The 115,343-nt window shown below is 42.6% G+C and carries 107 protein-coding genes, 1 pseudogene and 1 riboswitch; of the genes and pseudogenes, 38 read left to right on the forward strand and 70 right to left on the reverse strand.

The genetic code is table 11. The features are described from left to right. Positions 1-873 precede the first annotated feature (873 nt). Entirely contained in the window at positions 874-4,143 is a 3,270-nt protein-coding gene (locus ACLI08_RS12060) for a T9SS type B sorting domain-containing protein (protein ID WP_411428746.1), read from the forward strand. 66 nt (positions 4,144-4,209) lie between these two features. Here ACLI08_RS12060 and ACLI08_RS12065 read toward each other — a convergent pair whose 3' ends face one another. Further along, a complete protein-coding gene (locus ACLI08_RS12065) occupies positions 4,210-4,653 on the reverse strand; it encodes a DUF4268 domain-containing protein (protein WP_411428747.1) in 444 nt (147 codons plus the stop codon). 60 nt (positions 4,654-4,713) lie between these two features. On the opposite strand from ACLI08_RS12065, the gene ACLI08_RS12070 reads away from it, so the two are divergent. Further along, positions 4,714-5,355, forward strand: coding sequence for an NUDIX hydrolase (locus ACLI08_RS12070; RefSeq protein WP_411428748.1), 642 nt, complete (start codon positions 4,714-4,716; stop codon positions 5,353-5,355). Between the two features lie 41 nt (positions 5,356-5,396). Continuing rightward, the gene (locus ACLI08_RS12075) at positions 5,397-6,209 is read left to right on the forward strand and encodes a lysophospholipid acyltransferase family protein (RefSeq protein WP_411428749.1); all 813 of its coding nucleotides are present in this window, start codon (positions 5,397-5,399) and stop codon (positions 6,207-6,209) included. On the opposite strand, the gene ACLI08_RS12080 is transcribed toward ACLI08_RS12075, so the two are convergent. The 5 genes from ACLI08_RS12080 to ACLI08_RS12100 are packed head-to-tail and all read right to left on the reverse strand — an operon-like array spanning position 6,206 to position 11,429. Further along, entirely contained in the window at positions 6,206-8,317 is a 2,112-nt protein-coding gene (locus ACLI08_RS12080) for a TonB-dependent receptor domain-containing protein (protein ID WP_411428750.1), read from the reverse strand. The genes ACLI08_RS12075 and ACLI08_RS12080 overlap by 4 nt on opposite strands. A gap of 59 nt (positions 8,318-8,376) precedes the next feature. Next, positions 8,377-9,231 (reverse strand): TraB/GumN family protein, encoded by an 855-nt coding sequence (locus tag ACLI08_RS12085; protein ID WP_411428751.1) that lies wholly within the window; start codon positions 9,229-9,231, stop codon positions 8,377-8,379. Further along, on the reverse strand, positions 9,228-9,821 hold the full coding sequence (locus ACLI08_RS12090) for a hypothetical protein (RefSeq protein ID WP_411428752.1): 594 nt from the start codon (positions 9,819-9,821) through the stop codon (positions 9,228-9,230). The genes ACLI08_RS12085 and ACLI08_RS12090 overlap by 4 nt, the downstream gene beginning before the upstream one ends. A gap of 8 nt (positions 9,822-9,829) precedes the next feature. Then, entirely contained in the window at positions 9,830-10,324 is a 495-nt protein-coding gene (locus ACLI08_RS12095; RefSeq protein WP_411428753.1) for an RNA polymerase sigma factor, read from the reverse strand. A 43-nt stretch (positions 10,325-10,367) separates the two neighbouring features. After that, positions 10,368-11,429 (reverse strand): DUF3810 domain-containing protein, encoded by a 1,062-nt coding sequence (locus tag ACLI08_RS12100; RefSeq protein WP_411428754.1) that lies wholly within the window; start codon positions 11,427-11,429, stop codon positions 10,368-10,370. 15 nt (positions 11,430-11,444) lie between these two features. Here ACLI08_RS12100 and ACLI08_RS12105 point away from each other — a divergent pair, with 15 nt between their 5' ends. The 3 genes from ACLI08_RS12105 to ACLI08_RS12115 are packed head-to-tail and all read left to right on the forward strand — an operon-like array spanning position 11,445 to position 13,568. Then, a complete protein-coding gene (locus ACLI08_RS12105; RefSeq protein ID WP_411428755.1) occupies positions 11,445-11,738 on the forward strand; it encodes a DUF433 domain-containing protein in 294 nt (97 codons plus the stop codon). Then, a complete protein-coding gene (locus ACLI08_RS12110) occupies positions 11,738-12,079 on the forward strand; it encodes a DUF5615 family PIN-like protein (RefSeq protein WP_411428756.1) in 342 nt (113 codons plus the stop codon). Before ACLI08_RS12105 ends, ACLI08_RS12110 begins: the two co-directional genes overlap by 1 nt. 25 nt (positions 12,080-12,104) lie before the next feature. Further along, positions 12,105-13,568, forward strand: a complete 1,464-nt coding sequence (locus ACLI08_RS12115) for an aminoacyl-histidine dipeptidase (protein WP_411428757.1) — start codon at positions 12,105-12,107, stop codon at positions 13,566-13,568. A 45-nt stretch (positions 13,569-13,613) separates the two neighbouring features. Here ACLI08_RS12115 and ACLI08_RS12120 read toward each other — a convergent pair whose 3' ends face one another. From ACLI08_RS12120 to ACLI08_RS12130, 3 genes are read right to left on the reverse strand one after another with little or no spacing between them, the layout of a single operon-like run. Beyond that, positions 13,614-14,180, reverse strand: coding sequence for a pentapeptide repeat-containing protein (locus tag ACLI08_RS12120; RefSeq protein ID WP_411428758.1), 567 nt, complete (start codon positions 14,178-14,180; stop codon positions 13,614-13,616). A gap of 11 nt (positions 14,181-14,191) precedes the next feature. Then, positions 14,192-14,683: a DUF6265 family protein gene (locus tag ACLI08_RS12125; RefSeq protein ID WP_411428759.1), complete on the reverse strand. Its 492-nt coding sequence runs from the start codon at positions 14,681-14,683 to the stop codon at positions 14,192-14,194. 39 nt (positions 14,684-14,722) lie between these two features. Then, positions 14,723-15,625 (reverse strand): NAD(P)/FAD-dependent oxidoreductase, encoded by a 903-nt coding sequence (locus tag ACLI08_RS12130; protein ID WP_411428760.1) that lies wholly within the window; start codon positions 15,623-15,625, stop codon positions 14,723-14,725. Between the two features lie 80 nt (positions 15,626-15,705). Here ACLI08_RS12130 and ACLI08_RS12135 point away from each other — a divergent pair, with 80 nt between their 5' ends. Together ACLI08_RS12135 and prfA are read left to right on the forward strand one after the other, a co-directional pair. After that, positions 15,706-16,080, forward strand: a complete 375-nt coding sequence (locus tag ACLI08_RS12135) for a Fur family transcriptional regulator (RefSeq protein ID WP_411428761.1) — start codon at positions 15,706-15,708, stop codon at positions 16,078-16,080. A gap of 88 nt (positions 16,081-16,168) precedes the next feature. After that, the gene (gene prfA / locus ACLI08_RS12140) at positions 16,169-17,242 is read left to right on the forward strand and encodes a peptide chain release factor 1 (RefSeq protein WP_411428985.1); all 1,074 of its coding nucleotides are present in this window, start codon (positions 16,169-16,171) and stop codon (positions 17,240-17,242) included. A gap of 132 nt (positions 17,243-17,374) precedes the next feature. Here the strand turns inward: prfA and ACLI08_RS12145 are convergent, their stop codons facing one another. Continuing rightward, a complete protein-coding gene (locus ACLI08_RS12145) occupies positions 17,375-17,737 on the reverse strand; it encodes a winged helix-turn-helix transcriptional regulator (RefSeq protein WP_411428762.1) in 363 nt (120 codons plus the stop codon). Positions 17,738-17,874: 137 nt separating this feature from the next. On the opposite strand from ACLI08_RS12145, the gene ACLI08_RS12150 reads away from it, so the two are divergent. Further along, entirely contained in the window at positions 17,875-18,738 is an 864-nt protein-coding gene (locus ACLI08_RS12150) for an SDR family oxidoreductase (RefSeq protein WP_411428763.1), read from the forward strand. A gap of 32 nt (positions 18,739-18,770) precedes the next feature. On the opposite strand, the gene ACLI08_RS12155 is transcribed toward ACLI08_RS12150, so the two are convergent. From ACLI08_RS12155 to ACLI08_RS12165, 3 genes are all read right to left on the reverse strand, one after another. Further along, positions 18,771-20,063, reverse strand: a complete 1,293-nt coding sequence (locus tag ACLI08_RS12155) for a voltage-gated chloride channel family protein (RefSeq protein ID WP_411428764.1) — start codon at positions 20,061-20,063, stop codon at positions 18,771-18,773. A gap of 43 nt (positions 20,064-20,106) precedes the next feature. Further along, positions 20,107-20,169, reverse strand: a riboswitch (Fluoride riboswitch). Positions 20,170-20,547: 378 nt separating this feature from the next. Continuing rightward, complete coding sequence (locus ACLI08_RS12160) at positions 20,548-21,324, reverse strand: TIGR02757 family protein (protein ID WP_411428765.1); 777 nt, start codon at positions 21,322-21,324, stop codon at positions 20,548-20,550. 83 nt (positions 21,325-21,407) lie between these two features. Continuing rightward, complete coding sequence (locus ACLI08_RS12165) at positions 21,408-22,070, reverse strand: ABC transporter ATP-binding protein (RefSeq protein WP_411428766.1); 663 nt, start codon at positions 22,068-22,070, stop codon at positions 21,408-21,410. Between the two features lie 311 nt (positions 22,071-22,381). Between ACLI08_RS12165 and msrA the strand changes: the two genes are divergently transcribed. Next, positions 22,382-22,933, forward strand: a complete 552-nt coding sequence (gene msrA, locus ACLI08_RS12170) for a peptide-methionine (S)-S-oxide reductase MsrA (RefSeq protein WP_411428986.1) — start codon at positions 22,382-22,384, stop codon at positions 22,931-22,933. A gap of 63 nt (positions 22,934-22,996) precedes the next feature. Here msrA and ACLI08_RS12175 read toward each other — a convergent pair whose 3' ends face one another. From ACLI08_RS12175 to ACLI08_RS12195, 5 genes are all read right to left on the reverse strand, one after another. After that, positions 22,997-23,314: a DUF6787 family protein gene (locus tag ACLI08_RS12175; protein WP_411428767.1), complete on the reverse strand. Its 318-nt coding sequence runs from the start codon at positions 23,312-23,314 to the stop codon at positions 22,997-22,999. A 32-nt stretch (positions 23,315-23,346) separates the two neighbouring features. Continuing rightward, a complete protein-coding gene (locus ACLI08_RS12180) occupies positions 23,347-23,811 on the reverse strand; it encodes a DUF6146 family protein (protein ID WP_411428768.1) in 465 nt (154 codons plus the stop codon). Positions 23,812-23,913: 102 nt separating this feature from the next. After that, on the reverse strand, positions 23,914-24,291 hold the full coding sequence (locus ACLI08_RS12185) for a hypothetical protein (protein WP_411428769.1): 378 nt from the start codon (positions 24,289-24,291) through the stop codon (positions 23,914-23,916). Between the two features lie 251 nt (positions 24,292-24,542). Further along, complete coding sequence (locus tag ACLI08_RS12190) at positions 24,543-24,716, reverse strand: hypothetical protein (RefSeq protein ID WP_411428770.1); 174 nt, start codon at positions 24,714-24,716, stop codon at positions 24,543-24,545. 270 nt (positions 24,717-24,986) lie between these two features. Continuing rightward, the gene (locus ACLI08_RS12195; RefSeq protein WP_411428771.1) at positions 24,987-25,418 is read right to left on the reverse strand and encodes a response regulator; all 432 of its coding nucleotides are present in this window, start codon (positions 25,416-25,418) and stop codon (positions 24,987-24,989) included. Positions 25,419-25,626: 208 nt separating this feature from the next. Here ACLI08_RS12195 and ACLI08_RS12200 point away from each other — a divergent pair, with 208 nt between their 5' ends. After that, a complete protein-coding gene (locus tag ACLI08_RS12200) occupies positions 25,627-27,558 on the forward strand; it encodes a M1 family aminopeptidase (protein ID WP_411428772.1) in 1,932 nt (643 codons plus the stop codon). 39 nt (positions 27,559-27,597) lie between these two features. On the opposite strand, the gene ACLI08_RS12205 is transcribed toward ACLI08_RS12200, so the two are convergent. Together ACLI08_RS12205 and ACLI08_RS12210 are read right to left on the reverse strand one after the other, a co-directional pair. Next, positions 27,598-27,960, reverse strand: a complete 363-nt coding sequence (locus tag ACLI08_RS12205) for a VOC family protein (RefSeq protein ID WP_411428773.1) — start codon at positions 27,958-27,960, stop codon at positions 27,598-27,600. A gap of 3 nt (positions 27,961-27,963) precedes the next feature. After that, complete coding sequence (locus tag ACLI08_RS12210; RefSeq protein WP_411428774.1) at positions 27,964-28,458, reverse strand: hypothetical protein; 495 nt, start codon at positions 28,456-28,458, stop codon at positions 27,964-27,966. Positions 28,459-28,579: 121 nt separating this feature from the next. On the opposite strand from ACLI08_RS12210, the gene fabG reads away from it, so the two are divergent. From fabG to ACLI08_RS12225, 3 genes are all read left to right on the forward strand, one after another. Then, positions 28,580-29,329, forward strand: coding sequence for a 3-oxoacyl-[acyl-carrier-protein] reductase (fabG, locus tag ACLI08_RS12215; RefSeq protein ID WP_411428775.1), 750 nt, complete (start codon positions 28,580-28,582; stop codon positions 29,327-29,329). Positions 29,330-29,362: 33 nt separating this feature from the next. Continuing rightward, complete coding sequence (locus ACLI08_RS12220) at positions 29,363-31,390, forward strand: hypothetical protein (RefSeq protein WP_411428776.1); 2,028 nt, start codon at positions 29,363-29,365, stop codon at positions 31,388-31,390. A gap of 130 nt (positions 31,391-31,520) precedes the next feature. Beyond that, positions 31,521-31,949 (forward strand): META domain-containing protein, encoded by a 429-nt coding sequence (locus ACLI08_RS12225; RefSeq protein WP_411428777.1) that lies wholly within the window; start codon positions 31,521-31,523, stop codon positions 31,947-31,949. Positions 31,950-32,113: 164 nt separating this feature from the next. On the opposite strand, the gene ACLI08_RS12230 is transcribed toward ACLI08_RS12225, so the two are convergent. From ACLI08_RS12230 to ACLI08_RS12265, 8 genes are all read right to left on the reverse strand, one after another. After that, the gene (locus ACLI08_RS12230) at positions 32,114-32,302 is read right to left on the reverse strand and encodes a hypothetical protein (protein ID WP_411428778.1); all 189 of its coding nucleotides are present in this window, start codon (positions 32,300-32,302) and stop codon (positions 32,114-32,116) included. Between the two features lie 188 nt (positions 32,303-32,490). Continuing rightward, positions 32,491-32,901, reverse strand: a complete 411-nt coding sequence (locus ACLI08_RS12235; protein ID WP_411428779.1) for a glyoxalase — start codon at positions 32,899-32,901, stop codon at positions 32,491-32,493. 47 nt (positions 32,902-32,948) lie between these two features. Beyond that, on the reverse strand, positions 32,949-35,354 hold the full coding sequence (locus ACLI08_RS12240; protein WP_411428780.1) for a thiamine pyrophosphate-dependent enzyme: 2,406 nt from the start codon (positions 35,352-35,354) through the stop codon (positions 32,949-32,951). A 190-nt stretch (positions 35,355-35,544) separates the two neighbouring features. Further along, positions 35,545-38,361, reverse strand: coding sequence for an aminopeptidase (locus ACLI08_RS12245; protein ID WP_411428781.1), 2,817 nt, complete (start codon positions 38,359-38,361; stop codon positions 35,545-35,547). Positions 38,362-38,495: 134 nt separating this feature from the next. Then, positions 38,496-39,221 (reverse strand): TIGR00730 family Rossman fold protein, encoded by a 726-nt coding sequence (locus tag ACLI08_RS12250; protein ID WP_411428782.1) that lies wholly within the window; start codon positions 39,219-39,221, stop codon positions 38,496-38,498. Positions 39,222-39,267: 46 nt separating this feature from the next. Next, a complete protein-coding gene (gene uvrA / locus ACLI08_RS12255) occupies positions 39,268-42,096 on the reverse strand; it encodes an excinuclease ABC subunit UvrA (protein WP_411428783.1) in 2,829 nt (942 codons plus the stop codon). 419 nt (positions 42,097-42,515) lie between these two features. After that, positions 42,516-43,574, reverse strand: a complete 1,059-nt coding sequence (locus ACLI08_RS12260; RefSeq protein WP_411428784.1) for a 3-oxoacyl-ACP synthase III family protein — start codon at positions 43,572-43,574, stop codon at positions 42,516-42,518. 231 nt (positions 43,575-43,805) lie between these two features. Continuing rightward, entirely contained in the window at positions 43,806-44,180 is a 375-nt protein-coding gene (locus ACLI08_RS12265) for a group III truncated hemoglobin (RefSeq protein ID WP_411428785.1), read from the reverse strand. A 113-nt stretch (positions 44,181-44,293) separates the two neighbouring features. On the opposite strand from ACLI08_RS12265, the gene ACLI08_RS12270 reads away from it, so the two are divergent. Beyond that, positions 44,294-44,854, forward strand: coding sequence for a hypothetical protein (locus tag ACLI08_RS12270; protein ID WP_411428786.1), 561 nt, complete (start codon positions 44,294-44,296; stop codon positions 44,852-44,854). A gap of 73 nt (positions 44,855-44,927) precedes the next feature. Here ACLI08_RS12270 and gcvP read toward each other — a convergent pair whose 3' ends face one another. Then, the gene (gene gcvP, locus ACLI08_RS12275; protein WP_411428787.1) at positions 44,928-47,777 is read right to left on the reverse strand and encodes an aminomethyl-transferring glycine dehydrogenase; all 2,850 of its coding nucleotides are present in this window, start codon (positions 47,775-47,777) and stop codon (positions 44,928-44,930) included. A gap of 136 nt (positions 47,778-47,913) precedes the next feature. Between gcvP and ACLI08_RS12280 the strand changes: the two genes are divergently transcribed. From ACLI08_RS12280 to ACLI08_RS12290, 3 genes are all read left to right on the forward strand, one after another. Next, complete coding sequence (locus ACLI08_RS12280; RefSeq protein WP_411428788.1) at positions 47,914-48,732, forward strand: hypothetical protein; 819 nt, start codon at positions 47,914-47,916, stop codon at positions 48,730-48,732. A gap of 228 nt (positions 48,733-48,960) precedes the next feature. Further along, on the forward strand, positions 48,961-49,242 hold the full coding sequence (locus ACLI08_RS12285; RefSeq protein WP_411428789.1) for a hypothetical protein: 282 nt from the start codon (positions 48,961-48,963) through the stop codon (positions 49,240-49,242). Between the two features lie 60 nt (positions 49,243-49,302). After that, entirely contained in the window at positions 49,303-49,764 is a 462-nt protein-coding gene (locus ACLI08_RS12290) for a hypothetical protein (RefSeq protein ID WP_411428790.1), read from the forward strand. Between the two features lie 103 nt (positions 49,765-49,867). On the opposite strand, the gene ACLI08_RS12295 is transcribed toward ACLI08_RS12290, so the two are convergent. From ACLI08_RS12295 to purK, 10 genes are all read right to left on the reverse strand, one after another. Further along, positions 49,868-52,468: a TonB-dependent receptor gene (locus ACLI08_RS12295; protein WP_411428791.1), complete on the reverse strand. Its 2,601-nt coding sequence runs from the start codon at positions 52,466-52,468 to the stop codon at positions 49,868-49,870. A 361-nt stretch (positions 52,469-52,829) separates the two neighbouring features. Beyond that, positions 52,830-53,735: a TIGR01777 family oxidoreductase gene (locus ACLI08_RS12300; RefSeq protein WP_411428792.1), complete on the reverse strand. Its 906-nt coding sequence runs from the start codon at positions 53,733-53,735 to the stop codon at positions 52,830-52,832. A gap of 8 nt (positions 53,736-53,743) precedes the next feature. After that, positions 53,744-54,112 (reverse strand): hypothetical protein, encoded by a 369-nt coding sequence (locus ACLI08_RS12305; protein ID WP_411428793.1) that lies wholly within the window; start codon positions 54,110-54,112, stop codon positions 53,744-53,746. A 66-nt stretch (positions 54,113-54,178) separates the two neighbouring features. Beyond that, complete coding sequence (locus ACLI08_RS12310; protein WP_411428794.1) at positions 54,179-54,580, reverse strand: DCC1-like thiol-disulfide oxidoreductase family protein; 402 nt, start codon at positions 54,578-54,580, stop codon at positions 54,179-54,181. Beyond that, the gene (locus ACLI08_RS12315; RefSeq protein ID WP_411428795.1) at positions 54,546-54,902 is read right to left on the reverse strand and encodes a hypothetical protein; all 357 of its coding nucleotides are present in this window, start codon (positions 54,900-54,902) and stop codon (positions 54,546-54,548) included. Before ACLI08_RS12315 ends, ACLI08_RS12310 begins: the two co-directional genes overlap by 35 nt. Before the next feature lie 54 nt (positions 54,903-54,956). After that, positions 54,957-55,463, reverse strand: coding sequence for a GbsR/MarR family transcriptional regulator (locus ACLI08_RS12320; protein ID WP_411428796.1), 507 nt, complete (start codon positions 55,461-55,463; stop codon positions 54,957-54,959). Between the two features lie 130 nt (positions 55,464-55,593). Continuing rightward, positions 55,594-57,627: a M3 family metallopeptidase gene (locus tag ACLI08_RS12325; protein WP_411428797.1), complete on the reverse strand. Its 2,034-nt coding sequence runs from the start codon at positions 57,625-57,627 to the stop codon at positions 55,594-55,596. A gap of 21 nt (positions 57,628-57,648) precedes the next feature. Further along, positions 57,649-58,272 (reverse strand): hypothetical protein, encoded by a 624-nt coding sequence (locus ACLI08_RS12330; RefSeq protein WP_411428798.1) that lies wholly within the window; start codon positions 58,270-58,272, stop codon positions 57,649-57,651. Between the two features lie 233 nt (positions 58,273-58,505). Further along, a complete protein-coding gene (gene purE / locus ACLI08_RS12335; RefSeq protein ID WP_411428799.1) occupies positions 58,506-58,988 on the reverse strand; it encodes a 5-(carboxyamino)imidazole ribonucleotide mutase in 483 nt (160 codons plus the stop codon). Positions 58,989-59,075: 87 nt separating this feature from the next. Continuing rightward, a complete protein-coding gene (purK, locus tag ACLI08_RS12340; protein ID WP_411428800.1) occupies positions 59,076-60,230 on the reverse strand; it encodes a 5-(carboxyamino)imidazole ribonucleotide synthase in 1,155 nt (384 codons plus the stop codon). A gap of 162 nt (positions 60,231-60,392) precedes the next feature. Here purK and ACLI08_RS12345 point away from each other — a divergent pair, with 162 nt between their 5' ends. From ACLI08_RS12345 to ACLI08_RS12355, 3 genes are all read left to right on the forward strand, one after another. After that, positions 60,393-61,856, forward strand: coding sequence for a glycoside hydrolase family 130 protein (locus tag ACLI08_RS12345; protein ID WP_411428801.1), 1,464 nt, complete (start codon positions 60,393-60,395; stop codon positions 61,854-61,856). 76 nt (positions 61,857-61,932) lie between these two features. Then, positions 61,933-62,574, forward strand: a complete 642-nt coding sequence (locus ACLI08_RS12350) for a hypothetical protein (RefSeq protein ID WP_411428802.1) — start codon at positions 61,933-61,935, stop codon at positions 62,572-62,574. A 67-nt stretch (positions 62,575-62,641) separates the two neighbouring features. Next, a complete protein-coding gene (locus tag ACLI08_RS12355; protein ID WP_411428803.1) occupies positions 62,642-63,946 on the forward strand; it encodes an MFS transporter in 1,305 nt (434 codons plus the stop codon). 414 nt (positions 63,947-64,360) lie between these two features. Here the strand turns inward: ACLI08_RS12355 and ACLI08_RS12360 are convergent, their stop codons facing one another. The 5 genes from ACLI08_RS12360 to ACLI08_RS12380 form a co-directional block, all read right to left on the reverse strand. Beyond that, a complete protein-coding gene (locus ACLI08_RS12360; RefSeq protein WP_411428804.1) occupies positions 64,361-65,590 on the reverse strand; it encodes a cation:dicarboxylate symporter family transporter in 1,230 nt (409 codons plus the stop codon). A gap of 32 nt (positions 65,591-65,622) precedes the next feature. After that, a complete protein-coding gene (locus ACLI08_RS12365) occupies positions 65,623-66,171 on the reverse strand; it encodes a hypothetical protein (RefSeq protein ID WP_411428805.1) in 549 nt (182 codons plus the stop codon). A 76-nt stretch (positions 66,172-66,247) separates the two neighbouring features. After that, entirely contained in the window at positions 66,248-67,666 is a 1,419-nt protein-coding gene (locus tag ACLI08_RS12370) for a T9SS type A sorting domain-containing protein (protein ID WP_411428806.1), read from the reverse strand. Between the two features lie 135 nt (positions 67,667-67,801). Next, a complete protein-coding gene (locus ACLI08_RS12375) occupies positions 67,802-69,970 on the reverse strand; it encodes a TonB-dependent receptor (RefSeq protein ID WP_411428807.1) in 2,169 nt (722 codons plus the stop codon). Between the two features lie 164 nt (positions 69,971-70,134). After that, on the reverse strand, positions 70,135-71,412 hold the full coding sequence (locus tag ACLI08_RS12380) for a PQQ-dependent sugar dehydrogenase (RefSeq protein WP_411428808.1): 1,278 nt from the start codon (positions 71,410-71,412) through the stop codon (positions 70,135-70,137). 192 nt (positions 71,413-71,604) lie between these two features. Here ACLI08_RS12380 and hpt point away from each other — a divergent pair, with 192 nt between their 5' ends. Genes hpt through ACLI08_RS12395 form a run of 3 tightly spaced genes read left to right on the forward strand, consistent with a single transcriptional unit; the run spans position 71,605 to position 74,033 of the window. Then, positions 71,605-72,135: a hypoxanthine phosphoribosyltransferase gene (gene hpt, locus ACLI08_RS12385; protein ID WP_411428809.1), complete on the forward strand. Its 531-nt coding sequence runs from the start codon at positions 71,605-71,607 to the stop codon at positions 72,133-72,135. Positions 72,136-72,167: 32 nt separating this feature from the next. Further along, complete coding sequence (locus ACLI08_RS12390; RefSeq protein WP_411428810.1) at positions 72,168-72,743, forward strand: adenylate kinase; 576 nt, start codon at positions 72,168-72,170, stop codon at positions 72,741-72,743. Between the two features lie 12 nt (positions 72,744-72,755). Further along, positions 72,756-74,033, forward strand: a complete 1,278-nt coding sequence (locus ACLI08_RS12395; RefSeq protein WP_411428811.1) for a hemolysin family protein — start codon at positions 72,756-72,758, stop codon at positions 74,031-74,033. Between the two features lie 307 nt (positions 74,034-74,340). Here ACLI08_RS12395 and ACLI08_RS12400 read toward each other — a convergent pair whose 3' ends face one another. Continuing rightward, positions 74,341-75,078 carry an MBL fold metallo-hydrolase gene (locus ACLI08_RS12400; RefSeq protein WP_411428812.1) on the reverse strand — a complete coding sequence of 246 codons (738 nt, stop codon included), beginning with the start codon at positions 75,076-75,078 and terminating at the stop codon, positions 74,341-74,343. Positions 75,079-75,253: 175 nt separating this feature from the next. Here ACLI08_RS12400 and obgE point away from each other — a divergent pair, with 175 nt between their 5' ends. The 4 genes from obgE to ACLI08_RS12420 all read left to right on the forward strand — a co-directional run bounded on the left by obgE (position 75,254) and on the right by ACLI08_RS12420 (position 80,582). Continuing rightward, on the forward strand, positions 75,254-76,264 hold the full coding sequence (obgE, locus tag ACLI08_RS12405) for a GTPase ObgE (RefSeq protein WP_411428813.1): 1,011 nt from the start codon (positions 75,254-75,256) through the stop codon (positions 76,262-76,264). 216 nt (positions 76,265-76,480) lie between these two features. Next, on the forward strand, positions 76,481-77,446 hold the full coding sequence (locus tag ACLI08_RS12410; protein WP_411428814.1) for a glycoside hydrolase: 966 nt from the start codon (positions 76,481-76,483) through the stop codon (positions 77,444-77,446). Positions 77,447-77,672: 226 nt separating this feature from the next. Next, positions 77,673-79,811, forward strand: a complete 2,139-nt coding sequence (locus ACLI08_RS12415) for a S46 family peptidase (protein ID WP_411428815.1) — start codon at positions 77,673-77,675, stop codon at positions 79,809-79,811. A 132-nt stretch (positions 79,812-79,943) separates the two neighbouring features. Then, positions 79,944-80,582: a hypothetical protein gene (locus ACLI08_RS12420; protein ID WP_411428816.1), complete on the forward strand. Its 639-nt coding sequence runs from the start codon at positions 79,944-79,946 to the stop codon at positions 80,580-80,582. A 174-nt stretch (positions 80,583-80,756) separates the two neighbouring features. Here ACLI08_RS12420 and ACLI08_RS12425 read toward each other — a convergent pair whose 3' ends face one another. From ACLI08_RS12425 to ACLI08_RS12435, 3 genes are all read right to left on the reverse strand, one after another. Continuing rightward, positions 80,757-81,815 carry a DNA polymerase beta superfamily protein gene (locus ACLI08_RS12425; protein ID WP_411428817.1) on the reverse strand — a complete coding sequence of 353 codons (1,059 nt, stop codon included), beginning with the start codon at positions 81,813-81,815 and terminating at the stop codon, positions 80,757-80,759. Further along, positions 81,815-82,564, reverse strand: coding sequence for a DNA polymerase beta superfamily protein (locus tag ACLI08_RS12430; RefSeq protein WP_411428818.1), 750 nt, complete (start codon positions 82,562-82,564; stop codon positions 81,815-81,817). The genes ACLI08_RS12425 and ACLI08_RS12430 overlap by 1 nt, the downstream gene beginning before the upstream one ends. Before the next feature lie 230 nt (positions 82,565-82,794). Further along, positions 82,795-83,358 (reverse strand): DUF6642 family protein, encoded by a 564-nt coding sequence (locus tag ACLI08_RS12435; RefSeq protein WP_411428819.1) that lies wholly within the window; start codon positions 83,356-83,358, stop codon positions 82,795-82,797. Between the two features lie 96 nt (positions 83,359-83,454). On the opposite strand from ACLI08_RS12435, the gene ACLI08_RS12440 reads away from it, so the two are divergent. Both ACLI08_RS12440 and ACLI08_RS12445 read left to right on the forward strand, forming a co-directional pair. Next, positions 83,455-84,813, forward strand: a complete 1,359-nt coding sequence (locus tag ACLI08_RS12440) for a UDP-N-acetylmuramate--L-alanine ligase (protein WP_411428820.1) — start codon at positions 83,455-83,457, stop codon at positions 84,811-84,813. Positions 84,814-84,827: 14 nt separating this feature from the next. After that, on the forward strand, positions 84,828-85,919 hold the full coding sequence (locus tag ACLI08_RS12445) for a DUF695 domain-containing protein (protein WP_411428821.1): 1,092 nt from the start codon (positions 84,828-84,830) through the stop codon (positions 85,917-85,919). 2 nt (positions 85,920-85,921) lie between these two features. On the opposite strand, the gene ACLI08_RS12450 is transcribed toward ACLI08_RS12445, so the two are convergent. After that, complete coding sequence (locus tag ACLI08_RS12450; protein WP_411428822.1) at positions 85,922-86,521, reverse strand: DUF1684 domain-containing protein; 600 nt, start codon at positions 86,519-86,521, stop codon at positions 85,922-85,924. A gap of 151 nt (positions 86,522-86,672) precedes the next feature. Between ACLI08_RS12450 and ACLI08_RS12455 the strand changes: the two genes are divergently transcribed. Continuing rightward, positions 86,673-87,548, forward strand: a complete 876-nt coding sequence (locus tag ACLI08_RS12455; RefSeq protein ID WP_411428823.1) for a hypothetical protein — start codon at positions 86,673-86,675, stop codon at positions 87,546-87,548. Further along, positions 87,535-88,023, forward strand: coding sequence for a GyrI-like domain-containing protein (locus ACLI08_RS12460; RefSeq protein WP_411428824.1), 489 nt, complete (start codon positions 87,535-87,537; stop codon positions 88,021-88,023). Before ACLI08_RS12455 ends, ACLI08_RS12460 begins: the two co-directional genes overlap by 14 nt. Before the next feature lie 11 nt (positions 88,024-88,034). Here ACLI08_RS12460 and ACLI08_RS12465 read toward each other — a convergent pair whose 3' ends face one another. From ACLI08_RS12465 to meaB, 8 genes are all read right to left on the reverse strand, one after another. Beyond that, entirely contained in the window at positions 88,035-89,396 is a 1,362-nt protein-coding gene (locus ACLI08_RS12465) for a PQQ-dependent sugar dehydrogenase (protein WP_411428825.1), read from the reverse strand. Positions 89,397-89,545: 149 nt separating this feature from the next. After that, positions 89,546-91,231 carry a DUF4139 domain-containing protein gene (locus ACLI08_RS12470; protein WP_411428826.1) on the reverse strand — a complete coding sequence of 562 codons (1,686 nt, stop codon included), beginning with the start codon at positions 91,229-91,231 and terminating at the stop codon, positions 89,546-89,548. A 268-nt stretch (positions 91,232-91,499) separates the two neighbouring features. Next, positions 91,500-92,669, reverse strand: a complete 1,170-nt coding sequence (locus ACLI08_RS12475) for a class I SAM-dependent rRNA methyltransferase (protein WP_411428827.1) — start codon at positions 92,667-92,669, stop codon at positions 91,500-91,502. Between the two features lie 122 nt (positions 92,670-92,791). Next, positions 92,792-94,780, reverse strand: coding sequence for a transglycosylase domain-containing protein (locus ACLI08_RS12480; protein WP_411428828.1), 1,989 nt, complete (start codon positions 94,778-94,780; stop codon positions 92,792-92,794). A gap of 3 nt (positions 94,781-94,783) precedes the next feature. After that, complete coding sequence (gene radA, locus ACLI08_RS12485; protein WP_411428829.1) at positions 94,784-96,145, reverse strand: DNA repair protein RadA; 1,362 nt, start codon at positions 96,143-96,145, stop codon at positions 94,784-94,786. 76 nt (positions 96,146-96,221) lie between these two features. Further along, on the reverse strand, positions 96,222-96,683 hold the full coding sequence (locus ACLI08_RS12490; protein ID WP_411428830.1) for a DUF2750 domain-containing protein: 462 nt from the start codon (positions 96,681-96,683) through the stop codon (positions 96,222-96,224). 42 nt (positions 96,684-96,725) lie between these two features. After that, positions 96,726-97,187: a DUF2750 domain-containing protein gene (locus ACLI08_RS12495; protein WP_411428831.1), complete on the reverse strand. Its 462-nt coding sequence runs from the start codon at positions 97,185-97,187 to the stop codon at positions 96,726-96,728. Positions 97,188-97,256: 69 nt separating this feature from the next. Next, complete coding sequence (gene meaB / locus ACLI08_RS12500; RefSeq protein ID WP_411428832.1) at positions 97,257-98,354, reverse strand: methylmalonyl Co-A mutase-associated GTPase MeaB; 1,098 nt, start codon at positions 98,352-98,354, stop codon at positions 97,257-97,259. Between the two features lie 175 nt (positions 98,355-98,529). Here meaB and ACLI08_RS12505 point away from each other — a divergent pair, with 175 nt between their 5' ends. After that, entirely contained in the window at positions 98,530-98,856 is a 327-nt protein-coding gene (locus ACLI08_RS12505; protein WP_411428833.1) for a hypothetical protein, read from the forward strand. A 74-nt stretch (positions 98,857-98,930) separates the two neighbouring features. On the opposite strand, the gene ACLI08_RS12510 is transcribed toward ACLI08_RS12505, so the two are convergent. Further along, positions 98,931-99,578, reverse strand: a complete 648-nt coding sequence (locus tag ACLI08_RS12510; RefSeq protein WP_411428834.1) for an NAD(P)-dependent oxidoreductase — start codon at positions 99,576-99,578, stop codon at positions 98,931-98,933. 29 nt (positions 99,579-99,607) lie between these two features. Further along, positions 99,608-100,030 carry an RrF2 family transcriptional regulator gene (locus ACLI08_RS12515; protein ID WP_411428835.1) on the reverse strand — a complete coding sequence of 141 codons (423 nt, stop codon included), beginning with the start codon at positions 100,028-100,030 and terminating at the stop codon, positions 99,608-99,610. 134 nt (positions 100,031-100,164) lie between these two features. Here ACLI08_RS12515 and ACLI08_RS12520 point away from each other — a divergent pair, with 134 nt between their 5' ends. From ACLI08_RS12520 to ACLI08_RS12530, 3 genes are all read left to right on the forward strand, one after another. Next, positions 100,165-101,076, forward strand: coding sequence for an AEC family transporter (locus tag ACLI08_RS12520; RefSeq protein ID WP_411428836.1), 912 nt, complete (start codon positions 100,165-100,167; stop codon positions 101,074-101,076). A gap of 237 nt (positions 101,077-101,313) precedes the next feature. Continuing rightward, complete coding sequence (locus ACLI08_RS12525) at positions 101,314-101,745, forward strand: DoxX family protein (RefSeq protein ID WP_411428837.1); 432 nt, start codon at positions 101,314-101,316, stop codon at positions 101,743-101,745. Between the two features lie 68 nt (positions 101,746-101,813). Then, positions 101,814-103,220: an FAD-binding oxidoreductase gene (locus ACLI08_RS12530; RefSeq protein WP_411428838.1), complete on the forward strand. Its 1,407-nt coding sequence runs from the start codon at positions 101,814-101,816 to the stop codon at positions 103,218-103,220. A gap of 33 nt (positions 103,221-103,253) precedes the next feature. Here the strand turns inward: ACLI08_RS12530 and ACLI08_RS12535 are convergent, their stop codons facing one another. The 3 genes from ACLI08_RS12535 to ACLI08_RS12545 form a co-directional block, all read right to left on the reverse strand. After that, complete coding sequence (locus ACLI08_RS12535; protein ID WP_411428839.1) at positions 103,254-104,513, reverse strand: cation:proton antiporter; 1,260 nt, start codon at positions 104,511-104,513, stop codon at positions 103,254-103,256. A gap of 144 nt (positions 104,514-104,657) precedes the next feature. Beyond that, positions 104,658-105,230, reverse strand: coding sequence for a hypothetical protein (locus ACLI08_RS12540; RefSeq protein ID WP_411428840.1), 573 nt, complete (start codon positions 105,228-105,230; stop codon positions 104,658-104,660). A 34-nt stretch (positions 105,231-105,264) separates the two neighbouring features. Then, positions 105,265-106,770 carry a DUF2254 family protein gene (locus ACLI08_RS12545; RefSeq protein WP_411428841.1) on the reverse strand — a complete coding sequence of 502 codons (1,506 nt, stop codon included), beginning with the start codon at positions 106,768-106,770 and terminating at the stop codon, positions 105,265-105,267. A gap of 133 nt (positions 106,771-106,903) precedes the next feature. Between ACLI08_RS12545 and ACLI08_RS12550 the strand changes: the two genes are divergently transcribed. Next, positions 106,904-107,428, forward strand: coding sequence for a DUF4833 domain-containing protein (locus ACLI08_RS12550; RefSeq protein ID WP_411428842.1), 525 nt, complete (start codon positions 106,904-106,906; stop codon positions 107,426-107,428). A gap of 188 nt (positions 107,429-107,616) precedes the next feature. Here the strand turns inward: ACLI08_RS12550 and ACLI08_RS12555 are convergent, their stop codons facing one another. The 6 genes and pseudogenes from ACLI08_RS12555 to thrS form a co-directional block, all read right to left on the reverse strand. Beyond that, a complete protein-coding gene (locus tag ACLI08_RS12555; protein ID WP_411428843.1) occupies positions 107,617-108,420 on the reverse strand; it encodes a hypothetical protein in 804 nt (267 codons plus the stop codon). After that, positions 108,398-109,210: pseudogene (locus ACLI08_RS12560) on the reverse strand (RHS repeat-associated core domain-containing protein); the annotation flags it as partial. The pseudogene ACLI08_RS12560 and the gene ACLI08_RS12555, both read right to left, overlap by 23 nt. A gap of 178 nt (positions 109,211-109,388) precedes the next feature. Then, positions 109,389-109,733: a 50S ribosomal protein L20 gene (gene rplT, locus ACLI08_RS12565; protein WP_411428844.1), complete on the reverse strand. Its 345-nt coding sequence runs from the start codon at positions 109,731-109,733 to the stop codon at positions 109,389-109,391. 110 nt (positions 109,734-109,843) lie between these two features. After that, positions 109,844-110,041 (reverse strand): 50S ribosomal protein L35, encoded by a 198-nt coding sequence (gene rpmI / locus ACLI08_RS12570; protein WP_411409486.1) that lies wholly within the window; start codon positions 110,039-110,041, stop codon positions 109,844-109,846. A 153-nt stretch (positions 110,042-110,194) separates the two neighbouring features. Beyond that, positions 110,195-110,752 (reverse strand): translation initiation factor IF-3, encoded by a 558-nt coding sequence (gene infC / locus ACLI08_RS12575; RefSeq protein WP_411428987.1) that lies wholly within the window; start codon positions 110,750-110,752, stop codon positions 110,195-110,197. Between the two features lie 24 nt (positions 110,753-110,776). Further along, on the reverse strand, positions 110,777-112,723 hold the full coding sequence (gene thrS / locus ACLI08_RS12580) for a threonine--tRNA ligase (RefSeq protein ID WP_411428845.1): 1,947 nt from the start codon (positions 112,721-112,723) through the stop codon (positions 110,777-110,779). Positions 112,724-113,015: 292 nt separating this feature from the next. Here thrS and ACLI08_RS12585 point away from each other — a divergent pair, with 292 nt between their 5' ends. Next, entirely contained in the window at positions 113,016-113,315 is a 300-nt protein-coding gene (locus ACLI08_RS12585; RefSeq protein ID WP_411428846.1) for a GIY-YIG nuclease family protein, read from the forward strand. A 476-nt stretch (positions 113,316-113,791) separates the two neighbouring features. Here ACLI08_RS12585 and ACLI08_RS12590 read toward each other — a convergent pair whose 3' ends face one another. Together ACLI08_RS12590 and ACLI08_RS12595 are read right to left on the reverse strand one after the other, a co-directional pair. Beyond that, the gene (locus ACLI08_RS12590) at positions 113,792-114,577 is read right to left on the reverse strand and encodes a DUF1828 domain-containing protein (RefSeq protein WP_411428847.1); all 786 of its coding nucleotides are present in this window, start codon (positions 114,575-114,577) and stop codon (positions 113,792-113,794) included. Next, positions 114,574-115,074 (reverse strand): DUF6978 family protein, encoded by a 501-nt coding sequence (locus ACLI08_RS12595; protein WP_411428848.1) that lies wholly within the window; start codon positions 115,072-115,074, stop codon positions 114,574-114,576. Before ACLI08_RS12595 ends, ACLI08_RS12590 begins: the two co-directional genes overlap by 4 nt. Positions 115,075-115,343 lie beyond the last annotated feature (269 nt).

Below are 115,343 nucleotides of genomic sequence, written 5' to 3' on the forward strand. Positions count from 1 at the left end.
GCGTTTTGTGGTACGACCCCTAAATGTCAAGAACACGGTGTTTGCAACATAACAAGCGTCAAAACAACTCAAATGATGGTAGCTTTACCCGGGAATCCTTGCTTGAACGATTTGAGGGCTACAAATGGCTCTTTGTTTAGTATTTTTATTGCTGCATACGTTTTAAAACAGCATTCAACTTTAGTTAGATGGAGCTAGCAGAATGTTCAATAAATTACTTCTAATCAAAACAATTCTACAGCACTTTTAACCGCTTAATACGTCGAAGATCATGTCTGGGGTGTTGACACATGGATATTTACTATTAGGATTTGCAAGTTTAGTTGGGTAACGGCATATTAATTATTCAAATATTTATTAGTTTTCTTACTGAATTTATCTTATTTCCGCATCTCCCATTTAGTAATATTTTTATATTTTTCTAGTCAGATTTTTCTTTTCTCATCTTGTCGCTCACTATTGGAAGTATATTATTGCTTCACTTTTAATCTAACTTATACCTTAATTAGCGTTTTTAAGTTATAAATTGAGTTTTCCGGAGACGTATATACGCTTATTTCTGCTGAATTTGCTAACCATTTTACCGATGAATGCACTGTATTGTCGATGTAATTATTGTATTCAAAAATTTAATACTATCTAATATAGATATAACAAAGTTATTTTTCATTACAACTATTTTATATTGAGCGACTTATGTATAAAGGGTGTTAATTCATATTTTAGATATTACACTTTTTAACGTTTAAGTGCAATGCGCGCATGTTATTTATCACTTAATAAAAACTATGCTTTTTCTAAAATTGTAATAAGTAATACTTGCCATTAGGGGATTTTTAGCAAGTTATTATACGAACAGAAAAAGAATAGATTATGAGGGGATTTCTACGTTTTTTAGCAGTATTTGCATTTTTTTGTAGCTGGGGGGCTACTTCGCAAATATCTAATTTTTCATTAACGGTAAACAAGACTGACGAAACGTGCCAGGGAAATGGTACACTTAACTTTGCGGTGACTAATACATCGCCTGGCGCGCAGTTGTTATACAAAATTTTCAAGCTTCCATCTACTAACCCGATGTCTATACAGGCATCTGCGTACGTGGGCGGACTAACAGCCGGTACTTATAAAGTTGTTGCAATTCAGTCGTTAAATAGCGCTTCTAATACAAAGGAGGTGCAGGTTACGATTCAGAAACACATTGTACCGTTTAATTTTTCGTTATCTACAAGGCAGGCAAACTGTGCTATCGGTGGTTCTTTAGTGCTTACAGCCGTAAGCGGAACTATCTCTGAATGCGAAATTATTTCGGGTCCTGTTACAAGGCCACGCCAGGCGGGTACTATATTTCCGGGATTACCTACAGGTACGTACAATGTTCGTGCTTATAATGAGTGTGGATTAGCTAAAGTAAAAACATATACATTAAGTGTAGTAAGTGGAGGGCTTGCCATTGGCGATACGCAATACATAGACAACAGGCCAGTGTGTGATTCTATCACAATATCTAATACTGTTAGTTCTACCGGCGGAGCAATAAATTATCCGGTTACCGTACAGCATGTGTTATCTCCAATGACAATTTCCGGTCAAAATTTGGTGATCAACCAAACGTTCACTTCGGGCGATGCAAATTCCTTTGATGTTACGGCACGTGTACCACGTTTCCTAACAGATAGCTACGATTATGATCTTAATGTGATAGATAATTGCGGATCTCTATATTCTAAGATGGATAATGTTGTAGATCCTTCTCTGTCACTACTCTTGAGTCCGGGAGAGGCTATTTGTGCGCAAAAATTCCTTAAGCTTAGTGCCGCTAAGTTTACAGGTTCTTATACTGTTAATTTTGTGTCTGCCCCTGCAGGTTTTAACCCTGTGGATTTCCAGACTTCGCCACAAGGGCCTTTTACTGATGGCAATATTGCTTACGGAGATGAAACTCACCCGTTGCCTTTTGGTATATATGTTGTAGAAATTACAGATTCTTGCGGGCGTACTATAACGCAATCACTAGAGCTTGAATTTATTAAGCCCGTACCTTCGTACTCAGGATATAATAATGGTTGTTTTTCACCATTCGGAGGTATCGGTATCGCTGTTTTACCACAAAAAATTGTTACAGTTACCGTGTTAGCTGCCCCTGCAGAGTATACGGCAACTCATACGCTGCCTTACGACGCCTCATCCTCTATTACCCTACAGGGTACAGTATCTATGCGCGATTTACCTAAAGGAACTTATAAAATAGCCATAACAGATGACTGTGGTTTTGTGTATGATCCTAAGAACGTTGTAATACCTGATTACAAAGATAAAGGATTTAATATTGCTGCATTACCGGGCTGTACACCGGGATTAGGTGGTATACGTTTCAGAAGTGGTAACGGACCTATCTATTCTGCCCAGATTACTGCTGCACCAGCTGGCTTTGGTCATTCTTTGCCATACGATTTATCTGCTTCACTGGCTACAGACGGCGCCATTTACGTTAGCGATTTGCCTGCCGGTAACTATGCCGTTAAAGGATTGGATATGTGTGGAGTAACCAAAGAGCTACCTATAACGGTACAAGGATACGTTGCACCTACAACTCCGTTTGTATATACGCCAAATTGTGGTACATTCTCTGTAAAAGTTACTGATGATGGTAATGGCGCCGAGGCTGTAAGCTACTGGTTACAAAAATATTTTCCTGATACAGACACATGGGGGCATCCACAGACTGCTGTGACGTATGCTACAGGTACTGAGCCTGTGTCAGACAACGGAATACGACTTTCAAATAACAGTGTAAGGAACAACCTCGCTTACAGCGGTAAATTCAGGATAGTAAAACGATTTGAAACGTTTAGCAATGCAAGAGCTCAGAATACTTCATGTATAAGTATCCTTGGCGAGTTTGAATACTACGAAGGCCTTTCTATAAACGCTGTGTATACTATGGCATGTGCCGGTTCACCAAGAGACATTGTTATAGACTACTCCGGTACTGCTGCTGCATTCCGTATTTCTAAGAAAAATGGAGCGCCGTTTAGCCTTAATAATGGTACAAGCAATATATTCAGGGGCTTAGAACCGGCCGAGTATGTGTTTGAAATTGAAGATGCCTGTGGTAATATTATACCACAATGGTATGAATCTGCCGATTTGCCTTCTATGGGCGATGCACAGCAACCTACAGACCTTGTGGAGTGTCTTGAAGCTGGTGTATCGGTTAGTTCGGTAGGCTTCAGGTTAAGGGATAAAGACGAGGAAGTACTTGGGCCGCTATACAGTTCTATGTATACTATTACGTACCATAATAACGAAGTAGATGCAGATGCCGGTGTAAACCCACTACCAGACTACATTACTAACATTCATAACGGCCAACAAATATTTGTAAGGCTACAACACAACCAGGTAAACATTTGCCACAAAGTAACATCGTTTAAATTGTATGTAGGTGAAAGCCAAACAGCTAACATAGAAACAACAGGTGTGATTTGTAACGATGGTACACTGGCGCTTACTGCACCTGCTGGGTTCGATGCTTATGTATGGAGTACCGGACAAACGTCTCAAACCATTTACGTTACAGAGGCCGGTAACTACAGCGTAGAGGTGCGCAGGGCGTACGGAAGCTCTTACTGTTCGGCTACGGCAAGTACCGATGTAATTAAATCATCGGTTCCAAGGATAACTTCTGTAGATGTTAACGACTGGACGTATGAAAAAAATTCTATTACAGTAAACGTACAGGGCCAGGGTGTTTATGAATACTCACTAAACGGTACTGACTACACTTCGTCTAACGTGTTTGATAACCTGGAAACCGGAGTTTACAATGTATTTGTAAAGGATGCCAACGGCTGTGGGTTGTCTTCTCAGGAAGTTGTACTGCTTAACTACCCTAAGTTCTTTACTCCTAACGGCGATGGTGAAAATGATAAGTGGAGAATTAAATACTCGGTAAAAGAACCTGATTTCTATGTGTCTATATTCGACAGGTATGGTAAACTGGTTACTACAATGAAATCAAACAGTGATGGATGGGATGGTACACTTAACGGAGTGCAGCTACCAAGTACAGATTACTGGTTTGTAGTAAACCGTGAAGACGGCCGGGAACTAAGAGGGCATTTTTCTTTAATGCGATAACCGCATCATTTATATTCTGTTCCAACTAAAAAAGGAAAGCCTCTGCAATTTGCAGAGGCTTTTTACTTATGTATTTATCTCAAGGTCTTTTATGTAATCTTGGAATTCAAAGAAAAACAGCTCAAAGGCGTTCATCTGCTCTATAAAGAAGTCGAAAATAGTTTCCCACGTAGCTTTATTGTAAAGGCTAATCCCGGTAAGCTCTACCCAAATGCGGCTGATTACTTTACCATTCTCCAGGTAAAAGTTACGTTCAAAAATAGCTTCGGGTACATATTCCTCCAGCAGTATGGTTTTTAGCGACTCTACTTTCTCATAATAGATTTTGCGCTTTTCTTCGTCTTTAGGCTCTATGTCCAGCATTACCTGCGCCTTTTTATTGTCGATGTAAAATTTAAACGATACGTCTTTAATTTTTGTGTCGTACAATAGCCATTTTCGTGGGCTGGCATCGGCAAAAGCCGTCCAGAAATCTTTCTTTATTTGTGCTGCTTCTTCTTTACTAAACATCAGGGTGTTTTTTAGGGGTACTTTTTGTACCTTTATTCAATAGAATTTACTGCAAAAAGAATGCTTTTTTCTGATTTTACCAATATTTATCTCCCTAAAATAAAAAACCAGGTACTTCCCGGGCTTAATGCCCATGTACTTATGGCACCCGAAGGCAGGCGGCCATCGTTAACGCCTGAGTATTACACCGCACAAAATCCTCGTGCATCTGCCGTTATGATGCTGATATACCCACGGCAGGAAGACGCTACACTGGTGCTTACCCAGAGGCATACGTATGTAGGGGTACACTCTGCCCAGGTATCGTTTCCCGGAGGTAAGGCCGAGGTTACAGATGCCACGCTAACCTATACTGCCCTGCGCGAAACCTTTGAGGAAGTGGGGATTAAACCCGAAGAAATAACAATAGTGCAGGGATTTACACCCCTGTATATACCTCCCAGTAATTTTTTAGTATCGCCATTTTTAGGGGTTATGGAGTATGAACCTGAGTTTATTCCGGCGGAGGCAGAAGTAGCCGAAATCATAGAGCTTCCCCTTTCTCTCTTAGTAGACGACAGTATTGTACAGAGCGTATCGCTGGAAACCTCCTACGCGCCACTCTCTAAAGTGCCGGCGTTTAATGTACATGGGAAAATAGTATGGGGTGCCACCGCCATGATGCTTAGCGAATTGAAAGAAGTATTAAAAAAAGTACTATAATGATTTCGTTTTCGTAACTTGCGCTTAGTTTTTATGCAATTATGGGATTATTTAGAAGAAATCCGTTCGGGCACATACTGTTTTTAAAGCGCTGGATGATATTTATATTCGGGATGCTTACCCACAGGAGATACCGCGGGTTTAACCGCCTTGAAATAGAAGGATCAGACATTATAAGGAAACTACCGGACACTAACGTCCTTTTTATATCAAACCACCAGACTTACTTTGCCGATGTTGTGGCTATGTTCCATGTGTTTAACGCCTCATTAAAAGGGCGTGAAAACAATATTAATAATGTGGGCTACCTCTGGAAACCAAAGCTAAACCTGTACTATGTGGCTGCAAAGGAAACCATGCAATCAGGCATGTTACCACGTATACTGGCCTATGCCGGTGCCATTAGCGTAGAGCGTACCTGGAGGGCAGGGGGTAAGGATGTAGACGAAAAACGCGCCGTTAACCCAAACGACACAGAGAATATAAAAGTGGCGCTGGAAGATGGCTGGGTAATTACCTTTCCGCAAGGGACAACCAAGCCGTTTAAGCCCATCCGTAAAGGAACAGCACATATTATTAAGCAACATAAACCTATTGTGGTGCCTATAGTTATAGATGGTTTCCGCAGGTCGTTTGATAAAAAAGGGCTAAGGCTTAAAAAGAAAGGTATTTTTCAATCCTTTGTAATTAAAGAGCCGCTACACATAGATTACGACAACGAGTCTATAGACCAAATCGTAGAAAAAATAGAATACGCCATAGAACAGCACCCTAGCTTCCTTAAAGTGATACCACTGGAGGAAATCCAGGCGCAGGAAGAACTAAATCAGCAGCGCCGCTGGGATGCTTATTAATTACCTATAGTATTTTGTTTTTGCTGCGGGTTACTGTTTAGCAGGTTGCTTTCGCGTTCCGGTTTATTTTTTGCAGGGATTTTATAATTCAGCGAAAATCCTATGCGCCTTGTATCGTATTTACTGCTATAGGTTAAGTTAGTACCTGCCATGCTTAGGTTTTGCTTGTTGGTATTCAGTATGTCGTTTGCATACAACGATAGTGACAGGTTATCTGAAAGGAACTTTTTGGCAAACGTAACATCCAGCTGCTGGCTGAATGGTGCATTTGCTTTAAAATAGTAATAGTACCCGCCACGGTTAGAGGTGTTAAAGTTTGTAGTAAACTTAACCTTGCCCGGCAGCAATATCTGAGACATTATATTGTAACTCCATATACTTTTAGTATCTAACCCCGGTATGTTATGCTTTTGGTTTCCGGCATATATATACATAAAGTTTATCTCGTCGGGGTTAAAATCAAGCTCCAGCGTTTTCTTTAAACCTTCAGTAAACAGCATGTAGGGCAATGGTATGCCAACATTAAAATTACGTATGGTAATGCTCGGTACGTTTTGGGTTATGCTTGCCGCACCGTTTTCTGTAGTTACAATACGGTTTATAATCTGGTTCTTGGCATCGGTAAGGCTATACCCTATATTAAAGTACTGAAACGCATTAAGCTCCAATTCATAATTATGGAAAAATGTAGGCTCAAGATTTGGGTTACCAAAGGTTGCCACATTAGGGTTTTGATAATTCGTATTGTTAGGGTTTAGCGCGCTGGTGTCGGGCAGGCTTATTTTGTTGTTATAGTTTGCCTTGGCATATACGTTTTCTATAATGTTATACTGCACGGTAGCATTAGGGAAAAACCGTGTTTTATGAAACGGGAGCAGCTCACCCGTGTTTGTATGCCCCTCCACATTATACGACTCTAAACGCCCGCCGGCTATAAAGTCAAACTTTTTGTAGGTAAACTGCCCCTCTGCATAGGCCGCAGCCGAAGTCCTCCTGTAGTCCAGGTTTCTTACCCCAAAGTTCATCGCCTCAAAGTCGAGCAGGTCGCCCAGTATACCGGCACTGACTTTTGTTTTATCTAAAAACGAAACATCTTGTGTATAATCGGTTTTAAACTGGTAAAAGTTCTGGTTGTTATCGTTACCCAGCACATTAAGCCCTGACAAGCGCGAAATTTGGTCGAAGTTGTTTTTACTGTTATTAAAGTTAAACCTGAAATCCAGTTTTTTACTTACATCCGAAAAACGTTTCTGGTAGGTAAGCATAACATCCTGGTAGTTCCATTTCGATTTGCTTTTATCGTCAGACACAAAGCCTTCGCCGTTAGCGGCAATGTACGCATCGTTTCCACTGTTGTTTACATCATAGTTAACCAGCAGCCTGTCGGCCTTAAAATCAAACTTAAGCCCTGTTTTTAGGTAGTAGTATCTATTAACCCTGTCTGACAGGTTATTGCTCAGTACTACGTTGCCGTTTACAAAACTGTTTCGGCGGTAATTTTCGGTATAGCTTTGGCCTCCCTGTATCTGCCAGCTAAAAAGTTTATTAGCCGCGCTTACGGTAAGGCTGTTGTTAAACCGGTGCCTGCCGGTGGTGTATTTAGTATAGCTGTACCCGTTAGAATACGTGGCGGTAAGGTATTTTTTATTTTTTTTAGAAGTAACAATATTTATTATCGCACCGCCCGATGTAGCCGGAAACTCGGCACCGGGGTTAGTAATAACCTCTACTTTTTCAACTGAGTTAGCCGGTAAACCTTCCAGGTAAGAAGTAAGCTCGTTAGAGTAAATATTAAGCGGGCGGCCGTCCATGTAAACCTGTAGCTGTTTACCCTGGTACATCATCCCGGCAACATCTGAAATAATAAGCCCCGGGAGCTTTTTAAGGCCTTCCATAAGGGAGCCCGAATTAAGGTACGCCTGCTCAGAAAAGTCGAATACCGTACGGTCTGCTTTGCGCTCTACCGCCTGTTTTTTCTTTTCTACAACAACTTCGTTAAGGTCGTTTTTTATGGCTACCGAGTCTTTTTCGGTTTGTTTAGTGGTTTCGTCTTGTGCGTATACGGCAGTAGCGCCCAGTAGTACAAGGCAGGTTAAAAGGGATTTCATTACGTTTTTTGATTGATTTTTGATTGATGATTTTAATGGAATATGCAGATGCGTTTATTCTATTTAACCGCCTCTACCTTATATCCTTTTTTTCGGAGCAGGTTTATTACGCCGGTTTCGCCACCAAGGTGTGCTGCACCTACGGCAAAAAGGGTAGGGGTTTCTTTGGCCGCAGCCTCTATACCCGCTATCCAGCTTTGGTTACGTTCGGTAAGCATTATATCGGCATGGGCGCCATACATTTTGTTTTCCTCTTCGGTCATTAGTGCGGCAAGCCCCTGCAGGTCCTGGTTTTTGTACAGGGTTTCCATCTTTTTAGCCTCAGCTGTTTGTTTTTCCACGCCCTCTTTAGCCATTTTTACAAGTTCTGCCATTTGCTCCTCATAGGGTATGGCATCAAATAAAGCCAACTGTTTTTCTATGGTTTCCAGCCCGTGTATTTTTTCATTTTGCTGTTTGGTAATTTCCATAAGTTCCTGCTCCACGCTTTGTGGAGCGCAGCCTAAAAACTTAGGCATAAGCAGTGTAGCTACCAGAGCGGGCTTAAAGCTATCCAGCAAAGCTGCCGGCATACCCAGGTTATCGTTAAGGAAATCACTAACCAGCTTAAAGTCTTCAGCAGAAGCTATTTTGCTCATCTTCTGGCCGTTTTTCATCATCATTCCCTGCATCATTTTTGCCTGAAGGGCCGGGTCTTCCATATTTATTTCTAAATACAGCTGCTTGGTGTTATCCATAGCCGTTTTTACAGCCGGGCTAAGATCTGCATCGCACAGCAGGTGCATGGTACCAAAAAGGTAAGAGGGTTGTTTCATACCCTTTCCGGTGATTTTCCATAGCAGGGCGTTTTCGGTCTTTTGGCTGTAGCCAACAAATACACATAATGAAAGTACGGTTAAGAAGATTTTTTTCATTGCCCTGATATTTTTTTAAGTTCTTTATAGTTTTTGTTGAGTTTACGTACAAGCCTGCCGTATAGCAGATAGTAAACGCCCGCTATCAATACCATGAATATTACAATAATTATTATGCCTATGGCTATAATGTTTGCAGTGCTGCTGGTAAAATCATCCTGGCTTTTTATAATAAACAGGCTCGATAGCATACCGGCAAGTATCATGGCCACGTTGTATGCCATATATACGGTTACAATGCGCCTAACACGTATTATGTTATCCAGTAAATCTTTAACCGGCGTTTTTGTAGATATTTTGCGGTAGTTTAAATAGAACAATACAATAAAAGTAAGTGCTATAAAATAGTTAGCATTGTCCATTACGGTTATAAATAACGGAAGCTTGTTATAATCGGTTATCTCGAAAATAGAATTGCCAACGGAAATAAGTCCCCAAAACACAAATTCCAGGATGCTTATAATCAGTATCCACTTTACAGCCGATGAAGATCGCTTGTGCAGCATGGCATAGATATCCCCCTCAGACATCTTAGGGAACGCCTCGTCATTTTTCTGCCAGTGGCTTTTTAGTTTATCCAGTTCGTCCATTACTTTTTTTAGGGGTTTAATAGTTTTTTCAGTTTGCCTTTAATCCTGTTCATCTTCACTCTTGCATTTACCTCGCTTATTCCCAGCGTATCGGCAATTTCTGTATAATCTTTGTCTTCCAGGTACATAAATACCAGCGCCTTTTCTATATCATTTAGCTGGTGTACGGCCTTATAAAGCTGCTTTATATGTTCCTCTTCCTCGTAGTTGTATTCGTCCTGTCTTACTTTGTGCAGGTTACTGTCAAATTCTATGGTATTTATGGTGCGCCCCTTTTTGCGGTACAGGGTTATGGCCGTATTAAGTGCCACGCGGTACGCCCAGGTAGTAAATTTAGAGTCGCCCCTAAATTGCGGGTATGCTTTCCAGAGCTGTATGGTAATTTCCTGAAACAGGTCTTTGTGGGCATCTTCATCATTTGTGTAGAGCCTGCAGATTTTATGTATCAGGTTTTGGTGTTCCTGAAGCTGCTTTACAAATTCCTTTTCCCCCGTTGTACTCATAATGCTATAGGTATATGCCGAATGTAAAATGTTACAGTACGGGTTACAATTCTTTTTCTTTGTAGTAATTAATCATAAGCCCTGTAAACTTGCTGTAGGTTTCTAGTCCATCTTTTTGTTCGTTCATTTTTAGGTAATTATCATAAATGTACTCAAAAATGTTCTCTACAAACGACTCATATTTTGCATTAAAATCTTTACTTTCCTTAAAGTTTTTCCGGATGCCTTTGTTTACTTTTTTAGCGATTTTTTTGGCAAGCCCTTCGTCAAACTTGGCTATGTTTGCCAGGCAATACCGCAGTGCAAAGCTGTAGCCCGAGTATTTAAAGTAAGGGTCTTTACTGTGTATGCTGGCCATAAAACCAATAAAGTTAGCCTCGCTTTCATTAGCATAACCTATCTGGTGGCTCATTTCATGGCAGGTGGTAGTAGGCAGGTTGTACAGGGGTAGCTTGCAGTTTACCTGTGCCTCATTAGTAAACGGATTAAGGTATCCGCCAAAACCCATATATGAAAGCGGCACACTTATTAATGACGATTTTATACTGTTATGGCTGTATTCAAAAAACGGAAACTCTTTTTGCATTAAGGCGTAGGCTTCGGGGGCTTTGGCATATATGCTGTCTAAGGTATACGGTACTACAACTTTTACAGTGTCGCTTTGTGTAAGTTGCAGGTGTAGTGCATTAGTTTTGTCTATAAGCCTGTAGGTGAAAGCAATAAGTTCTTTTTCGGTATAGTCTTTTTCGATGCCCATTTTCTTGTACAAAGGTACACGCCTGTAGTTTAGTGCCCATAACGCGGTAAATATAAAATACACTACAGATAAGCATGCCGTTATTTTTAACAGGTTTTGCTTATAACCGGTTTTCCAGGTTTTGCGTGTGCTCCACAGCCAGCGTATTGCCAAAAACAACGCTGTACCGTACAGTATATCGCCAATAGAAAAATCTGTCCACCCAAACAAAACCCTCTCGCCATGGCTTATGTACGGAAATATGCCGTTACTGTAATAATTTTCTACAAACTGAGGAACAAAAGAAAGTATGTTTACTATTATAATCTGTACAGGAAGTAATAGGGCAAGCAGTTTTGTGCGATTCATGGATTTTGAAAATGGTTGAGTAAATATAAACAGTATTTTTCGTTATTTCTTATCTTTGTGGTAAATGATGACGCCATGGAATACATAGCCGACAGGATAACCATAGATGAAAAAATTTGCAACGGGAAACCTACCATTCGTGGTAAGCGCATTGCTGTGCAAACGATTTTAGAATTTTTAGGCGCGGGAGAATCGGCTGAAGAAATATTGTTGCAATATCCTTCTTTAGAGCCTGAAGACATAGCGGCGTGCCTTAGGTTCGCATCAGATATGATGAATCGTAGCTTTGTAATAAAAACGGTAGCGTAATGGCTTTGTATCTTATCGATGTAAACTTGCCGTACCATTTTTCTTTATGGAATTCTGCTGATTATTTACATCAAAAAGATATTGACGACACGTGGCCCGATGCACAGATATGGGAATATGCACGTGAAAACAATCTGACAATAATTACTAAAGACGCTGATTTTTCGAACAAAATTTTGTTACGAGAACCTCCTCCGCGTATTGTACACATCCGTTTTGGAAACATGAAAATGAAGCAATTTCATGAAGTACTTGCACGGTTGTGGTCCGAAGTACTGGTGCTGTCGACAGATTATAAGCTGATTAACGTTTTTGAAAACCGTATAGAGGCTATTAACTAAAATACAACAAACAACGAACAATAATATGAGCAACGAAATACGCAACCTGGAGCCGAAAGCGCTTTGGAATAAGTTTGCAGATTTAAACGCGGTGCCACGCCCTTCTAAAAAAGAGGAACGTGTTATTGCTTTTATGAAAGATTTTGGTAACAGCCTGGGGCTTGAAACCATAGAAGATGAAGTAGGCAACGTAATTATTAAAAAGCCTGCTACAGCCGGTATGGAAAACCGTAAAACGGTAGTAATGCAGAGCCACCTGGATATGGTGCATCAAAAAAATGCCGATACGGTATTTGATTTTGATACCCAAGGCATAGAAATGTATGTAGATGGCGACTGGGTACGTGCAAAGGGCACTACACTAGGTGCCGATAACGGACTTGGTGTAGCTACCATTATGGCTATACTTGAAAGTAAGGATATACAACACCCTGCTATTGAGGCGCTGTTTACCATAGACGAAGAAACCGGTATGACAGGCGCCATGGGGCTTAAAGGCGGTTTGCTTAACGGCGAAATCCTGCTGAACCTGGATACTGAGGAAGATGATGAAATAGACATAGGCTGTGCCGGTGGGGTAGATGTTACCGCAGAACGTGGCTATGAGGAAGAAGATGTTCCTGAGAACTCGTTAGCGTATAACATTACCGTAAAAGGACTTAACGGTGGCCATAGCGGTATGGACATAGACAAAGGGCTGGGCAATGCTAATAAAATAATGAACCGCCTGTTGTTTGACGGGTTTGAGAACTGGGGGTTACAGGTTGCCGAAATAAATGGTGGTAGCCTTCGCAATGCCATACCTCGCGAGAGCTTTGCAAAGGTTATAATCAGCGATATTTTTGATGGTGCTTTCCAGCTGGATATGCAGGAACTCATAGCCGATATAAAGGCGGAGTTTAAAACCACAGAGCCTAACCTGCAAATCCTGATTGAAAAGGCCGATGCTTTACCCGCTAAAGTAATGGACCTTGGGGTACAGGAAGGGTTGCTGCGCGCCCTGTATGCCGCGCACAACGGTGTATACCGCATGAGTGCCGATATGGCAAACCTGGTGGAAACCAGTAACAACATAGCCCGTGTTATTGTAAAAGAAGGTAAGGTGTATGTAGGTTGCCTTACGCGTTCGTCTGTAGAAACCAGTAAGTTTGACCTTGCCAATGCCCTGCGCAGTGCGTTTGAGCTTACCGGCTGCGAAGTTACTTTTACCGGCTCTTACCCCGGGTGGACACCAAATGTAAATTCGCCAATACTAGAGGTTCTTAAAGATATTTACGTAAAACAAAACGGCACTGAACCGCACGTAGTGGCGTGCCACGCCGGACTGGAATGTGGTATACTGGGAACCAATTATCCTGATATGGATATGATTTCATTTGGCCCTACCATTAAAGGCGCACACAGCCCGGATGAGCGTGCTAGCATTTCGTCGGCACAAAAGTACTGGAAGTTTGTACTCGAAATTTTGCAAAACATACCGGTAAAATAATACCGGATTTAAAAATACAAAAGCCACCTTATAAGGTGGCTTTTTCTATTCTATGTCAATTTTATATTTGTGCAGCAGCCCATGGATATTCTCCCGGCTGAACCTGGCTTTTTTAATTTTGTTGCTTTCCGGGCAAATGGCAAAGTTGTAGGCGGTACGTAAGTCTGCTTTTTCCAGAATGGTGCGGTCAAAAACAGCGTTTTCCAGGTTACACTCTGTAAAGCAGGCACCTGTAAGGTCGGTCTCACTAAAGTCGGCCTCAGCAAGGTTACAGTGTATAAATTTGGTGCCCTTAAGTTTCATGTTGTAAAAAGACGAAAGCCCCATAGGGCAGTGGGTAAACTGCACGCTGAATAAAAAAGGATCGCATCCCTGAAACTGTACTCCCAGTAATTTACACTCCTTAAACTCGCACTCCTTAAAGGCACTGCCGCTTACATTAGCATTACCCATATTACAGTTAGTAAACGTGCACTGGCTAAAAACGATGCCGCTAAGGTTAGCGTTTTCAAAGTTGCAGTTTGTAAAGCTGCAATTATCATATTCGGCTTTTGGCAGCAGGTTATCCGTATAGTCTTTTTTTAAAAACTCTTTTTCTTCAACAAAAAGCATATCCTTTTTAGTTAGTTTATTTTTTTCATGGGGAAGGTTACCTGTTCTGCTTTGCCGTTGCTCGTTCCCGAAATAACTGCAACAATAGAATCAGGTTTTACCAGTGTGTAGGTAATCTTTGTTGGGAAATCGTGTTTCGGATTTTCAAACACAAGTTGCGCCTCACTGCTTTCGGTAAGGTAAAAACGTACCGGTAGCTCGGTGTTTTGATTCTTTGTAGTTACCGTGTAAGTCATTTTACCCTTGGTGTTTTCCAGCATCATGGTTTCGGCAAAGGTGGTTTCGTTTTTATGAGTAACAAAATAGCTCTCGCCACGGTATACCGAATCATTTAGCTTTTCCCAGTTTTCTGTAGAAAGCCCTTCGGGTGTTTTGTTTTCCCAGTTGCCCAGCAGCCACTGTGCGCTGTGCAGCGTGGCTGGAGATGCGGCCTTTTTATCGGTATTGCTTTTGCAAGCTGTAACAAGCACGGCACAAGTTAAAAGAGTATAGATTGGTTTCATATTTTTTATTGACTGATGTATACGCAATTTAATGTTTTTTTAATATGCTTCGATAGCCAGTTCGTTATTTATCATTGCTCCCGCTTTAGAGCCTTCTGCTACAGCGTTTGCGACAGAACGCATAGGCCCGGTACAGTCGCCAGCCGCAAACACGCCAGATACACTTGTTTTTTGCATAAAATCTACATTAAAGTAACCTGTTTCATTTACTACAACGCCTAGTTCAATAGGAATATCACAATGCATTTTAAATGCAGGCTTATAATACATAACATCAAAATGAAGAATACGTCCTTCGTTAAGCAAAATCTTTTGTAGTTTTCCGTTAGCGTGAATTAATTCAGCTAGTTCCGTCTCAATAATGTCAATGTTGTGTTTTTTAAAACCATCATAATCTTCATTGGTAAAATTTGGAGTGCCGTTTGTAAAAATGGTAAGTTTTTTAGTCCATTGTAATAAAAGTTTTGCGTAGTGAACTGCTGCCTCACCGTCTGCGAGAATTGCTGTTTTTTGGTTTTTTACTTCGTAACCATGGCAGTACGGACAATGGATAACAGTTTTAGCCCAGCAAGCCTCAATTCCTTTTATAGGTGGAAATAAATCAGTAATTCCTGTAGAAAATAAAAGTTTCTTTGTTTCATAGACTTTACCTGACGCCGTGGTTATTGTGAATCCTGATGAGGATTTTTCACCATATACAGCCTTGTCTTCAATAAAGGTTACAGTGGGGTATTGCGCTACCTGTTTTTTTGCCTTTGCAGCAATTACTGCCGGTATTTCGCCATCCTGAGTAATAAAATTATGTGAATGGGGGGTGTTTCTGTTACAGGGTTTTCCGCTGTCTATAACCAGTGTTTTTCGAGAAGCTCTGCCTAATGCCATAGCGCCCGATAGCCCAGCGTAACTGCCCCCTATAACAATAACTTCAAATGATGTATACATAAACTGTTGTTTTTTAAGCATGATTTGGTAAAGATAAAAAGATTTTATATTATTGCAACAATGTTGCAATAATTGCTTTTATGAAAAGAAGAAATACCCCCACAAAGCAAGCTATATTAGATTTGTTAAAGCATGAAGGCTCGGCACTAAGTCAGGACAATATAATTGCCAGGTTAAACGGCGAAATAGACCGTGTAACTGTATATAGAGTGCTTAACAGGTTTTGCGATGAAGGATTAGTACATAAATTTCAGGCAGATAATGGTAAATATTATTTTGCGTTATGCGCTGGCTGTAATGGAGAACAGCATAGCCATAATCACTTTCATTTCAGGTGTCTTAGGTGCGAAAAAGTACAATGTCTGCCCCAGCAAATTATAGTTGCCTTACCCGAAGGATACCGCTTAAACGACTGTAACGGCTGGGTAAATGGCTATTGTGCAGGTTGTAATTAACGTTACATTTTTTGCCTTGTAATACAGTATACTAATTGTAAAAAAAAATCCGTAATTTTGCGCATCCAAAATAAGGACAGAAATGAGTATGTTAGACAGGTTACAGTTTATAAAACAGCGTTTTGATGAGGTTTCAGATCTTGTTATACAGCCGGACATCATTGCCGACCAAAAACGCTATGTACAACTGAACAAAGAATATAAAGATCTTAAAGCGCTGGTAGATAAGCGCGATGAATATGTAAAAGTGATGGGTAACCTGGAGGAAGCCCAGGAAATTATAGCCGACGGCAGCGATGCCGAAATGGTAGAAATGGCTAAGATGGAACTTGACGAAGCCAAGCAGAGGCTACCTCAGCTTGAAGAGGAAATCAAGTTTATGCTTATACCTAAAGACCCTGAAGACGCTAAAAACGTGATGGTAGAAATCCGTGCCGGTACCGGTGGAGATGAGGCCAGCCTTTTTGCAGGCGACCTTTACAGGATGTATTCTCGCTACTGCGAAAACAAAGGCTGGAGAACGAGTGTGGTAGATGTTAGTGAAGGTACTTCGGGAGGTTACAAGGAGGTTATTTTTGAAGTAACCGGCGAAGATGTGTATGGTACCCTTAAGTTTGAAGCGGGTGTACACCGTGTACAGCGCGTTCCTCAAACCGAAACACAGGGCCGTATACACACGTCTGCTGCTACTGTAATGGTACTGCCGGAAGCAGAGGAGTTTGATGTACAGATAGACATGAACGATGTACGTATCGACCTGTTCTGTTCATCTGGTCCGGGTGGACAGTCGGTAAACACTACTAAGTCGGCCGTACGTATGACGCACATCCCTACAGGCCTTGTGGCACAGTGCCAGGACGAAAAATCCCAACACAAAAACAAGGATAAAGCATTACAGGTACTACGTTCGCGCCTTTACGAAATGGAACTTGCCAAAAAGCAGGAAGAAGACGCTAAAAAGCGTAACAGTCAGGTAAGTAGTGGCGACCGTTCGGCAAAAATCCGTACCTATAACTACCCTCAAGGGCGTGTTACAGACCACCGTATCGGTTTAACCATTTATGACCTTGATGGTGTAATGAACGGAAACGTACAAAAGCTGATAGACGAGCTACAGCTGGTAAACAATACCGAAAAGCTAAAAGAAAGCGACGTATTTTAAATCGCTACAAATACAAAGAAGCTGCCTGTTAGAGTACTCCCAAAAAAGTTATGTAATATTTTTGGCAGTTTAAACAGGCAGCTTTTATATTTTACCTCACTTTTTTACAACCCATTTATATGGTAAAAAGTATTACCCTCCTATAACAGCCTGTCTGTGGAGTTTTCCCCAAGCTTCAAGGGCTTTCATAACATCGCCCAGCGTGTAGCTGTGCGCGGTCCAGCGGTATTCTACCGTAGGCGGAAATGTGTCCAGCACGGTACGTTTTACCAGCAGGTTCATTTCCAGGTCTTTTAGTTCCTTGCTTAGCATTTTATCAGTTATACCGCCAATTTCTGCAGATAACTCTTTAAATCTTTTTGGGCCGCTGCTTAGGGCTACCATTATGGGTAACTTCCATTTCCCACTAAGGGCTTCCAGTGCGTCTTTTATGGGGCGCATAGATTCTTTATGGCAGCGTACAAAGGGTTCAAGTTCTATAACTTTAGGTTCCATACTGTTGTTTTTTTAAAGGATGCTATACAAAAGGGAAGCGCTACCTAAAAGTATAGTGCTATATTTTGTATAGCAAATGTATATAAGTTTGTATTGATTTTAAAACAATTCATAGTAAACTTTTAGATACAACAATAATGATATTAGTTACCGCATCAACAGGGCAGCTTGGTACCGCTGTAGTAAACAATCTTTTAGAGAGAATCCCCGCTTCGCAAATAGCTGTTTTGGCTCGCGATGCCCAAAAAGCACAAGCCTTTGCAGACAAAGGTATTAGTGTACGCATAGGCGATTATAAAAATTACGATTCGCTTGTGGCGGCTTTTAATGGAGTGGAGAAAGTTTTGCTTATTTCATCGAATGACTTTGATGATCGTTTTGGCCAGCATAAAAATGCCATAGATGCCGCTAAGGCAGCAGGTGTAAAGCAGGTGGCCTACACCAGCATAGAAATAAAAGACGCCCATAATTCGGCAACCGAAATCATTTCAAAAGACCACGCGCTTACTGCAGATTACCTTAAAGCATCGGGTCTGGGCTATGTGCTGCTAAACAACAGCCTGTATGCCGATGTGGTGCCTATGTTTTTGGGTGAAAAAGTATTTGAAACCGGCGTGTTTTTCCCTGCCGGAGAGGGTAAGGTAGCCTATGCCACACGTGAAGATATGGCGCTTGCCGCTGCCATAGTACTTACTGCCGAAGGACATAACAATAAGGAATATGCCATTGCCTGTGAACAAGGATATTCATTTGCCGATGTAGCCGCTTATCTTTCTGAGATATCGGGTAAGGAAGTAGCGTATGTGAGTCCGGATGAAGATACCTACAAAGCTGTACTTACCGAGGCCGGTGTGCCTGATATGTTTGTATGGATGCTAAGCGTGTTTGCTAAGGCTATAAAGGCTCATGAATTTGAAACCGGTAAAGCCGATTTAGAGGCGCTTATTGGTAGAAAGCCTGTAACGCTGAAAGAGTACCTTACTCAGGTTTACAGCAAATAATAGGGTTTCCTACTTTATACCTGCCGCAGATTTTACCGCTTGTGTTCAGAACGGCGTGTAAAATCTGCGGCACTTTTTATTTTGTTATATACATATCGTTTCGCACCGCCTACGTGTTGCGAACTGTAAATCCCCGTACTACCCGAAAAGAAATACGCCACAGCGCACACCAGCCCTAGGTACAAACCCGGTTGGGTGCCAAAAAGCTCCATCCCCATAAGGGTACACGCCAAGGGAGTATGCGTGGCTCCCGAAAATACTGCTACAAACCCCATACCTGCCAAAAGGCTTAATGGAAGCGGCACCACTAAAAAAAGCGCACTGCCCAGCGTAGCCCCTATAAAAAACAGCGGTGTAACTTCGCCTCCCTTAAATCCGGCTCCCAGGGTAAAGCTGGTAAGCAATAGCTTGATTAAAAATGCATACAGAGGCTCTATTTGGGTAAAAGATTCTACTATTGTAGGTACACCAAGGCCTATATATTTTGTGGTGCCCATAGCCCATATTACTGTGGCAAGTACAAAGCCTCCTACTACCGGACGCAGCGGTGGGTAGGTGATAAACGTTTTAAATTGCGCGCTAAAAAAGTGTACCGTTTTACTAAACAGCATCGCCGCAAGGCCAAATAATATAGCACATCCTATGGCATACAGTATATTTGCAGCGGTAAGTTGGGGTACTTCTGTTATGTGGTAATGGGTATGCGTAACAGGGTAAAGGGCGCAGGTATAGTGGGCTATGTAGGCCACTGCCAAAGAGGGCATGAGATACCAAAGTTTTACCCGAGCCAGTGCCATTACTTCTAATGCAAAGACAGCACCGGCCAGCGGGGTACCGAATACCGACGCAAATCCTGCGCTGATTCCCATTATGAGCAGCGGTTTACGATCGTGGTGGGTAAGCCGGAACCATTTGGTAAACAAATCGGCTATGGCACCGCCCATTTGCACCGCAGTGCCTTCGCGCCCGGCAGAGCCTCCCACCAAATGCGTAACCAGTGTGCCAAACAGTACCAGCGGTGCCATTTTAAAAGGGATAATTTGCTTTGGGGAATGAAACTCTTCCAGCAGCAGGTTGTTGCCTTTTACCACGCTTTCGCCAAAATAATGGTACGTAAGTCCTATGGCAAGCCCGCCAAAAGGTAGCAGCGTTATGAGCCACAAATGGCTTTCTCTATAATTAGTAACCCAGTTAAGCGTCCATAAAAAGAATGCCGAAGCAGAACCCGCCAAAAAACCTACAGGCAGGCTTAGTGCCAGGAGTTTTAAGATGCGAAAGAGTAGCGTTTTCGGATTTTCGGCAATTTTAGGTGTTGAGGTTTCCATATTATGTCTGTGATTAATAAAATACATCTACTGTGGCTTAAGCCATTACGTAGACGTCATCAGCTTTTTAAGGCGGTTAAAGGCAGACATCATTGCCGGTTTTGTTTTACAAAGATAGCATTATAGCAATAAAAATCGTATCTTTGCACCGAAATAATTACCACTACTATTTCTTTTAAAACTTCTGTACTTCTTTACGTTTTGACATAATTATCTCGTTACTGTGTTGTCCTTTATATTGTATTATGTGCATACATATGTAGTTTAAATTAGTGTCAATGTAATGTACTTAATTACCTTTTTTGTAAACAAACACATACATTGTTTAATCAGCCTTCTTACAACTTAATGAGAGTATTTGTGTGTAATTATTTGATTTTTAAACAATTAATTTGTTGTTGTCTTTCAGATATACACTACATATGTTGTACATATGGAAAATGAAATTGAAAATGAAGCGCGCGTTATTTTTTTGAGGAAGAAATTAAAACCCCTCAAACACACCCAGCCCAAATAGTGCAAAATCGTACTTTACCGGGTCAGTGGCATCCAGTAGGCGTAGTTGGGTGTCCAGTTCGGCTAGTGCTTTGGCATCGTTTTGTTTTCGGGTGAGTATGCCAAGTTTACGGGCTACGTTACCGCTGTGCACATCGAGAGGGCAGGATAGGGCAGCAGGAGATATGCCTTTCCACAAACCCAGGTCTACGCCGGCATTGTCGTTGCGTACCATCCAGCGCAGGAACATGTTGATGCGTTTTGCCGCACTGCCTTCCAGCGGGTTGCTTACGTGCTTTTGGGTACGCGGCAGGTGCTCTATTTCAAAAAAAGTCTTTTTAAATGCGGTAATTGCGGGTTGAAGTGAGTTTTGATGCTGGTGTTTTGCAAAAACAGCCTCCAGCCCGCCGTGGTGGGTATAAATATTTTTTAAAGCCTGTACAAACGTAATAAAATCAGTGCTGTTAAACGTGCGGTGTACAAAACCATTAAGCGACTCCAGGTGGTGTTCTTTGTGGTTCAGTACAAAGTCATAAGGGCTTTCGCCCATAAGCGCCACCATTTTTTTTGCGTTGTTTATTATCATCTTGCGATTGCCCCAGGCTATTGTAGCCGCAAGAAATCCGGCTATTTCAGCATCTTCTTTTACTGTAAAAAGGTGGGGTATTTGTATGGGGTCGCTTTCTATAAAATCGGGCCGGTTGTACTGATGCACCTTTTCGTTTAAAAAAGCAGCCAAATCCTCTGCATTAAGTTTCATTTCCATAATGCAAAATTAGCAAACGCAAAAATGGTTCGCAAATAAGGGGTTGGGAGTGAACAAAATTGTCGGTTGAAGCATTAAAAATATTAAATCAGTATCCTGCCATCGCTCATAACCAGTTTGCGGTCGGCCATATTAGCCAGTTCCTCATTATGGGTTACAATTACAAATGTCTGGCCCATTTCATCGCGCAGCTTAAAAAATAATTTGTGCAGGTTTTCCGCCGAAGCCGTATCCAGGTTACCCGAAGGTTCATCGGCAAAAATTACCGCGGGTTTGTTTATTAATGACCGTGCCACTGCCACACGTTGCTGCTCACCACCCGATAGCGCGGTAGGTTTATGGTTTATCCTGTGGCTAAGTCCCAGATATTCCAGCAGTTTTTTTGCTTCGGTTTCGGTTTCAGCCTTTGGTTTACCGGCTATGTAAGCGGGTATGCACACGTTTTCCAGCGCGGTAAACTCGGGTAACAGCTGGTGAAACTGAAATATGAAGCCCAGTTGCTGGTTGCGGAATTTAGAGAGTGCCTTGTCTTTTAGCAATAATACATCCTGCCCGTTTATTATTAATGACGAACCGTTTTCGGTATCGGGCCTGTCTAGCGTGCCGAGTATTTGCAGCAGGGTAGTTTTACCCGCTCCCGATGCTCCTACTATAGACACTATTTCGCCTTTGCTTATGCTAAGGTTTACACCCTTAAGCACGTGCAGTTCATCATAATATTTGTGGATGTTTGTAGCTTCAATCATGGTTTTTTTAATGCTCAGAATTATCACTGGTTTGTATCGGCAGTGTGCCACACAAAGTAACAAACTATTTATGGCAAAATAAACCCTTTTGGCACAATATTTCGTATATAGAAATATATCAATGCATAGCCGGAAATACTGCCGGTACGTTTTTTAGGTATAACTTTACACAAACAAGCATTATGAAAAAAGCCGCGCTTATATTACTGGCATTTGTGGGCATTTCCTGCCAGGGGAGCAGTAATCCCATGGCTGCATTTAAGCCACAAAAACAAAACGATAATCAATTAGCAAAAGAAGGAGACAAAACAATGGATGACAAGAAAACAGAAACTGCCATTTTTGCAGGAGGCTGCTTTTGGTGTACTGAAGCATTTTTTACAGAACTTAAGGGAGTAGAAAAAGTAGTTTCGGGGTATATAGGCGGTACGGTGCCAAATCCTACCTACCGTGAGGTGTGTAATGGTACCACAGGCCATGCCGAGGCCATACAAATTACTTACGACCCTAACCTTATAGCGTATGAAGACTTACTGGAAGTGTTTTTTGCCACGCACGACCCTACAACGCTTAACCGCCAGGGGAATGATGTAGGCACACAGTACCGCAGCGAAATTTTTTATACTACCGATGCCCAGAAAGCCTCAGCAGAAAATTTTATAAAACTGCTTACAGACCAGGATATCTTTGGGAAAAAGGTTGTTACAAAAATTTCTAAGGCTAGTACTTTTTATCCGGCTGAAGATTACCACCAGGATTATTACGCGCAAAATCCTAATCAGCCGTATTGCATGATGGTGATTGCGCCAAAAATGGATAAGCTGAAAAAGAACTATGCCAGTAAGCTGAAAAAGAAATCCTAAGTACTTTTTTGTACAGGTTATATATAGAAGCCACCCCTAAACCGGGTGGTTTTTTTATGCAGGTTATTTGTTAGGCTCTTTAGGAAGCAGGAAGCCCAGCCCCATGCCGCGCAGCATCTTTTTTTCGAATGCCCAAAAAAAAGAAAACTGCCCCGATATAAAACCAAAAAACATAAGCAATACCTGATACGCCGGGAAAATGAGTATAATGTACAGCAGGTAGTAGGCCCACAAAGGCAAATCGGTTTTAGTAATACCAAGCCATGCCAGTATGGGTTTAGAGATATAAGCCGATGTAGAACCGGTTATTGCAAATACTATAAAAATAATTACCAGCTGGTAGTTGTGCTTAAGGCCCCAACGTTGTTTAAACTTTTCCATCCTGATTGGCTAACAAGGCAAATATACCGTAATTAATCTCTCGGCACAAGCCCGCCGAGCCTTTGGTTATTGGTGATTTGAAAATAAGACAGGTAATTAAACAACAGGTAATTTACTTCGTAACCGTAGTTAATGCTTGCCGAGTAATCTATCGGCATTTGATACATGTCTGCGTAGCGCGCCTGGCGTGCCCTGATGTTCCATTCTATAGTCCACTGTATGTTTCGCGATCTCATGTAGCTTTCTCCATAATAGCCCCTTGGTTTCGCCCGGCTGTATAGCCATGTGTTAAACCCGGGGTCTATAATTATAACTTCATATTCCAGAGAGTCATTTGCAATGCGTACGGTGTCGTTTTTAGTTTTACCCTCTATGCGCTCTGTAACGGGTTTGGCAGCTGCTACACTACTATTTACATTGTGGTCTTTACCTGATTTACATGCCGCAAGGAACAACAACGATGCTATGAGGGAGCAGGAGGTTAAAAAAACTTTCATGGTACGATTACTTTGGTTAAAGGTAAAAAAATAAAAGGTACCATAATGTTAACATCGTGGTACCTTTTATGGTCTGTTGCTGTATAGCAGTATATTTTGCTATTATGCAGTAGCCGATTTAATTTCAGATGCAGCTTTGTCAGCAATCTGGTTGCTTTTGCTTACAATTTCGTCAATTTTTTTGTGTGCATCTTCTTTGGTATCGTTATACCTGTTTTTTAGTTTTTTGCCAAAGTCTGTTGCTTTGTCTGCAATGCCATCCAGGTAGCCTTTTCTTTTAAGGATAATTGCTGTTACTGCCAGGGCTGCAACTCCCGCTGCTACGCCAAGTATTACTTTTTTGTTACTCATGATTTTTGATTTTATAGTGTTACTCTTAGGTTCTACGTCACTGTATCGGTTAGGGCTTGTACCTGCATGGTCTGCCTGGTGTACGATATTTCTCGGGGTGTTTCTCGGGTGTTGATGATGTGCTTTCATAGCATTACTTTTTATGGTTATTAAAATAGTTTCCTGATTTCTATACCCTAAAATTACCCATTGTAAACCGGGATTTGTGTTAGTAATGTCTTAAAAATGGCACCAAAATATGAAGTTTAACTTTTTGTTAGTGAATGCATTGCGAAACCTAAAACTGGTGTTAAATAATCGTGGTGCTTATTAAAGCGCACAAAAAAACGGCATCTTAAAAAAGACGCCGTTGTGCTGTATTTGGGGTTTAAACTGATGTATTATACAAATAGCGGATGATCTTCTTCGTCGTAAAGTTCTTCCATTTCTTCGTCCAACTCATCTTCGCTAAAAAAGCCGAAGATTTTCACCAGCCCAAAACCTGCAACGGCTGCAAGGAAAAATTTAAGCAGTTTCATATCGTTTACGTTGTTTGGGTTAATGATCGCTTTCATGATTAATGATTTTTATGAGGTTATTGCTAATTTTCTGACGTAAAATTACTATAAGACTTCGCAATAAACCACATGTATTAATAAAATTTTAATAACGAAAACGTAAATTTGTAACGAAATCCTTTTTTGATGTAACAAAACCAATTTAAGATACTATGCGGGCATATTTTGTTAACTTTTGTTTCACAACTCTTACTGTTTTGTAGTATACATAGTATAAAAAAAGCCACCCGTGTAGCGGATGGCATAGCTTTCATTACAGATAGGTTACTATAAAATCATAAGATTTTTAGTGGGGTTGTCTGAATAGATAATCTTCTCTGATGCTGTTTTTATAACGTCCATAATTCCTGCAATTTCTGATGGTTTTACGGCATAGCCTACTGCACCCAGTTTTTTTGCCTTTTCCATGTCAGTAGGGTTTTTACTGGTAGAAAAAACCACCACCGGTACTGATTTTAGCCTTTCTTTTTTCTTTAAGGATCTCAGCATAAAAAAACCATCTTTAACAGGCATATTTATGTCCAGGAAAATAAGGTCGGGTTGCATTATAAATTCACATTCTAAAAACGACAAAGCCTCTTCGGCACCATCAAAGTCATTGTAAATAATTTCAGGGTAAACGCGCTGAAGTATTTCTCTGAACACCATGCGGTCATCTTCATCGTCGTCTACAAAAACGATGTTCTTAAAGTTGCACATTTCCGCCATTGTTTTAAAATTTCGCTAAACAAATTTAAGATAATTTTTAGACTTAAAAATGATCTATGTTACCTTTTAGTGCCTGATAATGCATTAATTATGCTTGCATAGTATCTATATTAAGATAAAACTTACACTTTATTGTGTTAAATGTTTTTTATGGTTGCATTGCATAACAAAACCTATATATATTTGTTAAAAAAATATCATGAAAGCTTTTAGCTTCCTTTACACTTGTTTAATTTTTACCGGTGCTGTAGCACAGCAACATTCATTAAATAATTCTGATTACAAAACCAATGAAATTGCCCAGGCAGAAAGCAAGGCGCATGCACGCTTAGCTTCATTTGTTGCTAATGCCAATACAGGCAATTATGATGTGGGGCATCAAACACTGGAGTTTAACGTTGACCCTGCAAGCACCTCTATAAGCGGAAAAGTAAGCAGCGTTATCACTGCAAAATCAGCAATGACTACCGTTGTTTTTGATATGTCTGACCAGCTTATTGCTACTAACGTAACGGTTCAGGGGATAGCAGCTTCGTTTAGCCAACCCGGCACAGGTGAACTGGTTATAACCCTGCCTAATGCGCTTACACAGGGGCAGCAGGTTACCGTAGCGGTAACTTATAACGGTACACCAGACCAGAGTAACGACTATTTTACCACCACAACCCACAACAACGTACCGGTGCTATGGACGCTTAGTGAGCCATACGGTGCTATGGAATGGTGGCCATGTAAACAAGATCTTAACGATAAGATAGAAGGGCTGGATGTATACATAACCGCGCCCAAACAGTACACCGCAGTAAGTAACGGCCTGCAGGCCGACGCTGTGGTAAACGGTAATTTTAAAACCACACATTTTACCCACAATTACCCTATACCTGCGTATCTAGTAGCTATTGCAGTTACTAATTACAATGTGTATACCCAAGATTATACTGGTACGCAAAATAATTTCCCTATAGTAAATTACCTGTATCCGGAAACGCAAAGTGCATATCAGCCTTATTTAGCACAAACGCCACAGATTATGCGTTTTTACGAAGAAACGTTTGAAGCGTATCCGTTCAGGAACGAAAAGTACGGCCACGCACAGTGGAACTGGGGTGGGGGTATGGAGCACACTACCGTATCGTTTATGGTAGGGTTTGACAGGGAACTGGTAGCACACGAGCTTGCCCACCAGTGGTTTGGCGATAAAATTACCTGTGGCTCATGGCAGGATATATGGCTTAACGAAGGTTTTGCTACCTACCTTAGCGGCTTAGTAGTAGAGAACCAGGATGGCTCCGATAGATTTGATGTGTGGAAACAATACAGGATAATGAGCATTACTTCTTCGGCGGGAGGATCGGTTTATTTAACGCCGTCTGATACCACGAGTAGCGACAGGATTTTTAGTGACAGGCTTAGCTATAACAAAGGTGCCATGGTGCTACACATGCTGCGCTTTAAAATGGGGAATACGGCTTTTTACCAGGCGGTTAAAAATTACCTTGCCGATAGCAGGCTTGCGTACGGGTATGCCCGCACACCTGATTTGCAACAACACTTAGAGCAGGCTTACGGCAGTAGCCTTCAGGAGTTTTTTAACGACTGGGTTTATAATCAGGGGTACCCTACCTATACGGTTACAGTAAGCCCGGCAGGCGTGGGGTTTGTTACGGTAAAACTATCACAAACACAGTCGCACCCCTCTGTAAGCTTCTTTGAAATGCCTGTGCCAATAACCCTTACAGGGGCTAACGGCCAGCAGCTGGATGTAGTGCTGGATAATAACCTAAACAACCAAACGTTTACGGTTCCGGTAGATTTTAGTGTTACTGCGGCATACATAAACCTGCATTACGACATTATAACGGGTACGAACCAAACCATACTTAGTACTACCCCGCAGCCAAAAGAGCTAACGGTAGCGGCTTATCCTAACCCTGCCGGCGATGTGCTTAACGTGCAGCTGCCACAGGATGCTGAGGTTACACGGGCTGAGGTATACAATATGCTTGGGCAGCGTGTGTTTACTGCTACATCGGGTGCGGCGTATAATGTGTCTTCACTGGCTTCCGGGGCTTATTTGCTTAAGTTAGAAACTACGCAGGGCAATACACAACTACGGTTTTTAAAACAGTAATACATACAACCAAGGGCAGCGTAACAGCTGCCCTTTGTGTTATAATTTAAAATGCGGATTGTATATAAGCCCTATGATATTTCCCCACGGGTCTTTTACAGATGCTACAGCAATATCTCCGCCCACGCCGTGAGGTGCCTCGTGTTCGGCAGCACCTAAATCCAGCATGCGGTAGTATTCGCTTTCTATGTTTTCTACGCCCCAGTACGTAATAACGTTATCACCGCTAACAGCCTCATCGGGCATAAGCCCTAACTCGTATCCGGCTATGTTAAAGCCTACATAGAACGGCTCATCAAAATACGGTTCGGTTTCAAAGGCTTCTGTATACCACTTTTTTGCTGCGGTTAAGTCGCTTACTTTATAGCCTACCGTACGCAGGCCCAGGATTTTTGTGCTCATATTTTAAGTTGTTAGTTTTGCTCTGTTTTTAGCGATGTATAGTTTTTTTAAAAGCTCTTCGTAATCAAATGTTTCAAAAGAATTAAACTTAACTTTTCTTCCGTTTTTAAGGGTCAATGTCGCTTCTTTACCATTGTAAATAACTGATTTCATGTTATCTCTTTCATAAGTCACTTTGTAAGGCTTCTCGGTTATTTGGTTTATATCTAATAATGAGATGTTTTTCTTTAAAAGTAGAAAAGGCCATTTTATTATAAGCTGTTTTTCGGTAAGTATAATAACTTTATTCCTTGCAGTTAAAGTAAAAGCCCATAGTGCAAATCCTAAAAATAAGGCCGCTAATATATACTGTGCAGTTTTAGACGTTTCATCTGCGGCTTTTCCTTTTATGGTGATATAAAATATCCATAACCAAAATATAAAACCCACAACTCCTGTGAAAGCTGAAATGAAGTTTATGCTAGATCGTATAATTATTTTTTTGGTTGAATTTGACATTGTTACTTTTAACGTACACACAAATATACCGTTAAAACTGTCAAAACTATTGATCAGGTTAGCGTACCCCAAAACATTTATTATATTTGTGCCTTTGTAAAAATAAAACAAACGCTATTTTATGAAATTACTGGAAGGAAAAACGGCTATCATTACCGGCGCAAGCCGTGGTATAGGCCGTGGTATAGCAGAAGCATTTGCAAAACAGGGGGCTAACGTTGCTTTTACCTACAGCGCATCTGTAGAGGCAGCACAGGCTCTTGAAACCGAACTTGCTGCTTACGGCATTAAAGCAAAAGGCTACCAAAGCGATGCAGCCGATTTTAACCAGGCACAACAACTTGTAGACGATGTGGTTGCCGAATTTGGCACCGTAGATATACTTATTAATAACGCAGGTATTACTAAAGACAACCTGCTTATGCGTATCTCAGAAGCAGATTTTGATAAAGTAATTGAGGTAAACCTTAAGTCGGTTTTCAACATGACTAAGGCGGTACAACGCCCTATGCTTAAACAGCGCAAAGGCTCTATCATTAACATGAGTTCTGTGGTAGGTGTACAGGGTAATGCAGGCCAAAGCAATTACGCGGCTTCTAAGGCAGGTATGCTGGGCTTTACTAAGTCTATAGCGCTTGAGCTTGGTTCGCGCAACATTCGTTGCAATGCTATTGCGCCGGGCTTCATTCAAACCGAAATGACCGCCAAGCTAGACGAAAGCGTGGTAAAAGGCTGGGCAGATGCTATTCCGCTTAAGCGCGGAGGTACGCCTGAAGATGTAGCAAACGCTTGTATTTTCCTTGCCAGCGATATGTCTGCGTACATAACAGGGCAAACGCTTAACGTAGATGGCGGTATGATTACTGCATAAACAATAATTTTTTTAAATAAGCGATATTACTAAATGACTGCAACAACGGTATTACTACTTATTGTGGCTGCGCTGGCAGCATTTGGCTTATCGTTTTATCAATATCTTTTCAGGGCTAAAAAGAAAGGCACTACGCTTTTCTTTTTGGCCTTTTTGCGTTTCGTTACCTTGTTTGCGGTATTTGTACTGCTTATAAATCCGGTGGTAAGCCATAAGGATTTGCAAATTGCCAAGACTCCGCTACCGGTACTGCTGGATAATTCGCAGTCTATAAAGGAACTGGGACAAGACAGCCTGGCTAAGCTTCTGGCAGAAAAAATATCAGTTAACAAACAGCTGAAAGACAAGTACGACGTACAGTTGTACACGTTTGATGATGCTTTTGAAACGGGAAAGACTCCTGATTTTAAAGGAAAGCAAACCCGTATAGACCAGGCAGCGCAAAACCTGCAGCAGATGTATCGTAACGCCACGTATCCTGTAGTGATGCTTACCGATGGTAACCAAACGGTGGGTAACGACTATATTTACAGCTTTAAAGAAAACACAGTTGTTTACCCTGTAGTGCTTGGCGACACCACTACATTTACAGATTTAAGGGTAGGGCAGGTAAACGTAAATAAATACGCTTTTCTTAAAAATAAATTTCCGGTTGAGGTATTCTTGCAGTACAGCGGAAACAAAGCTGTAAATGCTTCTTTTAGCATTATGCAGGGTAATACCACCCTGAGTAAGCAAACGGTTAGCTTTTCGCCGGATAAAAAGGCACAGGTTGTAAACGTGTTGCTTAACGCAGATAAAGTGGGGGTGCAAACGTACAGAGCCGTTATAACATCTGCTGAGCCTGAAAAAAACAAATATAACAACGTAAAAAACTTTGCGGTAGAGGTTATAGACCAGCGTAGCGAAATTGCACTGGTTTCATCGGTTAATCACCCGGACTTGGGAGCCATTAAGCGCGGTATTGAAACCAATAAGCAACGCAGGGTTACCATACTTAAACCATCTGAAATTAAGTCGCTTGCTGATTATAACCTGCTTATTTTATACCAGCCGGATGCTTCATTCAGGCAGTTTCTGGAGCAAAATAAAAGCGCCGGGCTTAACACGTTTACCATTACCGGCAACAGTACCGACTATAACCTGCTTAACCAGTACCAAAACCTCGTTAGTTTCAGGATGAGCGGTCAGCGTGAAGATTATCTTGCCGATTATAACAGCCAGTTTAGCCTGTTCTCCCAGGAAGATATTGGGTTTGCCAATTTTCCGCCGCTACAGCAACCATTTGGCACCATAACAGCTAAGGAAGGCGTTTCTGTGCTATTGTCATCGCGCATACGTAACGTAGCTACCGGAAGCCCGCTTATGGTATTTAGTGAAGACGGAGCTAAACGTTCGGCAATGCTTTTTGGCGAAAACATTTGGAAATGGCGTGTAGACTATCATGTAAATAACAAGACATTTGAAGGTTTTGATATTTTCCTGGATAAAACCGTACAGTTCCTTACTACCAATGCAAAGCGCAAATCGCTGGTGGTTAATCATGAAAGTTTTTATAACAGTGGAGAACCCATAACCATTTCGGCAGAGTACTTTAATAAAAACTATGAGTTTGAGGAAAATGCGCGCCTTACGCTTTCACTAAAAAATAAAAAAACGGGTGCCTCTAAAAACTATGATTTCCTTAAAGGAAATAAAGAGTACAAAGTAAACCTGGATGGGCTGGGTGCCGGGCAATATACATTTACGGTAAAAGAGGCTACATCTAACACCAGCTATTCCGGGAAGTTTGAAGTGCTTGATTTTGAGATAGAAAAACAGTTTGTAAATCCTGATCTTGCACGCTTAAAACAACTTGCCCAAAATACAAACGGAACGGCTTATTACCCTGCTAACGTAGAAGATCTTATAAAGGCGCTTGCTGAAAACGACAGCTATAAGCCTACCCAAAAAGAAGTTATTAAAAAATCACCACTTATAGAGTGGGTATGGATTTTAGTAATTATGGCGGTAACGCTCGCAGCAGAATGGTTTACGCGTAAGTATAACGGGTTGCTATAGCTTACCTGCTATTTAGCTTTTACTGCACTTTGCGGGAAATGTAATTCAACCATTATTAAAGTAATCCTAATTAACAGGAAAGCCTTTTCAATATTGCTTAAATTTGAAATACAACTTAAGTAATAATGTTATGAAAAAGCTATTTACAATTTTATTTATCGGCCTTACGGCTGTTACAATATCGTCATGCCGTAGCACCCATGCCAGTACAGATAACGAGTTTCTTACCCAGGGTAACTGGGAACTGGAAACCATTAATGGTAAGCCTGCTACCGATGCCGGTTTTGCTAATGGTGTACCCACAGCTAATTTTTCTATTGACTTAAAAATAACGGGTAAAAACGGCTGTAATTCTTACGGAGGGGTGTATAATCTTAATACAGAGGGAGGTATAAACATTAGTAAAGTGTATGCTACCCGTATGTTTTGCCCGGGCGATGGAGAAAAACAGTATATGGATGCCCTTAATGCGGTAAACCAGGCCAAAATAAACAAAGACAAGCTAACCCTGCTTACCGATGTAAAAGAAGTGCTTGTATTTAAGCACATAACAGAGTAATTGTTTATTACAATAAACAAAGGAGCCGGCTGAAAAGCCGGCTTTTTGCTTACGGGTACGTTTTTACCCTAAACTCTTAAATCCTGAGACCGTAGGCATTTCTCCCGGCTCCCGAAAGTTTTTGTATTTGTTTTTATGTAGAATAGTGGATGCGTAAACCTGTACTACCAGGTTTGTACGATGTTGCTTCCGTCACGGGCCGGAGTTACCTTTTTGTTTACAAGGTGACTGTCGTGGTCAGGATGACGGTGGTCGCTGTGCATTACCATTTTAGGAAATGAGGCGAGTTCTGCGGGATTAACAATTGCTGGGTCATCATAGGGTAAATCAAAATTACCGGATGTATGGCTCATTCTTTGAGTACCGCCCAATTCGTCCCGATTTGAACGGAAGGTAGTTGTTGTTGCCATAATTAATTGTTGTTTTATATATTAAAGGTACAACATTTTATTAAATCGGCAACACTTGGCGTTAAAAAATGTTTAATTACTAAAACGATATAAATTTTATATTTATAACAATCACTCGTTTTCGCCAAGAATCATAGATAATCCACAGGATTTACGAGTACTTGCACCTGGTCTTTCAGGCGTTCTATAAGCAGGTTCATCATCCGTTTATTCAGGTTGGATGAGTTTAGTATGTACTCTTTATATTCACTCAGGGTAAACTGCCCTATGATCATGCCCTTTAAAGCATTGCGGAATTTAATGTCCTTGTGTATGGCGTTTTCTATGTAGGTAAGTTTTTTATCTGTAGTAAGGGCAAAAAACTGTCCTTTCTGTTTTGTGGCGTAATTAATGAAAGCCTCAATAAAAAGCTCGTTTTGCATTTTTAGTACCGGACGCAGCGTGCCGTTCTGAAAACGTTCTTCGGCAGTTGCCTGTGGATGTATAGTGGCTCCCGGTATTTGGGGCCTAAGGGATAGCAGGCCTTCGTCTCTTGTAGTCATAACTTGGTTTTGATTTAAAATTAAAGCCTTAAAAAAATACCCTAAGCTTAATATAGCTTAGGGTATTTGTTAGGCATTGCTTCGTGCATAATGCCGTATATTTTTTCGTAAATGTCTTCTACCGAAGGTTTACTAAAATAGTCACCATCTGTAGCATAGGCAGGGCGGTGTGATTTTGCCGCAAGTGTTTCGGGCCTGCTGTCCAGGTATTTGTAACCATCCTGTACCTCTACAATTTGTTGCAGTATATATGCCGATGCACCTCCCGGTACATCCTCATCTATAACCAGCAGCCTGTTTGTTTTGGCCACACTCTTTACAAGGTCGTGGTTAAGGTCAAAAGGTAGTAATGATTGCACGTCTATAACCTCGGCATCTATGCCCACCTCCAGTAATTCTTTAGCGGCCTGCTCTACAAGGCGCAGGGTAGAACCGTAAGATACCAGTGTAATGTCTGTACCTTCTTTTATTGTTTCTACAACACCCAGTGGCGTTTTAAACTCGCCCAGGTTAACCGGCATTTTTTCTTTAAGGCGGTAGCCGTTAAGGCATTCTACAACAAGCGCAGGCTCATCGCACTCCATAAGGGTGTTATAAAAACCGGCTGCTTTAGTCATATTCCTTGGTACAAGTACATTAATACCCCTTAGTGCATTTATAATCATGCCCATAGGTGAGCCTGAATGCCATATACCCTCCAGCCTGTGGCCGCGCGTGCGTATTATAAGCGGGGCTTTTTGCCTGCCTGCCGTGCGATAGTGCAATGTAGCAAGGTCATCGCTCATTATTTGCAGTGCGTATAGCAGGTAGTCAAGGTATTGTATCTCGGCAATGGGGCGTAATCCTCTCATAGCCATACCGATACCCTGTCCTAAAATTGTAGCCTCACGAATGCCGGCATCGCTTACGCGAATTTCGCCGTACTTTTCCTGCATACCTTCAAGCCCCTGGTTTACATCGCCAATGTTACCCACGTCTTCACCAAAAACCACTACTTCAGGGTATTTGGCAAAAAGCGCGTCAAAATTGTTACGCATAATCATACGGCCGTCTGCATTTTCAGGATTGTCGCCATACTCAGGTGCTACCTCCTGCGCATTTAGTACATTCTGAGCTGATTCAGAGTGCAGGTGGCTGCTGTATTTAGGCTGTATTTCTGCAAAGTAATTGTTAATCCAGGTTGCCAAAAGGGCTTTACCCGGCTCGTTTATTACCATCCTAAGTACTTTACGGGCAGCAACAATCAAGTCTTTGCGTTGTACTTCTTTAATAGATGCAAGTTCATTAATGTACTTGTCTATAAATATTTTATTATCGCTGTTAGCGGCTACGTCCCTTAAAAGGTTTACAAGCCCGTCGCGTTCATCTTTAATAGGATTTTGGTACGCTGCCCATGCCGTTTTACGTCCTTCCAGTACTAGGTCTTTGGCTTCTTTTTCTATGGTTGCAAGTTCCTCTTCGGTAGCAATACCATTTTCTATAATCCATTTACGCATTTGTACGTTGCAGTCGTATTCTGCTTCCCAAGCCAGGCGCTCCGGACTTTTATAACGTTCATGCGACCCAGATGTAGAGTGCCCCTGAGGTTGTGTAAGCTCGTAAACGTGTATAAGCACCGGTACGTGCTGCGTACGGGCAATTTCGCCTGCACGCTCGTAGGCAGCTATAAGTTCGGCATAATCCCAACCTTTAACTTTTATAATTTCGTAACCCTGGTGGTCTTCATCCCGCTGAAAACCCTTCAATACTTCAGATATGTTTTCTTTAGTAGTCTGGTGGCGTGCATGTACCGAAATTCCGTACTCATCGTCCCACACACTGATTACCATAGGTACCTGTAGTACACCGGCTGCATTAATGGTTTCAAAGAAAAGGCCTTCGCTGGTACTTGCGTTACCTATGGTACCCCACGCTACCTCGTTTCCGTTTTCAGAAAAGTTTTCGCTTCCGGCATATCCGCCCACGTGACGGTATACTTTACTGGCCTGTGCCAGGCCCAGCAAGCGTGGCATTTGCCCTGCCGTAGGAGATATATCAGAGCTTGAGTTAGTTTGCTGTGTAAGATTACGCCAGTTACCGTTTTCATCAAGGCTATGGGTGGCAAAGTGGCCTCCCATTTGGCGTCCGGCACTCATAGGGTCGTGCTCCAGTGAAGCATGCCCATACAAACCGGCAAAAAACTGTTCTACATTAAGATGGCCCAGCGCCATCATAAAGGTTTGGTCGCGGTAGTAGCCCGAACGGAAGTCGCCGTTCTTAAAAGCCTTTGCCATGGCAAGCTGCGGAACTTCTTTTCCATCGCCAAAAATACCGAATTTGGCTTTTCCTGTTAATACCTCGCGGCGGCCCAAAAGGCTGCACTCGCGGCTGGTAACAGCAGTTGTGTAATCCCTGAGCACTTCTGCCCTGAAATCAGTGTACGAAAGAGTGTGTTTAGTTTCTGTACCGGTCATATCGCGTAGTTTGAGCAAAATACAAATTTAAACAAAAGTGCGAGATATCATAATATTTCGCATTAAATTTGAATGTCTTTTTTTTAACGAATCAGGGTTAAAATTTTCAATAATGTATTTTAACTGCTCTTTTCAGCCGTAAACTGAAATATGTTTAAAAAACACAGGGGCTTTGCCGGCAAGTTCTACACTAAAACCACTTTCGGGTAAATAACCCTAACAGGGTGCCCGGGCTAAGTGTTACTACAAAACGTATTTTTTGCGAATAGTTACCCTGAGATGGTTCAAAACCGTTGCTGGAATACATTGGGAAATACAGCTCAAAGTAATCGGTAACAAGGTTTAGGCGTACGCCGCTGTCATAAACAAAGCGGGTGTTGCTGTATTTGCTTTTAATAAGTCCGGCGTCCCCATACAACTCTATCCAGTTCCAAATGTTAAAACTTCCGTTTACTGTAGTCATCCACTGGTTTACATATCGATTGTCGAGTATGGATTTAAAACCACCGTCGGCCATAATAAACTGCTGGCTAAAAAGTCCGGTGGTTTCGCTCCGGCCGTAATAGTTATAATCGAAAAGGTAATCAGAGGCACGATCCAGGCCAAAGCTAAAGAAATCATTACTGGTGTCGCGGTACATAAAGGCACCGGCAAAAAAACGTAAGTTTACCTGCCTGTTATCATTAAACAGGTGCCTGTACTGGTATTCGCCAGATACGCGGCTAAACAGGCTTGCCACCTGTATATCGGTATTCACATTGTTATGATGGCTTATGTTGCTGTTAATGTAGCTGTAGCGCGCATTAAATACCGAATAGCTTTGGCTTTGTGTGTTTGTAAGCACGTATGCCGATGGCCTTCGCTCTACCATAACCTGTCTTATCGTTATAAATTCTTTTTGGTTTTTGCGGTAATCATCCGGGCGCATGCGCAGCTGTATGGTAGGTACAAACTTATAGTAGCGTGCATCGGGTGTGTAGTGGTAGGTGTTACCGCTTATGCTGTAGCGGATATTATAAAGGCTTTCGTTACGGATGTAGTGGTTGTACAGCAACGAAAAAGAGCCTATAAGCTGCTGTGTATTTGGTGAATATAGTCCGTTTACATCAAATATAAAAGGTTTTTCCAGCAGGGTTTTATTATGGAATCGTATACCCGGCGAAAGCCCGTCGTACAGGTTATAGGTAAAGCCCGGCACATAAAATATTTGGTTATAATCAGGGTTTTCTATATCCTGAAAAAACGTAAATTTTAGCGGCCTGCGGTTAGTATAAAAGCTTTTTAGCGTTTTTTGGTTATTACGCGGATTGTATTCGGTCATTTCCAGCCCGTAGTTAATAGCCAGCCTGTCGGCCTGTTGCTTTGGCAGGGTAAGGGTAGTGTCTTTTTCAAAGGCATTAATCCATTGTTTAAAAACAACACTACGTTTTTTTACTCCATAAAGGGCAAGTGGTACCTGTGTGCCGGTTACATTTTTTAGTGTAACCGTTACCGAGTCCTTATCTCGTTTAACGCGCCCTATTTTGTAGTCTACTAACTCGCGCGAATCAATGATATGGTCAAAGAACCAGCTTATATCTTTTTGAGAATGCTTACGTAAAATAAGCTCTATATCATTGCGGTTGGTTTGCTGTTCCTGTTTATTTTTGGCATAAAACTCCTTAACCGATTGTGCTACAGCATTGTTTCCTAAATAGCTTTCAAGATACTTTACACCCTGTGCTACTTTGTATTTATTAGCTATCTGCTCGTTAAACTTAATAAAAGTACTCTTGTCGTCGCCCGGTGCTTGGTCCAGGTTTTTGCGTGCCATAAGCAGGTAAACGTACAGGTACTGGTCGTTTTGGGCAATGTTAAAAATATGGTGTCCTTTTAATATGCCTATATCCGAAAGGCTACCCATTAGTTTCCCGTCAGGGTAATACTGGTTAAGGTATTTCATAACCAGTTCCATTTCCATAAAGCTGTATACCCAGCTGTCTTCGCGAGGGTTTAGTTTCAGATTATTCCTTAAAAGCGCCGTAACGTAGGTTTTAAGGAATTTCAGTTCATAGGTAAACGAATCAGGAAACGGCCGTATAAACGACGGTAGCTGATTTAAGCCATAAATTGGGTTACGGTCATAGTCGGCTTGTGTCACTATCACTTTTTCCCCTGCATTTGTTCCGAGGTTTTCCCGCATGAAAGACGCCACCCTTTCTGCAATAATGCTGCGTTCTATGCCATTTACCCGCTTGTCCTGTAGGTTGCTGTACACCGTGGCATCATGAAAATTAAACACTTCGGTACTAATTTGCTGCTCTGCTATCAGGTTAAATCCGCTGCGGTTGGTGGCATTGTATGTAGTTGGGGCATCGCCCTCTAACTTATCCATATCGCAAAACACAGTATATCCGGGTGTTATGCGTAGTTGTAGGTTGTAATCAGCCGGCGCGTTAGCAATATCGTCCAGGTTTTCGTTGCTGTTTGTAACAAAACCCCTTTCGTACCGTGCCGGAGCCAGGTACCAGTCCCTTAGGTTATAGTTGCCGGTTCGGGTACTGTACCCAAAGCGTGTAAAACGATCGTTAGGAATTTTAACCGTGTAATTTAAGTGTATTGTAAACGATTTACCGGGGTAAATAGGGTTGTTAAGTTGTACGTAAACCAGGTCCGGATGTTCTTCGGGTCTATACCACCTAAGGTTAAGGCCGTTTTGGTCTGTGGCGGCGTTAATGGTAGTACTGCCGCGATCTGCATCTTTAGCAAGGTGGAATGCCTTTATAAACTCATCTGTAAAACGCCGCGCCATAGGGGTGGTTTTAGATGAGTAAGCGTTATTCCAGTCGTTTAAGATAAGGTGTGAAAGCGTGTCAGCCGATTGATTTGTATATACCAAATCCTGCGTTACTTGTATTAGGCGCGTTTTTGTATCAAAATCTGCCTTTAAGGTAATTTTATGCTGCCCCAGAGCAACCTGGAATAATAAAAGTATAAAGCAGTAACGTAGACGGTAAAATTTATCCAAAGCAATGTTTTTTAAAATTATGGGCCCTTGTTTTTGCCTTAAATGCAGCGTAGCCCAACTATAACTGAAAAGTTATAAAAAAATTGTGCCGTACAAAACTGTACGGCACAATTTTTTTCGCTCTTATGCTAATCTTAAAAATTAGGGCTAAGGCTGTATTTTTTGTAGAACGCATCTATTACCGCAACTACTTCATCTGCAGTGTCTACCACTTTTATCAGATTCATGTCGTCTGGGCTGGCGTTGTTGTGTTTTTCTATAATAACCGTTTTTATCCAGTCTATTAGTCCACCCCAAAATTCAGTTCCTACAAGTATTATAGGGAATTTTGCAATCTTTTTTGTCTGGATAAGCGTTATTGCTTCAAAAAGTTCATCAAGCGTACCAAAACCACCCGGCATAACCACAAACCCCTGAGAGTATTTTACAAACATAACCTTGCGTACAAAGAAGTAATCAAAGTTAAGGTTTTTATCGTGGTCTATGTATGGATTAAAGTGCTGCTCAAATGGCAGTTCTATATTTAACCCTACCGATGGGCTGCTGCCGCGGTGTGCGCCTTTGTTACCGGCTTCCATTATACCCGGGCCTCCGCCTGTAATCACGCCATAACCGGCGTTAGATATTTTTTCGGCTATTTCCTCTGTAAGGGTGTAGTATTTGTTATCCGGCTTAGTACGTGCCGAACCGAATATAGATACACTAGGGCCTATACGGGCCATGGTTTCAAATCCGTTTACAAACTCTGACATTATCTTAAAAATAGCCCAAGAGTCGTTAACCCTGATTTCATTCCACGACTTTTGCTTTAAGCCTTCGTGGATCCATTCGTCTTCACTGTTATATTTTTCCTTTGCCATTTGTCTTTTTGTTAAATTTTAAAAAAGCCCGCTAAGATAGTATTTTTTATAATTCCTTTTTCAGGAATCGTGCCGTATGGCTTTTTTTATCTTTAGCCACCTGTTCCGGTGTACCTTTAGCTACCAGCTGTCCGCCGCCTTTACCACCTTCATAACCTATGTCTATAATATAGTCGGCCAGTTTTATTACATCCATATTATGCTCTATAATAAGTACGGTGTTACCCTTGTCTACCAGCTTGTTAATAACATCCATAAGCACACGGATGTCTTCAAAGTGAAGCCCCGTGGTAGGCTCATCCATAATGTAAAACGTGTTGCCGGTATCTTTTTTAGAAAGTTCTGTAGCCAGCTTTATACGTTGCGCCTCGCCACCACTAAGTGTAGTGCTTTGCTGCCCAAGGGTAATGTACCCAAGGCCTACATCCTGTATGGTTTTTATCTTGCGGTAAATCTTCGGTATGTTTTCAAAAAACGGAACTGCTTCGTCTACAGTCATATCCAGAACATCGGCTATGGATTTTCCTTTGTAACGTATTTCCAGCGTTTCGCGGTTAAAGCGTTTTCCCTGGCAGGTTTCGCACTCTACGTACACATCGGGCAGGAAGTTCATTTCTATAACACGCAGCCCCGATCCCTCGCAGGTTTCACAACGACCACCGCTTACGTTAAAGCTAAAACGCCCCGGCTTATAGCCACGAATCATAGCTTCGGGTGTTTGGGTAAACAGCGTGCGTATTTCGCTAAACACATCGGTATAGGTTGCGGGGTTAGAGCGTGGCGTGCGGCCTATAGGGCTTTGGTCAATATCGATGACCTTGTCTACATGCTCCAGCCCTTCAATTTTTTTGTACGGTGCCGGTTTTTTTACCGCGTTAAAAAAGTGCGCGTTTAATATGGGGTACAGGGTTTCGTTTATCAGTGTACTCTTGCCACTGCCCGAAACACCGGTAACACAAATGAGCTTACCCAGCGGAAACTCTACCGAAACATTTTTAAGGTTGTTACCTGTAGCACCGGTAAGTTTTATGGTTTTACCGTTACCCTCTCGGCGTTTTTTAGGAATAGCGATTTCTTTTTCGCCGTTTAGGTAAGCAGCGGTAAGCGTATGTTCCTTAAGTAATTCTTTCGGGGTGCCTTTGCTTACTATTTGCCCGCCAAAACGCCCCGCTGCAGGGCCTATGTCTATAACATAGTCGGCGCGCTCTATCATGTCCTTATCGTGTTCTACCACAATAACCGAGTTGCCTATATCGCGCAGCGACTCCAGCGAGTGGATTAGCTTTTCGTTATCGCGTTGGTGGAGGCCTATGCTCGGCTCGTCTAATATGTAAAGTACGCCCACAAGTTGGGAGCCTATTTGTGTGGCAAGTCGTATACGTTGTGCTTCACCACCACTTAGTGTTCCTGAGCTGCGGTTAAGCGACAGGTAGTTTAGCCCCACATCTACCAGGAATCCCAGGCGGGCGCTGATTTCCTTTACGATTTCTGAAGCGATTACTTTCTGCTTTTCAGATAGGTTGCTGTTAAGGTCTGCAAACCAGGCCGAAAGGTCGCTTATGTCCATACTGCTCAGTTCTGCTATGTTAAGGCCATTTACCTTAAAGTAAAGCGATTCCTGGCGCAGACGTGTACCATGGCACACCGGACACGGTATTTCGTCCATAAATTCTTTAGCCCAACGTTTTATGGATGCTGATGCTTCCTCGTTAAACTGGTTTTTTATGAACGATGATATGCCTTCAAACTCTATTTTGTACTCGCGGTTAACGCCAAGGGTTTTGCTGTTAACGGTAAATTTCTCTTTACCGCCGTTCAGTATCATTTCCATGGCTTCCGCTGGAATTTTTTCAATGGCGTCTGTCAGCTTAAAGCCAAACTTTTCGCCAATGGCCTCCAGCTGTTTAAAAATCCACGAGTTTTTGTATTCGCCCAGTGGTGCAAAACCGCCCTGCTTTATACTCAGCTTAGGGTTAGGTACTATTTTTTTAAGGTTGATTTCGTTTACCGTACCCAGTCCGTTACAATGCGGGCACGCGCCCTTAGGCGAGTTAAACGAAAAATTATTAGGTTCCGGGTTAGGGTACGATATGCCGCTGGTAGGGCACATAAGGTTACGGCTGTAATAGCGTACGTCTTCGCTGCCGTGCTCTATAACCATCATTACATCATCTCCATGATGCATAGCGGTTTTTATGCTTTCGGTAAGGCGCTTGTCAGTATCTTCGGTATCATCTACCGCCATGCGGTCTATCACAATTTCTATATCGTGTACCTTGTAGCGGTCCAGCTTCATGCCGCTTTCTATATCGCGGATTTCGCCATCTATGCGTACCTTAAGAAAACCCTGCTTAGAAATCTGTTCAAACAACTCGCGGTAGTGTCCTTTACGGGCGCGTACCACAGGCGCAAGAATGTTAATACGCTTGCCGTTAAACTTTTCGGTAATCAGTTGTTTTATCTGGTCGTCGCTGTAGCTTACCATTTTTTCGCCGGTAACGTAGCTGTACGCATCGGCACCACGGGCAAAAAGAAGTCGTAGGAAATCGTATATCTCTGTAATTGTACCCACAGTAGAGCGCGGACTTTTGCTGGTAGTTTTTTGCTCTATGGCTATAACCGGGCTAAGGCCGTCTATTTTATCTACATCGGGGCGTTCCAGCCCACCCAGGAACTGGCGCGCGTAGGCCGAAAACGTTTCTATATAACGGCGCTGCCCCTCGGCATATATGGTGTCAAAAGCCAGGCTCGACTTACCCGAACCCGATAGCCCTGTAATAACCACAAGCTTTTCGCGGGGAATGGTAACGTCTATGTTTTTAAGGTTGTGGGCGCGTGCGCCAAGCACTTCAATCGTTTCGTCTGTGTTCAGCATATTTGAGTAGGTGTGCAAAACGCAAAGGTACTGATTTTATGGCAATTTTTAGGCGTAGGGGAGTGGTAAGGTGGTGTTAAACTGTGATGTGTTTTAGTTTTCAGTCGCAGTCGCAGTTTCCAGTCTAATCCGGCACGTCTTTGCGAGCGAAGTGCAACGGAGCGCGGCAATCTTTATCAGATATTCAGATTGCTTCGCTGTTCCTTCTCGCAAAGACTGAGCGCAGTCGCAGTTTTCAGTCACAGTCGCAGTTTCCAGTCTAATCCGGCACGTCTTTGCGAGCGAAGTGCAACAATCTTTATCAGATATTCAGATTACTTCGTAGTTCCTCCTCGCAAAGCCATTTTATACTAAACCAAAAAGCGGACTCCTCATCTGAAAAAGTCCGCTTTTCTGTTTATCCTGATAGGCCGTAGCCTTTACATTTTGTATATAAACGCGTTTATGTTCATACCGGCGCCTACGCTGGCAAAAATAACCACATCGCCTTTATGTAACGCCTGGTCGTTAAGTAAGCCTTTTTTAAGCAAGTCGTACAGTGTAGGTATGGTAGCCACACTGCTGTTGCCCAACTTATGGATGCTCATAGGCATAATACCTTCGGGTGGGGTTTGCTTATACAGCTTGTAAAAACGCTGTATAATCGCCTCATCCATTTTTTCGTTTGCCTGGTGTATCAGTACTTTTTTAACCTCACTGATATCTACGCCACTTTTTTCAAGGCATTCTTTCATGGCTTTAGGTACATTACTAAGGGCAAACTCATATATTTTGCGTCCGTGCATTTTTATGTAGCGCACATCCGGATCGTGATCTTTGTTGTAGGAGTTGCCAAAAAACAGGAAATACGCCTCATCATACGTAAAAGATGCGCTTGCCTGTGCCAGTATGCCGCCCTCTTCTTCGGTAGCTTCTATTACTGTGGCCCCTGCGCCATCGCTGTAAATCATGCTGTCGCGGTCGTGCGGGTCTACTACACGGCTCAAAGTTTCTGCGCCTATAACCAGGCAGCGTTTTGCCATACCCGACTTAATGAAAGCCATGGCCTGGGTAACACCTTCAATCCAGCCCGGGCAACCAAACAGAATATCATACGCTACACAGTTCGGGTTTTTAATACGGAGGCTGTGCTTTACACGGCTTGCAATGCTGGGTACAAGGTCGGTTTGTATAGCACCATGCTTTACGTTTCCAAAGTTGTGCGCCAGTATAATATAATCTAACGTTTCGGGGTCTATACCGGAGTCTTCAATAGCTTTTTGTGCAGCAAAGTAGGCAATGTCGCTGGTAAGCAAATCTTTATCGGCATAGCGGCGTTCTTCAATACCTGTAATTTGTTTAAATTTTTCGGTAACTACCTCGTTAGAGTAGGGTAGCTGTACGCCTTCTTCATCTAAAAAAAGGTGAGAGGCAAAATCAATGTTTGGCACAATCCGGTTAGGGATGTAGCTGCCGCTCCCTGTTATTTTAATATTCATATTATAGTTTCCTGTTTCTGTTTCTGTCTTGCTAATGTAAACATTAAAAACGTGAAAACACCATAAAAGTTGTATGCTTGCATAATAATTTTAAAAACATCAGCATAGATGGTTCATTACGCCGAATTAATGAACTATTTGTATCACAACACCGGTTTTATTTGTAAACATTTCTTAAACAGGTAGAAGTTTCAAGGGGGTAGTTACAGGGCAAAGAGTATATGCAGCGGGCTAAAGTGCGTCGGCAAGTTTTACGCGCATTACTGTGGCTATAGAAAGCGCACGGGTTTTTGCATTTTCTGCAATGTTGCCGGCATACATTTCATCTACTGTGGCATTAAAATGATTTAGCCAAATGGTGAAGTGTTCGGCGGTGAGTTTTTCCTTTTCGTTAAGGTCCAAGTGTATTTGCATTACGTTCTTTTTATAGCCGTTGCGCTCTAATAGCATTTGTTCCCAAAAGTCAGTGAGCGAAGGCATGTGCGCATCAAGGTCTATCTGAGCCACGCGTGTAAAGATATAATTGATGGATGGGTCTGCCAGTAGTTTGCGGTAAAATGCCCAGAGTAGTTTTTCCAGGTCATTGCGGGTTTGTATGTCGTTCATGTGTTTGTTTTGCTGCAAAGATTATTATTTATATGGGTTGAGAAAATGATTTGTATCAGGCTTTAAATTACCATTTTTTACCTATCTTGTAGCTTTATACAAAACCAGTCAACATGAAATTTAAAATGCTTATTTGCATCGGTCTTTCCGCGATGCTTTTCACTTCCTGCAGTGAAGATAATAAAGATGATGATTCGTTACCTTTTTCGGGAAGGTACAAATTTACTTCTATGACATCTGACGTGGCAGCAGATCTTGATAACAACGGGGTTACTTCAACAGATTTAATGACCGAAATACCGGAATATTTTACAAATTACCGTACTGATTTAGTAGTATTAGATGGTTTTATAAAAATGGCGAGTTTTTCTCTGCCGCATTGTAATGTCTATTTTGAATCTCCGGGAATACCTCAGGGGTACACTATATTTACTGCAAGTGGTATGAGTGCCCAGTTTAAATACAATCCGAGAACTAAAGGCATTGACTTAGTAATGCCGGAAAATTTAAACCTCTCTGATTACGAGGAGTTCGGTATGCCTTTAAAACTCGAATACATCAACGATAGCTCGTTAAAAGCCACGTTTTATAAACGGTACTACGATTATAGTACTGCGGGATGGAAATGGCTTACCGTAACGGCAGCTTATTATAAAACGGCCAATAACCTTTAAACAAATAATTGACGGCTACTCATAAAAAAAAGCTACCCATTTGGGTAGCTTTTTTAGTATAATCAAGAAACTCTTAGTTTTCCATGTAAGCTTCGATAGGTGCGCATGAGCAAACCAGGTTACGGTCGCCATAGGCATCGTCTACACGGCGTACTGCCGGCCAGAATTTGTTTTCCTGAAGGTATTCCAGCGGGAAAGCAGCTTTTTCGCGGCTGTATGGAAGATTCCATGTATCTGCGGTAAGCATGGCCAGTGTGTGCGGAGAATTCTTAAGGACGTTGTTTTTGTCTTCTGCCGAAACTTCCTCAATCTCCTTACGGATAGAAATCATGGCATCGCAAAAACGGTCAAGCTCCTCAAGGTTCTCACTCTCGGTAGGTTCTATCATAAGCGTGCCCGCCACCGGGAACGATACTGTAGGTGCGTGGAAGCCATAGTCCATAAGACGCTTGGCTATATCTGTAACCTCAATACCTTTTGCTTTAAACGGACGACATTCTATAATCATCTCGTGCGCTGCGCGGCCCATTTCGCCAGTGTAAAGGGTGTCATAGTGGCCTGCAAGGCGTTCTTTTATGTAGTTAGCATTAAGTATGGCGTACTCTGTAGCGCTTTTAAGGCCTTCGGCACCCAGCATGGTAATGTAACCGTAAGAGATAAGGCATACCAGTGCAGAACCCCAAGGTGCTGCAGAAATTGCAGTAATGGCCTTATCGCCGCCTGTAGTGATTACAGGGTTACCCGGTAGGAACGGTACAAGGTGTTCTGCCACACAAATAGGGCCTACACCAGGGCCACCGCCACCGTGAGGAATAGCAAACGTTTTGTGCAGGTTAAGGTGGCACACGTCAGCACCAATGGTAGCCGGGTTTGTAAGGCCTACTTGTGCGTTCATGTTAGCGCCGTCCATATATACCTGTCCGCCGTTTTCGTGGATAATGTTGGTTATTTCTATGATAGACGCCTCGTATACACCATGGGTAGACGGGTAGGTAACCATAAGGCAGGCAAGGTTATCCTTGTACTGCTCTGCTTTGGCTTTAAGGTCTTCTACATCTATGTTTCCGTTTTCAGAAGTTTTGGTTACAACAACTTCCATACCTGCCATGTGCGCAGTAGCCGGGTTAGTTCCGTGAGCTGAAGCCGGTATAAGGGCAATGTTCCTATGGCTTTGGCCAATGGAGTTAAGGTACGCACGAATTACCATAAGGCCTGCGTACTCACCCTGTGCGCCACTGTTTGGCTGTAACGTAGTACCTGCAAAACCTGTAATTACGTTAAGCTGTTGTTCCAGTTTTTTAAGCATGGTTTGGTAACCCTGTGCCTGTTCTACCGGCGCAAACGGGTGAATGCTGTTCCAGCTTGGTAAGCTTAGCGGCAGCATTTCGGCAGCAGCGTTAAGCTTCATGGTACATGAGCCCAGCGAAATCATACTGTGGTTAAGGGCAAGGTCCATACGCTCCAGTTTTTTAATGTAGCGCATAAGAGCCGTTTCGCTGTGGTACCTGTTAAACACATCGTGTTTAAGGTATTCGCTGGTACGGGTAAGATTTTCAGGGTAGTTTACAGCCTCTGTAAGTGCCGTAACCGTTTCGGCAGTCTTGCCTGTGGCTTCTGCAAAAACAGAAATAATATCGTTAACATCGTTTACAGATGTAGTTTCGTTAAACGATATGCTTACGGTGTTTTCGTCTATGTAGTAGAAGTTGATTTCTTTAGCTTCGGCAGCAGCCTTAACTTTAGCGGCATCAGCCTTCACTACAATAGTGTCAAAGAAAGCAGTGTTCGTTTGGTATACGCCAAGTTTGTTAAGCGCATCGGCGGTAGTTACAGCAGCAGCATGTACTTTGTTAGCAATATACTGAAGGCCTTTCGGGCCATGGTATACAGCATACATACCTGCCATAACAGCAAGCAGTACCTGAGCGGTACAAATGTTTGACGTAGCTTTTTCGCGTTTAATATGCTGCTCGCGGGTTTGCAGCGCCATACGTAGTGCACGGTTACCGTTAGTATCTATAGTAACGCCTATAATACGGCCCGGCATAGAACGCTTGTATTCTTCTTTTGTAGCGAAGAACGCCGCGTGAGGCCCGCCGTAACCCATAGGTATACCAAAACGCTGTGTGGTACCTACGGCAACATCTGCTCCAAGTTCGCCCGGAGAGGTTAGTACGGTAAGGCTAAGTATATCTGCAGCAACAGCTGTTTTAATACCCGCTTCTTTTGCTTTGGCTATAAAGCCTGCATAGTCGTATATTTGACCAAATTTACCCGGGTATTGCAGTATGGCACCAAAGAAGTCAGATGAGAAATCAAAGGTTTCATGGTTGCCCACCACAAGCTCTACGCCTATAGGTGTAGAACGGGTTTGCAGTACGCTAAAGGTTTGCGGAAGTATTTCGTTACTAACAAAAAACTTGTTTACGTTGTTCTTTTTCTGGTCACGGTTGCGCACATCAAAAAGTAGTGCCATAGCTTCGGCAGCGGCAGTACCTTCATCCAGTAACGATGCGTTTGCTATTTCCATACCAGTAAGTTCTATTACAGTGGTCTGGTAGTTTAGCAGCGCTTCAAGGCGTCCCTGCGCTATTTCGGCCTGGTACGGCGTATAGGCAGTGTACCACCCCGGGTTTTCAAAAATATTACGTTGTATAGGTGCAGGTACTATGGCAGGGTGATACCCAAGGCCAATAAACGACCTGAATATTTTGTTAGTGCGTCCCAGCTTGGTAATATGGTTTAGGTACTCATATTCACTCAGTGCAGGGTCCAGGTTAAGCGGTGCTTTCAGGCGGATGTCGTCCGGAAGGGTTTCGTAAACCAACTGGTCTATGCTTTCCACGCCAATTGTTTTAAACATGTGTTGGAGGTCAGCCTCCCTTGGGCCTATGTGCCTTAAAGCAAAAGCATCTGTTTTCATGTGTGTTGAGTGCGTTGTTTTTTTAAGGTAACAAAAATAATCATTTATATTCAAATTTTTATCGATCTTAAAACTACAATTTGTGAATTTTTCAACACAAGTTAATAACCTTTGTGATATTGATTAATTTTACCGTATGGGAATACTAAAACGATTGTTAAGATTTTACGTCCATGGCAGCATCCACGTAGCAGTGGCGGTACTTAGCCTTGTTTTAATGACCTACCACATGTTTGGGCTGCCGTTTAATACGCCTATGGCAGGTTTTGCGTTTTTCGGGACATTGTTTGGGTACAACTTTATAAAGTACGAAGCTGTTTTCAGGAAAAGCGCGCCGAAAACATTGTTTTACAAAGCGGTTTTGGCTGTAAGCCTGTTCGCTTTAACAGTGGGGGCGTGGTGCTTTTTTATGCTGTCTGCAAAGGCTCAGGTTGCCGCACTGGTACTGTTTGTGTTTGCCGTGCTGTATGCGGTACCGGTATCGCCAAGGGGCAACCTGCGTAACCTTGCCGGGATAAAAATATACATAGTAGCCCTGTGCTGGGCAGGTGTTACAACCCTGATGCCGCTGCTTAATGCCGGACTGGATTTAGGGCACGACGCCTGGCTGAAGTTTTGCCAGCGCTTTTTGCTTGTAATTATCCTTATCTTGATTTTTGAAATCATAGACCTTAGCGTAGACGACCCCGCGCTTAAAACCGTACCGCAAAAAATAGGTGTAAAAAACACACGGTTGCTTAACCTGTTTCTGCTGGCTATATTCTACTTTTTGGAGTTTTTTAAAACCCATACCGATTTCCATCAGTTGGTAGCCAATGTAATGCTACTGCTTATGGTGGGGCTATTTACACAGTTTGCCACCCCGCAGCGCCCTAAGTATTACACACTATTTTGGGTAGAGAGCGTACCGGTGTTTTGGTTGGTTTTATTGTTGTTGCTGGATAGGGTGGTGTAATACGTGCTATTGAATTCCACCCCGGCTTTCAGCCACCCCTCCGAAGGAGGGGAATACCACTCTGCTGTTCCTGTGCTACAATTCCCCTCCTTCGGAGGGGTGCCCGCAGGGCGGGGTGGGAGTTACAATAGCTAAAGCATCTGCTTAATAGTATTGACAGAAAATCCACGCTACCTAAATTTTTCATTACCTTGCACTACTTTTTAAAACCAACAAAACAACCGTGTTATGATTAGAAATTACGTACGAATTGGCTTGCTGTTTTTTGCGGTAGTATTTTCGGCTATTATGTTTAATTATTCTGAACTTGAAACTAAGAGCTATAATGTAGATGAGGTTTATAAAAAATATAGTCCCGGAGGAGGAGGTTACTCCGAAAGAATACGCCCTGTATTAGTTACCGAAAACGCTAATACAGGCAGTGCCGTAGTGGCGTTAGGCATTATCGTTGGCGCCTGCATAATCGGGGTAGCTGTGTTGAGTAATAACGAATCCGATAAAGTGGTATAATAAGTTCGTTTTTGCTGTGATAAAATTAGTATCTTCGACTCAAAACAAAACCACCGATTAATGTTACAGGTATTTAATCCTAAATTTGGCACACCGTTTTTTGTACAAAAAATTAAGGCGACAGTAGTTGTAGAACAAGATAGCTCTGCTATAGCGCGCCTGGCCGATGGCAGTACGTTTAATCTTCGGGAGAGTGGCTTCAAGGATTTGCCGCTTATAAATGAGAGTGAGGTAAAACTTGTAGTAGCAGAAACCGAAACTTTACAGCAGCTGGTTGCTATAGAGTTGGCTGACGGAATATTATATATAAATGAAGACGACCGCATATATACTGATTTATTTTACGGAAGCCGTTTATACACCAATATAAAGTATTTATCGTATGTATGTATAGTTATAACGCTTTTAACTATTATTGGCCCTGTAATAATTTCATTGGTTTTCGAAAGCGTAAACCATACTGCACGTAACGAAATAGCCGAATTCAAATATCGTTTAAAATACCGTTTCAAAGAGTTTTAGTATAAGTTAATAAAGTTACCGATTGCGTTCAAAATAACAAACCCGACCTTCAAACGAAGGTCGGGTTTGTCTAAAATAGAATATATGTAACTACCTAAAAATCTTAGAAGTTGTAACGCATGCTGAAGTTCCAGGTGCGGCCGTTACCAAAGAAACCGTTGTTTGTAACATTAATGCCTTTGTACGTAGTGGCACCGTCTGTAACAGGGTTTGCAGTGGTAAGCTCTGTAATATAAACCTCGTCGAACACGTTGTTTACGTTTACACGGAACTGTAGCGAGTTGTCTTTAAAGTTTAGCCTGTAGGTAACCCCGGCATCTACAAGGTCGTAAGATGGTAGTTCTACGTTGTTTTTAGTAACTACAGTAGCATACAGTTTATCATAGTTCCTCCAGTCAGCGTCTATGCTAAGGCCTTTGGTTATTTTGTATACTGCGCCTAAGCCCAATACGCTCTGTGCACCGCCACCTACTTTACCATCTTTTACGTCGACAATTTCTTCGCTGATAAGGTTTTGGTTTTGGTCAAATTTACGTTTGTACACGTTGTCGTCGTACTTCCAGTCGCCAAACGACCCGAAGCCCCTTACATCAAGTTGTTTTGCAGGGTGCGCCGTAAATTCTAACTCAACACCCGTGTGCAGCTGGCTTACACCAGAGTTGTTGTCAAAGGTTTCGTTACCATCTGCATCGGTAGTACTTGTAGTGGTAACCCGGTTTTTCCAGGTAGTGCGGTATACGTTTACATCGGCATCTACATAGGTGTTGCGGAAACGGTATCCTGCCTCAAGCCCTGTTATTTTCTCGTTTTTAGTAAGCGGGTTAACCTGGTTACCAAAGTTCAGGTAAATATTGTCATGATACGGCTGGCGCGAGTAGAAGCCTGCGTTTGCAAATACGGTGTGCCCTTCGGCAATGTTGTAACTTGCACCACCTTTAATGTTATAACCGGCATTAGTAACCTTAGCCGATTTTTCGTTTTCTTTGGTGTACTGCCACCTATCCCAGCGTACGTGGCTTTGGTTAGATAATGCACCTTGTACAAATGCAGAGAAATCGTCTGTAGCATATTCCGCCTGGCCGAAGATACCGGCATAGCTTATGCGCTCATCATAATCGTAGTTAACCTTTTGGTTGTTTGCAGGTTTGTTTACAAACGCGCTCCATGGGTTAGCGCTATACTGTTCTGTTACCACAAACCCATCAGGATATTGCTGGTTACCACCCTTAACACCTGCTCCGGGCACCTGGAAACCACTTAAGCCCAGGAAGTTTGATATTTCCCTGTAGTGTGTGCCTTTATAGGTACGAAGGTCTATACCGGCGTTGTAGCTAAAGTTATCAGTTATTTTGTGGTTAAAGTTACTTACCACTCCATACCATGCGTGGTTATTTACCGAGTTTCGTATCGCGTAAGCATTACTTACGTTTCCTATGCCATCGGTAAGTGCCTGGTTGGCTTTGTATATGGCATTAAAATCAATATGCTCATCGTCTGTACGTTTACGGGCATTACCCCAGTTACCCGTTCCTCCACCGCGGCCCCATGAGGCGTATAGTACCGTACTCAGGTTCATTTTATCGCTAATGGTGTAATCCCAGTTAAAGTTGGCTACCGGCTTGTGGTAGTAGTTCCTACGCTCGCTAAGGTAGTCACCCCAAAGGAAACCGTAGTTGTTGTTGTACTTGCGGCCATACTGCATGTACTGCGACAGCGGTTTTGTAAAGTTCTGGTCGTGCCACTGCGGCGCGCCAAATACAAGGAAGTTAAACAAATGCTTGTCATTAGCCTTGTACCCAAAAGACAGGAAATAGTTGTATCCCTCTCCGTACGTACCACGGTTATAGCCGTCCCCACTCCACTTTGTAAGCATGGCACTTACACCAAAACCGTTTTGCATGAGCCCTGTATTGTAGCCTGCGGTTGTTTTTACAAAGTTGTTATTACCAATAATAGACTGTGCAAAACCACCCTGTTTTAGGTCTGTGGCTTTAGTAACTATGTTTACCGTACCACCTACCGAAGACATGGCAAGCTTAGACGAACCAAGCCCGCGCTGTACCTGAACAGAGTTAGCCACATCAGTCATGCCGCTCCAGTTGCTCCAGTACATATTGCCATCTTCCATACCGTTTATAGGCTGTCCGTTTAGCATAAATGCAGTGTTAGTCTGGTCAAAACCGCGCACATACATTTTAGAATCTCCATAACCGCCTGCCTGGCTGGCTACATAAATACCGGGCGTGTTTTTCATAACTTCAGGGAATTCCTGGTTACCTGCTTTTTCCTGTATTTCCTTACGACTTATGTTACTCACAGCCACAGGTGTACGCCTGTCCTGGGCAAGGTCTATAACACCTTTACCCACAATCACTACGCCTTCAAGTTCCTGCGACGCTTCTGCCAGGGTTATAGTGCCAAGATTTAACGGTGTTCCCGCGGTAATGGTAAAGTCTACCGTTTGGCTGTTGTACCCCAGGAAGCTTATTACTACCTGGCCCGATAGTTTAGAAGTACTTAAGGTAAATGTTCCGTTAGCATCGGTAGAGGTGGCATCAGAGCCATTTTTTACTGCTACAGAAGCACCCGGAAGCGGGGCACCTGTGGCATCGTTAACTGTGCCGGTAATTCTTTCCTGTGCAAAAGAAAGGGTAGCCACCAGTAACATTGTAAATAAAAAGAACGATTTGATACGCTGTTTCATCTCAGGGTATTTTTTTAAATTGTTTATGCCCAAAATTCAAAATCATTGAGAATAGAAAGGTTAAGGAAGGGTTAAAAGCTGTTTTGTTTACAATAATGTAAAACTTGGCAATGGCTTTAAGAAAAATTTAAGGGATTTTGTAAGAGATATAGAAGCTATCCCGGCTAACTGGTAACTTAAACTTAACATGGTATGTTTGATTTTATTAAAGTGGTGAATTTACGCACAGGTATTACTGCTGCGCAAAAGGTTGAACAATTCTAAACGCGTTACAAAACCGACTAATCCGGTAGAGAATTGTTACAAAATATGCGTTTTTAAAGCGCGTGAACACATCTGAATCAAAGCTAAAAAGTAACTTTTACACCAGTGCATTTGTCGCCTCAATAGCTGTGCTGTGCTGAAAGTTAAAACCGCTTTTTTGCAGGCGTACGGGTATTACATTTCGTGATTTTAAGACCAGTTCGGTTTCGGTACCAATTACTGTTGCGCCAATTTTCAGCAGCCATTCCGGTTGAGGTATTCCGAACGGTATGTGTACCGCTTTGCGCAAAGCACTCATAAAATCTTTGTTTTTAATAGGATTAGGTGCTGTAACATTTACGGGGCCTATTAATTTTTCGGTTACTATAAATGCTACCGCGCGCGCAAAATCATTTTCATGTATCCAGCTTATGTATTGCCTGCCATTTCCCTGCTTTCCGCCCAGGCCTGCCATAGCAAGTTTTTTCATAATGGGGAATGCACCTCCGTTATTACCCAACACTATAGAGGTACGCAATGCCGTTTTATAGGTTTGCGGAGTATTAATGCCAAAGAAGATACGTTCCCACATTTTAGCCACATTCATACTGAAATCGCTGCCAATTTCCCCTTCGTTTTCATTCATTTGTTTGTCTTCGCTGTGGCGGTATATTGTAGCAGTGGAGGCGTTTAGCCAGTGCTTAGGAGGGTGGGTACATTGAGCTATGGCTTTGCCTAAAATGGCAGTGCTGTCTACACGGCTGTTTAGTATTTCGTTTTTATTGGTTATGGTATAGCGGCAGTTCACTGATTTCCCTGCAAGGTTTATCAACGCGTCGGCACTGTTTAGTTCCGTTTCCCAACCGGTAAGGGTCTTGGCATCCCACTGTACATACCTTATGTTGCCATTATTAGGTAACGGCTTGCGGGTGAGAATCACAATTTCATCGGTTTTATCTTTAAAATAGGCAATAAGTACCTTACCCAGGAAGCCGGTTCCTGCGGCAATAACTAACTTTTTCATGGTATTTTTTATTTAGTGATGGAAATATAGAGTACTACTGCTAGCAGTAGCAGGAATCTGTAGCTAAGCCAGCTTATACAAAGTTTTACAGGAAGTTGTAGTAGTTCTACCCTGCGAAGATGTTCAAAAAACATGATAGTTGCTGTGATTAAAAAACACAGTGTGTGAGGCTCAGGAGGAACGTTCATTATTGTATTTGCAATTATCCCTAATGTTAGCAGGAGCGAACCAAACACCGATACCGTAATCAGGTTGCCAAAGTATTCAAACTGTGTTTCCCTGTTTTCTTTCCGTAATACTATCCATTGAAACGGTATTTGCCCAAAGGCTAAAAACAGCTCTATATAAAAGGGCAGAATAGCCCTTCCGTAATTCATAAGTTGCGAATAGCGGAACAGTACCAGTGCAATTATTATCCCTCCAAACAAAATGTAAGTAATGCGCTACTTAAGGTTAAAATCAGGGATGCACTGTGCTTCGGTTTGATTTTTTGCCGAAGGGATGATTACCTTACGGTTGTATGATATAAATGAATACAGCCTTTTAAGCACTGCATATACCGGTTTGGTTTTGCCTACCTTTTCAATTAACGGCATGGAGTGCCCCAATACTTTAAGTAGGCTGTCTATTCCGTATGTAACAGATTTGCTGGCGTGGTCTATTAACGCGATTTCGTTACGGGCACGGTTAGCATCTACAAACGCGCAATTTTCTGTGTTGAGGTGGGCATAGGGCAGGCGACCGTTTTCATCGAGCATACCTGTTTTTACAAAGCCTGACGTGTATGCCCTGCATAGCGGACAGTCTTTATCATAAACCAGGGTTTGGTGTTTTAGCGTTTTCATGGTTGTGGAATGTATCTTTCTGGTTGAACAATATATAGGTAAGATAGATAGCTAATAGGGCTGGGAGTACGAACAACCAGTATTCAATCTCAAATCCTAACCAAAGCACAAAGAATAATATTGTAAAAAAGAAATAGATGTATAAATGGATGTTCTTTGGGATCCAAAGTAATAGTAACAAAGCCACAAGCATCTGTAAAAAGCCTGTAAGCATAGTAGATAATAATGCCCAGAACCAAAGGTCGTTATCGGCACATCCTATTATGCCAAGTAATAATGGAACGCCCAGAGCAAAGTAATTAATGTAGTGTAGTGTTTTCATAATATTGATTGTTTTAAACTTTCAAAAATATTTGAAATATTTAGGTAAAATTTTTTAGCGCATTATTTTCATAACCAGGCGTGCTATCCAGTTGTCTTTATGTTCGGTAACTTTTTCTATCATATTATCGGCTTTCAACACAAAGTCATACAGCTTGGTAGTCTGCTCTCTGAATGTTTTGGCTTCGGTGGAGTTATCATCCTTAGAAAATGACGACACATCTTTAAGCACCTTAAGGGCGGGCTTAATTTCGCGGCGGCTGCGTTCCTGCGCTATTTTTACGGCAAGTTCGTCCAGGTCTTTTTCAGATACAAAAAACTCCCTGCGTTCGCCCGGCTTCAGCTCCTTATATACAATGCCCCAGTCCATAAGCGCGCGAAGGTTCATGCTGGCGTTGCCACGGCTTATGTGCAGCTCCTCCATGATTTCTTCCATACTCAGGGCTTCGGGTGCTACCATAAGCAACGCGTGTATCTGTGCCATGGTTTTATTAATGCCCCACTGGCTACCCAGTGCGCCCCAGGTTTGTATGAACTTATTTTTAGCTTCTCCGAATTCCATAACCCAAAGATAAGTAATAGTTTTTAAACTTTCAAAATTATTTGAAAATTAATTTTTAAGACTATAGTACAAAATAAAACCCCGAAGTTATTCTTCGGGGTTTTGTCTATTATCTTATCTCTATTGTCTCTTAGTCTGTCAAAAGCCCAGCTCTCCTTAGCAACGCTTCCGGTTTCGGTTCCTGCCCACGGAAACGCTTGTACAGTTCCATAGGGTGCTCGGTACCGCCTTTGCTCAGTACAAATTCCTTGAACTTCGTAGCGGTTTCTTTATCAAAGATACCTTTCTCCTGAAATAGCTCAAAGGCATCGGCGTCTAATACTTCGGCCCATTTGTAGCTGTAGTACCCAGACGAATAACCACCCTGGAAAATATGGCTGAATGCCGTACTCATGGCGTTTTCCTTTACATCAGGATACAGTGAGGTATGGGCAAACTGCTGTGTTTCAAAATCCTTAAGGCTGGTAATATGGCTTGGGTCTTCGCTATGCCAACCCATATCCAGCAACCCGAAACTCAGCTGGCGAAGTGTAGCCATACCCTCCTGGAAGCTGGCACTTTCTTTAATTTTATTAATGTATTCAATCGGGATAATTTCTCCGGTTTCGTAGTGGTGTGCAAACAGGGCAAGTGCCTCCGGCTCGTAGCACCAGTTTTCCATAACCTGGCTTGGCAGTTCCACAAAGTCCCAGTATACGCTGGTGCCGCTCAGGCTTGGGTAAACGGTGTTAGCCAGCATGCCGTGCAGCGCGTGGCCAAACTCATGGAACAGCGTGGTAACCTCATTAAAGGTTAGCAGGCTAGGCTTGCTGGCGGTAGGCTTGGTAAAGTTGCACACGATGCTTACGTGCGGGCGTTCGTTAACGCCGTCTAGCACATATTGGTTCTTAAACGAAGTCATCCAGGCACCGTTGCGCTTGCCTTTCCTCGGGAAGAAATCGGCGTAAAAAATAGCCACCAGGTCGCCATTCTCGTCTTTAACCTCATAAGTAGTAACGTCCTTGTGGTACACGTCTATGTCTTTTACCTCCTCAAACGTAAGCCCATACAGTCTGCCCGCTATAGTAAAGGCGCCGTTTAGTACGTTCTCCAGCTTAAAGTACGGTTTCAGCTTTTCATCGTCAAGGTTGAACAGTTTTTGTTTCAGTTTTTCGCTGTAGTAGGCACCATCCCATTTTTGAAGTTGGTCTATACCATCCAGCTCTTTTGCAAATGCCGAAAGCTCTGCAAACTCACGCTCCGCAGCGGGCTTGGCTTTGGCAAGCAGGTCATTCAGGAACGATTTTACCTTATCCGGATGTTCTGCCATGCGCTCTTCCAGCACAAAATGCGCATGCGAATTGTACCCTAAAAGTTGGGCACGGTCATGACGCAGCTTGGCTATGCGCAGTACTATTTTTTCGTTGTTCTGTTCGTTATCCTGAAACCCTTTTGCACCAAAAGCCAGCGCAAGTTGTTTGCGTAATTCACGATTATCGGCATAGGTCATAAACGGTACGTAGCTGGGGTAATCCAGTGTGAAAACCCAACCTTCCTTTTCCTGGCTTGCAGCGGTTTCTTTTGCCGCTTCAATTGCACCCTCCGGTAGTCCCGCCAAATCTTTTTCGTTGGTAATGTGAAGGGTAAACGCGTTGGTTTCCTTCAGTACGTTTTCGCCAAACTCCAGGCTTAGCTTGCTCAGTTCCTTGTCAATTTCACGAAGCTGGTTCTTTTTATCTTCGGGCAGGTTAGCGCCGTTACGGCTAAAGCCTTTGTATTGTTTATCCAGTAAGGTAGTTTGTTCCGGTGTAAGGTTAAGGCTGTCCTTTTGCTCGTACACGGCTTTAACGCGCTTGAATAAATCGGCATTCAGGCGGATGTCATTCCCAAATTCTGACAATAGGGGAGAAACTTCCTGGGCTATTTGTTGCAGCTCATCATTGGTTTCCGCAGAATGCAGGTTAAAAAAGATGCTCGAAATCCTGTCCAGCGTATCGCCACTGTAGCTCATGGCTACGGTAGTGTTTTCAAAAGTAGGCGCCTCAGGGTTGTGGGCTATGGCATCAACCTCCTTGCGGGCTGCCTCAATGGCTTCCTTAAATGCTGGTAAAAAATCTTCGGTTTTTATGCTGCCAAAGGGCGCGGTATCGTGCTTTGTAGTAAATTTTTGAGTGAGTATGTTCATGTTAAAATTAATGTCTTGAAATTATTTTAACGCGACGAATCGCTTACTGTAATTTTTGATGATTTTATCTAAAGCGATCCGTAACTTATAGATAACTGTTGACGTGTTATAAGAGTAATTGATATTTTTTCTATTGTGTATGAGTTTTTTATGAAAGAAGTTGTCGGGAGATTTATCATCTAAAACCCTTTTGCCGTTTGTGTAAAGTGCTATTTCTTTAAATGAGTAATGAAATGATAATGTTTTGTGGATATGAGTACCAGTACTATCTTTTACAATTACTTCCGGGACTTTAATTTTTTGTGTTGCAACAAGCTCCTTGCTCTCGAAATATATGTTCCAAAATTGGTCATCTTTAATTTCAATAACGGGATATTCTTTGCAGTTATTCTTTTGGGTCAGATATGTTTTACCATCTTTTTTCCAAAATATGTAAGCGGTTTTCTCTGTTTTAGGACAATCGCCGTCATAATTTCCACCTATGTATCCTACCGCATCGTGCTTTAATGTACAGATTGTATCTACTTTCTGTTTTTGAAGTGCAGCGATAAAACCATCCGCTTGTTTCTCAGAAGGAAAATTCTGTGAATAAATAGTTGTAGTGAAAAGAAAAATAAGCGCTAGAAATTTAAAAAATACCGACATAAGGATTACTTATTTCTCCGTGGATGAGTTATACTCTTCAATTAAAACTAATGTTTTTTCAATTAATGAGGCATCTTCCGTTTCCAATATCTTTATCGCAAGTTTTATTTTCTTTTCATTAATATCCATAACACAATTTTTATACTCTCAAATATACAAAAACTATTCCGAATGCAGGTGGAAGACATTTTGGCATCCAGCAAAAAAGCCAACCTTTTCAGGCTGGCTTTGTCTTATTTCTTTAGGCTGTCTGAAGCTTTTATCACCGCTTCTTTAAGGCCTTGTTTGTAGGCTATGATTTTTGCCTGTACCAGCTTGTCGTGGCTGCCCAGTATTTGCGCTGCGAGTATACCGGCATTTTTGGCACCGTTAAGTGCTACGGTAGCTACGGGTACGCCACCCGGCATTTGCAGGATAGAAAGTACGCTGTCCCATCCGTCTATGCTGTTGCTTGATTTTACCGGTACGCCTATAACGGGTAGCGGACTCATACTGGCTACCATACCCGGAAGGTGGGCTGCACCGCCTGCGCCGGCTATGATTACGTTAACCCCGCGGTTATGTGCGGTAGTGCTGTATTCAAACAGTTTTTCCGGTGTGCGGTGGGCAGATACTATGTCTACCTCAGTTTCAATACCAAATTCCTTTAATATGTCTATGGCATCCTGCATTACCGGCATGTCCGATATGCTGCCCATGATGATTCCTATTTTCATTCTGACGAGTTTGTGGTTTATTGTTTATAGTTTGTAGTTTAGGGTGAAGTGGCATAGAACTAACAAATAACCGAATTACCGCATAACCTATTTACTAATTACCCTAATCGTATTCTTAACTTCCTCTGCAATCCTTCGGGCTTCGGCTATATCGCTGTTTACTATGGTTACGTGGCCCATTTTACGGAACGGTCGGGTTTCCTTTTTACCGTAAATGTGTGGGGTAACACCGTCTTTGCCCAGTATCTTCTCTATATTTTCGTATACTACGTTACCGCTGTAGCCTTCGGCACCCACAAGATTTACCATAATGCCTGCTACCTTACTGTCGGTATTGCCAAGCGGTAGGTTAAGTATGGCACGCAGGTGTTGTTCAAACTGGCTGGTGTAGCTCGCTTCTATAGAATAGTGCCCGCTGTTGTGTGGCCTTGGGGCCACTTCGTTAACCAGGATTTCATCGTCCTGTGTCTGGAACATTTCCACGGCAAGTAAGCCTACATGGTTAAATGCCTGCGACACATTAAGGGCTATGGCACGTGCTTTTTCTGCAACCGCATCATCTATACGGGCAGGGCAAATAACATACTCTACCTGATTAGCCTCTGGGTGAAATTCCATTTCTACAACAGGGTAGGTTTTTATTTCGCCCTCCGGATTTCGCGCCACTATTACGGCAAGTTCATTTTTAAAGGCTATCATTTCTTCGGCTATGCACTGTACATCGGCAAGGCCGTCAAAACTTTCTATGCTGCGAATTACCTTAACGCCGTTACCATCGTAGCCGCCTTCGGTGCTTTTCCAGATAAATGGGAATGTAAATTCTCCCGCTTCGGCAGCTTCTTTAAGAACTGAAGTAGACTCAAAGCGTTTATAAGGAGCAGTAGGTATGTTGTGCGCGCTGTAAAAATCTTTTTGCGCCCCTTTGTTCTGTATCTGTTTCAGGGTGTGGGGCGAGGGGTATACCTTAACTCCTTCGGCTTCCAGCTTTTCCAGGGCTTGTATGTTTACCAGCTCTATTTCAAAGGTAAGTACGTCTACCTGTTTGCCAAAGTTGTACACGGTGTCAAAATCCATAAGGCTGCCCTGTATAAATACATTGCTGCCTATTTTGCACGGTGCTTCGGCCGACGGATCAAGCACATAGGTTTGAATATCAAATTTTCGGGTTTCGGTAAGCAGCATTTTACCCAGCTGCCCGCCACCCAGTATGCCGAGTTTAAATCCGGAAGAAAAGTAGTTCATTGTGTTGTTGTTTGCGCAAAGATACTTATTAAATGAGCATAAAGCAACGGCAAATTCCTGTAGTATTTTTCACTTTTATTTAGCATTTGGGTATGCTAATATATTCGTATTTTAGGGGTTACAATATTTCTTACAAAACTATCTGAACTTAAATACCGCTGTATGAGACTTACTGTAGAAAGAAAACCAGTAAAGGTGCTACCCGATACCAAGCGCGTTATAGCGCGCTTCTTTTTTAATGGGGAAGAACGCGCTATAGAACTGGTAAAAAAAATAATGGCGCTGGATAAAGATGAAGTGTGGTCGTTAATATCGCCATTACTTCAGGATTTTTCTAAGCGTCACCGTAATATAACCCGTAAACTGCTGCGTAACTGCGAGCGTGTAAGGGCGTATATAGAAATGGCAGGCTATGATTTTAAAAGCCTTGATGAAGACTGTAAGTTGCTCATAGGTTCTTATTTTACACATGAGTATTCTATAGAATCGGCTGCATTTTTTAATCCCAGTATAGTGCCAGATCCGGATCAGGGCAACCTTGAAGAAGGACAGCTAAGGGTAATTATTAGCTTTAGGGCAGTAGGCGAGGGGCACGTAAGTTCTGTTGTATTCCGTAGGGCAATTATAGACAAGAACTGTAACATTACCGTAATCCCGGCCGGTAATTATATAGATGAAGCCGAAAAAATACACAACCTGGTCTACAACAAACGGTTGTTTATTACCAAAGCCAGCGAAGCCGATATAAGCGATCAGTTCCTGCAAATGGTTACCGAAAAACTGGAAGACCGTTTTGATTATGAGCAACTGAAAAGGGTGGTAAATGAAGCACGGAGCCAAATTACTGATCCTGCTACACTGTTAGACCTTAACCAGATACTGGCACTAAGCGATAGTTACCGCCGTATTACATTTAGTAAGGATACTGATATTAGCGACCGTGTTATTTTCCCGATTTCTGATTTTGAGAGCAAGGGAATTGAAGATGCCCGCTTTGTAAAATTTACTGATGAAAACGGAAAGGTAGCCTATTATGCTACGTACACTGCATACGATGGGTACCACATAATGCCAAAACTCCTTAAAACATTTGATTTCTACGAGTTTAAGACCAGTCCGCTAAACGGATCAGGGGCTAAAAATAAAAACCTGGCACTGTTCCCCAGAAAGATAAATGGTAAATATGCCATGCTAAGCCGCATAGACGGCTGGAACAACTACCTTATGTACAGCGACCACATAAACGAGTGGGACGACCCTATTAAAATTCAGGCACCGGAGTACCCGTGGGAGTTTGTGCAGATAGGTAATTGCGGATCGCCTATTGAAACCGAGTGCGGATGGCTTATCATTACACACTCTGTCGGCAGTATGCGCCGTTATTGTATAGGTGCATCGTTATTAGATCTTAACGACCCTTCCATTGAAATTGGGCGCCTAAAAGACCCACTTATCATTCCTAACCCTGATGAGCGCGAAGGTTACGTACCAAATGTGGTATATAGCTGCGGCTCTATTGTACACGGCGAGGATCTTATTATTCCGTATGGGCTCAGCGATCACAGCTCAGGGTTCGCCACCGTAAAACTGCAAACCTTGCTGGACAGGCTTAAGGCAGGGGGGTGATGTTCTGTTTAAGTAGCAGATTCACTTTTGATTTTATAGGTTAAATTTTATATGTTTGCATTACTTAAATAATTCAATGAAAGATGAGTTACTCAATGTCATTTCAGGAAAGGGCCAGGTTAGGCATGGATTACTTATCCAAACAATTACCGGTTACCTTAGAAAAGGCGAGGAACCAGGCCAAAGAATTGCAGAATCAGAGCGTCTCAAAGTACAAGAAACAGAGAGATTAACGGCATATATTTCCCAACATAATCTTTGGATTAATGACCTCGACTTTTCTAAGTACATTAGTCAGGGAGCAGAGCAACGTGTTTATCTTCACGACGGTAAACACGTTGTTAAGCTTAACGATGCCATATATTATGATTGTTGGGTAGATTATTTTAATAATCTGCTGTTGCATAATTACTTCTTTCCCGATACCGCGTATGAATTGGTAGGCTTTACCGAGGACTATAATAAGGATTTAGAAAAGCAAATACTGTATGCTGTTGTAAAGCAGCCTTTTGTTTCGGTAAACAGTGCTACTGACCTGGCTGAAGTAAGAAACTTCCTGGAAGCTAACGGTTTTATAAATAGCAGGAGAAACGATTATTTTAATCCTGATTTAGGAATAATCCTGGAAGATTTACACGACGAAAATGTGTTAACCTACAACGGGGTACTTTATTTTATAGATACCGTATTTTATCTCACACCGGAATTTAGACAATAAAACTTAAGTGTTTTCTAACCTTAGGTTACTAGCTTAGGTGTATCTTTGCAGGTAAATCAAAAACTGTATGGATAACGATACAAGCGGCGTATCCCGACCGGGTTTTTTTGAGAAAAACCCAGTATTAAAAAATAAGGAATTTCTCGCTTATCTCTGCGTAAGGTTTGGTTTGTTCTTTGCGCTGAATATGCAAAGCACTACCATATTTTACTGGGTGTACCAACTTACAAACGATAAGCTTTCGCTGGGCATGGTAGGCCTTGCCGAGGTTATCCCCGCAATAGGCTGCTCTTTGTTTGCCGGCCACTATGTAGACCTTAACGAAAAACGGAAAATGGTGCTACTGGGCATAAGCAGTTATATAGCGCTTGGGCTTTCGCTTTTTGCGCTTACAACCCCGTTTTCTTTCAATGCTTTGGGTAAAGAAACTACGCTGTATGCTATCTACGGATTGGTGTTTGCCGGAGGTATCATACGTTCGTTTTTAGGCCCGTCGCTGTTCGCGTTGTTTGGCCTTGTGGTAAGCGACCGTAAACTGTATGCTAACGGAAGCAGCTGGAGTAGTATGGCCTTTCAAATCGGTGCTGTCGGCGGGCCCTTAGCAGCGGGTGTAATGATAGCGTTAGATGGTGTTATAACCGGGATGCTGGCAGTTGCCGTGGTGCAAATATTGTTATTGTTCCCTGTACTATACATTAAGACAAAGCCGCTTATACGTAAAGTAGAAAAAGAGCCGATACTGGAAAGCCTTTCGCAGGGTATACGCTTTGTATTAAAAACCCCAGAAATGCTTGGTGCACAATTACTGGATATGTTTTCGGTACTCTTTGGAGGTGCCATAGCGCTTTTGCCGGTGTATCAAAAAGAAATACTTCATGTAGATGAAGTAGGCTTTGGTATACTTCGTGCCGCCCCCGGGGTAGGTGCTTTGCTTACGCTGGGTATATTGGCCTTTTTGCCGCTAAAAACAAATCCGGGGAAAAAGCTTTTTGTGGCGGTTACAGGCTTTGCACTTAGCATAATTGTGTTCGGCATTTCTACAAACTTTTTTCTTTCTGTATTTATGCTGTTGCTAAGCGGAATGTTTGATGCAGTAAGCGTAGTAGTGCGTGGTACTATACTGCAATTAGTAACACCAGACCATATGCGCGGAAGGGTAGCCTCTGTAAATACCATATTTATAAGTTCCAGTAACGAACTGGGCGATTTTGAGAGCGGGGTTATGGCGCACTGGCTGGGTACGGTACGCGCAGTGGTTACCGGTGGCTGCCTTACACTGGGGGTTATTGCCATTACGTTTTTCAGCGCGCCTAGGCTACGTAAATTCAGTTTTGACGATAATCATGATGCTAAAGACGAAGAGAAGAAGTAATCTTGGGGCGGGTATAAAATTTAAAAGGCTCGTGGTTGTCACGAGCCTTTAAAAAGAAGAAAGTTGCTTGTTTGCATTTTATCATTCTTTCAGCCTATTTTCCGGTTACTTTTCCTGGATCAGGTGGTATATAGTGTCGTTCCCCATCGTCACTACCCTGTTGCAGTACTCTGTAAACCCTATCTTCAGCGAACTTTAAAATGGTATTTAAATCTTTTACTAAAGTAAATAAAATATCAATCATTGATAACCAGTGGTGTGTTTTTATCAAATAATCATCTATATGAATTTTTTACTGAAAAATTGTAATGGGATTGAATAAAATACCGCTATCTTTTTGTTAAAAAACCGTACCCTAACCCTTTTCTATAACGTTATAGTAGTTGTTTTTTGTAAGAAAAAACGTTTAATTTTTTATTCGTCTACTAAAGGCTGGTATATATTGGGATTTTCGCCTTCGCTTTTACTTATAACAAGGGTGGCAATGCCATTACCTATAAAGTTTGTAATAGCACGTGCTTCGCTCATAAATTTATCTACGCCAAGTAAAAATGCCAGTCCCTCTACAGGAATTTTATGTATGGCGGTAAGTGTACTGGCCATAACTACAAAACCACTACCGGTAACCCCTGCCGCGCCTTTACTGGTTATCATGAGCAGGCCAATGATGGTAAGGATTTCTGCGAACGACAAATGCACATCGTACAACTGTGCGAGAAAGATAACAGACATGCTCAGGTAAATAGACGTACCATCGAGGTTAAAAGAATAGCCTGTAGGTACCACAAGGCCCACAACCTCTTTACTGCACCCTGCTTTTTGGAGTTTTTCCATAAGGTTTGGTAACGCTGTTTCAGAAGACGATGTACCCAATATTAAGATGAGCTCTTCCTTTACAAACTTTAAAAACCTGAGTATGCTCATTTTGTAATAGCGCAATATACTGCCTAACACGCCAAATATAAACACCGCCATGGTTACATATACGCATGCCATAAGTTTGGCTAATGGCAGTAGGGTATGCAGCCCAAACTTCCCTATGGTAAATGCCATAGCCCCAAAAGCACCTACGGGCGCAAGGTACATTACCCACTTCAGTACTTTAAAAACCCATTTAGAAGCGGTATACAAATGCGCAATTACCTGTTCGCGACGGTTGTAAAAATTGAGGGCAATACCCGTAATAATGGCTGCTAACAGCACTTGTAGTGTAAGGTTGTCCATAAAAAACGTTACCCAGCTAAATCCAGATGCCTGCGTGGTAAACTTAGTGGCATCCTGCATGGGTAGTGTGCTGCGGTCTATGCTGCCGGGTTGTAACAAATACGCCACACCTATACCTATGATTAGTGCAAACGTGGTTACTACTTCAAAATACAGCAGGGATTTAAGGCCTATTCGGCCCACTTTGCGTAAGTCGCCCATGCCGCTTATGCCCAGTACTATGGTCAGGAAGATTATGGGTCCGATAAAAACTTTTATCAGTTCAATGAAATATTTGCCTACCGGTTCCATTTTAAGCGCCTGCTGCGGTGCAAAGTGCCCCAGGAGAATACCAGCGGTTATGGCAACAAATACCCAAAAGGTAAGGTTAGTAACTACTTTTAGTACCGCTATCTGCGGTTTACTGAAGTTTCCGTTCATAGAAAAGATGTGTTATAGCACGTGCAAGGTACTTATAATTTCATCTTTTGCAAGAGTTCTTTTGCGGCGGCCTTATATGCTGCGCTGTGTGCAGAAAAGTCTTCAGATAGTATGCGTTTTAGCTCAGGGTATACCCACTCAGTATCTTTGCCCAGTATGTAGAGTGCGCGCATAGCGTAGGCCTTGTTGGCTACTTTTCCTGCGGGATTTATAAGCCAGTCAAAACACGCTTCGGTAACAAGTTCTTTTTGTTGTGCCGATAGGGTAGTAGGTTGGGTAGCCCAGCGGTTAGCCAGGAACAAACACACTTTTGAAACCGAACGGATGGCCCCATCGTGAGTGTAATCTTTTAGCCTGGTAGAAAAAGTTTCAAGGTACGCATCCAGCAACGAAATTTGGTTCTCAAAAACCAATTCCATGATCCAGCAGGCCTTGTGGTGGTTTTTGTCCTGCGTATTAAAAGCTACGTCAAGCAAAACCGGCAAGAGGTTTATATCGTTTAAAACCCGCGTAGCCAATCCTTCGCGCGAAGGGCGGTGCGCTGTACTGGCAGAAATGTCGGTTATAAAACGGTTTTCCATATTTTATCGGCTTATCCAAAAATAAAAAAAGCGGGACAAACTGTCCCGCTAAAACTATCTAAATTAATGTGGAAAATTACTGTTTTGCAAACATCCTTGTCGCCTGCCCGTTAGCACTGCTTATTTTAATAAGGTAGCTTCCTGCGGCAAGGTTGTCTATGTTTATGCCGTTAAGGTTACCGTTAAGGCTTCCTGTAGCAAGTTGCTTCCCTGTAACATCATATATAACATAGGCATCTGCTGTAGCGTTGTTGTTTAGTTGAACATTTAGAATGCTGCTTGCAGGGTTAGGGTACAGGGTTATGTTACCTGCAAACGAAGGGTTATTTACGCCTGCTTCACAATCTGTTCTTAGTTCTACCACAATTTCGGGTGTAGTAGATGTGCTCTCTGGGCAAATAGCGGGGGCAGCCGTTACGGTGTATACTCCCGGTTCAGTAAAAGTATAGGTTGTAGCGGTAGCACCTTCTATAGGTTCGCCGTCTTTATACCATTGTACTATGGTGTACGGGCTGCCTACAGTATTTTGTATAGTGCTGCCCGGGCACATCATAAAGTTGCCATTATCCGGATTTACGTATACTTCATCCTCGTTAAAGCTATGCGTAACTAAAAGCCCGGCCCAGTTATGGCTGTCTATTTGTATGGTGTTAGACTCGTATGTTTGTCCGTTTCGGGTTACTACCAGCTTAAATAATGCCTGGTCATAGGTATACCAGTCGTAAGTAAAGCTTGCCGATGTAGCGCCCTCTATAGGAGCAAAATCATCTGACAGGAACCAGTATTTAAAGTACCACTGGTACGTATCATAGGTTTGGTTATTGGTTACCTGCGCAGTACCATTAGTGTTAGGGCAAAGCATTAAATCGCCATCTATAACCGGGGCTACAACTTCAGATGTTGAACAGGCTACTACAGAGCAGGTTAATGTGGTCTGTATGCTATCAGGGCAGCTTTCTGGGGCCGCAACGGCATAATATGTGCCGGGTGTTGTAATAGTATACGATTGTTGAGTGGCACCAGCTATAGGTTCGCCATCTTTGTACCATTGCACGTTTGTGTAAGGTTGGCCCACGGTGTTTACCACAGTGGCTCCATCGCAAAGTACGTAGCTAAGGGTATCGGGGTCAAATGTTACGTTGCCGGTGGTTTCTGTGCTGTAATATATTGGTAAGAACACCATGCTGTCTATAAACAGCTCGTTAGAATATAGCGTTTCGCCGTTTTGGGTAACTTTAGCACGAATGGTAGTAACGCTGTACGTGTAAGCATCGTAAGTAAAGGTGGAGTTAGTAGCACCTTCAATATCTGTAAATTCTGTAGCTCCATATTGCTTAACCTGCCACTGGTAGGTATCATACGGTATAAAGCCCATTACAATGGCTGTTCCGGTACTGTTTGGGCAAAGCATTTCATCGCCCTGTATTACGGCACCTTGTGCAAAAATGTTTGTTACGCTGCAAAGCAACAGTAACACGAGTAATTTTAATTTCATAGCGTCTCGGTTTTTAATAGTTATCTTAAAAAACTTTTTTTGGATAGATACCGTAAAATTAAAAAGGTTGTGTAGCTATTGTTTATTTTTTGTCTGATAAAGCGTGACACCTTGCGTGACATTGTGTGACATTGCTTAAAACGTGTAGCTAACCATCACATTACCATAATAGTTAACCGGCAGCCCCGGATAGTAGTACCGCGGGTTAGTTCCGGTAGCGTTTACCAATACCATGGAAGCGTAATGCGTATTAGTGAGGTTGTTTACGCCAAAGGCTGCCCCCATACTTAGGCCACTTTCGCGGAAATAACTCCAACCGATTTTAGCATTAAGTAAATTGTAGCTGTCTGCAAAAGCGGTGTTGGCATCGTTCATGGGGAGGCTGCCCGTGTAGTAATAATCAGCAGTAAGGTACAGTTTTAGCGGCATGGCAAGCGTAAATCCGGCGTTTACCTTTGTAGATGGTACCCCCGTAAGTTTGTTTCCGCTGTAGTCTGTGCCGTTGTTATTAAACGACATAAAACGGTATCTTCCCACAGATGTTGAGGCATATTGTGTAAGGTAAAATCCTTTTGCGACAGCATGGCTAAACCGCACTGACCATTCCACGCCTTCGTGCAGTGTTTTACCGGCATTTATACCTATGTACTGATCATCGCCTACGCGCTGGGCTACAAGCAGGTCTTTTATTTCCATACGATACACTGCTACATCGGTATACAGGCGGTTGTTTAACAGGTATATTTTACTGCCAACCTCCATATTATATCCGCTTTCGGGTTTAATGTTCGGATTTATGGTACCATCTGCAGTAAGCGTTTCTGATATTGCCGGAAGCGAAAACCCCCGGCTTACCGATGCGTACACCGTAGCGGTCTTAGCGGGTTTGTAAAGCAACGATAGCTGTGGCGCCACAATGCCCTTATAGCTGTGGTTTTCGCTATTGCGGCTTTCGGTAGGGAAGGTGGTGTCTAGGCCGAAAGCTGTTTTATTGTAATTAACACCTGCCTGTGCTTCAAGCTTTTTGGTAAACTCCACACGTAGCTGCGCAAAGGCGTTTATAAAATGACGCTGCTGTTTATCGCCGGTTAGCGGAAGCCCTTGCAGGGTACCGTTACCGTTGTTTTGCTGGTACAGGTTTTCATACGTATGGCCCTTGTAACCATCACGAAAGTATTCTAAACCTGCAATGTAGGTAGTTTTTAAACCGCCCGGTTCCAGTCTCCCGGTAAACTGGGTACGCCCGCCGTAGCCGGTACTGTTTTGGCTCAAAATGTCAAACGGGCGGGGTTCGTAACTATCTTTGTTATTAAAAAATACTGATGTGGCGTTTTTTAACCGGGGTGCCAACTCAAATTCATATGCCAGCCCTGCCATAACGCTGTTGTACTGTTCGTAGCCCTTGCTTGCAGCCCAGGTAGGCGCTGCTGCCTTAGGGTTTTCGTTAAAGCTTTGCTTTGTTACAGAGCTGGGTATATAGGCTTTTAGATAGGTGTAATTGCCAAAATACGTGAGCCTGCTTTTCTCCTTTCGGAAAACATCTCCGGAAAGGGTAACCCCTTCACGGTTATAGCTGCTATTATCGCGCCAGCCGTCGCTTTGCAGTTTGTGGTAGTTAATATTCAGGCTACCTGTGTTGGTGGCGTAACCGTAATTCACAGTGTATTTTAGCAACCCAAACGACCCCGCAGTAACACTCACTTTAGCGGTGTTGCCATTGTTTAGTGTGTATTTCGGGTCGATGAGTATAGCACCGCCAAGCCCCGCGCCGTATATACTGCTGAATGGCCCCTTAATTACCTCTACTTTTTGTATGGCTTCCAGGTCTATGTCTTCTATTGTAGTTTCGCTATCGCCTGTAGTAAGGGGAATATTGCCGTAAAACGCCCTTATTTTGTTGGTTCCATAGGTAGTACGCGCACCAATACCCCTTATGGAAATCCGATTGGTATTCAGTGCGCCGCTCTGCATTTGCACCCCGGGCAGCGTATTTAGTAGCGGAGCTATATCTGTATTGTTATTACGTTGCAGGTTGGTTAACACGCTCACGGCAGCGGGTACGGTTTGCAGGCTGTCGTTTAGGTGGAAACCTGAGATTACAACCTCGTTAAGGTCGGGTATTTTTATTCCTTTTGCATAATCAGTAATGTCATTTTTCTTTTTATCGGAATTTAGTATTGTATCTTTTTGAGCTTTAATGACTGCTAATATAGGAAGTGTTTTTTTTCTAATAGTATCCTGAGCAATCATCATTTGGCTGTAGCCAATGAGCAGCATTAACAATAGAAGTAGTTTTTTTATCATAGGGGAATAGGAACTTTATGTTTACAGCCCGAATATAAGCGTTTAAATTTATACAAGATTTTCCTTTTGTTTTTAACAGCAAGTCAAATTTCAGGCATATAAAAAACCTGCGGATGGTTAACCGCAGGTCTTTAAAGGGATATAATGGGAAATAATGCACAGGGTTACTTTTTGGCACTGATTTGCCAAAGCGTGTTGCCACTGTCGTCGTTTACCAGTAACGAACCATCGGGTAGCAGGGTAACGTCTACCGGGCGGCCGTAAGCGGTGGCTTTACTTTCATCGGCTATAAAGCCCGTAAGGAAATCCTGCGGTGCTCCGGCTGGTTTACCATCTTTAAACGGAATAAACACAACTTTATACCCGCTAAGTATACTGCGGTTCCAGCTGCCGTGCTGGCCTACAAACGCACCGTTACGGTATTTTTCAGGAAATTTATTGTTGTTATAAAACGCTAGCCCTAACGATGCTGTGTGTGCCCCCACGGGTACATCGGGTATAATAGATTTTGCTACAAGTTCAGGCTTTTGGCCTTTAAGGCGCGGGTCCTCAATTTTTCCATAATAAGAATACGGCCAGCCGTAAAACCCACCCTCTTTAACCGATGTTACATAGTCAGGCACCAGGCCGTCGCCCAGTTCATCGCGTTCGTTAACGGCTGTCCACAACTGCTTGGTAACAGGGTTCCAGTCCATACCCACAGGGTTACGTATACCCGATGCAAATACCCTTTCGCCAGAGCCGTCGGGGTTAATTTCAAGGATATTAGCACGGCGGATTTCAGTATCCATTCCATGTTCGCCCACGTTACTGGCAGACCCTACCGATATATAAATCTTAGATCCATCGGCATTGGCTATAAGGTTTCGCGTCCAGTGGTTATTGTAGCCACCTGCGGGCAGGTCTACAATGCGCTTACCCGTGCCTGTAAGTTTAGTATCTCCTGTTTTATATGGGTATTGGTATAAACCGTCGGTATTGGCTATGTAAAACTTATCTTTAAGTATTAGTAACCCGTAAGGCTGGTTTAGCTTTTCGGCAAATATTGTACGGGTTTCATACGTACCGTTTTTATCTGCATCCCTAAATAGTGTAATACGGTCGGCACTCCCGTGCGTGTTACTTTCGGCTACAAAAATATCCCCGTTGGGCGCAACATACGTATTGCGCGGATTTTTAAGGTCGCCCGCAAACTTTGTTACGGTGAAACCTTCCGGAACCTTTGGCAACTGCCCCTCGGGCCAGTCTACAATTTTGCTGTTTTTGGCTACGCTTTCGGTGCTGTACGGCGCGGGCAGGGTAAGTGGCCCTATGGCGGTTTCTACGGTTACGGAGCCTTCGGCTTTAGCCTGTTCTTTTTCTTCGTTGGTTATTTTTTTCTCCTTACATCCTGCGGTAAGGAGTGCTACGGTAGCTAAAAGAGGTAACAATGTGGTTTTCATAGGCAGAAAATGAGTATGCGGAAAATTGTTATATACCGTTAAAATTACATTTCCGTGCGATAAGAGGCTGTTAACTTATTGAAAATTAGTTTTAATTTAACAATTGTAAAAAAAATATAAAATACGCATGCCACTGTATTGGCTGTATTACAATTAGTATATTTGTGGCTTATTAAAACAACACGAACTAAAGTGATACAGCTTCACGATAAAAAATTTGAACCGTTTATTTCGGCAGAAGAAATAAACACACAACTGAAACGACTTGCCGCAGAGGTTGCCGCAGATATGCAGGGAGAAGTACCGGTATTTGTAGGTGTGCTAAACGGAGCTTTTATGGTGGTTTCTGATTTTGTAAAACACTATACCGCCCCGTGTGAGGTAAGTTTTGTAAAAGTAGCATCGTATGAGGGGATGGGCACTACCGGCGAAGTTAAGCAGCTTATAGGGCTTAACCAAAACCTGGAAGGCCGCAGCGTGGTGATTATAGAAGACATTGTAGATACCGGTAACACGGTAGAGGAACTTGTAAAAATGTTTAGCCAGGCGGGTGTAAAGCAACTAAAACTGGCTACGCTTTTCTTTAAGCCTGAGGCTTATAAAAAAGACATTTTGCTTAACTACATAGGCTTTGAAATCCCAAACAAATTTATTGTAGGCTATGGCCTTGACTACGACGGGCTGGGACGCAACCTGCCCGAAGTATACCAGTTGCACCAATAGTATCTTAACCCAAACCCTATAAATTTATAACCATGATTAACATTGTATTATTCGGTAAGCCGGGCGCAGGAAAGGGCACCCAGGCCGATTTTTTGAAAGGAAAGTACAACCTTACGCACATTAGCACAGGAGATGTTTTCCGTTATAATATTAAAAACGAAACAGAACTGGGCAAGCAGGCAAAGGCGTTTATGGATGCCGGCGATCTTGTGCCTGATTCTCTTACCATAAAAATGCTTCAGGATGAGGTAGAAAAGCATACAGGTACTGCAGGCTTTTTGTTTGACGGTTTTCCCCGCACCGTACACCAGGCCGAAGCGCTAGACGCGTTCCTTATCTCTAAAGGTTGGGAAGTAACCGCTACCATAGCCCTTGAGGCCGATGATGAGGTACTTGTACAACGCCTTTTAGAGCGCGGAAAAACCAGTGGCAGGCCAGATGACCAGGACGAGGCACTGATACGTAACCGCTACCAGGAATACAACCATAAAACCGCGCCGCTGGCCGACTTTTATAAGAACCAAAAGAAGTTTTACGAAGTAGACGGAATAGGTTCTATACAGGAAGTTACCGAAAGGCTGAGCCTGGTAATAGATAGTCTTAACTAAACCCATACCTGATTGGAAATAGCCATAATATTATTCCTTATTATCCTTAACGGGGTATTTTCCATGAGCGAGATCGCGCTGATTTCCTCACGGAAAAACCGCCTTGAAACCGCTGCAAAGAAAGGAAACAGCGCCGCACAGACCGCGCTGGACCTGGCCAATGCGCCAAACAAATTCCTGAGTACGGTACAGATAGGTATTACCCTTATAGGCATACTTACCGGTATATACTCGGGTGACAGCGTTACAGATGACGTGCGCGCCTTTGTAGAAGGGTTTGCCGCTCTTAAGCCGTATGCTAATCAGTTATCGGTTGGTATAGTGGTGGTGGTGCTTACGTATTTTTCGTTAGTACTGGGCGAGCTGCTGCCAAAAAGGGTAGGGCTTACCTATCCTGAAAACATAGCAAAGCTGGTTGCTGTGCCTATGAAATACATAAGCATAATTACCGCACCGTTTATATGGTTGCTTACCGTAAGTACCGATGGGCTTATGAAGTTGTTTAACATTCGCCCTACGGCAGATGGAAAAGTAACGGAGGAGGAAATTAAGGCGATTATAAAAGAAGGTACCGAAGGCGGCGAAGTGCAGGAAATAGAGCACGATATTATGGAGCGCGTGTTTCATATAGGCGACCGTAAGGTAAACTCGCTTATGACGCACCGTAAATCTGTAAGCTACCTGAGCCCTGATTTTGATAAGGAAAAGATAAGGGAGGTAATGCTGGAAGAATTGCACAGTATGTACCCCGTATGCGAAAGCAATAACCTGGACGAGGTTATGGGGGTAGTGCTGCTTAAAGATATTTTTGCCAATTACGAAACCCCGGGCTTTAAGCTTACCAATATTATTAAAGAGCCGGTGTATTTAATAGAGCATACATCTGCCTACAAGGCGCTCGAAATTTTTAAAAAGACCAAGGTGCACTATGCACTGGTAACTGATGAGTATGGTGTTTTTCAGGGTGTTATTACCCTTAACGACATACTTGAGGCACTGGTAGGCGATGCGGCTGATTTTTATGAAGACGAGTTTAAGCTGGTAGCCGAGGGCGAAGGAAGCTGGCTGGTAGACGGGCATTATCCGCTGCACGACTTCCTTACGTATTTTGACCTTGATGACCTTATAAACGAATACGAGGTTACTACCGTAAGCGGCCTTATTATGACAGAGTTGAGCTACATCCCAAAAGAGGGCGAAAAGCTTACCTGGAATCTTTTTGAGCTTGAAGTGGTAGCCATGGATGGCGTAAAGATAAATAAGGTAAGGGTGCGCTCTTTAAAAGAGTAGCCTGTAAACAGCAGCTTTTAAATAGATAATTTATATGAAACCATTTTTGCAACGTAGTGTTGTAAAGGTGGTTTTTTTGCAAAAAAAATCCCCACCTGAAAAGGTAGGGGTTAATAGCATTTATCGAGGGGACTCGAAAATGAACCGAACAGAAGGTTCATCAATAAGGTACAAAAATACGTATTAAAAAAATCATAATTAAAAATTGAGTATAGACACGGTATAGACAAAAGCACTAAAACTAGCAGAAATAAGCTTGTTTGCCGTTTAAGGTGTACATACAGCAAGGTTTTGTAGTGTGTTTCTTTTAATTATAATTTAAATGAATAATGCTGTGAGTATCGTGGTATAACAGTACCGTCCAATTATTTTCTTTTGCCTGCTGCTCCCATTTGATACGGTCTTCCATGGCTTTTTTTCCATCATAATCGGTTTTGTAAGCAATATGAAATTTCAGGTAGGCGCGTTGGGGCAGGTTATCTGCTCCGTAAAAAGCCGTTTCATTTCCACCCTTTATCCAAAACACTTGGTGAAAGGGTGAGTGTCCTCCTGTAACTTCGTAGGTAATATGGTTGCCAATATTTCCGCTGTTGTAATGCAAGGGGTGCAGATTAGGTAATTGTGCAAAGGCTTGCAGCACCTCTTGGCTAAACGAATGGCTTTCGGTTTGCGTAAGGCCATAATCAAGTTCGCGCGGCTGATAATATATTTTAGCCTGCGGAAAGTTTTGTATAAACGCTCCCTCCTTAAAATAGCCCAAACCCTCTATATGGTCTTTGTGCAGGTGGCTCAGCAGGATCATATTTATATCAGCAGGGTTGTATCCCGCTTCTTCAATCAGACGTAGCAGGGTAGGCTTGCCGTTTTCTATTGTGCCCAGCCCGGCATCTATAAGTATAAGTTGGTTAGGCAGCACTACCAAAAACGGGCATATCGCCATAGTAAGGTAGCCGCTTTCTCCGGGTTGTAGAGGTGTATTTTTCGGGGTAAATTCTTTTTCTTTACTTACGCGGAACACGCCAAACTGTAAGGGGATTATTTTCATAAAAGTACCATTGTTGTTGCAAATATACATACCATAATGCTGCGGTGTTGTCAAAAAAAGTATAATATAGCCGCACTGTGATTGTACCTGTACTAACCGCTGGTACACGCTTTAAAATTCAATAAAATAGTGTACCTTTGCGCCCTTAAACCTTGAATAGTAAACTTTAAACACGATGACAGAGGGGAATTTTGTAGATTATGTAAAGATATATGTGTCTTCCGGAAAGGGAGGGAAGGGTTCTACACACCTTCACCGTGAGAAGTTTATAGAAAAAGGAGGACCCGATGGTGGCGATGGTGGCCGTGGCGGACACGTATTTCTTGTGGGTAACAAGGGGCTGTGGACGTTGTTTCACCTTAAATTTGCACGCCATATTAAAGCAGGTCACGGAGGCGATGGAGGTAGTTCGCGCAGTACGGGTGCCGATGGCGAGGACAAGTACATAGAAGTGCCGCTGGGTACCGTGGTTAAAGACCAGGAAACAGGAGAAGTTTTGTTTGAAATTACCGAGCATGGTGAGAAAAAAATACTTGCCAAAGGCGGTAAGGGCGGCTTGGGTAACTGGCATTTCAGGACCAGTACCAACCAAACACCGCGTTACTCTCAGCCAGGTATGCCTGCAGAAGAAATTGATGTGCTGCTGGAACTAAAAGTACTTGCCGATGTGGGGCTTGTAGGTTTCCCTAATGCGGGTAAAAGTACCCTGCTTAGTGTGCTTACATCTGCAAAGCCTAAAATAGCCGACTATCCGTTTACTACGCTTAAGCCAAACTTAGGTATTGTAGCGTATCGTGATTTCCAAAGTTTTGTAATTGCCGATATTCCCGGAATTATAGAGGGTGCAGCCGAAGGTAAAGGGCTTGGCCACTACTTCTTGCGCCATATAGAGCGTAATTCTATACTTATTTTTCTTATCCCGGCCGATGCCGATGATATTAAAAAAGAGTATGAAATATTGCTGGACGAATTACGCCGTTACAATCCGGAAATCCTGGATAAGGATCGTGTAATTGTGATTTCTAAATGCGATATGCTCGATGAAGAGCTTACAGCAGAAATGAAATCTAATCTTGATGCTACGTTTAAAGATATTCCATACATGATGATATCGTCTGTAGCGCAGCAGGGACTTACAGAGCTTAAAGATGTGCTTTGGAAAATGCTTAATACCACTGTAGAATAATTAATTTTCACATATATAGTTATACAACCGCCTTATTACAAGGCGGTTTTTTTATGGTTTTTTGTTACATATAGCATAATTTTACACGCTCGAAATATCTGTTTTACAAATATTTCTAATTGAAATAATAACATCTGTTTTTGTGTTTTTAGTATAAATTATATCGTTTTAATGTTAATAAATTTGATTTTAACAACAACTAAAACGTTTTAATTTATGAAAAAACAAATTACCAATTTCGCAATGTCTTTTTGTGTGGTAGCTACCGCACTACTTTCGGGGTGCGAAAATGATGCTGCTACCAGTCAGGAATCACAAGCAGTAAAACAAAGTGCAGGGTCATCAATTACTGCTAAGGGTACCACCACACTTTTTGGCAACGGTGTAAACCTGCAACCTTCTTATTACAATAATGGCAACCCTAATTTTGGGTGGTCTTTAATGAAATCCCAAACCAAAATTAAAACTGTACGTATAGAGGTAGAGCCAGATAAAGTAAGCCAGGCGGTAAGCTGGATATCTCAGGCTAAAAGCAACGGGTTTAATGTAATTGTAACCTACCATAAATCGGCTGTGTTAGGTTCAGACAGCACAGCGGAGTTAACAGCGGCGGCTAACTGGTGGAAAACAAATTACAGCACCCTTGCAGCAGCGGGTTCTTTTACCGTAAACCTTATGAACGAATGGGGTAGCCACAACATTACCTCTAACAACTTTGCTTCGGCTTATAATAGTGCTATAGCTATTGTAAGGCAGGTATACAGCGGCAATATTATTATAGATATACCCGGCTGGGGGCAGGAGGCAAACACCGCTACTAATGCCGTACTGGGTACAAACGGCACCAAGATTACCGATACTAAAATTGTATTATCGGCGCACATATACCCGGGTTCTTACAATCAGGGCGCTAATCGCTACATGAACACATCAGACATAGATATTATGGAAACGGCTAAAGTACCTTGTATGATAGGTGAGTTTGGTAACCAGGGAGGTTCGGGTGCTAACTGGTCGGCTATTGTAGACTATGCGAAAACCAAAAGCTGGACCGTTTTAGGCTGGTGCTGGAACGGTGATGGTGGCAGTATGAATATGGTAACACCATCATGGGCTACTAATCCTACCGCTACATCATTCAGCACGTCATCATATTTTAGCGTGGTGTACGCTAAATTGTAGACCACACGCTGTATTTGTTTACGTTAGTTTGCGAGAAACCTGTATGCCCTAAAGGTATGCAGGTTTCTGTTTTTTTTATTGTATGAACAACTTTTAAAGTAGGTACTGCGAGCTGCGCATCGAAAAAACATTTTACCATATTCGTAAAATAAAGTATCTTCGCAAGGCTTTTTATCGCAAAAATGTAATAAACAGCACAGCGAAATTTAACTTTATCCGAAAACAAATGAAAAAACTCATTCTTTTCCTTACGGCTTTTGTACTGGTTACACCGGTTAGAGCCGATGAGGGTATGTGGTTCCTTATGTTCATAGAGCGTCTTAACCACCGCGATATGCAAAAAATGGGGCTGCAACTTACAGCCGAAGAAATTTACAGCATTAACCACCACAGCCTTAAAGATGCCGTAGTACAATTTAACGGTGGCTGTACGGCAGAACTTATCAGTAAAGATGGCCTTGTGCTTACTAACCACCACTGTGGTTATGACGCCATTGCCGAACTGAGTTCGCCACAGGCTAACTATCTTCACGATGGTTACTGGGCTAAAGACAAGGCGGGCGAATTAAAGCCTAAGAGCCTTTTTGTACGCTTTTTTGTTCGTATGGACGATGTAAGCAAGCGTATACTGGGCAAGGTTAACGATAAAATGACCGAAGCCGAGCGCGAAAAAGCGATTAACCAGGAAATTGCCGCTATTGAAAAAGAAAACTCAGAAGGTGGTAAATACACCGTATCTGTACGTTCATTTTTTCAGGGTAATGAGTACTACTATTTTGTATACCAGGATTATAAAGATGTGCGCTTTGTAGGTACCCCTCCGGAGAGCATTGGTAAATTTGGTGGCGATACGGATAACTGGGAATGGCCGCGCCACACGGGCGACTTCTCTATGTTCCGTATTTATGCCGATAAAGAGGGTAACCCGGCTGACTATTCTGAAAACAACGTACCGCTTCATCCTAAAAAATACCTTAAGATAAGCCTTAAAGGTGTTCAGGAGAATGATTTTGCCATGATATTGGGGTATCCGGGCCGTACTAACCGCTGGATGCCAAGTGGCGGTATAGAGCAAAACGTAAAGTTTGCCTACCCGGCATGGGTAGAAGCCAGCAAACTGGGCATGGACCGCATGAAGGTGTATATGGATAAGGATACCAAAGTACGCCTTGATTATGCCAGTAAATACGCTCAGGTGGCTAACTACTGGAAAAATCGCCAGGGTATGATAGATGCGCTTACAAAGCACAAAACCGCCGCTACAAAAGCTGCCGGCGAGGCAAAATTTGACAAGTGGGCAAACAGCACCCCTAAGAACAAAGAAAAATATGGTACGGTAGTAACCACACTTAAAAACTACTACGCCAAAACTAACGAAAAGGCACGCCACGATAACTACCTTACCGGGCTGTTCCGCACCAGTAACATGGCCATGCTGCCGACCAGGATGAACAAAACGCTATCGGCTTTTGCCAAAGCAGATGCTGCAAAGCGCGCTGAAATGCAACCGGAGCTTGAAAAAGCAATAGCAGAAACGTATGAAAAACTATACATACCTCTTGAAAAAGATGTACTTGCAGCTGAGCTTAACCTTTATGTAACCAAATCTGCCGGGTACGCTGTAGCACCTAAGGCAGCAGATGTAGTTAAAGCAGACAGCAAAGCGTGGATAGAAAAGGCATTTGCGTCGAGTATTTTTGGTAGCAAGGAAAGCCTTATGGCATGGCTAAAAAATCCTTCGGCAGAGGCGTTGCAAAACGACCCGCTTACGGTACTTTCTTTAGACCTGTCTACGCATTTTAATAACAAGTCTGAGGAGTTACAAAAACTTACCGATGATTATAGCAGGGCATTCCGCTTGCTGGTAGAGGGGCTTCGCGAAAGCAACCCTAAAACCAAGTACTACCCGGATGCAAACAGCACCATGCGCCTTACTTACGGTAAAGTACGCAGCCTGCCTGCCGATAAGCGTAACGACGCGGCTAAAAACTACTACACTACACTACAGGGTGTGGTAAACAAATACAAGCCAAACGATGAGGAATTCGACCTGCCGAAACGCCTTATTGAAATGAATAAAACCAAAGATTTTGGCCGCTACGCAGACAAAGCAGGCTATATGCCGGTTAACTTCCTTACCGATAACGACATTACAGGTGGTAACTCGGGTTCGCCGGTAATGAACGGTAAAGGTGAGCTCATAGGCCTGGCGTTTGACGGTAATATAGAGGCTATGGCTGGCGACGTTATTTTTGACCACCAGCTACAGCGCACCATAAACGTAGACATTCGCTACGTGCTATGGGTTATAGACAAGTTTGCCGGTGCCAAGCACATTGTAGATGAAATGACTATTGTGAAGTAAGTTTTACACTTTAAAATAATAGCGTTTAGATAATAAGAACCGCCCTGAGAGGGGCGGTTTTTTTGTATCAGTATTTGGATTATTCGGTATAATGTCTATATTTGCTAAATAATGTAAAAAAATCAACTAACAATGAAAAAAATCTTACAAATCGCTTTAGCGGCTTCTTTTCTATTTGTGTCATGTAAAAAAGAGCCAGGCTCGGTTTCTGGTAATGTTTACTATAAGTTTAACGATTACGTAGGTAACAAGCCGGATGCAGGTGCTACAATTAAAGTGTTTAACCTGGACAAAGGTGCTGAACCAGCGGTTTACGAAGGCTCAGCAGATGTTCAGGGTAATTACAAAGTTTCAGGAATTAATCCTGCAGACTATCTGCTTGTAGTTAAGTCTAAAACCACTACTGCATTAACAGGTGACATTTTACAGCAATTACTAAAAAATGCTGAGGGTGTAAAAGCTGTTTTTGGTGTAGATATGATGACTTTTAAGAGCGACATTGATATGTTGTCTGCACTTAACTTTACTAATGACGGATTAATAGCGGGTATGGATACTAGTAACTATACCGAGAACGAGGTTAAAATCAACGAAAATAAAGCCAAGATTAAAAAAATCGTGGACAGTCTGTTAGCTAAGTTCCCGAAAGATTTTGTAAAAGCATTTGATCTTTATGGTGCTTTTGGTCCTAAAATCGAGGTTAAGACCATAAAAGTGGAAGAAACTAAAGATGTAAATAACAACACTGATTTTGGGGTTACTTATAGTTAATCGTATATCAAAGTACTTAAAAACCGCCCTGAGAGGGGCGGTTTTTTTTGTGGTTGTAATAGTATATTTTAATACCTACAAGGTCTTTAAGATCTTGCAGGATTTGAGTGCATCTCACCTGCAAGGTTTTTTTTAACCTTGTAGGTGTTTGTTTTGTGGTGGTATAGATACTCTTTACGTATAAAGTTCCATCCTGATTTCCACTAACAATTTTTCCGCGTGTTTTACATCGGGTTTTTCCTGTAGTTTCGTAGTCTTTGTTACTTGTTCAATGGTTTCAAGAAGTTTTTCAGCCCGTTCAAGCAGTTCATCGTATTGTAGTTGGCCTGCTTTAATAGCAAGAAGTTCATTCCGGTTTGAAACACGTATGTTTAACGAACCCTCACTTAAAATTTGCAATGCCGACTGTAACAACCTTACGGTATGCATCATGTTTTTGGAATCGTACTGCTTACCATGTTCCATATTGGTGTTGTAACGGTTGTTGTTCCGTTTCTCTACCCAGTCCCAATATTCGCGATATTCTTTGCAATAATTAGAATACCCATCCTTATTAAAATACATATAGGCGCTTTCGGTTTCTCCATTGGGAACAGACGATAACGACACTTCGTTTGAATCTTCACTTTTTATAATGCCTTTATAGCATAATGAACCATTGTTGTCTGTAAACAAGGCATACACATCCTTAGAGTGTGGTATGTTTACCAGCCCGCAGTTTTCCTGGGCAAGGTTATTTTCGGCGAGCCATTTCTTTAACGTTATTGTATTATAACCCTTAAGTATGTAGCAAAAATCAAGGGGTGATTTCCGTTCTTTTGGCAGCGGATTTACAATCTTCTTTTTCAGTCCCCGTGCTTTTTTTATTTGGGTTGCGGCATATCCGGCAAACGTGTCTTTACAAAGTTTTGACAAAAAATCAGAAATCAAAACACGCTCCATAACCGGGTGTTTGTATAGGATACAATCGGCAGGGGAAGCAAGCAGTTCCAGTATATTTGGATTGTTTTTGGTTAACAACTCTATGTAGCGGCCTATTTCATAATATGCTACATCATTCGTTTCGTTGCTAATTTGCGGTATGTATTCCATACCGTAAAAGAGCGCTTTCGGCATATAAAAAACGCCTTTGATATCGGTGTCCGATTCGGGCGTTTCTAACCCAAACGATTTGCTGCCCGCAATGGCTTCAAATAATATAAGGTTGTTATCTTTTAAATCCTGTATGGTCATCAGCGTTTTATTTCTTCCCTGAAAAATGCTTCGAGTTCAGCATTAATTTTCTTTCCTGTCCCCAGTTTTTGGGCGTGTTCCTGATTGTATACTACGGTTTGTTGCAGGTAAGTCGTTATCAGCTCCTCACGTGGGTGAAAATAGGTTTCCTCCTGTCCCGCCTTTATTTCTAAAAGTTCGGTAATAGTTTCCTGTACATTTACCGGAGCAAGCGGCAATAATTCTGCAAAAGCCACAGGGGGTATACTATTGTTGTCTATAATCCATTTCCCGGCAAGGGCACAGCGTAAGGCATAAAAATAACTTTTCAGTTTTACCCGTTCGGCCTCGCATACTTCCATAAAGTTTTTGGTGGTTCCCAGGTAATGGTGTAATGTAGCAATGGGCGAAAAGCAGTCTTTGGCAAACACCTGCATTTGTGCCAGGAAAGCATCGTTGCTACGGTACGTAACCGGAGGGAAAAGCCACTCTATAAGTGGTGCATTAGATTTAGCCAATAGTTTTAAGGCTTTTGCCAAATCCCAACCCGAACCATCGAGGTCTTCAGCAGTCATAAATTCTATTACATCTGGTTTTTCCCAAAGTGTAAGGTATTCATCTGCCGGTTTTTTGTAAATAAAGCGGATGTCATAATCGCTGTCAGGCGATGCAAAGCCCCAGGCACGGCTACCTGACTCCACAGCGTGAAGTACGGTTATATTGTGTTGTTTTTCTGTTTCGGCAAGTTTAGAAAGTATGGCTTGTTGCATTTTATTAAAGATGAAATTTCTTAGGTCGGTTATTTTCCCTCCAAATTTACATTTTTAAAATCTCTCGGTTATATGTAGTTGAACTTTTTATACCTACAAGGTCTTTAAGACCTTGCAGGATTTAAGGGCACCACACCTGCAAGGTTTTTTTAACCTTGTAGGTGTTTTTGTTTGTGGTGGTATAAGATGCTTTTTACGTATAAAGTTCCAATGGTTTGTTGCATAATAGTTTAATCGTATAACATGATAAATTTAAGAGAGTTCAGGAGCGCTTTATATTGTTGTTTCATATCTCTTTCAATACAACGAATGTCTTTATAATGTTGACATTTTTCGAAATATAAAATATCTAGTACTGTGCTTTTGTTGAAATCTATATCTGTTTTGTATCCGGAAACGCATAATGCTTTAGTATTGTTTATAAATTCAATGATTCTGGATTTTTTTATATTTAACGAACTGCAACTTCCAAAATGGACAATTTTATTTGTTAACTTCCCATAGCATTTTTCCTCAATATAGTCTAATGTGATTTCATCTTTTCCTAAACTTATCCCATTAGGATTTCCATGAAAAGCAAAATATAATATAGAATATTCATTATACTTATCATATTGATCTATGTAATATTCAAATTCATCCTTTGTTGCACAATGTCTATGAATATTTTCAATATTAAAGCAATCAGTTAGGTAGGTGAGAGTAGGTTTTATACTTTTCTTATTTCTTAAATCGTCTTCCCAGTTGCCTTCTAGGCAAAAGATATGTTTTTCATATTCTTTAGCTATTTTCATTGTGGTGCTTGGTTATTAGTCATTCCCAAATTTACATTTTTAAAATCTATTCGTTACATTTGGGCGTAATATTACAATACGAAACTTCCCATAAAAATGCGTACACATTTTATCGCTATAGGGGGCGCCGCCATGCACAATTTGGCACTTGCCCTGCACCACAAAGGCTATCAGGTAACCGGCAGCGACGATGCCATTTTTGAACCCAGCCGTACCCGCCTGGAAAAAGCCGGCTTACTGCCCGCCGAACTGGGTTGGTTTCCGGAGCGTATTACGGCCGATATAGAAGCCATAATCCTGGGCATGCACGCCAAAGCCGATAACCCTGAGCTTTTAAAAGCGCAGGAGTTGGGCCTTAAAATATACAGTTACCCCGAGTTTTTATACGAACAGAGTAAAGACAAAACCCGCGTAGTTATAGGCGGTAGCCACGGTAAAACCACCATTACCAGTATGATACTTCACGTAATGCACTACCACAACATAGAAGTAGATTACATGGTGGGAGCACAGCTGGAAGGTTTTGATACCATGGTACACCTTACATCAGATAACGACTTTATTGTTCTTGAAGGCGATGAGTACCTTTCCTCTCCTATGGACCGCAGGCCGAAATTCCACCTGTACCAGCCCAATATTGCCCTGATTAGCGGCATTGCTTGGGATCACATAAACGTGTTCCCTACGTTTGATAACTACGTAGAACAGTTTGAAATCTTCATCCAAAAGATAACCAACGGTGGTATTTTAGTATACAACGAAAATGACCCTGAGGTAAAACGTATATCTGAAGCAGCTACTAATCCTATTCGCCGTATTCCGTACAGCACGCCGGAATACACGGTTGAAAACGGCGTTACACTGCTATCCACACCCGAAGGCCCTATGCCCATAGAGGTGTTTGGTGCACATAACCTGAACAACCTTGCCGGCGCCAAATGGATTTGCCAGTGCATGGGTGTAGACGAAGCAGACTTCTACGAGGCCATAGCTACCTTTAAAGGTGCCAGCAAACGCCTTGAAAAAATTGCCGAAAATGGTAAAAATGTTGCTTATAAAGATTTTGCGCATTCGCCAAGCAAGGTGTCCGCTACTACAAAGGCGGTTAAGGAGCAGTACCCTGACCGTACGCTGATTGCCTGCCTGGAGCTTCACACGTACAGCAGCCTTAACGCGGAGTTTCTTAAGGAGTACCGCGGCGCGCTTGATGCAGCCGATGTGGCAGTGGTGTTTTACAGCCCGGATGCGGTAAAAATCAAGCAGCTTGAGGAAGTTACCTACGAGCAGATAGCTACGGCATTTAACCGCGAAGACCTTATTATATATACTAATCCGGCGGCGTTTAAGCAGTATCTGTACGAACTGAAATATGATACTAACGGCGCTGCCCTGCTCCTTATGAGTAGTGGTAATTACGGCGGGCTAAACTTTGAGGAAGTTAAAAACCTTATATAACGGTACACTAAAGTTTGAAGAAATTTATTGCCCGTATTTTCGGGAAAAAGGAAGAAGCGCCCATAAAGACCAATGCTGAGTTTTGGGCTTGGTTTAAAAAGCATCATAAGGCATTTTACAAAACCGTGGCTAAGGGCGAGAATGTGGAGGAAGCATTTTTTACCCAACTTGGCCCCAAGCTGGACAGCCTGAGGCCGGGCTATTGGTTTTTATGCGGTATGTACGATGAACATACGGCAGAGCTTATTATTACCGCCGACAGTTTTGTAAAAAACATAGTGTTTGCCGAGGAACTAGTGGCTGCTGCCCCGGCCCTTAAAGGATGGCGTTTTACGGCGCTTAAGCCCCCGCACGATGTGGAAAACTGCCGCGTGTCTATGGATGGGTATAAGTTTAACCGCGAAACGCTGAGGTTTTACCCCATAGAAGACCCGCTTTGCCCCGATGAGATTAATATTGTTATAGTACACGATGATTACACGGCAGATAATGCCGATGACATTATCCGTGGGGCATACATATTCCTGGAGCATTATTTGGGCGAACTGAACAGCATTACCAGCATAGATAGCCTGGATTTTAAAGCCCCTGCCGATGTAAAAGAGGAACTTATAGATATAGAACGCCTTAAAAGCTACCTGGTGTGGCGGGAAAAAGAGTTCGTAGAGAAGTACGAAGGGCAGTTTCCTGATGGGGTGGAAGATGGCGTGTCTGTAATGCAGGCCGACCTGGGTGAAGGTGAAATAGCCATTGCTACCGTAAATACCCACTTGCTGGAATGGGAGGGCAAAGTGGCCTACCCGTGGTTCCTGCGGGTTACTGTAGCATACGACCCTGCGGGTAATATGCCCGATGAACGTACTAACGATATACTAAACGCGTTTGAAGACCACCTTATAGAACGGCTTAAGGCTACAGATGGCTGCCTGTGGCTGGCACATGAAACCTGCAGGGGTACACGCGACATTTATTTTGCGTGCCGCGAATTCCGCAAGCCTTCAAAAATTATGTGGCTGATAGAGCAGGAATTTCCGTATGCGTATGATTTTGCCTTCGATATTTTTAAAGACAAATACTGGCGTACCTTGCAGCACTTTATGCCATAAGGCTACTTTTTATAGGCTTTTACGCCGGCTTCTATTTTGGTTTCCAGGTAATTGTCACGCGGCGGTATGGGGCAGCTGTAGTCGTGGTTATAGGCGCAGTACGGGTTATACGCACGGTTAAAGTCTATTTGCAGGGTGTTTCCGGTGGGGAACTTCAGGTCGATGTAACGGCCTCCTGCATAGGTGGTTTCGCCATTGGTATCGTCTGTAAACGGAAGAAAGAGGTAGTCTTTGTATTCCTCTTTTTGCATCAGGCTAAGGCTTTGGTATACATTCAGCTTATAGGGTTTTCCATCTATGGTAAAGTGCGCTTCGCCATATTTAATGTATTGCGATTTACGCCCATCGGTAGTGGCCATGTAGAACGGTTTTTCGTTTGGGGTGCGTGTTACGGTAGCGGTAACGCAGTACTTAAGGTTAATGGTAAAGAAATCTAACGATTTAAATTTCTTAAGGTCTTTTTTGGGTAGCGGTGAAGTCTTTGGGTTAGCATATTCTTCGTTGAGCTTTTTTTGTACTTCCTTGGTAGCCGCGTCACTGCATTGTTGTGCGTAGGTAAATCCGGTAACGATAAAAAATGCAGCCAAAAGCAGGTTCTTCATACATTGTGTTTTGGTAAAAATACAGTTTTTTTAGCCGCTGCAATACTTCTGCTAAAAAATAGGTTATTTAACACTACTTGTGGTGTGGTATTTGTGCCGAAATAGTTATAAAATAATATACATTTACACCAATCAACAGTTTTGAATAAAAATGAGAAAACCAATACGTACCAGTCTTCTTTTTTTGTTGTTAACGGGCAGCGTTTTTGCACAGTCTAAACTGAAACGCCAACATATAATTGATCTTTGCACAAACGAGGAGCAAACGTTTTTATTTAACCCAAAGGGGAAAACCACCGAAGAAATTACCAAGCAAACCGATACCAAAGGCAGGGTGGTAGTTAACCGTATCCTTTACACCTACGATAAAGATAAGGTAACGCGTGTGCAACGTATTTGCAATGATACGCTTATAAGCGATGCCACCAGCGAATATATAAATGGCGACCTGGTGCATTACAGGCGTATGGTAAAGGGTAAAATGGACATTGACGAAGCCTACACCTACAAAAAAGGACAGTTGCTCAGCCATATTACTACTACACCCGAAGGGGTTACGGTAAAGGAAGTTACGTATAACAATCCGCAGCGCACGTCTGAGGCCGTTACCCGTAAGGATGCTAAGGTAATTGAAGTAGTGAAAGAAAGCCGTGAGGGCAATATGGTAACAAAAGAGTTTCTTACCCCTCCGTTTATAAGACCTACGGTAACTAAGGTTATTGTATACGATTATGATGGAAATGTAATAGACGAACGCACGCTAAAAAATGGCAAAGAAGTAAAGCGGATTATCTGTCGCTTTGAAAATAATATTCCGGTTAGTAAAAAAGTGTTTGAAAACGGCACTGTGGTTTTTGAGGGGCTGTATGACGAGTATGGCAATCCGCTGAAAGAACAGGATTTTACAAAGAAAACGGTAGTTATCTACGAAAACAAGTTTAATACCCAGCACAACCTGCGTGAGGTAAAGGTAATACGTAATGATAAAGAGGAGTGCATTAAAAAAATAGAGAATGAATACTATTAATCTTTCCGTTCCCGAAATAATTATTTTCCCTGAAACCCACCTTGTTGGGATGAGTAGCGATATGAGTTTCGCGCAAAATACCACCGCAATACTTTGGCAACAATTTATGCCCAGGAGAAAAGAAGTTGAGGCTCTTAATAACGACTTATTCTCTGTACAGTATTACCCCGAAGGATTTTTCGATTCTTTTAACCCCACTACTGCTTTTACCAAATGCGCCGCTGTACAGGTGCAGCCGGGAGCAGCCGTACCGCAGGATATGAATACGTTTGTAATACATGAGGGTAAATATGCTGTGTTTCAATACAAAGGTAATCCTGCGAACGGAGATGACGTATTTAGGTATATACTAACCGAATGGCTACCGCAGTCGGGTTACGTTTTAGACCGCCGCCCTCACTTTGAAATACTTGGCGATAAATACAAAAATGGCTCCAACGATAGTGAAGAAGCCATTTATATTCCTGTAAAATAGATTGCGCTGATTTAGTCAATCATTATTTTTTGTCTGCTTACATTACTGCCGTTTGTAATCTCGGTAAGGTATAACCCCGCCGAAAAAGCGCTTACGTCTATACGTTGCCCGTTTTGTTGTATGGTAGTGCTATGGAGTAGTTTACCACTCAGGTCATAGATTTTTGCCTGTATTGGCAGTGCAGCACCTGCTGTATCTACAGTAAGGTTGTCCGTTGCCGGGTTAGGGTATAATTTAACTGCGGCAAAATTAGCACCTGCAATGCCCGCCGGCGTACCGTAGGCAATTTTATATACGGTGCCGTTACTTATGCCTGCCACATACAATTCTCCGGAATTATCTTCGCCAAAAGTAGCAAAGTTACCCATAAAAGAGTTGCTCCAGGTGATGTTAGCCGCATTATCTACTGTGCCTATGCGGTTGTTGCAAAAGTCGCCAAAAACATATTTACCCGCTAAATCAGGGTACATAGCGCCACGGTACACGTAGCCCCCGGTTACAGAGCATGCGTTATCCGCCCTGCCATACTCGGCGAAAGGCATGGTAAAGGCATCTGCCGAAGCGCAACCGCCTGTAATATGAGGTAATGAACCTTCATAACAACGCCATCCATAGTTAATACCACCTTCTGTTACTGCTACACGATTGAGTTCCTCCCGGTCGTTTTGTCCCACATCGGCAATCCAGATGTTTCCTGCTGTGCGGTCAAACGAAAATTTCCAGGGGTTGCGCAGCCCGGTAGCCCATATTTCATCGGCACCATCTATGCCCACAAACGGGTTATCCTGCGGTATGCCGTAGCCCTCTGTGTCTATTTCGGTGTTTATGCGCAGCATTTTACCCAAAAGCGTATTTATGTTTTGTCCGTTGCCCTGAGGGTCATCGCCACTGCCGCCATCGCCCATGGCTATGTACAGGTAACCATCGGGCCCGAAGCGCAGGCAGCCCCCGTTATGGTTGCTAAACGGCTGGTTAACGGTTAACAGTATGGTGCCCTCGGCATTGGCAACCGAAGGGTTTTCGGCGTTACGGGTGTAGCGCGCTATAACGGTGTTACCCTCCAGGTTAGTATAGTTAATATAAAACCGCCCGTTTGTAGCATAATCAGGAGAGAATGCCAAACCCAGCAGACCACGTTCGCTGGTGCTGGTAGTAAGTGTGCTAATGTCCAGGAACGGAGTAGCATTGGTAGAGCCGTCGGCATTCAGGATTTTTATTTTCCCGGTTTGCTCTACCACAAACAGCCTGCTGTCGCCGGCGTGCACGATTTCAAGTGGCCTGTTAAACCCGGTTGCAAAAGGGGTAAGGGCAAATTCCTGCGCATGGCAAAAACCCGCTGCCAGCAGCAGCGCGGTGAGTAGTTGTTTTTTCATAGCATTGGTTTTGTTAATTGTCCTGTGTTAAAGCTACAAATATTAACGTAATAAACTATTGCGCTTTAACATAATATAAATAAGCCTCCGCCCAAAGCAGGGCGAAGGCTTACCGTTTTTAAGGCACTATTATAATTGGTAGGTTGGTGTTATAAGTTGGCTATAATTTTATCCTTAGGATATTTTACCTTATAGCTTATCCGTATTTTTTTGGTTTCGCCGGGATTTAATTTCAGTTCCCAGGTAAGTACCCCGGTTTCAGGGTTGGCTTTGGCACTATCGTCTTTTAGCAATGTAACCTCAATTTCCTTGTCCGTGCTTACCGGGTACTGGTCTTTCAGCATTAGGTTAATGGCTTCTTTTTTATTGTTCCGAATGGTAGTTTCGTAGGTAAACGTCTGTTCTTTGTAGCTGCTCAGGAACTTAGTACCGCTTTTATCGGCTACTTTTTCACGTTTTACGGTAATCCTTTTATCCCTGCCCATGCTCAGGTTAAGCGTGTCGCCGGTTTGGTTCGGGTTAATGGTGGTTTTACCAATGTACATACCGTCAAAAATAATATTCGCTTCGCCCGGTAGCAGGTTATACTTGCCATAGTCGGTAACTTCTGCCATAAGGAAAGCTTCCTGTTCCAGCTTTGGTACCGAATAGTGGCGGTAGCTTGCCGGTAGTTTTATTTCTTTCATCCGTACGCTGTGCACCTTACCATTGCTCAGTATATCATACGGTACATCTATGATAAACGAAACATTCATTTGATTGTCGTTTACTGAAGTATAATCCCCGAGTTCTTTTTTCTCTAAAGTTTCTGCACTTACTGTCGACATTCCTCTTATGCTAACGGATGCATTTGCCCCTGGCGCTCCACTACCGTAAGTTATTTGAAGCCCCGGCACCTGACCTTGTAGCGTATTCATCACGTTTGCATTAGGGCGTCCGTAGATTACCCGTCCTCCAAATCGTAAAAACCAAGCCGAAAGTACCGGTATCTGGCTGCTTTGGTTGGGCATGCCACTGCTTAGTGTAAGCTTAGCCTGTTTCCAGTCGATACCCGTGTTTTGGGTAATCTGGGCTTTGTACATCATGGTAATCGGGCCGCTGCTGGTATCGGCACGCAAGTCGTAGTAAGGCGACCACGATGCACCCTGGGTAAGGTAGTTGATTTCTAACGGATACGTACCTGCTACGTCGCACATTACCTGAAGCACCAGCTTGCCTTTATAGGCATCAGTATCTTTAGGGGCGGTAGCATCGGTTATCTTTTCGTTTATAGCCGTAAGGCGCTCGTTAAGTTTCTTTTCCTTTTGTGCAAGGGAAAGTTGGTTTGCAGTAATCTCGTTGCGCTTGGCGCGATAATAGTCTACCAGTTTTACCAAATCAGTAACGCTAAGGCCGGTATTTTGCCCGGCTACCTGTTGGTTTTTATCCAGCAGGTCCAGGGTTTTCTGGTCGTTGTTGCGCTGAGTTACCAGCTTATCAAGCTCTGCCTGAATAGTAACGATACTATCGCGCAGTTTTTTCACGGCAGCCGATTCGGGTTGGGTTACGGGCTGGTCGCCCATGTAATTTCGGGTAAACTGTACCGAAAGCACTGTAACGCTTGCCGGAGCGCCTATCTGAACTGTATTTTCATAGATGTATTCCGCCACGTTTTTCACCACAATTTCGCTGGTACCTGCGGGTAGGGTAGCGGTGGCGTTTTGGGTAAGTTCGGCGGCGTTAAAGTATACGGTAGCTGCCGAAACCTTAGCATTGGTGTAAACCGGTTTTTGTGCCTGTGTGGTTGCTGTTATAAGTAGTGTAAGCAGAAACAGCCATTGGTTAAAATATTTCATAGTGCTATGTTTTTTTATATAGAGCACTATTTTATGGGAAAGGTTGGGAGAGGGGATAATTTTTTTTTTTGACGATACCCTTTATATTAAAATGCCCGATGGCGTGGTGCTGGGTTTTGACGAGGTTTCGAAATACCGTGATGAATATCTAAAGAAGTAAAAAAGCCGGTAGAATAATTTATAAATTATTCTACCGGCTTCTATATACTTTTAATCTAATTTTATACTGCAATTTGCGAATAACAAAATAACCGCATCACCAAAAAAACTACTCCTCTATATAAAGCACCAATCCTTTAAGGTAAGATCCTTCGGGGTGGAACATATTTACCGGGTGGTCCGGCCCCTGAGATAATTTGTGTAGCACACGTACTTTTCGCCCGGCTTCTATAGCCGCTGCCGATACCGTATTATAAAACAATACATCGTCTATAACCTGCGAGCAGGAGAATGTGAACAGGAAACCGCCCTGTCCTATGGTTTTAAGCCCTGCAATGTTAAGGCGTTTGTAAGCCTGTGTAGCGGTGTGTTTGCTCTTTATGTTTTTAGCAAAAGCAGGGGGATCCAATACAATAACGTCGTACAGGTTTTTATTGGCTTTCAGGTAATCAAACACGTCAGACGCCACTGCCTGGTGGTTGCTGCCCGGAAAGTTTAGCTGCATGTTTTCGTCGGCAAGTTTTACCGCTTTTTCAGAAATGTCTACTGAGGTAACCAGCTCCGCCCCGGCACTCATGGCGTAAATAGAGAACCCGCCTGTGTAGCAGAACGTATTGAGTACCTTTTTACCCGCCGAGTATTTTTTTAGCAGATTACGGTTATCGCGCTGATCCAGGAAGAAGCCTGTCTTTTGGCCTTCCACCCAGTTCACGTGGAATTGTATGTTGTTTTCTTTGGCTACAGTATCGTTAGCCGAGCCATATACATGGTAATCGGTACCTGTTTTAGGCAATGTTTGCGAACTCTTACAATACACGGTTTCGCAATACTCCGGGAAGGTAGTTTTTATGGCATCGGCTATTTCCTGCATTTTAAAATAAATACCGGTAGAGTGTGCCTGTACCACAAAATGCCCGTTGTAATAGTCTATAATAAGCCCCGGTATGCCGTCGCCTTCGCCGTGTATCAGCCGGAATGCATTGGTTTCCGCTATAGAAAACAATTTCATACGCAGTTCCCACGCGGCTTTAAAGCGTTTTGCCCAAAAGCTATCGTCAAAAGTTTCGTTTGCAAAAGTAAGTACGCGCACCGCTATGCTGCCTTTATCGCTGTAAAAACCGGTAGCCAAATGATTTCCCTGGGTATCGGTAACGTTTACCATTTGCCCGTCGGTAAGTTCTTCGCTTACGCCATACACAGCACCGCTAAAAATCCACGGGTGGTTACGCTGTACTGATTTTTCTTTTCCTTTATTAAGTATAACTTTTGCAAATTCCATTTTCTGATTGTTTTAGCCACTGATTACACGAATTAACACCAATTAATTAGTGGAAATTAGTGCAATTAGTGGCAGCTGTTTTTTTTTCGACTAACCCAATAACCGCATCATCAACTAAACTCTTAATACGCCAGTTTACCCAGGTTTTCAAAAAACTGGTCTACGTTTATAGAGTCGTTCACAAAGATATGTTCGCGGCTTAGCGGCAGCCTGTTTCGGGCACGGCCGGTTACGTTTATATTTCCGTTTTGTGCTATCGTATCTCCTGCAGAAATAATACCACGACGCAGCATTATATTTTTTATGTAATTGTCATGCCTTAGCGCAAAGCCTTTCAGGTTACCCGTGCTGTCAAATTTATACATAAACTTTTTAGGGCTTGGTATAATGCTGGCCAGGTACACACATTCGTCCAGGGTCAGGCTGCTTGGGTGCTTGTCAAAATAATAGCGCGACGCTTCGCCTATACCATAAACATCAGGCCCCCATTCTATGATATTAAAATACACCTCCAGCATACGCTCTTTGCTGGCTACACGTTGATTTTCCAGTATGTATACCAGTAGTATTTCTTCCATTTTACGCGAAAGGGTTTTCTCGCGGGTAAGGAATACGTTCTTTATCAGCTGCATGCTTATGGTGCTGGCACCACGGCTAAACTTCTTTGTTTTTATGTTTTGGATAATACTCTGGCGGAATGCCTCTGTAATAAACCCACGGTGGCGGAAAAACGAAGGGTCTTCGCTGGTAAGCACCGCTTTGCGCAGGTAAGGCGATACGCTGCCTATTGGCGTGTAGTTAGGGTTAGATGGCCCTACAACAATGGCACGCTGCGCCCTGCCGTCTTCCATGGCGCGGTAGGTAAATGTACCGTTTAGCTTGGCAAGGTCGGCTGCACCGTATTTTGTAATCTCCAGGCCGTCTTTTTCCATGGTACTGTCAAACACCAGCGCGTTTGGCTTGTTTTTGTTGAACAGAAAATCCAGCCTGTAGCCGAAACTTCCTATGGCTTCCATGCCTTCAAAGTGTGTAAACAAACCGGTAGGCAGCGAGGTAATAAAGTCTTGCGCCTGCATTTTTGGTATGTTAGCCTTAAACTGGTATATGGTGTCTTCCTCTGTGCTGAATTTAGCATAAGGATGTAGTTTCACTTTGTTCAGCTGCACTGTACTTGCCGAATCCAACTCTATGTAGCGCTCGCCCAGGCGAAGGCGGTAGTCAAAACTTGCGTTATTTATTACCACATCCTTACTGGCTATGCGGCGGTTGTTTACCATAAAGTTTTTAATGGAAGCATAACCCTCTATGTGCAGTTCGCCGCCACTCATTTCTATTTCGTCTACCTTAAGGTTAATGGCATCAAAGCCGCTTTTTATGTTGAAACGCCTTGCCACATACGGTACCACAATACGGCTGGTATCTGAATTGAAAAACTTCAGGTCGCATTTATGCCCACGAGGGTCTGCCATACCGTTTACTTTCCAGGTTTGGCTTATGGTATCTTCGGTAATGCGTAGGGTGCTTTTTAGCTGGTTATCGGCCAGTTTAGTATTGTCCAGTTTCAGGTTCAGCTTGTGCCCGTTATCGTCTACCCGGAGTTCCAGGTTGTTCAGCTCCATATCGGTAGGTACAAGGTTAAGCACCTTGTTTAGCAGGCTGTAAGCGCGGTCTGCGTAATCGGTATCTTTAGTTACTTCCTCGTCCTTGTCTTTTTTATTGCGTATAAGCCCACGGAAATTCCACCCAAGGCTATCGCGCACCATTTGCACATAGCCGTTTTTCATGTGCAGGGTGCCCAGCTGTACGTCGCCTACAAGCAGGTGGCCCAGGCTAAGGCTGGTATTGATTTCTTCTATCTTCAGGAGTTGGGGTGCACCGTTAGGGCTTAGGCTTACGCCCTTCATGGTAATGCCGTTAATACCGCTGAAAGAAGCTTCTTTAACCACAAATTCGGCATTACGTTCGGCTACCTTGGTTTTTACACGTGCCAAAACCTGTTCCAGTGCCATATTGCGGAAGGCAAAGAACAATATTCCGAAAAGTACCAGCAGTATGGCTAATATAATTATCAGCCTGCGGGTTAGTTTTTTATAATTGATACGTCGTCGCATTCTTTATCCGAAAAGGTAGCCGGCAACATCTTCTATGCGCCCCACCTGTTTGATGTCAATAATAGTATTTTTCAAGGAAACCTTGCTGTATTTCGATACAAAAATAGTAGAAAAACCTAATTTTTCAGCCTCCAGTATGCGTTGGTCTACACGGTTTACGGGGCGTATTTCGCCACTAAGGCCTATTTCTCCCGTAAAACAATAGCCTTTGCTCACCGGAATGTCTTCGTTACTGCTTAGTATTGCGGCAACTACGGCGAGGTCTATAGCAGGATCATCTACATTAATACCCCCGGTAATGTTAAGGAAAACGTCTTTCGCGCCCAGGCGGAAGCCGGCTCTTTTTTCCAGTACGGCAAGCAGCATATTAAGGCGTTTGGCATTGTAACCCGTAGTACTGCGCTGTGGTGTACCATATACTGCGGTACTGACAAGTGCCTGTATTTCTACCATTAGCGGGCGCATACCCTCCATAGTAGTGGCTATGGCGGTACCGCTGAGTTCTTCATCTTTATGGGAAATCAGTATTTCGCTGGGGTTGCTTACCTCGCGCAGGCCGGTGCCCTGCATTTCGTAAATGCCCAGTTCGGCAGTAGAGCCAAAACGGTTTTTAAGCGAACGCAGTATGCGGTACACGTGGTTGCGGTCGCCTTCAAACTGAAGCACCGTATCTACCATGTGTTCCAGTATTTTGGGCCCGGCAATAGAACCATCTTTAGTAATGTGGCCTATGAGTATAACGGGTACATTACTTTCTTTGGCAAACTTTATAAGCTCAGCGGTAGTTTCGCGTATCTGGCTTATGCTTCCGGCACTGCTTTCTATATAATCACTGTGCAGCGTTTGTATAGAGTCTATGATAACCACTTCCGGGTCTATCGCCTCAATTTGCCGAAAGATATTTTGTGTTTTGGTTTCGGTAAGGATAAAACAGTTATCGGCCTGTGCGGTAATGCGTTCGGCACGCATTTTTATCTGTTTCTGGCTTTCCTCCCCGCTTACATACAGCGTACGAAATGGCAGCTTTAGCGAAATTTGTAATAGCAGCGTACTCTTACCAATACCCGGTTCACCACCCAAAAGTGTTAGCGAACCCGGCACCAGCCCGCCACCCAAAACACGGTTCAGTTCGCCATCTCCGGTATCCATACGGATTTCGGTAGCGCTGTCTATTTCTGTAATCCGAAGTGGTTTAGGAGCTTTTTTTACCTCACCTGTAGGGGCTTTCCAGCCCGGTTTGTCTTCTTTTACTATAAGTTCCTCTACTATGGTATTCCACTCCTTGCAGGCGTTACACTGTCCCTGCCAGCGGGCGTACTGGGTACCACAGTTTTGGCAATAAAATGCTGTTTTTACTTTAGCCATTTATCTCTTTTGCATCAATGGGTTCAAAGGTAGGCGTTTTTTCCGTGTCTTGTTTTTAAAGTGGCCAAATCACTGCCTACATATCATCTAAAAATTGTTTTACAATTTCTTCTAGCTCGGTAAGGTCTTCATAGTTTTCGAGTTCAACCTCTTTTTCTGTAGCTTTCAGTTCGGTAATAATATCAGCCAGGAGTTCAAGTGGTTCTGTTTCCATGCCAAACATACCGCTGTCAAATTCTACCCCCGTAAGTACACCATCGTAGTGCATGCCCACACACCAGTTTTCCATAAACTTGTTTAACGGGATTTCTTTTACCGCATAGCCTTGCCAGCCGTTTGTGGCGCAGGCGCGAGCGTAGGCTGCCTGAGACCACACACAGGTAAGTGGTATGGCGTTTCCTTCATCGTCTTCATATTCTGTAGAAGACGAGCGGGCAATACCCGTCTTGCTTTCCAGCGCATACACTATGCCAGTAGCACATACGTTTTTTACAAACTTTTCGTATTTAAGACGTATGTCTATGTGGTTTTTTAGCATGGCATTACGTTTTTAATTGGGGCAGAGGTGTTGCGGTAGGTTTTAAAACCCGCCTATGAGTTCTTTTACTATTTCGCGCAGTTCATCGGCACTTTCATATTGCTGAAACTCTAATGCTACACCGGTTTTGTCTGATTCATTCAATATCTGGAGGATAACCTCCAGCGGTTCAATTTCTTGCCCAAGCATATTGGTGTCAAATTCAGAACCTACAAGCAGCTCGTCTTCGTACATGCCCGCACACCAGTTTTCTATAAAGTCTTCCAGGGTAAGTTCGGCCAATGTAAACCCATCCCAACTGTCTTTTGCGCAGGCTGTAGCCGATTTAGCATCAGACCAAAAGCAGATGATTTCTACGGGTTCGCCATCTTCATGCTCGTACTCATTAGAGTACGCCGTGGCAAATCCTTCGTCGTTTTTCAGGCTGTATACCGTTTTAGACGCAACTATGTTTTTTATGAATGTATAGTGTTTTGCCTGTGTGTCGGCTGTGATTTCTGACATTGTATGGATGTTTTTTATTAAATGTTATATTCCAGTCCGTATAGCCTTTCGGCTTTATGACTTTCGACTTTATGACTTCTTTAGTTTAAAATATGCTTCCAGTAATTGCTGCGCCGCCGCAAATGGCGATAGTGCGTGCTGTTCTACTTTTATTTTGTTTTCTGCAAGTAGTGCTGCAATTTCAGGTCGCGCATAGAAATCCTGTTTTAGCTGCTCGTTTATGGTTTCGGTAAGCCAGTAGCTGTTTTGTTCCTGCCGCCTTTGGTTAAAGAAACCGTTGGCCTGGGTAGTTGCAAAATACTCGTTTATTTGTTGCCAAACTTCCGCTATACCCTCATGGTTCAGCGCGCTGCAGGTTGCCACTTTGGGTTGCCAACCCGATTGCTTTGCCGGGAACAGGTGCAGTGCACGATTGTATTCGGTTTTAGCCAGGCGGGCGCGTTTTATATTATCGCCATCAGCTTTATTTATCACAATAAGGTCGGCCATTTCCATAATGCCGCGTTTTATGCCCTGTAGTTCGTCGCCGGCACCGGCTATTTGCAGCAACAGAAAGAAATCCGTCATGCTGTGTACCGCGGTTTCGCTTTGGCCAACGCCTACGGTTTCTATGATTATGGTATCAAAGCCGCAAGCTTCGCAAAGGATTATGGTTTCCCTGGTTTTGCGTGCCACACCGCCCAGTGTATCGCCAGAGGCCGATGGGCGTATGTAAGCGTTTTCGTCTTTAACCAGTTCTTCCATACGGGTTTTGTCGCCCAGTATGCTGCCGTGCGACAGCGAACTGCTGGGATCTACAGCCAGTACTGCTACTTTTTTGCCAAGTGCCGTAAGGTATTTACCGAAGGACTCTATAAATGTACTCTTGCCCACACCCGGAACACCTGTAATACCAATACGAACCGACTTATTAGCGTAGGGCAGGCACCCGTTTATAACGCTGTTTGCTTTTTCAAGATGCTGTGGGTTAGTGCTTTCTACCAGGGTTATGGCACGGCTCAGCGCGGTTTTGTCTCCGTTTAAAATTCCAGCTACCAGCTCCTGTGCCGTAGGCTGCGTGCGGCGCTTTATGGCATGTTCTATGGCCAAAGGGCTTACACTCTCGGGTTGGTTTACGCCGTGTATTTCGCTCAGGGCACTGTTATGAGGGAGTTGGGTATTGTCCACGCAGCTTCATTTTGTTGTGTAAAAGTACGGTTTTTAGCGGTAAATTGTTAAGTCGTCCTGGCTTTTACGACACGGTAAAATTATCCACATCAGATTGTTAAAAAAATCTAACTAAGAAAATATTCTAAATTAAGATTTATTTCTTAAAATTGTTCCCTGATTCAATTTTGTTTTTATGAAGCACTATATAGAATTTTTAGAGCCCAACTTTGGTACGGTAGAAATAGCGCAACCGCACGGGTTTAATATGTTTGACCTTGAAAATGCACGTACAACGTATTTGGAAGTACGAAAATCAAGTTGGGATGCTTTCGGGAAGCTGGTATCTGCATACAAGCTGCGTGGATATGATGCTGTGGCAAATTACATTTATATGGATGGCGATGGTAAAACCAATGTGTTAAACATTTGTATGTCACGCGTACAAACGGATGAGTATACCTATTTCGGGATGTATGTAAACGATTACAGCCCAGCGGTATTTGTAAGGAAAATAGGGTAGGTGTATAACAAAAAAAGGAGCGGTATAAAACCACTCCTTCCATATTTTATGAGTTCACAGCACAATAAACCGAGTTAATATCCTGCGGTGAAACGCTGCCTGCGGAAACGCGGTGTTTCGGCCTCGTCGGCTATAACTACGGCAAGGTCTTCTACAGACAGGGTGTTGCGGTGGTTATCGTCAAACACGGGGCTATCAAACCCAAGGCGGTAGTTACCCGTACGCCCGTTAGTAATACCCGGGTGCATTTCTATAGCCGGGCTAAAAAATACCCAGTCAAGCTCTTTCTCCTCTTGCAGGGTTTTTAGGTATTTGCGTACGGCATTAGCCCCTGGTTTAAACTCCTCAGGAAACTTAGGTGTATCTATAAGCTGTATGCCCGGAGCCACAAACAGGCTGCCGGCACCACCTATAACAATAAAGCGGTTAACGCCCGCTTTTTTTACGGCTTTTTGTATGCTGTCTGCACCTTTAAGATAATCTACATAAATATCAGGGTTTGTCCATCCCGGGTTATAAGCACTGATTACTACATCATGCCCTTTAAGCATTTCGGCTAAGTCATCAGTATCAAATATATCTGCCTTTACACCGGTAACCCCCTGCGGAAGCGTTTGCTTCGGGTGGCGGCTTATGGCTGTAGCCCTGTGGCCGCGGTGCGAAAATTCTTTTACAAGAGCCGCCCCTACAAATCCGGTGGCGCCTATTATTGCTACTTTCATGTTATTTTGTGTTTTCAGTTTGTGTTCGGTTATACGGTTTGCGCGGCAAACTGCCTGCTGAAGTTTTCCAGCGTAAGGCCTTTCAGTTCACAGCAAATAAGGTTGTTTATGTTTTGGTATAAATTATCAAGGCTTTCATTTATACGGCAGCCTACTGGGCACTCAGGGTTGGGGTCGTTTTTGGCAAAGCCTAAAGACACACATTCTACCGTGCTGTTATACACATCTTCGAGGGTAATTTCGCCTGCGGGGCGCGCCAGCCTGGTGCCGCCAAATTTCCCTTCGCGGCAGGCTACTATACCGTGTTTTTTAAGATTACTGATTTCTTTCCGTACCAATACCGGGTTAATATTGATACAACCCGCCAGGTAGTCTGAAGACAAATATTCGTCCGGGCGCCTGCTCATAAGCGTGAGTATGTGTATGGTTATGGCAAACTTTCCGGATATCATTCTGTAATATTATTTGTTACTAAATTAAAAAGAATTTTCGGAAGCTGCCAAGTTTTTCTTGCAAAACTGACGAAGATCACATCTGTACTTTGATATACAACTGTACCTTTACAGCACTAAAAACACCACCGTTTATGGATAGCATTATCCTTATAATTGTTTGCATGTTAGCCGGTATTTTTTTGCGCCGGCAAAACTTTATGCCTGCCAATGCCCACGTAGCACTAAACCAGTTTGTTATTTACCTGCTTATCCCGGCACTGTCGCTGTACTATATCCCCAAAATAGAAATCAGTCAAAAACTGCTGTATCCGGTAGGGGTGGGGTGGTTTAGCGTGCTATTCAGCTGGGCGTTCTTTGCAACGCTGGGTAAAATTTTCGGGTGGTCTAAAAAGCTACAGGGCGCCCTTATCCTTACGGGAGGTTTTCTTAATTCATCGTTTATCGGCTTTCCGGTAATCGAAGCCTTGTATGGCAAAAAAGGACTGGAAACCGCCATACTGGTAGACCAGCCCGGTACTTTTGTAATGCTTTCTACGGTAGGGGTACTGGTAGCGGTTTTGTATTCCAGCGGTACGCCATCGGCATCGGCCATTGCCAGGCGGGTATTTACATTTCCGCCGTTTTTAGGCTTCATGGCAGGCGCGGTTATGAACCTGCTTCATTATGATTTTGTAGATGTAGTGCAGCCCGTTCTGCAAAAACTCGGGGCGTGTATTACGCCCGTGGCCCTTGTAGCGGTAGGGCTTCAGCTAAAAATAGAAAAGCGCAGCAAGCACTGGGGTTTTTTGGTATTGGGACTATTTACCAAGCTCATACTTATACCACTCCTGTTTTTTATATGCTACAAAAAGGTGCTGGGTGCCCAGGGAGAGTACATAGACATCTCCATAATGGAAGCAGCTACCCCATCTATGATTACGGCTGCCATACTGGCATCGAGCCACGGATTAAAGCCGCGCCTCGCCGGAATGATGGTAGGCATAGGCATTCCGTTATCTTTTTTAACAATGGCTGCATGGTTTTATATACTAAAACATTGGTAAAAGTTTTGTAACTTACTGATGTGATGGGGCATTGTTTGAGATTATCATAATCAAATCGGTATCAGGGCCTACCTGTAGGCTTAAAAGTAGCTGCTATGCACGGTTGTTTACCGCACTTTACTGAAAAAATCATAATTATTTGGTTTACAGTGTTAATCTTTTGTTTGGCTGGTCGAAGTTGTAAAAAAAATCTTAATTTATGCCACCATTAACACACACACACAAACTGAAGAACTTATGTGGATTTTTAAAAGTACCATAGATAAAAGCCTGAACAGTTTTGGGCTTTTACTGCTCCGTCTTGTGGTAGGCGGCCTTATGCTTACCCACGGCATTATGAAATACAAACTTTTAATGGAACCCGGCCCAATAAAATTTGCCGATCCTATAGGCCTGGGCGAAAACACTACGCTTGTCATTGCTGTTATAGCCGAACTACTGTGTTCGGCATTACTTATCATAGGGTTTGCCACTAGGCTTGTTGTATTGCCACTAATTGCCACTATGGCTGTAGCAGTTTTTATAGTACACGGTCACGAAGGCTTAGAAGCGCAGGAGCTGGCTATACTGTACCTGCTTATATACGTATTCCTGTTGGTTACGGGTAGCGGTAAGTATTCTGTAGACCGGTTGATTCCAAGAAAGAAAAGGTATTTTTTTGGGAGTTAGTATTTGCCGGTAAACGTTTTTGCTTTACGCAATAATACCTTACTTTTGGCTTGTAATTACATACTGCCATGAGTACTACCACAAGCAATCCTCTTATAGAACAACTACAAACCCTTATGGGTACTGACTACGTTTTTACCGACGAAGAAACCCGTAAAAACTATGGGCACGACGAAACCGAAGATTATAATTTTCCGCCTACTGTGGTGGTAAAGCCGGGTACAGCCCAAGAGGTTTCGGCTATAATGAGGCTGGCTAATGAGTATAAAATCCCTGTGGTGCCTATAGGTGCCCGCACAGGGCTTAGTGGTGGTGCACTGAGTATTCACGGTGGTATAGGGCTTAGTATGGAGCGTTTTACATCGCTTGAAATAGACGAAAAAAACCTACAGGCCATAGCAGGCCCCGCGGTAATAACACAGGTACTGCGCGAGGCCGCCATGGAAAAAGGGTTGTTTTATCCTCCTGATCCCAGCAGCCAGGGGAGCTGCTCTATAGGGGGTAACGTAGCCGAAAACAGCGGGGGCGCCCGTGCCGTAAAATACGGCGTTACTAAAGACTATATCCTGAACCTGGAGGTGGTACTGCCGAATGGCGAAATCATTTGGACCGGGGCTAATACGCTTAAAAACTCTACAGGCTATAACCTTACCCAGCTTATGGTGGGCAGCGAAGGCACCCTGGGGGTTATTACTAAGATTGTATTAAAACTTATCCCTAAGCCTACACATAATGTATTAATGCTGGTACCGTTTTTTAAGGCGGGGCAGGCATGCGAGGCTGTTGCCGAAATTTTCAGGGCGGGTATTGTGCCCAGCGCGCTGGAGTTTATGGAGCGCGATGCCATAGACTGGGGGATGAGGTACCTGGATAATGTAAGTATCGATATAAAGGATGCCGTACAGGCGCACCTGCTGGTAGAGGTAGACGGTAATTACCCCGATGTGCTGTTTAGCGAGGCGGAAAAAATTATGGGCGTGGTAGAGCAGTTTGATATTGATGAAATACTGTTTGCCGATACCGAAGACCAGAAAAACGCGCTGTGGAAATTGCGCCGTACGGTAGCAGAGGCGGTAAAATCACATTCGGTTTATAAGGAAGAAGATACTGTGGTGCCGCGCTATGAACTTCCGGTATTGCTGGAGGGGATTAAGGCTATTGGCAAAAAATACGGCTTTCAGTCGGTATGCTACGGTCACGCGGGCGATGGCAACCTGCACGTAAACATTATTAAAGGCGATATGACCGACGAAAACTGGAAGGTGGAAGTACCGAAAGGCATTCGCGACATATTTGAGCTTACGGTATCTTTAAAAGGTACGCTAAGCGGCGAGCACGGCATTGGCTATGTACAGAAGAATTTTATGGATATCGCTTTCCCCGAGGTACAACTCCAGCTTATGAAAGGTATTAAGCAACTTTTTGACCCTAATAACATCCTTAACCCCGGCAAAATTTTACCGGATAACCTTTAGGATGTTTTCCAGGGCGTTTTAAAGTACGTTTCCTTAGCAATTAGGTTTGCAGGCGTTTTCGCGTTGTAATATCCTTGTGGCTACCTTTCCTATGGTAAGCCCTTGTACTATTATAGAAAATACCACCACAAAATAGGTAATGGCTATAAGCGAGTTTTTATAGGGGTTATCATGCATGGATAGTGCCAGCGCAATGGAAACCCCACCACGAAGGCCACCCCAAACCAGTATTTTTATGGTGCCCTTTGTAAAGTTTTCCCTGAATTTAATAATTTTGGTAGGTAGCCATATCGAAATAAACCTGCCTATCAGTACCAGCGCCACGGTAATAAAACCCGGTATCCAGTAGTTGTTAAAGTTGTGTATCATAAGTAAATCAAGGCCTATGATAAGGAACAATATGGCGTTTAAAATTTCGTCATTCAGTTCCCAGAATTTATCCAGGTAGTCTTTTGTAGTGGCACTCATGGCAAAGCGTTTACGCAGGTTACCTATCATTATCCCGGCAAATACCATGGTTAGCGGCCCGGATATATGTAGCTCGCGCGCTATTAAATACCCGCCCATTACTACAGACAGCGTTATTAGTACCGATACCTTATAGTCGTCTACCTTTCGCATGGCGCGAGACGCCGTAATACCCAGGGTTAACCCCAGTACAAATGCGCCACCTGCCTCTTTAATCAATAGCCATATAACGTGCATAGGAGTGAGGTCTGATGCATTACCTTCGGCGAGCTGCAATATTACCGCAAACACCACTACCGCAACACCATCGTTAAAAAGCGATTCGCCGGCTATTTTTGTTTCCAGGGATTTACGTACGTTGGCCTGTTTTAAAATACTGAGTACCGCTACCGGATCTGTAGGGGAAATAAGCGCCCCAAACAGCAGGCAGTAAATGTATGGGATTTCTAACCCTTTAATGGGGATAAAATACACCAGCGTACCTACTACAAAGGTAGAAATTACCACGCTTATGGTAGAGAACACCACCACAGGGCCCCGCTGTTCGCGCAGGTCTTTAATATTAATGTGTATGGCGCCCGCAAAAAGCAGGAAATTCAGCATAGCACCCATAAGCAGCTCTGTAAAGTCGAACTTATTAATAAGCGCTGAAAGGCCGTGCAATGTTTTTGGGAAGATGCTTCCGGTAGCTACCAGCATTATAGATACCGCCATGGCTATAACCATAACACCTATGGTAGAGGGCAGTTTTAAAAACCGTACATTAAGGTAGGCAAAAAAACTGGCTAAAACAATAAGTATTGATAGGGTATAGTACAATTCCATAGGCGTGTAATAAAGTTAAGGGCAATAAAACATCGGTTTTTACAAAGATAACTTTTTTAAACGCTTTACCCGCTATTTTAACAGGAGCTAAATGCAAAAAAGGCTTCCGTTTAACAGGAAGCCTCATTATTGTTTTGATGTATTTTATTGTATGTTCAGTGCTTTGCACACTTCTTCGCCCAGTACTTTTTTCATCATTGCGGGACTGGTACGGTTCAGGAATTTCCATTTACCGCCCGTTACACTATTTGATATGGCCAGTATGTCGCCACGCTTTTTTATGGTAAAGCTGTTAAAGCTGGGGTTAAAGGTAACGTCATCTGTTTTCATGGAGGCTTTCAGGTTTTTAATCATTTCCTTAGCCTCAATACCTTTAAGCGGTTCGGTAAATGTCATTTTTATTAGCAGGTCATGATCTACTACCGTATAATATCCACCGTTTACGGTTTTTATGTCGTTAAACTTAAAGTTGGGTGGAGTGTCCAGTATATCCAGTACATACCCGTTCCCTTTAAGGGTGCTTTTAAGTACCTCGAGCATTTTTTCTTTGGGTACCAGTTCAAAAATTTTAGGGTAGGTATCCGCCAGCAGCGCCTCGTATTTTCCGGCAGTGGTGTTCTTGTACATACGCAGGGCATCGGTTTGCAGGGCTTTCATGTCCTGTGCCTGTAGTGCCATGGCACAAAATAAGAATAGGGCAGAGAGTAGTTTTTTCATGGTGGTAAAAGTAATTATAAAATGCTACGGGGCATTAGGGTTTTTCTATATACTTAATTAAATAAGCAATGGCTTTTTCCTCAGCCGACTCAATTTCGCAATGCAAGCCTTTTGCCTTGTACTGTAAACGCTCCATACTTTTAAGATAATCAATACGTTGTTTTGCTGCTTGCTCAAAATGACGCAGGGAGGTATGTATTCCTTCTATTTTTTCTTTAGAAATTTTAATGTTGCGCTCCTTAACGCTGGTATCGCTGTACAGTTCGGGCAGTTCCATGTCGTTTACCTGCTTAATCAGTACCATGAGGTTATAAGGATTCTCGGCATTTTCTGCCAACAGGCGCAGGGTTTGTATAAGGCGGCGCACCACCGTAGGATCTTCTTTGCCCCACTGAAAAATCTGGTCGAAACAAAAGTCAATCAGCTGCTCAAAGTTAAACTCATTGGCAATAATATTTTTAGATTGCAGCTGCCGCGCCTCCGCAGAAGGATAAGCCTTAAGTTGCAGGTTGCGGGCGATATCGCCCAGCTGGTCTATACAGTTAAGGCAGGTAGTAGGGTCGTTAACGGCAGGCGATATGGCTTTTATGGCTATGTCTACCAGTTTACGTACGCCAAAGTTAATATCCTGGGTGTAGCTCCTAAAGGTATTTATGGTAAATACATCGTCTATAATTTCGCCCATAAGGCGTTCCAGGGTTGTTTGCTGCTCCCGGGTAGGGGTTTCGGGTAACTGCAGGGTAATGAGTGCCGATGCCCACTGCATGATAAACTCGCCCACTATAGGCCGCTGGTACAGTACCAGGTCTTTGCTCCAGGGATAATGTTTTGCCAGCGCGGTGATATATTTTTCGAGCTTCAGATAGTTAATATGCTCCAGGTAGCCGCTTTTAAGCGGACTTTTAATAGAGAGGGTAAACCATTTTGGTTCTGGTTTTAGTGGGGTATACAGCATGGGCATGCCCGGCTGCCAGTCTTCGGGGTACAGCGCGTTAATTTCATTTACCGTGTCGCCCTTAACCTTGTCGGCTATGGCGGCCACGTTCATGTTTACGCTCAGGTAAGTAATCATGCGCGGATAGCTCCATACCAGGCAATACAGTGCCAGCACTATGCCCGATGTTATGGTAATGGTAAACGGCTTGCCTGTAAAGGCACTTACCGCCATAGGGATAACACACAGGCCAACCGTGCCTATAAACAGGCCAATGTATTGCTGCACGCGCACATCGTTTGCCAAAAAATGCCTTAGGATGCGCGGCGAAAACTGCGATGACGCAAGCTGCATTACCACAAATATTACAGAGAATGTGGTAAGCGATATGCCTATTACAATAGATACCATAATGCTTGCCACACCCGATAGCCTGCTGTATACCTCGGCTTCGTTAATGGTTTTGCTCAGGTCGATGCCGTAGTCTGTTAAGAGCAGTAATACGCTTATAAGCAGGGCAAAGGCGTTGCTGAGCAGGGTGCCGATGTATTTAATACGGTGTTCCAGCCACTGGCCGAACTTAAACTTTAGCCTTGTTAATGACATAATAGTAGTTTGGTTGCTATGGCTAAGGTACAAAATAGGGGAGGTAGTTTTTTATCCCGACAGGAATTCTTAACATTTTTGCCGTGGAATGGCTACAGGAAAATGCTACCTTTATATAAACCAATACTGCATTATGAAGAAACTGCTTACCGTGCTGCTGCTGTTCTTTATGGTTACCGCCTTTACCCAGCAGGGTTACCCTGTGCCGCCGGCGGGTAAATACCGGCTGTTTTACATACAGCACAGCAACAACCACAATACGTTTGTGTATGATCTTAACATTACTGCTTCGGGTAAAATAAATACGGCCGACCCCATAGATGTATACCGCCTTACGTATGAACGTACTAAAAAAGGCGTACGCGATGAGTTAAGCCCGGTACAGCGTAAAATGGCGTATGGCATTACGGTTACATCGGTAACGGCTACGCAGTGTAGTTTTACACTGGCGGCGTATCCTGAAAAAATATTAACTGCAAAGTTGGGTGCCGATAATGTGCCACATGTGTTTGTAAGCGCAAATGGTAAAAACCTTATGCTGGGCCGTTTGTTTTTACAAATGGGCAAATTACCATCGAGCGTGGAGTATATCGATTTTTACGGTAAGGATATGGCGAGTAGTAAGGAGGCGGTAGAGCGGTTTTATATTAAAGATTAACCCAGAAGCTCGGGGGGGCTTTAAGTACTGGGTTAGAATATGCTTTTTCAAAAGCCAGAAAAAGCATTAATAACAACAAAGACAACCCGAAGGTCGCCTTTGTGGTTAATTTTGAAATTCAGATTTTATTTTGTATTTCATCTAAACAAAATATATTTTTCTTGAAAACATCTAATTTGAACCTCCTCCTAGTTTACATTAACATCAAAAGAAAGTGTATCTGTAAAAATAGGTGTTACATTATCGTTGAACTTATAAGAAACAATACTTCTTATTGTATTTTTACCTTTTTTAATTAATACTTCTTGGACATCAATTTGAGCAGGGAGAACGGCTTTTTGAGTTCGCTTAATTTTAGAATTATCAATACCTAAGTTTTCTATCTTAAAACTACGTTTTGCGTTAGGAATATTAGCCACAATGTAACTATATTTTAATTTTCCCCCAACTTTTAAATGTTGTTCTTCTGTGATTTTAAACTGTTCTTTATGAGCATATTTATATTTATATTTATATATCTCTAATAAAGGATTTCCTTCATATTTAGTTACCCCTTTATTATCAAAACTAATTTTAAAAGCCCATCTTCCAAAATTGTCGCACATAATATAATTAGTAATTAATCCGTTTAAATCATAATTAATACTTTCAAGAGTAATCTTGTCTTTTTTAAACTGTTGTGTTTCTATTTTGCCATTATTATAATAATATTTGCATACACCATTTACGTGACCATCAATGAACTTTCCTTCTGCAATTTTAACTCCTCTTTCATTATAATTTACAAAATTTCCATGCATGATTGTGTCACCATTTCTAATTATATATTCGTTTGTACCAGACAAATTTCCTTTTGAATCATATTGTTTTAGAGTATAAATCGTCTCTTTTTTTGAAGATATGTAAGTTATTATTATGCATAATACAACTAATAACATTACTATTTTTAAATATCTAGTTTTGTTAATCTTACTTTTTTTGTCGGGCATCATAAATATCTTTTCTTACGTATGTACTATTACCTGTTTTTTCATCATAAGCAGTTCTTACAAATTCAACTTGCTTTTCTTCTTCTTTGTTTGCTTCTTCATTGGAATTGGACAATGTATTTATTGTATCTATTCGTCCTGGAACACCAGCAGTAGTACCACCAGCTTTGGCACCATATAATAAATTTCTAAAAAAAGTGACTAATTTTCCAAAAGCCGAAATCTCACGTGGGTTAGGTGCACTTCCACCAATACCTGGAATCTCTGAGGATTCTACGGATTCCTTAGTTGTACCTTTAAGTCCATCTACATCACCAGACCTATCCGTACACCAAAGTGAAATTCTGTCTTTTATTGAAAAATTAAAATCTATACTACTTATCTCAATTTCTGTATTAGGAATCATAGTATTCGAACCACTGCTATATGTAGTTCCTGTGTTATTAGGGTCAGAACAATTATACTCAATAAATAAGCCGTCAGAATTTAATCTATAAGACATATTGTTATAATCAACGGTTCTCTCACTTCCTAAATTAGTATATCCTTCTCTCTGGCCTGTGCCAGAATGCCATTCTAGGCTTTTAGTTTTATTATTCATATACCAATCATCCGCCTGCATCCCATCAGGGTCAATAAAGTAAACAGGATTATTCAAAGCATATACATACGGACTAAATCTTCTACTTGTTTCTGCCTTTGGGTCAACATTCATCCACCTACCCAGCGCAGGGTCATAATTACGTGCGCCGTAGTCGTACATGTTAAGCCCCAGTTCGTCTTGCAGCGCTGCGCTACGCGCGGTATGTTCGTTTGCAACTTTCTCAAAGCTGCATCCTCCATAAACGTTGTACTTATACTTTTATGATTAATCCGGTTGTTGGTTTTGTATGAGGTAATATAACAAAAAAACTCCTGCCATAGGCAGGAGTTTGTGTAAGTAAGATAAATATGTTGTTAGACGTACGTTCTTATTTAACCTGGTTTACTATAGCAGCAAACGCTTCAGGGTGGTTAGTAGCAAGATCTGCAAGAACCTTACGGTTTAGCTCTATACCTGCTGCTTTTACCTTACCTATGAATTGAGAGTAGCTTAGACCGTGCTGACGGGCACCAGCGTTAATACGCATAATCCATAGTGCACGGAAGTTTCTCTTTTTTTGTTTTCTGTCGCGGTAAGCATAAACCATTGCTTTTTCTACCGCGTTTTTGGCTACTGTCCAAACGTTTTTACGTCTTCCAAAGAAACCTTTGGCTTGCTTAAGAACTCTTTTTCTACGAGCCCTAGATGCAACTGAATTTACTGATCTTGGCATAATTTTAATGTTTTTTGTAGCAGGCGCCCCGTTTAATTACTTGTTTGAGGACTTAAAGGCCATACTCCAGGGTTATAACTTGTTTTAACCGAAACAAACAAAGGAATTAATTAGATAATCCTAAGTTGTTGTTTTACGCTCTTCTCATCACTTGGGTGAACAAGTGTAGCATGAGTAAGGGCAAGCTTACGCTTAGTAGATTTTTTTGTCAGGATGTGACTTTTGAAAGCGTGCTTCCTTTTGATTTTTCCTGACCCAGTTACCTGAAAACGTTTCTTGGCACTGGATTTAGTTTTCATTTTAGGCATTTTCTTCCTGTATTTTGAATTTATCTTACTTACTTTTCTTTAGTCATAAAGTCGAAAGTCATAAAGTTTATAAAGTCATGGGCTCAATCAGCTTAAACAGCATTTATCGGCTTTATGACTTTTCACTTTAAGACCTTCGACCTTTTACGTAACTTATGCTTTCTTTTTCTTAGGCGCTATGAACATAATCATCCTTTTACCTTCAAGAACCGGCAGTGATTCTACCTTACCCCATTCTTCAAGTTCCTGGGCAAGTTTTAGCAGCAATATCTGCCCTTGCTCTTTGTAGATGATACTACGGCCTTTAAAAAACACAAACGCCTTTAGCTTGCTGCCTTCCTTAAGGAATTTTTCGGCATTCTTTTTCTTAAAATCGTAGTCGTGCTCATCGGTCTGAGGACCGAAGCGTATTTCCTTCACAGTGATTTGTGTACTCTTGGCCTTAAGCATCTTATCGCGCTTTTTCTGCTCGTAAAGAAACTTCTTGTAGTCCATTATCTTACACACCGGCGGTGCGGCGTTTGGAGATATTTCTACAAGGTCTAGCTCCTGCTCTTCAGCCCACTGTAGCGCCTGCGATGTACGATATACACCCGGCTCTATGTTGTCGCCTACAAGCCTTACTTCAGGCACACGGATAAGGCCGTTAATCCTGTGTGGATCTTTTTTTTCTACGCGGGGCTGTGGCCCCCTGTTGTTTCTAATAGCTATGGCTCTTAAATTTTTAAGTTAAACTTAGAATGGTTTCAGCGTTTTATCTATCTCTTCCTGCACCATTGCAGCAAAGTCTTCAATAGTCATCGTCTGGTTACCTTTGCCTGCCTGCCCGTGGCGACGTACCGAAATGGTACCGTTTTTCTCTTCTTCTTCGCCTACGATGAGCATGAAAGGCATTTTTTGAACTTCCGCGTCGCGTATCTTTTTACCAATCGTTTCGTTACGGTTGTCAATTAGAGCGCGAATTTCGTGATTTTCCAGCAATTCCAAAACTTTTTTGGCATAATTTTCATATTTCTCGCTAATAGACAATATGATAGCCTGCTCCGGCATTAACCAAAGTGGGAAGTTACCGGCAGTATTTTCAAGCAATATGGCTATAAAGCGCTCCATAGAACCAAACGGCGCACGGTGAATCATTACCGGGCGGTGCAGTTCATTGTCTGAGCCCTTGTACGTAAGGTCAAAACGCTCCGGTAGGTTATAATCTACCTGAATGGTACCCAGCTGCCACTGGCGGCCCAGGGCGTCCTTCACCATAAAGTCGAGCTTAGGGCCGTAGAATGCAGCCTCGCCGTATTCTACCACAGTATTAAGACCTTTGTCTCTTGCTGCATTGATAATAGCGTTTTCTGCCTTCTCCCAGTTTTCCTCAGAACCTATGTACTTATCTTTATTCTCCCTGTCGCGAAGCGATACCTGTGCGCTAAAGTTTTCAAAACCAAGCGAACCGAATACATACAGTACCAGGTCGATTACTTTTTTAAATTCCTCATCAAGCTGATCCGGCGTACAGAAAATGTGCGCGTCGTCCTGAGTAAACCCACGAACGCGAGTTAACCCGTGCAGCTCACCACTTTGCTCATAACGGTATACGGTACCAAATTCTGCATAACGCTTCGGCAGGTCTTTGTAAGACCACGGCTTGCTGTTATAAATTTCGCAGTGGTGCGGACAGTTCATTGGCTTTAGCAAAAACTCCTCGCCTTCGGCAGGGGTATGTATCGGCTGGAAGCTGTCTGCGCCATACTTAGCATAGTGGCCACTGGTTACATATAGTTCTTTCTGGCCTATGTGCGGGGTTACTACCTGCTCGTATCCGGCTTTCTTTTGTGCTTTCTTCAAAAACTGTTCCAAACGGTCGCGCAGGGCAGCACCCTTTGGCAACCATAGCGGAAGTCCCTGACCCACTTTTTGAGAGAAGGTAAACAGCTCCAGCTCCTTGCCCAGCTTACGGTGGTCACGGCGCTTGGCTTCTTCCAGCAGCTCCAGGTACTCGGTAAGGTCTTTCTGTTTAGGGAACGAAATACCGTACACGCGTGTAAGCTGTTTGTTCTTTTCGTCACCGCGCCAGTAGGCACCCGCCACGCTCATAATTTTAAACGCCTTTATAATGCCTGTGTTCGGTATGTGTCCGCCACGGCAAAGGTCAGTAAAGGTAGCGTGGTCGCAAAAGGTAATCGTACCGTCTTCCAGGTTTTCTATAAGCTCTACCTTGTACGGGTTTTGCTCGTTTTTATAATATTCCAGCGCCTCAGCCTTAGTAGCCGAACGCATGGTAAACTCATGCTTTTCTTTAGATATGGCCAGTACGCGGTCTTCTACGGCCTTAAAGTCTTTATCGGTAATGGTTTGTCCGTTAAAGTCTACATCGTAGTAAAAACCGTTATCAATCGCAGGGCCTATGGTAAGTTTAATACCCGGGTACAGCTCCTGCAGTGCCTGTGCCATAACGTGGCTGGTAGAGTGCCAAAATGCTTTTTTGCCCTCTTTGTCGTTCCATGTATAAAGTACTAATGCGCCGTCGGTGGTCAGTGGGGTTTTCGTTTCAACAGTGGTACCATTAAAGGATGCAGAAATTATATTCCTGGCAAGGCCCTCGCTTATGCTTACGGCCACATCGTAGGGGGTAGCCCCCGACTGAAACTGTTTTACCGAACCGTCCGGCAGTGTAATATTTATCATTAGTATTAAAAATTTATAATGTGCGCAAATATAGCGATTTTTTGGATAGGTTATAAGGGGATTTGTGGATAGGTGGATTTGTTTTTTTTCGTTGCGTCACTGCGAGCGGAGGCACGGAGCGCGGCAGTCTTTTTAATGCCTTTTAATAGATTGCTTCGTCGTTCCTCCTCGCAAAGACGTTACGTGAAGAAAGTCGTGTAAAGTTAGTACACTATCCGCATCGTCACTGCGAGCGGAGGCACGGAGCGCGGCAGTCTAAAATTTTCGTATTTTGCACCTTAAACCAATCACCATGAAACCTGGATTTGTCTACATAATCACGAATCATAATAATACGGTACTCTATACCGGGGTAACAAGCGACTTGCACGAACGTATAAGCCAACACAAACAAAAGCGTTATCCTGACTCATTTTCGGCGCGATACAACCTTAATAAGCTGGTGTATTTTGAGGCTTTTCAGATGATTGAGGATGCAATAACCAGAGAAAAACAGATTAAAGCCGGTTCACGGGCAAAGAAAGTTAAACTCATTGAAAGTATTAATCCGGGTTGGGAGGATTTGTATTACCGTATAGAGGATTTTCTCTGATAGTCAATTATAGATTGCTTCGTCGTTCCTCCTAGCAAGGAAGTTGCGTGAAGAAAGCCGTGTTGAGTTACTCCCATCCGTTTCGTCACTGCGAGCGGAGGTACGGAGCGCGGCAGTCTTTACGAAACTGTTTAGATTAATGCCTGCATACCTAAATAGATTGCTTCGTCGTTCCTCCTCGCAAAGACGTTGCGTGAAGAAGGCAGCGTGTAGTTAGTCCGCATCCGTTTCGTCACTGCGAGCGGAGGTACGGAGCGCGGCAGTCTTTACGAAACTGTTTAGATTAATGCCTGCATACCTAAATAGATTGCTTCGTCCTTCCTCCTCGCAAAGACGTTGCGTGAAGAAAGCAGCGTGAAATTAGCCCCATCCGTTTCGTCATTGCGAACGATGGTACGGAGCGTGATATTTCTTGCAAAAACGATTGTTGCTTATGATAAACTTAAAATTTATATATTTAAAATCTCTAAAAGGTGTTAAGCTGCTAAGATAAGTCTTCGACTTTCCTCCTTATCTTTTTGAGACCACAAAATATAATCGGCATGTTTTTGTTTCAAGGCATCTAAAAATTCAGGTTTTATTTCTTTGTCAACGTCATTAATTATAGCAATTGCAGAGACTTCTTTTTTTGTTATTTTTTCACGCACGTGCTTAATATCGTCCCATGAGAATAAAAAATTAGGGATATTTGACTTATTAACCGAATTAAATGATTTGATGACAATTTCTTTGTTTTTTTGAGCAATCTGAAAATCAAAATTGAACTCTAGGCCTGTGCTTCCTTTTGAGATAAAATCTGGAGTATAGATTACGTTTAATTCTTCAAGATAGCTTCTAACATCATCCTTGAAAATAGAGCTTACGTTTGCCTGAGATAAGACATATAAATCATTAATTTCAATTATCGCAGATAGCAATTTGTGTTTTGATTGTGAAAAATTTTCTAAGTTTGTTTCAATATATAATTCATCATTACTTTCTCTAATACCGTAATTGAGCAGAATTTGGTCTAATAAGATTCTCCTTTTTTTTGAGCCTTGGATGTGAACTCCTTGTAATTCTAAATTTGATATGGTTTCTCCATTATCACTTAAAGTTAATTGACTTCCATTCTTTTTCGCATAGATATCAATAGTATCATTAAATGCACCTATAAAAGGAGTATTAATCAATGACCAATCTGTTGATTCATCTTGATGAATAAATGTTTTTTCTCTTAACCATTTATAGTAATTATCAACGTATGTATCTATCCAGTTCAAAATATAGCTTGTTGTAGTGAAAGATGAGATTTTATATTAATCATCTTTGCAAAATTAAATATAAGGTCATATAAATCTGTAGTGTTCTCCAAAGTTTTTACAGGAAAATCTGTACGACTGATTGGTATTGCCCAAGCTAGAGGTCTATATCCTTCAACATAATAATGAATATGAGGTTCGTTAGGGTCTAACCATCTACCAACATACTCTCTTAAAAACTCAGGGACAGAATGATTTAATTCTTCAGGATTTCTGTGGCCTCCTTTGAAGTCAATCCTTAATAATCCAGTAAAGTTAGTATCTTCTAAGTGATGTAAGGTTGTTTTTAAAATTACTTTTTGATTTGTGATTATCTCTAATCGAAAACTTGGCAGTGCATCCTTTTGTGAAATTAAATCAATACTATTCTTTTTAAGACTCAAATCAATAACCTGATTGGGGTCTTTTAAAAATTTCTCAAGATTTAACAAATGATTAGCTTCTTCGTTTGTAAGCATGTTTGATTTGGTTAGTTGGTGGTGTAAATATAGTATATAAAAGTTTAATTTTCATACATCTTTCCACAAAATTACCACAAACCACCACACCCCGTACTGAACCCATTTCTTCAGTACTACCTGTTATAATTATGCGTATGGCGGGTGTGCTGCTAAATAGATATATACAGTATTTTACCCCCTGCGGAATATCTCCCCCTAAAACAGGCGGTTTCCGGCAGGGCATTGCGGAAGAATAATGGTAATGATTTGGTATATAACATCTTGCT

The organism is Flavobacterium sp. RNTU_13, assembly GCF_046614455.1.
Lineage (GTDB): Bacteria > Bacteroidota > Bacteroidia > Flavobacteriales > Flavobacteriaceae > Flavobacterium.

Excerpts from the sequence above, each read along its gene's own strand:
- fabG (WP_411428775.1), top strand. The coding sequence starts at position 28,580 with ATGAAATTACTGGAAGGAAAAACGGCTATCATTACCGGCGCAAGCCGT.
- ACLI08_RS12270 (WP_411428786.1), top strand. The coding sequence starts at position 44,294 with ATGAAATTTAAAATGCTTATTTGCATCGGTCTTTCCGCGATGCTTTTC.
- ACLI08_RS12190 (WP_411428770.1), bottom strand. The coding sequence starts at position 24,716 with ATGAAAGCGATCATTAACCCAAACAACGTAAACGATATGAAACTGCTT.
- ACLI08_RS12515 (WP_411428835.1), bottom strand. The coding sequence starts at position 100,030 with ATGATATCCGGAAAGTTTGCCATAACCATACACATACTCACGCTTATG.
- ACLI08_RS12230 (WP_411428778.1), bottom strand. The coding sequence starts at position 32,302 with ATGAGCCATACATCCGGTAATTTTGATTTACCCTATGATGACCCAGCA.
- ACLI08_RS12455 (WP_411428823.1), top strand. The coding sequence starts at position 86,673 with ATGAGAAAACCAATACGTACCAGTCTTCTTTTTTTGTTGTTAACGGGC.
- ACLI08_RS12195 (WP_411428771.1), bottom strand. The coding sequence starts at position 25,418 with ATGTGCAACTTTAAGAACATCGTTTTTGTAGACGACGATGAAGATGAC.
- ACLI08_RS12305 (WP_411428793.1), bottom strand. The coding sequence starts at position 54,112 with ATGAATTACGGAAGGGCTATTCTGCCCTTTTATATAGAGCTGTTTTTA.
- ACLI08_RS12550 (WP_411428842.1), top strand. The coding sequence starts at position 106,904 with ATGAAGAAACTGCTTACCGTGCTGCTGCTGTTCTTTATGGTTACCGCC.
- ACLI08_RS12200 (WP_411428772.1), top strand. The coding sequence starts at position 25,627 with ATGAAAGCTTTTAGCTTCCTTTACACTTGTTTAATTTTTACCGGTGCT.
- ACLI08_RS12325 (WP_411428797.1), bottom strand. The coding sequence starts at position 57,627 with ATGAACATACTCACTCAAAAATTTACTACAAAGCACGATACCGCGCCC.
- purE (WP_411428799.1), bottom strand. The coding sequence starts at position 58,988 with ATGAAAATAGGAATCATCATGGGCAGCATATCGGACATGCCGGTAATG.
- ACLI08_RS12220 (WP_411428776.1), top strand. The coding sequence starts at position 29,363 with ATGACTGCAACAACGGTATTACTACTTATTGTGGCTGCGCTGGCAGCA.
- ACLI08_RS12180 (WP_411428768.1), bottom strand. The coding sequence starts at position 23,811 with ATGAAAGTTTTTTTAACCTCCTGCTCCCTCATAGCATCGTTGTTGTTC.
- ACLI08_RS12380 (WP_411428808.1), bottom strand. The coding sequence starts at position 71,412 with ATGAAAACCACATTGTTACCTCTTTTAGCTACCGTAGCACTCCTTACC.
- ACLI08_RS12185 (WP_411428769.1), bottom strand. The coding sequence starts at position 24,291 with ATGAAAGCACATCATCAACACCCGAGAAACACCCCGAGAAATATCGTA.
- ACLI08_RS12235 (WP_411428779.1), bottom strand. The coding sequence starts at position 32,901 with ATGACTACAAGAGACGAAGGCCTGCTATCCCTTAGGCCCCAAATACCG.
- msrA (WP_411428986.1), top strand. The coding sequence starts at position 22,382 with ATGGATGACAAGAAAACAGAAACTGCCATTTTTGCAGGAGGCTGCTTT.
- ACLI08_RS12260 (WP_411428784.1), bottom strand. The coding sequence starts at position 43,574 with ATGAATATTAAAATAACAGGGAGCGGCAGCTACATCCCTAACCGGATT.
- ACLI08_RS12480 (WP_411428828.1), bottom strand. The coding sequence starts at position 94,780 with ATGCGACGACGTATCAATTATAAAAAACTAACCCGCAGGCTGATAATT.
- ACLI08_RS12225 (WP_411428777.1), top strand. The coding sequence starts at position 31,521 with ATGAAAAAGCTATTTACAATTTTATTTATCGGCCTTACGGCTGTTACA.
- ACLI08_RS12125 (WP_411428759.1), bottom strand. The coding sequence starts at position 14,683 with ATGAAACCAATCTATACTCTTTTAACTTGTGCCGTGCTTGTTACAGCT.
- ACLI08_RS12375 (WP_411428807.1), bottom strand. The coding sequence starts at position 69,970 with ATGATAAAAAAACTACTTCTATTGTTAATGCTGCTCATTGGCTACAGC.
- ACLI08_RS12095 (WP_411428753.1), bottom strand. The coding sequence starts at position 10,324 with ATGAGTACAACGGGGGAAAAGGAATTTGTAAAGCAGCTTCAGGAACAC.
- ACLI08_RS12525 (WP_411428837.1), top strand. The coding sequence starts at position 101,314 with ATGTGGATTTTTAAAAGTACCATAGATAAAAGCCTGAACAGTTTTGGG.
- ACLI08_RS12450 (WP_411428822.1), bottom strand. The coding sequence starts at position 86,521 with ATGAAGAACCTGCTTTTGGCTGCATTTTTTATCGTTACCGGATTTACC.
- ACLI08_RS12420 (WP_411428816.1), top strand. The coding sequence starts at position 79,944 with ATGAAAAAAATCTTACAAATCGCTTTAGCGGCTTCTTTTCTATTTGTG.
- ACLI08_RS12310 (WP_411428794.1), bottom strand. The coding sequence starts at position 54,580 with ATGAAAACGCTAAAACACCAAACCCTGGTTTATGATAAAGACTGTCCG.
- ACLI08_RS12370 (WP_411428806.1), bottom strand. The coding sequence starts at position 67,666 with ATGAAATTAAAATTACTCGTGTTACTGTTGCTTTGCAGCGTAACAAAC.
- ACLI08_RS12300 (WP_411428792.1), bottom strand. The coding sequence starts at position 53,735 with ATGAAAAAGTTAGTTATTGCCGCAGGAACCGGCTTCCTGGGTAAGGTA.
- ACLI08_RS12145 (WP_411428762.1), bottom strand. The coding sequence starts at position 17,737 with ATGGAACCTAAAGTTATAGAACTTGAACCCTTTGTACGCTGCCATAAA.
- ACLI08_RS12490 (WP_411428830.1), bottom strand. The coding sequence starts at position 96,683 with ATGCTAAAAAACCACATAGACATACGTCTTAAATACGAAAAGTTTGTA.
- prfA (WP_411428985.1), top strand. The coding sequence starts at position 16,169 with ATGTTAGACAGGTTACAGTTTATAAAACAGCGTTTTGATGAGGTTTCA.
- ACLI08_RS12425 (WP_411428817.1), bottom strand. The coding sequence starts at position 81,815 with ATGACCATACAGGATTTAAAAGATAACAACCTTATATTATTTGAAGCC.
- ACLI08_RS12535 (WP_411428839.1), bottom strand. The coding sequence starts at position 104,513 with ATGGAATTGTACTATACCCTATCAATACTTATTGTTTTAGCCAGTTTT.
- obgE (WP_411428813.1), top strand. The coding sequence starts at position 75,254 with ATGACAGAGGGGAATTTTGTAGATTATGTAAAGATATATGTGTCTTCC.
- ACLI08_RS12505 (WP_411428833.1), top strand. The coding sequence starts at position 98,530 with ATGAAGCACTATATAGAATTTTTAGAGCCCAACTTTGGTACGGTAGAA.
- ACLI08_RS12160 (WP_411428765.1), bottom strand. The coding sequence starts at position 21,324 with ATGGAAATGAAACTTAATGCAGAGGATTTGGCTGCTTTTTTAAACGAA.
- purK (WP_411428800.1), bottom strand. The coding sequence starts at position 60,230 with ATGAACTACTTTTCTTCCGGATTTAAACTCGGCATACTGGGTGGCGGG.
- ACLI08_RS12540 (WP_411428840.1), bottom strand. The coding sequence starts at position 105,230 with ATGAAAAAACTACTCTCTGCCCTATTCTTATTTTGTGCCATGGCACTA.
- ACLI08_RS12070 (WP_411428748.1), top strand. The coding sequence starts at position 4,714 with ATGCTTTTTTCTGATTTTACCAATATTTATCTCCCTAAAATAAAAAAC.
- ACLI08_RS12410 (WP_411428814.1), top strand. The coding sequence starts at position 76,481 with ATGAAAAAACAAATTACCAATTTCGCAATGTCTTTTTGTGTGGTAGCT.
- ACLI08_RS12595 (WP_411428848.1), bottom strand. The coding sequence starts at position 115,074 with ATGCTTACAAACGAAGAAGCTAATCATTTGTTAAATCTTGAGAAATTT.
- ACLI08_RS12135 (WP_411428761.1), top strand. The coding sequence starts at position 15,706 with ATGAAAAGAAGAAATACCCCCACAAAGCAAGCTATATTAGATTTGTTA.
- ACLI08_RS12460 (WP_411428824.1), top strand. The coding sequence starts at position 87,535 with ATGAATACTATTAATCTTTCCGTTCCCGAAATAATTATTTTCCCTGAA.
- ACLI08_RS12120 (WP_411428758.1), bottom strand. The coding sequence starts at position 14,180 with ATGCTTTTTGTTGAAGAAAAAGAGTTTTTAAAAAAAGACTATACGGAT.
- ACLI08_RS12330 (WP_411428798.1), bottom strand. The coding sequence starts at position 58,272 with ATGTCGGTATTTTTTAAATTTCTAGCGCTTATTTTTCTTTTCACTACA.
- radA (WP_411428829.1), bottom strand. The coding sequence starts at position 96,145 with ATGGCTAAAGTAAAAACAGCATTTTATTGCCAAAACTGTGGTACCCAG.
- ACLI08_RS12060 (WP_411428746.1), top strand. The coding sequence starts at position 874 with ATGAGGGGATTTCTACGTTTTTTAGCAGTATTTGCATTTTTTTGTAGC.
- ACLI08_RS12530 (WP_411428838.1), top strand. The coding sequence starts at position 101,814 with ATGAGTACTACCACAAGCAATCCTCTTATAGAACAACTACAAACCCTT.
- ACLI08_RS12475 (WP_411428827.1), bottom strand. The coding sequence starts at position 92,669 with ATGGAATTTGCAAAAGTTATACTTAATAAAGGAAAAGAAAAATCAGTA.
- ACLI08_RS12085 (WP_411428751.1), bottom strand. The coding sequence starts at position 9,231 with ATGAAAAAAATCTTCTTAACCGTACTTTCATTATGTGTATTTGTTGGC.
- ACLI08_RS12520 (WP_411428836.1), top strand. The coding sequence starts at position 100,165 with ATGGATAGCATTATCCTTATAATTGTTTGCATGTTAGCCGGTATTTTT.
- ACLI08_RS12440 (WP_411428820.1), top strand. The coding sequence starts at position 83,455 with ATGCGTACACATTTTATCGCTATAGGGGGCGCCGCCATGCACAATTTG.
- ACLI08_RS12265 (WP_411428785.1), bottom strand. The coding sequence starts at position 44,180 with ATGAACGACATACAAACCCGCAATGACCTGGAAAAACTACTCTGGGCA.
- ACLI08_RS12175 (WP_411428767.1), bottom strand. The coding sequence starts at position 23,314 with ATGGAAAAGTTTAAACAACGTTGGGGCCTTAAGCACAACTACCAGCTG.
- ACLI08_RS12250 (WP_411428782.1), bottom strand. The coding sequence starts at position 39,221 with ATGGCAAAGGAAAAATATAACAGTGAAGACGAATGGATCCACGAAGGC.
- ACLI08_RS12065 (WP_411428747.1), bottom strand. The coding sequence starts at position 4,653 with ATGTTTAGTAAAGAAGAAGCAGCACAAATAAAGAAAGATTTCTGGACG.
- ACLI08_RS12360 (WP_411428804.1), bottom strand. The coding sequence starts at position 65,590 with ATGAACGGAAACTTCAGTAAACCGCAGATAGCGGTACTAAAAGTAGTT.
- ACLI08_RS12390 (WP_411428810.1), top strand. The coding sequence starts at position 72,168 with ATGATTAACATTGTATTATTCGGTAAGCCGGGCGCAGGAAAGGGCACC.
- ACLI08_RS12510 (WP_411428834.1), bottom strand. The coding sequence starts at position 99,578 with ATGAAAGTAGCAATAATAGGCGCCACCGGATTTGTAGGGGCGGCTCTT.
- ACLI08_RS12290 (WP_411428790.1), top strand. The coding sequence starts at position 49,303 with ATGTTACAGGTATTTAATCCTAAATTTGGCACACCGTTTTTTGTACAA.
- ACLI08_RS12240 (WP_411428780.1), bottom strand. The coding sequence starts at position 35,354 with ATGACCGGTACAGAAACTAAACACACTCTTTCGTACACTGATTTCAGG.
- ACLI08_RS12465 (WP_411428825.1), bottom strand. The coding sequence starts at position 89,396 with ATGAAAAAACAACTACTCACCGCGCTGCTGCTGGCAGCGGGTTTTTGC.
- rpmI (WP_411409486.1), bottom strand. The coding sequence starts at position 110,041 with ATGCCTAAAATGAAAACTAAATCCAGTGCCAAGAAACGTTTTCAGGTA.
- ACLI08_RS12345 (WP_411428801.1), top strand. The coding sequence starts at position 60,393 with ATGAGACTTACTGTAGAAAGAAAACCAGTAAAGGTGCTACCCGATACC.
- ACLI08_RS12295 (WP_411428791.1), bottom strand. The coding sequence starts at position 52,468 with ATGAAACAGCGTATCAAATCGTTCTTTTTATTTACAATGTTACTGGTG.
- ACLI08_RS12075 (WP_411428749.1), top strand. The coding sequence starts at position 5,397 with ATGGGATTATTTAGAAGAAATCCGTTCGGGCACATACTGTTTTTAAAG.
- ACLI08_RS12400 (WP_411428812.1), bottom strand. The coding sequence starts at position 75,078 with ATGAAAATAATCCCCTTACAGTTTGGCGTGTTCCGCGTAAGTAAAGAA.
- ACLI08_RS12285 (WP_411428789.1), top strand. The coding sequence starts at position 48,961 with ATGATTAGAAATTACGTACGAATTGGCTTGCTGTTTTTTGCGGTAGTA.
- ACLI08_RS12415 (WP_411428815.1), top strand. The coding sequence starts at position 77,673 with ATGAAAAAACTCATTCTTTTCCTTACGGCTTTTGTACTGGTTACACCG.
- ACLI08_RS12110 (WP_411428756.1), top strand. The coding sequence starts at position 11,738 with ATGGCTTTGTATCTTATCGATGTAAACTTGCCGTACCATTTTTCTTTA.
- ACLI08_RS12115 (WP_411428757.1), top strand. The coding sequence starts at position 12,105 with ATGAGCAACGAAATACGCAACCTGGAGCCGAAAGCGCTTTGGAATAAG.
- gcvP (WP_411428787.1), bottom strand. The coding sequence starts at position 47,777 with ATGAAAACAGATGCTTTTGCTTTAAGGCACATAGGCCCAAGGGAGGCT.
- ACLI08_RS12210 (WP_411428774.1), bottom strand. The coding sequence starts at position 28,458 with ATGTCAAATTCAACCAAAAAAATAATTATACGATCTAGCATAAACTTC.
- ACLI08_RS12155 (WP_411428764.1), bottom strand. The coding sequence starts at position 20,063 with ATGGAAACCTCAACACCTAAAATTGCCGAAAATCCGAAAACGCTACTC.
- ACLI08_RS12150 (WP_411428763.1), top strand. The coding sequence starts at position 17,875 with ATGATATTAGTTACCGCATCAACAGGGCAGCTTGGTACCGCTGTAGTA.
- ACLI08_RS12280 (WP_411428788.1), top strand. The coding sequence starts at position 47,914 with ATGGGAATACTAAAACGATTGTTAAGATTTTACGTCCATGGCAGCATC.
- ACLI08_RS12080 (WP_411428750.1), bottom strand. The coding sequence starts at position 8,317 with ATGAAATCCCTTTTAACCTGCCTTGTACTACTGGGCGCTACTGCCGTA.
- ACLI08_RS12545 (WP_411428841.1), bottom strand. The coding sequence starts at position 106,770 with ATGTCATTAACAAGGCTAAAGTTTAAGTTCGGCCAGTGGCTGGAACAC.
- ACLI08_RS12430 (WP_411428818.1), bottom strand. The coding sequence starts at position 82,564 with ATGCAACAAGCCATACTTTCTAAACTTGCCGAAACAGAAAAACAACAC.
- uvrA (WP_411428783.1), bottom strand. The coding sequence starts at position 42,096 with ATGCTGAACACAGACGAAACGATTGAAGTGCTTGGCGCACGCGCCCAC.
- ACLI08_RS12165 (WP_411428766.1), bottom strand. The coding sequence starts at position 22,070 with ATGATTGAAGCTACAAACATCCACAAATATTATGATGAACTGCACGTG.
- ACLI08_RS12435 (WP_411428819.1), bottom strand. The coding sequence starts at position 83,358 with ATGAAAATAGCTAAAGAATATGAAAAACATATCTTTTGCCTAGAAGGC.
- ACLI08_RS12315 (WP_411428795.1), bottom strand. The coding sequence starts at position 54,902 with ATGAAAACACTACACTACATTAATTACTTTGCTCTGGGCGTTCCATTA.
- ACLI08_RS12350 (WP_411428802.1), top strand. The coding sequence starts at position 61,933 with ATGAAAGATGAGTTACTCAATGTCATTTCAGGAAAGGGCCAGGTTAGG.
- ACLI08_RS12585 (WP_411428846.1), top strand. The coding sequence starts at position 113,016 with ATGAAACCTGGATTTGTCTACATAATCACGAATCATAATAATACGGTA.
- ACLI08_RS12100 (WP_411428754.1), bottom strand. The coding sequence starts at position 11,429 with ATGAATCGCACAAAACTGCTTGCCCTATTACTTCCTGTACAGATTATA.
- thrS (WP_411428845.1), bottom strand. The coding sequence starts at position 112,723 with ATGATAAATATTACACTGCCGGACGGTTCGGTAAAACAGTTTCAGTCG.
- ACLI08_RS12470 (WP_411428826.1), bottom strand. The coding sequence starts at position 91,231 with ATGAAATATTTTAACCAATGGCTGTTTCTGCTTACACTACTTATAACA.
- ACLI08_RS12090 (WP_411428752.1), bottom strand. The coding sequence starts at position 9,821 with ATGGACGAACTGGATAAACTAAAAAGCCACTGGCAGAAAAATGACGAG.
- ACLI08_RS12555 (WP_411428843.1), bottom strand. The coding sequence starts at position 108,420 with ATGATGCCCGACAAAAAAAGTAAGATTAACAAAACTAGATATTTAAAA.
- ACLI08_RS12320 (WP_411428796.1), bottom strand. The coding sequence starts at position 55,463 with ATGGAATTCGGAGAAGCTAAAAATAAGTTCATACAAACCTGGGGCGCA.
- ACLI08_RS12495 (WP_411428831.1), bottom strand. The coding sequence starts at position 97,187 with ATGTCAGAAATCACAGCCGACACACAGGCAAAACACTATACATTCATA.
- ACLI08_RS12205 (WP_411428773.1), bottom strand. The coding sequence starts at position 27,960 with ATGAGCACAAAAATCCTGGGCCTGCGTACGGTAGGCTATAAAGTAAGC.
- rplT (WP_411428844.1), bottom strand. The coding sequence starts at position 109,733 with ATGCCAAGATCAGTAAATTCAGTTGCATCTAGGGCTCGTAGAAAAAGA.
- ACLI08_RS12365 (WP_411428805.1), bottom strand. The coding sequence starts at position 66,171 with ATGGAAAACCGTTTTATAACCGACATTTCTGCCAGTACAGCGCACCGC.
- ACLI08_RS12130 (WP_411428760.1), bottom strand. The coding sequence starts at position 15,625 with ATGTATACATCATTTGAAGTTATTGTTATAGGGGGCAGTTACGCTGGG.
- ACLI08_RS12355 (WP_411428803.1), top strand. The coding sequence starts at position 62,642 with ATGGATAACGATACAAGCGGCGTATCCCGACCGGGTTTTTTTGAGAAA.